Origin of the sequence: Burkholderia sp. AcTa6-5, from assembly GCF_017815075.1 — a bacterium.
In the GTDB taxonomy this organism is placed as follows: domain Bacteria; phylum Pseudomonadota; class Gammaproteobacteria; order Burkholderiales; family Burkholderiaceae; genus Burkholderia; species Burkholderia sola.
Genome location: NZ_JAGIQE010000003.1, coordinates 1 through 113,332, shown reverse-complemented (window position 1 = coordinate 113,332; position 113,332 = coordinate 1). Strand labels below are relative to the sequence as shown.

Genomic DNA, 113,332 nt, shown 5'->3' with positions numbered 1-113,332 from the left:
ATCTACGGCTACCGCTACACGGTGGACGGCAGCCGCGGGCTGATCAGCCCGACCGACACGCGCTACACGCCGGTGAAGGCAGGCTCCGGCCCGCGTCACATGGTGTTCGGCGCGGACGGCCGCTTCGCGTACGTGACGAGCGAGCTCAACGCGTCGGTCGAGGTGTTCGGCTATCGCGACGGCAAGCTGACGCCGGTCGAGACGGTGCCGATGACGGCGCCGGGCTTCAAGGGCAAGGTCGGCGGCGGCGCGATCCATCTGTCGCCGGACGGCCGCTTCCTGTACGCGAGCAACCGCGGCGACGCGAACGACCTGGTGATCTACGCGGTGAACCAGGCCGACGGCCGGTTGAAGCGCGTCGGCCGCCAGTCGAGCCTCGGCAAGACGCCGCGCGAATTCCTGATCGACCCGACCGGCAAGTGGCTGATCGTCGGCAACCAGGACAGCGACACGTTCTACGTGTTCAGTCGCGATGTCGAAACGGGGCAGCTCGGCGCGAATCCGCAGAAGGTCGCGGTCGGCAAGCCGGTCGACTTCAAGCTGGTGCCGGTCGCGCAGTAAATCGCGGCCGATTCCCGGTCGATGCAAGAAGGGCGCTGCCGATGCAGCGCCCTTCGTATTTGCGGCAGCCGCTTGCGCGGCGCGCCCGTATCGATGCCGGCGGCCGTGCTGCCGGCTTGCTCAGTCGGCCGCGGCTGGCACGAGCACCTCGCGGCTGCCGTTGATGCCCATCGCCGACACGAGGCCCGCGGCTTCCATCTGCTCGACGAGCCGCGCCGCGCGGTTGTAGCCGATGCGCAACTGACGCTGCACCGACGAGATCGACGCGCGCCGCGTGCGCACGACGAACGCGACGGCTTCGTCGTACAGCGGATCGGCTTCCGCATCCGGCGCATCGCCGAACAGGTCCTGCGTCGCGCCGTCGGCGGCCGGGCCGTCGAGAATCCCTTCCTCGTACTGCGGCTCGCCGAACTGCTTCAGGTACTCGACGATCCGGTGCACTTCCTCGTCGGCGACGAACGCGCCGTGCACGCGCTGCGGATACCCGGTGCCCGGCGGCAGGAACAGCATGTCGCCCATCCCGAGCAGCGACTCGGCGCCCATCTGGTCGAGGATCGTGCGCGAGTCGATCTTCGACGACACCTGGAACGCGACGCGCGTCGGGATGTTCGCCTTGATGAGGCCCGTGATCACGTCGACGGACGGCCGTTGCGTCGCGAGGATCAGGTGGATGCCGGCCGCGCGCGCCTTCTGCGCGAGGCGGGCGATCAGCTCCTCGATCTTCTTGCCGGCGACCATCATCAGGTCGGCCAGCTCGTCGATCACGACGACGATCAGCGGCAGCGTCGACAGCGGCTCCGGATCCTCGGGCGTCAGCGAGAACGGGTTGCCGATCTTCTTTTCCTTCGCCTCTGCGTCGCGGATCTTCTGGTTGAAGCCCGCGAGGTTGCGCACGCCGACGGCCGACATCAGCCGGTAGCGCTTCTCCATTTCGCCGACGCACCAGTTCAGCGCGTTCGCCGCGAGCTTCATGTCGGTGACGACCGGCGCGAGCAGGTGCGGGATGCCTTCGTAGACCGACAGCTCCAGCATCTTCGGGTCGATCATGATGAGCCGCACGTCTTCCGGCGTCGCCTTGTACAGCAGCGACAGGATCATCGCGTTGATCGCGACCGACTTGCCCGAACCCGTCGTGCCCGCCACGAGCATGTGCGGCGCCTTTGCGAGATCGGTGACGACCGGGTGGCCGGTGATGTCCTTGCCCATCGCGATCGTCAGTTGCGACGGCGAATGCTGGTACTGCCGCGATTCGAGGATCTCCGACAGGCGGATCATCTGGCGCTTCGCGTTCGGCAGTTCGAGACCCATGCAGGTCTTGCCGGGGATCGTCTCGACGACGCGGATCGACGTGAGGCCGAGGCCGCGCGACAGGTCCTTCATCAGCCCGACGATCTGGCTGCCGCGCACGCCGAGCGCGGGCTCGATCTCGAAGCGCGTGATCACGGGGCCGGCCGATGCGCCGACCACCGTCACCGGCACCTTGAATTCCTGCAGCCGCTGTTCGATTACTTGCGCGGTTTGCGCGAGGTGTTCCTCGGTGATCGTTTCGACGTCGTCGGACGCGGGCTCGAGCAGGTCGAGCGTCGGCAGTTCGACGTTGAACGACGCGGGCGCGTGGAATTCGAACGCGTTCGGGCGCGGCGGGCGGGCGGGGGGCGCGGCCGGGGCCGGTTCGGTCGTCTCGATTGCGTCGGTGGCCGGTGCGCCGATGGGCGGGATCGCGACGGGCGGCGGCGCGGAAATGACGGTTGCCGGCGTGGGCGGGAGGTTCGCGCCGGGGACGGTTGCCGCGGGCGGTGTGGCGGTCACGTCATGCGACACGGACCAGCTCGCCGACGAGGCGGCAGGCGCGGGCTGTGTCGTGAGCGTCGGGGTCGCGACTGCGGCAGGGACAGTCGCGATCGACGGCGCCTGCGTCGCGGTGGCCGCACCGATGGACGTCGGCGATCCGCCTGCAGCGGCGCCTGCGACTTGGTAAGCCGGCGTCGCGGCGGCCGTGGTCGCCGGCGCGATCGCGCTGAAGGACGGTGACGCCGGTGCGGACGCGGCTGGCGACGCGGGCAGGATTGCCGGCTGCGGCGCGACCGCGCTCGATGAGCCGGGTGGAGCGAAGGTCGTCGTGCCGGTCAACGTGGTCGACGTGGTTGCCGTGTCGGTGGAAAACGTCGATGCCGGCGCGGAAGACGGCGCAGCGATGGGTGCGGACGTGAAAGTCGCCGGTGTCGCGGTGGCGGGCGCCGGTGTTGCAGGCGCTTGCGCAGTCGAACCGAACGTCGAACCCGACGCGCCGGTCGTCGACGGCGTCGCGGCGGGCGCATCGGTCGATCCGGGCGTCGAAGCGGGGGGAAGCGAACCGTAAGTCATGCCCGTGACACCGGCAGGCGATGCCGACGCGGCGGAAGTAACGGGCGGTGCCGATGCGGCCGGTTGCGACGGCAAAGCGGACGCCGTGCCGGTCGCGCCGACCGGCGAAACGGCGGCGGCGACGGGCGCGATGCTCGATGCGGGGGCTGTCGAGTCAGGCGCCGTGCTGACCTGCGGCGATGCGGCGACAGCCGCAGCCGTCGATGCTGCGGCAAACGGCTGGACCGCCGGCGCTTTCGGCAATTCCGCGGCGACGGTTGTCTGCGTCGCGGCAGGCTGCATCGTCGGCGCAGTCCAATATGTAGCGGCCGTCGCGCGTTGAGTGACGGCCGACAACGGTGCCGCGGGTTCCGCCTCGACCGGCTTGGCAGCTTCCGGTGCAGCGCGATCGATTGCAGGCGCCGGTTGTGCGTCGTCGTTGTCGTCGATATCGACGGACGCGGTCGGCTCGCTGATGCCGAGATCGCGAACGGCTGCAGCACCTGCTGGCGTGAAGGCTGAATGGGTGGACTCCGATCCCGCGCTGTGCGCCGGCGACTCGGCGATCGGGCTTTCGGTCGACACGTCGAGCGCAGAAGCTGCCGGGCTGACGACGTCTTCCCACGGCGCGAGGTCGATGGGCGCGTCGATCGACGGCGCGGTGGCCGCTTCGTCGACGTGACGGATCTCGTCGTCGGCACGATGCGAGAACGCGGCATCGTCGATGCCGGGATTCCACCGTGCGTTCGATTCAGCGTCATCGAATGCAGGAGTGGACAAATCGCCGACCGGAGCCTGCGCGATACCGGATTCCGCCGGCATGAAGGCGTCGAGCACGATCGGTGCGCCGTCGTCGTAAGCGGGTGAGGTAGCGGATTCGGCCGGAACATGGGCGTCCTGGGCTGCGACGCCGTGCGCCGCGGAGACGAACGCGTTCGACGCGGCTGCCGATGCCGATGCCGCGACGCTGCCCGCTGCCGCGGTTACGCCGGCCACGGCAGCGGCTGTGGCCGCCGCGTGCGTCGCATCGCCCGACTGCGCGCCGCCCAGCGTCGCCCATTGCGCGGTGCTGGCCTCGATCGAGCGCAGCGTGTCGTGAACGCTCGGCGCCGGCGTAATCGGCGCGGCCGGCTTCTCGTTCCACGCATAGAGCGGCGCGCGCGCCGGCGCGGGGGGCGCCGGGCGGCGTCGGGCCGCGTCCGGCGACAGGCCGGCTGCCGTCGTGCCCGCGACCGGGCGCACCGGCGGACGCTGCGTTTGCGGCTGCGTACCGGCCGGTCGTGGCGTGACCGTGGCGCGCGGCGCCGTCTGCGTCAGCGCGGCGGCGGCCGGTCGCGCGGCGGTCGGACGCGGCCGGACGGGTTCGAATCCGGCCGGCAGCGGCGCCGGCGCGGGGCGCGGCATTTGCGCGTTCGCCGCGGCGCGCGCGAGGCTGGCGGTGCTGCCGGTGGTCGGCGGCGGCATCGCGCTGGCCGGGATCGGCGCGGCCGGCGCAGGCGTGCGCTGCGGCGCGGTCGGCTTCAGCCAGCCCGACGGCGCGACGGGCTCCGCAAGCGGACGCGGTGGCGTCTTGCTGCGCGGCTTCGGTCGCGCCTGCGGATCGGGTTTCCACACCGTCGGGCGCGAATACCGGCCGTTCTGGCGCGGCGCCATCGAGTTGACGGTGTGGGCGGTGGTCGGCTGTACGACGTCGTCGTCGCGATGCAGCGCGCTGCGCGGCAGGTCGGCGATCCCGCGCGCGTCGTCGTCGCCGCCGTCGCGCGACAGCTTGACGCCGAACGACGTGTCGACCCACGCGGCGAACTGCCGCCAGCCGATGCCGGTCAGCCAGGGCAAGCCGGCGAAGAACAGCACGACCATCGCGACCGGCGTGCCGATCGGGCCGAGCACGTGGGCGAAGCCGGCCGAGCACGCATGGCCGAGCGCGTTCGTGTCGGGGCCCGACAGCGGGCTCGTCAGCGTGACGCTTGAGACGAATACCGCGGCGAAGCCGAGCCACAGGCGGATCGAGCCGCGGCCGGCGAGCCCGGCGCCGCCGGGCAGCATCGCCTGCACGAGACGCCAGAAGAGAAGGAGGAACCAGACGGCGGAGATGCCGAACCAGCCGAAGACAACCGTGTGCATGCTTTGAAACAGGAGTGGGGAGGGGCGCGCGGGGCGCGACCCGCCGAGTTTAACCGGCCGGCGAACAAGACTCTAACGCGGCGTGATTCCGATTCACGCCGCGCGACGCACGTGGATCGCACATGCGCGTCGCGCGCCACGCGAAGGCGGTCGGTCGGCCTTCGCGCGCGCCGTGCATCAGGGGCTCCGGTGCGTGAACGTCAGTGTTGCGCCGGCCTGCGTCACGATCTGCAATTGCTGGGGCGCGCGCATCTGTACGCCGGTCTTCTCGATGTGGGCGAGCGCGTCGAGGTACGCGGATTCGAGCTGGCCGCCGAGCGTGTTCGGGCAGGCCATCCGCGTGCCGGCGAGCGGGCCGAAGCTCAGCAGGCCGTTCTTGATCGCGTAGGTGCCCATGTAGCGGTTGCAGCCCGAGAACCCGCTCGCGCGCCGGATGCCCGAGTCGGTCGACAGCGCGAGCCTGATCGGCTCGCCGTTGTCGCCGTGCGGGATCGCGCGTGGCGTGCCGTCGGCGTTCACCCAGCTGGTGAGTTCCCAGCTCGTGTCGTCGAGCAGCTGGACGGCGGCCGGGTTGTACGGGTCGGGCGCGGGGGCGGCGGAATCGGGATGGGTCGGCATCGCGCAGGCGGCGAGAAGCGTGGCAAGCGTCAACGCGCAGAGCGGCGCGCGCAACGGGCGAAGCAGGCCGGTGCGTGCGCGTGCGGCGGCAGACAGGTGGGACATGAGCCTCGTTCCTCTTCGGATTCTGATCAAGGCGTAAGAGTAACGCACCCGCCCCGCGGCAGGCGAGCCGACACTTCGCGTGCGAAAACGTTCGCGGGGCGCCCACGGGCCTCGCGCGATCGCGCGCGGGTGCGGCCCAACCGCCCAAACCGGCTCCGATGCCCGTGTTAACATCGAAGCCGTTTTCGTCCTCCAACAGAACCAGCGGGAAATCACATGCAGATCGGTCAGCGGCTCGGTACGCCGCTTTCACCCTCGGCCACGCGCGTCATGCTGCTCGGCGCGGGCGAGCTCGGCAAGGAAGTCATCATCGCGTTGCAGCGTCTCGGCGTCGAAGTCATCGCGGTCGATCGCTATCCGGACGCACCGGGCCACCAGGTCGCGCATCGCGCGCACGTGATCGACATGACGGACCCGGCCGCGCTGCGGGCCATCGTCGAAGCCGAGCGCCCGCACCTGATCGTCCCCGAAATCGAGGCGATCGCCACCGACGCGCTCGCGGCGATCGAGGCGTCCGGTCTCGCCGAGGTGATCCCGACCGCGCGCGCGACGCAGCTCACGATGAATCGCGAAGGGATCCGCCGGCTCGCGGCCGAGGAACTCGGCCTGCCGACTTCCCCGTATGCGTTCGCGGATTCGTTCGAGGCCTTCAGCGGGGCCGTCGCGAAGATCGGCATGCCGTGCGTCGTGAAGCCCGTGATGTCGTCGTCGGGCAAGGGGCAGTCGGTCGTGAAGACCGCCGCCGACGTGCAAGCCGCGTGGGACTACGCGATGGCGGGCGGGCGCGTGAACCACGGCCGCGTGATCGTCGAGGGCTTCGTCGATTTCGACTACGAGATCACGCAACTGACCGTGCGCGCGATCGACCCGGCGACGCTCGACACGCGCACCTACTTCTGCGAGCCGGTCGGCCACGTGCAAGTGGCGGGCGACTACGTCGAATCGTGGCAGCCGCAGCCGATGAGCGCGGCGGCGCTCGAGAAGTCGCGCGAGATCGCGCACAAGGTGACCGAGGCGCTCGGCGGGCGCGGATTGTTCGGCGTCGAGCTGTTCGTGCGCGGCGATAACGTCTGGTTCTCCGAGGTGAGCCCGCGGCCGCACGATACGGGCCTCGTCACGCTCGCGTCGCAGCGCCAGTCGGAATTCGAGCTGCATGCGCGGGCGATTCTCGGGCTGCCGGTCGATCCGGCGCTCGGCACGCCGGCCGCGTCGGCGGTGATCTACGGCGGGCTCGACGAGCGCGGGATCGCGTTCGAAGGCGTGCGCGACGCGCTCGCGGTGCCGGGCGCGGACCTGCGCCTGTTCGGCAAGCCGGAGAGTTTTGCGAAGCGGCGCATGGGCGTCGCGCTGGCGACCGGCGCGACCGTCGACGAAGCCCGCGAACGCGCGAAGCGCGCGGCCGCGGCCGTGCGGCCCGTGTCGGCGCGTTGACGGAACGAGGAGACGACGATGGCGTCGAGGTGGTTGCGTATTGGAAAGCTGGGCGCCGCGCTGGCGCTCATCGCGAGTCTCGCGGGCTGCGGCCTCGCGGCCGCGCCGTGCCGGGTGGCGTCGGCCGGGCTCAAGATCGTGCCGCTCGTCGGCCATGTCGCCGCGGCGCCGACCGATGCGTGCGCGGACGTGATCGATCCGTGATTCCGGCGGCCGACGCGATTTCCCGCAACCTGATAAACAATAACCGCGCGCCCGCCGATGGCGCGCTTCCACCCGTCTCGTGAGAGGACCTGCATGATTCGCCCAACCCTCGCCGCGCTTGCGCTCGCCGTCAGTGCCGTTTCCGTCGCGCATGCCGCGCAACTGACCGTCGAAGAGATCGACGCCGACGCGCGCCAGCCTACCGTCTACCAGTGCGCGAACCACAAGGCGCCGGTGCGTGTGTCGTACTGGCTCGCGGGCAACGGCCAGAGCTTCGCGCTCGTGCCGGTCGACGGCAAGCAGATGCTGTTCGTCGACACGGTGTCGGGGTCGGGCGCGCGCTACCAGGCCGGCCGCTATACGTGGTGGACGAAAGGCAAGGAAGCGACGCTGCGCGACGAGATCGCCGACCCGAAGTCGCCGCCGCTGCTGGGCGATTGCGTGCAGGTCGATAAGAAAAAGAAGAAGGGCTGAGCAGCGGGCGCGGAGCCTGTTCGCCCTGACCGGTTGCGCCGGGCTGAAGGCCCGTACGCGCGGCCGACGGCGGGCATCCCGATGCGAGATTGCGCGATCGAACCCCTGATATTTTTCATCCGCCGATACGGCTACGCCGATCGGCCAGCCGCTCGCCTCCGCAGGCCGGGGCAGGCCCGCCGCGCGAACCGCCGTCGCGACCGTTCGCGGCGTTGTCACGGACAGATGCCCGCACGGTGCTACAATACGGCCCTTTCCGCCGGCATTCGCGCCGAACGGAGTCCGCACGGCCTGGCGTCCAGCGTTCGCATTGAACCGGTCCCAAGCGCCAGAGCGGCGCGCCGCGGCTCCGTCTATTTCCGAATTGTGATGAGCGCAGGCCCCGGCCGGCCTGACGCACGATGTCCCCGCCGCGCCTTTTGAGCGAAACGCCACCATGTCCGATTCTGTCGCCAAGCCCGTCGACGCAACCTTCGATCAATTCGGCCTTGCCCCCGATATCCTGAAAGCCATTGTCGAGCAGGGCTATACGACGCCGACGCCGATCCAGGCGCAGGCCATTCCGGTCGTGCTCGCCGGCCGCGACGTCATGGGCGCCGCGCAAACGGGCACCGGCAAGACCGCGAGCTTCTCGCTGCCGATCATCCAGCGCCTGCTGCCGCAAGCGAACACGAGCGCGTCCCCGGCGCGCCACCCGGTGCGGGCGCTGATCCTCACGCCGACCCGCGAACTCGCCGACCAGGTCGCCGCGAACGTGCACGCGTATGCGAAGCACACGCCGCTGCGCAGCGCGGTGGTGTTCGGCGGCGTCGACATGAACCCGCAATCGGCCGAACTGCGCCGCGGCGTCGAGATCCTGATCGCGACGCCGGGCCGCCTGCTCGACCACGTGCAGCAGAAGACGGCGAACCTCGGCCAGGTGCAGATCCTCGTGCTCGACGAAGCCGACCGGATGCTCGACATGGGCTTCCTGCCCGATCTGCAGCGCATCCTGAATCTGCTGCCGAAGGACCGTCAGACGCTGCTGTTCTCGGCCACGTTCTCGGGCGAAATCAAGAAGCTCGCATCGACCTACCTGCGTAACCCGCAGACGATCGAGGTCGCGCGCAGCAACTCGACGAACGCGAACGTCACGCAGATCGTCTACGACGTCGCGGAGGGCGACAAGCAGGCGGCCGTCGTGCAGTTGCTGCGCGATCGCGGCCTCAAGCAGGTGATCGTGTTCTGCAACAGCAAGATCGGCGCGAGCCGGCTCGCGCGCAATCTCGAGCGCGACGGCGTGGTCGCGTCGGCGATTCACGGCGACAAGACGCAGATCGAGCGGATGCAGGCGCTCGACGCGTTCAAGCGCGGCGAGATCGAAGCGCTGGTCGCGACCGACGTGGCCGCGCGCGGCCTCGACATCGCCGAGCTGCCGGCCGTGATCAACTTCGACCTGCCGTTCAGCGCGGAAGACTACGTGCACCGGATCGGCCGTACCGGCCGCGCGGGTGCGACGGGCGACGCGCTGTCGCTGTGCAGCCCGAACGAGCGCAAGCAGCTCGCCGATATCGAGAAGCTGATCAAGCGTCCGCTCGACGTGCAGACGCTCACGCTCGACAAGCCGGCGCGCCAGCGTCACGATGAACGTGGCGGCGAGCGCAATAGCGAGCGCGGTGGCGAACGAGGTGGCGAGCGCGGCGGTCGGCGCGATCGCGACGAGCATCGCGGTGCATCGGGTCGCCGGTCGGGCAGCACCGAGCGCGGCGGCCATCATCGCCGCCACGAAGCGCCGGTCGATGATTTCTTCCTGAAGCCGTACGAGCCGTCGGCGTCCGCGAAGCAGCCGGACGACGCGCAGCCCGCGCAGCAGCCGGAAAAGAAAGGGCCGAAGCGCCAGGTCGCCGCGCTGCTCGGCGGCTTCGGGATGCCGCGCAAGCCGTCGGCGTAAGCCGGGCGGAGCGCAGCGGCGGCGCGTCGGCGCTGCCGGACAAGCGGGTGCATGCGACGAGCATGTGCCCGTTTTTCATTGGGCGACGCGATCGGGGCGGGGCGTGCGCGCGGCCGCGAAAGCTTGCCGCGTGCGGGATTGGATATTTTGATGCGGTGTCGCAGCGGACGAGGTGCTCCGGCTTCCGTCACGCTTTCATGCGGTCGGATGCGCCGCCGACGGATGCCGGAACGCAGTCGCTACGGGCCGGTGTCGCGCAGGCGGTTCAACCGGCGCGCGGCCCGAAGCGACGTGCCCACGCGTCGGTCGCGGCCGCGTAGAACGCGTCGATCGTATGGCCCGGTAGATCGCCGCCTTCCGCCAGACCGAGATGCGCTGCCGCCGCCCGCAGCGCCGGCAGCGGATCGTGGCGCTCGAGCGCCGTCGCGCCCGTCTGCTTGCTGAGCTTTTCGCCGTTCGCATCGACGACGACCGGCACGTGCAGGTATGCGGGCGTCGGCACGCCGACGCAGCGCTGCAGATAGATCTGGCGCGCGGTCGAATCGAGCAGGTCGGCGCCGCGCACGACGTGCGTGATACCGGCGTCGGCATCGTCGACGACGACCGCGAGCTGATACGCCCATTGGCCGTCCGCGCGTTTCAGCACGAAATCGCCGACTTCGGTCGCGAGGTTCTGCGATTGCGTGTGCTGCCAGCGGTCGTCGAACGTGACGACCGCGTCGCTGCCGTCCGGCACGCGCAGCCGCCATGCGCGTGCAGGCTTGCCGTGCAGGCCGGTGCGGCAGGTGCCCGGATACGCGAGCGTCGTGTGGCGTTCATGCGCGGTGCGCAGCGAATCGGCGATTTCCTTGCGCGTGCAGCCGCACGGATACACGCGCCCCGCCGCGACGAGCCGCTCGAGCGCGGTCGCGTAGGCCGCGTCGCGCGTACTCTGCCAGACGGGCGGTTCGTCGGGCGTCATCCCGAAATGCGCGAGCGTTGCGAGGATGTCGTCGGCTGCGCCGGGCACCGTGCGCGGGCCGTCGAGATCCTCGATGCGCACGAGCCAGATGCCGTCGTGCGCGCGTGCGTCGAGCCAGCTCGCGAGCGCGCCGACCAGTGAGCCGAAGTGCAGCGGCCCGGTGGGCGAGGGCGCGAAGCGGCCGCGATAGCCGGGGTTCATCGGCGGGGCGCGGTGAGACGGGGGGAGGCGCGCCGTTACGCGGCGCTGGCTGCCTGCGCGCAGGCCGGGCACGACTGGCCGGGCACGTAGCTCGGCGATCGTTGCGCTTCCGGCGTGACGACCGCGCGGCACGCGAAGCACGTGACGTTCTCGGTGGGCTGGAGTTGCGGATTCAGCGCGGTGCGGTAATCGAACACGAAGCAGTCGCCGTGATAGTGGGCGCCGCCGACTTCCTCGAAGTACTTCAGGATCCCGCCTTCGAGCTGGTACACGTTGTCGATGCCGATTTCCTTCATGTGGATCGCGGCTTTCTCGCAGCGGATGCCGCCGGTGCAGAACGACACGACCGTCTTGCCTTCGAGATCGGCGCGGTTCGCGTCGATCACTTCCGGGAATTCGCTGAACTTGTCGATCCGGTAGTCGAGCGCGTTGTCGAACGTGCCGACGTCGACTTCGAACGCGTTGCGCGTGTCGAGCATCACGACCGGGCGGCCCGTGTCGTCGTGGCCGCGGTCGAGCCACGTCTTCAGCGTGCGCGCATCGACGAACGGCGCGCGGCCGAGTTCCGGCTTGATCGCGGGCTTCTTCATCGTGATGATCTCGCGCTTCAGGCGCACGAGCATGCGGCGGAACGGCTGCGAGTCGGACAGGCTTTCCTTGAACTGCAGCGTCGCGAACTTGCCTTCGAACAGCGGATCGTGGCGGATGTACGCGATGAACGCGTTGGTGGCTTCGCGCGTGCCGGCGATGAACAGGTTGATGCCTTCCGGCGCGAGCAGGATCGTGCCGCGCAGGCCGAGTTCGTTGCAGCGGGCGGTGACGAGCGGACGCCATTGCTCGTTCGCGTCGAGCGACACGAAGTGGTAGGCGGCGAGGTTGACGATGGTCATGATGGTCCGACGGGAAAACGGCCGCACGGCGGCCCGCAAAAAAGGGTGCGAAGCCGGGGCGTTGATTCGAAAAACCGTATTATCCCGCAAACGGCGCGGGCATCGGTATCCGGCCGATCGGCCAGCCGCGCGACGCGTCGCCGCGTGCATCGGCCGAACGGCCAAAACGGGCATTTTTTGGGCAGCCTGCGCGGCGAGGCGGCTACAATAGCGCCCATGTCAGATCCTCGCTTCGTCCATCTTCGCGTTCACTCCGAATTCTCGATCGCCGACGGCATCGTGCGCATTGACGACATCGTCAAGGCGGCCGCCGCGGACGGTCAGGGCGCGCTCGCGCTCACCGATCTCGGCAACGCATTCGGTCTCGTCCGTTTCTACCAGGAAGCCCGCGGCAAGGGCATCAAGCCGATCGCCGGCTGCGACGTCTGGATTGCCAATCCGGACGACCGCGACAAGCCGTCGCGGCTGCTGCTGCTGGTCAAGGACAAGGTCGGTTACCTGAATCTCTGCGAGCTGCTGTCGAAGGCGTGGCTCACGAACCAGTACCGCGGCCGCGCGGAACTCGACGCGAGCTGGCTCGACGGCGAGCTCGCGCAGGGGCTGCTCGCGCTGTCGGGCGCGCAGCAGGGCGATATCGGGCTCGCGCTGGCCGCGGGCAACGAAGAAGCCGCGCGCCGTCACGCCGAGCGCTGGGCGCGGGTGTTTCCGGGCGGCTTCTACATCGAGCTGCAGCGTTACGGCCAGCCGGGCGCCGAGGCATACATCCAGCAGGCCGCGACGCTCGCCGCGTCGCTGAAGCTGCCGGTCGTCGCGACGCACCCGACGCAGTTCATGACCGACGACGATTTCACCGCGCACGAGGCGCGCGTGTGCATCTCGGAAGGCGACATCCTCGCGAACCCGCGGCGCCAGAAGCGTTTCACGACCGACCAGTATTTCCGCACGCAGGACGACATGGCCGCGCTGTTCGCCGACCTGCCGTCGGCGATCGCGAACACGGTCGAGATCGCGAAGCGCTGCAACCTGAAGCTCGAGCTCGGCAAGCCGAAACTGCCGCTGTTCCCGACGCCGGACGGCATGTCGCTCGACGACTACCTGGTCCAGCTGTCGAAGGAAGGGCTCGAGACCCGCCTCGCGCAGTTGTATCCGGTCGAAGCCGAGCGCGACGCGCAGCGCGACATGTACTACAAACGCCTCGAGTTCGAGTGCGGGACCATCACGAAGATGGGCTTTCCCGGCTACTTCCTGATCGTCGCGGACTTCATCAACTGGGCGAAGAACAACGGCGTGCCGGTCGGCCCGGGCCGCGGCTCGGGCGCCGGCTCGCTGGTCGCGTACGCGCTCGGCATCACCGACCTCGATCCGCTGCGCTACAACCTGCTGTTCGAGCGCTTCCTGAACCCGGAACGCGTGTCGATGCCCGACTTCGACATCGACTTCTGCCAGCACGGCCGCGATCGCGTGATCCAGTACGTGAAGGAGAAATACGGCGCGGACGCCGTGTCGCAGATCGCCACGTTCGGCACGATGGCCGCGAAGGCGGCCGTGCGCGACATCGGCCGCGTGCTCGACCTCGGCTACATGTTCACCGACGGCGTCGCGAAGCTGATTCCGTTCAAGCCCGGCAAGCATGTGACGATTGCCGACGCGATGAAGGAAGAGCCGCAGCTGCAGGAGCGCTACGACCACGAGGACGAAGTCCACCAGCTGCTCGATCTCGCGCAGCGCGTCGAGGGCTTGACGCGTAACGTCGGGATGCACGCGGGCGGCGTGCTGATCGCGCCCGGCAAGCTGACCGATTTCTGCCCGCTGTACACGCAGGGCGACGACGGCGGCGTGGTCAGCCAGTACGACAAGGACGACGTCGAAGCCGTCGGCCTCGTGAAGTTCGACTTTCTGGGCCTCACGACGCTGACGATCCTCGACTGGGCCGAGCGCTACATCCGCCGCCTCGATCCGTCGAAGGCCGACTGGTCGCTCGCGCAGGTGCCGCTCGACGATCCGGCGTCGTTCCAGATCCTGAAGAAGGCCAACACGGTCGCGGTGTTCCAGCTGGAAAGCCGCGGGATGCAGGGCATGCTGAAGGATGCGCAGCCCGACCGCTTCGAGGACATCATCGCGCTCGTGTCGTTGTACCGTCCGGGCCCGATGGACCTGATCCCGAGCTTCTGCGCACGGAAGCACGGCCGCGAGAAGGTCGACTATCCGGATCCGCGCGTCGAACCCGTCCTGAAAGAGACCTACGGCATCATGGTCTATCAGGAGCAGGTGATGCAGATGGCGCAGATCATCGGCGGCTACTCGCTCGGCGGCGCGGACTTGCTGCGTCGCGCGATGGGCAAGAAGAAGCCCGAGGAGATGGCCAAGCATCGCGAGATCTTCGCCGAGGGTGCGGCGAAGAACGGCCTCACGCGCGAGAAATCCGACGAGATCTTCGACTTGATGGAGAAGTTCGCGGGCTACGGCTTCAACAAGTCGCACGCGGCCGCGTATGCGCTGCTCGCGTATTACACCGCGTGGCTGAAGGCGCACCATCCGGCCGAATTCATGGCGGCCAACATGACGCTCGCGATGGACGACACCGACAAGGTGAAGATCCTGTTCGACGACTGCGTCGTGAACAACCTCGCCGTGCTGCCGCCGGACATCAACCAGTCGCATTACCGGTTCGAGCCGGTCGCGCAAGCCGACGGCAAGCGCTCGCGCACGATCCGCTACGGGCTCGGCGCGGTGAAGGGCAGCGGCCAGAACGCGATCGAGGAAATCCTGCGTGCGCGCGAGGAAAAGGCGTTCACCGACCTGTTCGACTTCTGCGAACGGATCGACCGGCGCGTCGTCAACCGCCGCACGGTCGAGGCGCTGATCCGCGCCGGCGCGTTCGACTCGCTGAACCCGAACCGTGCGCAGTTGATCGCGTCGGTGCCGCTCGCGATGGAAGCGGCCGACCAGGCCGAAGCGAACGCGATGCAGGCCGGGCTGTTCGACATGGGCGCCGAGTCGCCGCATGCGCACGCGCTCGTCGACGAACCCGCGTGGGACGACAAGCGCCGCCTGCAGGAAGAAAAGGCCGCGCTCGGCTTCTACCTGTCCGGTCATCTGTTCGACGCGTATCGCGAAGAAGTGCGCCGCTTCGTGCGACAGAAGGTCGGCGATCTGAAGGAAGGGCGCGACAAGCTCGTCGCCGGCATCATCGCGTCGCTGCGCACGCAGATGACCCAGCGCGGCAAGATGCTGATCGCGCTGCTCGACGACGGCTCCGGCCAGTGCGAGATCACGATCTTCAACGAACAGTTCGAGGCGAACAAGGCGCTGTTCAAGGAAGACGAGCTGCTGATCGTGCAGGGGCAGGCGCGCAACGACGCGTTTACCGGCGGCATTCGCTTCACCGCCGATACCGTGATGGATCTCGAACGCGCCCGCAGCCGCTATGCGCAGGCCGTGCGGCTGACGATGAACGGCAACGCCGACGCGCTCGCGCTGCGCCGCGTGCTCGAGCCGCACGTGTCGAACGACGATCCGGCCGCGGCGAACGTGGTCGAAGCGCCCGCGCCGCGCGGCGGGGGGCGCGATGGCGGTCGGCGCCCGCCGGCGCCGCTGCCGAACGGGCTTGCCGTCCAGATCCACTACAGCAACGCGCGCGCGCAAGGCGAAATGCGCCTGGGCGACGCGTGGCGCGTGAAGCCGAGCGACGTGCTGCTGGCGGATCTGCGCGCGGCGTTCGACGGCAGCGTCGTCGAAATCACGTACTGACCGCGCCCCGCTTCGGCGGCGGTCGCGCAGAGGCGGCCCGCCGCATCGCCATCGTGCGATGCGGCGGGCCGTTTTTACGTGTGGCGGCAGCCGGGGTCTTGGGCTGGCCATCCGGACGCTATACAATCCCGCGCTGACCGTCCGAACGCGACGCGTGCCGCGGGTTCGCATGGCGAGCAGCGCCGGTAGCGCGCGTAAACAGGGGCGGGATCCGTGCGGCGTGCGGCAGCGCGCGGCACGGTAAGCCCTCGGACCAGGATGCCGGGGAACGGCCCGTCGCGACGATAAAAACTGATTGTCCCCACATGACCATGGCCAATGGAAACCCGCCGCAGCGGATCCTCGTGATCCGGATTGATTTTCTGGGCGACATGCTGTGCACGACGGCGTTTCTCGGCGCGCTGAAGGCGCGTTGGACGGGCGCGGAGCTGCATGTGGTCGCGAACCGCTACAACGCGGCCGCGCTGGCCGGAAACCCGGACGTGGATACGATCCACACCTACGTGTACAGCCGCCAGTGCGAGCGCAACGATCGTCCCGGCCGGATGCGCGCATTCCTCGACCGGCTGCGCCTCGTGCGCCGTCTGCGCCGCTTGCGGTTCGACCTCGTGATCGTGCCGAACGGCGGCATGCATCGCAGCAGCATGCAGTTCGCGCGCCAGCTTCGCGCGAAGGATTGCCGCTGGCACGATGCCGAGACCGAATTCGACGATCGCAAGCCCGAGCATGTCGCGCGGCGGCCGATGTGCCACGAAGCGTTGTCGGGCTTCCGGCTCGTGCCCGAACTCGGTTGCGCCGATCTCGATCGCCTCGCGCTGTCGGTGCATCCCGATCGCACGCTGCAGGAAACGTGGCATCGGCTGCTCGGCGCGCGCATGAAGCCGCGCGTCGGGCTGTTCGTGTCGAACAAGGCGGTCGAGCGCCGCTGGCCCGCCGACCGCTGGCGCGACCTCGGCGAGCGCCTCGCACCGGTCGCCGACGTGATCGTGTTTCGCGATCCGGCCATCGGCCACGCTGCCGAAGGCGAGTTGTGGCGCGACGTGAATGCACGGCATGTCGCACCTTCGTCGGTCGCCGAGCTGGTGGCGGCCGCGAGCCTGCTCGATGCGATCGTCTCGGCCGACAGCGCGCCCGTGCATCTTGCGTCGGCGCTCGGCGTACCGGTGGCCGCCCTGTTCGAGGATCGTCCCGAGAAATACCTGCGCTGGCATCCGCTCGGCGTGCCGCACGTGATCCTGCGCGCGGGCCCGACCGTCGACGCGATCGGTATCGATGCGGTCGAGCGCGCGGTGCGCCACCTGCTGCCGCAGGCCGGCCATCGCGACGAAGCCGCGGCCGGTACGGCGCTCGCGCAACCGGCCGCCGCCACGTCACCTGCGATCGCGCCGATCGCATCGTAGCGCCGGGCGCGTCGTGCGGCCGCGTCCCGCACGACGCTGCGCCGGCGGGGCCGCATCGCGGCAGCCTGCGCGGCCGGTGCGCGATGCCGCGCCGGCTGCTGCAAAATCCTGTACATTGCCAGCCTTGTTCAGCCAGCCAGACGATCACCGTGGCCCTGTTTTCCTCCGCCCGTCCGCCCAGAACCATCCTCGTTGCCGCGCCGCGCCGTATCGGCGACGTGCTGCTGACGACACCGCTCGTCCGGTCGCTGAAGGCCCGCTGGCCGGACGCGCAGATCGACATGCTGGTGTTTCGCGGCACCGAGGGCGTGCTCGAGCACAATCCGGACGTGCGGCGCGTGATCGTGGTCGCGCAGCGCGCGGGGTTCGGCGAGCGGCTGCGCGACGCGCTGTCGATGTGGCGCCGCTACGATCTCGCGTGCGCGGCGCTGAGTTCCGACCGGCCGCGTTTCTACAGCTGGTTCGCCGGCCGCAAGCGGGTCGGCCTCGTCGACCCGAACCGCGTCACGTGGCTCACGCGGATGATGCTGAACGGGATCGCGATCAATCACCATGAATCCGCACATACGGTCGTCAGTACGCTCGCGCTTGCGCCGGTGATCGGCATCGAGCCGGTGTCCGAGGTCGTCGCGCCCGGCATCGGCGATGATCCCGCGCGGCGCGCACGTTTCGACGCGTGGCTCGCCGAGTCGCCCGCGATCCGCGCCGGCAAGCCGCTGGTCGTGCTGCATCCGTATCCGATGTTCCGCTACAAGCAATGGCGGCTCGACGGCTGGGTCGAGATGATCGGCTGGTTGCGCGAGCAGGGCTTCGCGGTCGCGCTGTCGGGCGGCCCGGCCGATCGCGAGCGCGAGTATGCGGAGCAGGTCGCGAGCGAGGCGGGTGGCGACGTGCTGAACCTGGTCGGCCGCCTGACGTTCGGCGAGAGCGCGGAGCTCGTGCGGCGCGCGCGGCTCTTCATCGGGCCCGACACCGGCGCGACGCACGTCGCGGCCGCGACCGGCACCGACACGATCGCGCTGTTCGGGCCGTCCGACCCCGTGCGCTGGGGGCCGTGGCCGCAGCACTGGCCCGCGACCGAGAATCCGTGGTCGCTGCGCGGCTCGGGCCGGCACGGGAACGTGTGGCTGCTGCAAGGGGAAGGCGACTGCGTGCCGTGCCGGCACGAAGGCTGCGAGCGTCATGTCGACAGCCGCAGCGACTGCCTCGTTCATCTCAGTGCGCAGCGCGTGAAGGCCGCGGCAGCCGAGATGCTCGGGCTGAATCCGCCGGGCCCGGCCGACATCGTCGTCGACACGTCGCGGCTGCACCGCACCGGATCCGACTGACGCGCGGCAAGCGCGCGTTCTTCTTCGTTCGCAGGGGGCGTGTTTCGCGGAGAGCCGCGCGGCTCGCCCGCATCGGCGGTGGATGTCCGCTGCCCCGAACCCGGCCGGGCAGGGCAGCGGAACGTATGCCGGCGTGCGTTACACGCTGCGCCGGATCGCCGACGTTTCGCGCGGCAGCGCTTCGCCGCGTTCGCCGCAACCGAGCAGGATGCCGGCCAGCAGCACGATCAAGTGCCCTTCGGCGAAATCCAGCAGCAGCGAATTCGCGAGGCTGCCGATCGCGAAGATCGCGAGCCACCCGAGCAGCAAGTGCTGCGAGCGCGGATCGAGCGTACGGCTGCCGCGCGCGATCTGCACGATCAGGTTGACGAACAGCAGCAGGCCGATCGTACCGAGCTGCACGGCCATCAGCAGGTATTCGTTGTGCGGGTTCGACGTGAGCTGCCCTTCGGCGGCCGTCTTGCCGGCCGTGAGCTTCTCGAATTCGGATTCGAGGCCGCCCGCACCGTAGCCGATCACCGGGCGCTGCCGATACAGCTCCAGCCCCTTCTTGTACCACTCGAGGCGCAGCCCGGTCGACGTGGCCGCATCGCTCTGCCGGTATTGCTGCACTTCCGTCACGACCTTCGTCAGCCGGCCGTTGTGGACCGTGCATGCAGCAACCACGAGCGCGACGCCCGCCAGGACGAGCACGCCGGCGGCAAGCCCCGCGCGCAGCGCGGACTGCCGGCGCAGCAACAGCACGAAACGCACCGCGACGACGAGGATCAGCAGCAGCGCGATGACCTGTCCCGTGCGTCCTTGCAGCATCACGAACACGTTGACGAGCGACCACGCGGCGACGCCCGCACAGGCGGCGCGCGACAGCGCCGTGCGGGCCGCGAGCGCGAGATCGGCCGCCTGGTAGAACAGCAGCGCGCCGAACATGCCGGCCGCGATGTGGTTCTTGAACACCCACGCGCGCGACAGCGGCAGTTGGGTCGCATACGCCGGCCCGATCGCGGTGAGCCCGAGATAGTTGGTCGTCGACAGCAGCAGGATCACGCACAGCGTGCCGAACCAGCAGCGCCGCACGATCGGCGCCCAGTTCGAATGACGGAACGCGAGCACGGCGAACGGCAGCAGCAGCAGCTTGTCGTACTTCGCGACCCAGTTCCACGCCTTGTTGTGCGGCGCGACCGTATAGGTGACGCTCGCGGCCAGCGCGGCCAGGATCAGCAGCGCCGCGAGCGAAGCCGGGTCGGCGACGAACGAGCGCAGGTCGCGCCAGAACTCGGGGGAGATCACGAGCGCGGCGGCGAACAGCCCGCAGAACACGTTGGTCAGCGCGGTCGAAACGGGCACCATGCAGAGCGCGGCGACGGCGAATGCGCGGGCGGCGGTCAGGCGCCGCGTGGCGGGAGCGGAAAACGAAAGCATCGGAACCTGTCGTATGGACGAATGCGGCTTGCGGGCATCTGCGCCGCGTCGCTTATCCCGGCGAGAGACCCGGGACGAACGGCGCAGTATACGCGAAGCAGGGCAGGTTTCCGTGCGGTTTTCGGGGCGGGATCAGATGAACGCGCGCTTGATCCGCGAGCGCAGCAGCGCGCGCTTGAGGCGGCCTTCCACCACCGGTGTATCGAGCGCGATCTGCGTGCCGAGCGGCTCGCCGCGATGCAGGTAGTAGCGGTCGAACGTCGCCTGCGTCATGCCCCATTTGTTCAGGAACTGGCGGCGGCCGTCGTTCTTGACGATCTTGCCGGTGCTCTTCTGCTGGAAGTGGTACACGAGGCTGTCGCCGACGCCGACGAAGATCCGGCAACCGGCGTCCCAGAATTTCATCGAGAAGTCGTTGTCGCTGCTCATGCCCGGCGACAGCTCGCTGCTGTAGCCGCCGATGCGGTTCCACCAGTCGCGGTGCACGAGCGTCGGCGGCCAGGTCGAGCCGAGCCAGTCGGCACGCACCAGCTTCGGAGTCGCGGCGACGAGGCCCGCCGCGTCGAACTGCTCGGCGTCGCGGCCGAAATTGCTGACGACCACGCACGGGTTGCGCGTGTCGACCGGCTCGACCATCGTGCCCGACAGCATGAACAGGTCGGTGGGCATCTGTTCGATGCGGCGCACGAGCGCCGTGTCCCAGCCCGGGCAGCAGAACATGTCGTCGTTCATGTAGACGACGTAGTCGCGCGTGGCGCGCGCGGCGGCCAGGTTGACCGCATGGCAGATGCCGATGTTGGTCGGCGACGCGGTGTGTTCGATCCCTTCGTTACGCACCCAGTCGAGGGTGCCGTCCGAGCCGTCGTTCACGTGCACGATGATCTGGTGGTCGTACGCGGAATGCCGGCGCAGGCTGTCGACGACGAGCTTGAGGTACGGCAGGTTGTTCCAGGTCGGGATGATGATGGAGAACATGGCGGTCGGATTCGGTGGTCGTCGTGACGGGCGGCGCGCAGCGCGGCCGCTCGGGCGGGCACGCACGGTGCGCGCAACCCGGCATTGTAACGCCGTGCCGATCGCGCACCGGGCGGGTGCCTAGCGGGTCGGCTCGTGACCGAGCTTCAGGAAGCGGTAGTACACGGTTTCCGCGTTGAACACCGCGATCATGAAGCCCGCGCGGCCGTCGAGGAACCCGCGCCGCAGCACGTAGGTGCGCACGAACGCCCACGCGCCGCGGCCGAGCGCCTTGCCGAAGCCGCCGCGCTGGCCGGCCGCGCGGCGCTGGCGCGCGCCGGCCGTCGAATACGCGTCGAGCTTGCGCACGACCGTTTCGAAATCCTCGTACGAGTAGTGCATCAGCTTGCCGGTCAGGCGCTGCGCGGCGGTATCGAATACGAGGCGCTCGTGCACGAGATCGTCCGAGAACCGTGCGGTGCCGCGCCGGAACAGCCGCGGCACCCAGTCCGGATACCAGCCGCTGTGATGGATCCACTTGCCGCAGAAGCTCGACAGCCGGTCGAGCGCATAGACCTGCGCGGCCGGCGCGCGGATCGCGTCGCGGATCGACCGCGCGAGTTCCGGCGTGACGATTTCGTCGGTATCGAGCGACAGGATCCAGTCGGTGCCGAGCGCGTCGAGCGCGCGGTTCTTCTGCGGGCCGAAGCCCGGCCAGTCGCGCTCGACGATCACGCGCGCGCCGTGCGCCTGCGCGATCGCGACGGTATCGTCGGTGCTGCCGCCGTCGATCACGACGACGTCGTCGGCGAACGACAGCGCATCGAGACACTGCGCGAGCCGCGCGGATGCGTTGAGGGCGATGAGGGCGACGCCGAGGGAGGGTTCAGCCATGAAATCGTCGGAAAGGCGGAGAAAACGGTGAGCGGCAGTATACCTTCGGCCCGGCCGCGGCCCGCATCGGCGACGGGCGTGCCCGCGGGGGCGGTGCAGCTATAATGTTGAGCCCTTTCCGGCACCCGCCCGACGGGGCGCACACCCGGGCGGCCACGCGCCGGGCGCCGCATCGCGGCTCAAGAAGGATTGCCTTGGAAACCCAGAACACTCTTCGCAAACCGATGGACGGCACCGGCACGTCGCCGCTCACGGTCCTCAAGCGCCTGTGGCCGTACATCCGGCCGCTCGTCGGCATCGTGGTGCTCGCCGTGATGACGATGGGCGTCGTCGCGGCCACCGAAGCCGGCATTCCGGCGCTGCTCAAGCCGCTGCTCGACCACGGCTTCGGCTCGCACGGCAGCGACAGCGCGAAATGGTACGTGCCGATCGCGGTGATCGGCCTCGCGCTGGTGCGAGGCGTCTCGCAGTACACGTCGAATTACCTGCTCAACTACGTATCGAACCGCATCCTGCTGCAGCTGCGGCTCGAAATGTTCCAGCGGATGCTCCACACGGGCGCGTCGTTCTTCCAGCGCGAAACCGCGAGCACGGTAATCAACGCGATCGTGTTCGAGGTCAACCAGATCCTGTCGGTGCTGACGGGCGTGATGGTCACGCTCGTGCGCGACTCGCTGACGGTGATCTTCCTGCTCGGCTACCTGTTCTACCTGAACTGGCGGCTCACGCTGATCGTCGCGGTGATCCTGCCGGGCATCGGCTGGCTCGTCAGCAAGATCAACCGCCGGCTGCGCCGCCTGAACCGCGAGCACCAGACGCTGACCAACGAGCTGTCGTACATCGTCGAGGAGACGGTCGGCGGCTACAAGGTCGTCAAGGTGCACAACGGCGAAGCGTACGAGATGGACCGCTTCACGACGATGAGCAAGCGCCTGCGCGGCTATGCGATGCGCATGACGATCTCGGGCGGCCTCGCGCAGCCGCTCACGCAGTTCCTCGCGTCGATCGCGCTCGCGGTCGTGATCACGATCGCGGTCGTGCAGTCGTCGAACGACCAGACGACGGTCGGCGGCTTCGTCGCGTTCGTCACGTCGATGCTGCTGGTGATCTCGCCGCTCAAGCACCTGATCGACGTCAACCAGCCGCTGCAGCGCGGGATGACGGCCGCCGAGCTGATCTTCGGGCTGATCGACGAGCCGGCCGAGCCGCAAGGCGGCGGGCGGCCGCTGTCGCACGCGCGCGGCGAGATCGAGTTCCGCTCCGTGTCGTTCGATTACGGCGCGGCCGAGCGGCCGACGCTCGACCGCATCTCGTTCAAGGTCGCGCCGGGCGAAATGATCGCGCTCGCCGGCCCGTCCGGGAGCGGCAAGACGACGCTCGTGAACCTGCTGCCGCGCTTCTTCGACCCGACGGACGGCACGATCCTGGTCGACGGCGTGCCGGTTGCCGACTACGATCTTCACGCGCTGCGCAGCCAGATGGCGATGGTGAGCCAGGACGTCGTGCTGTTCAACGACACGATCGCCGCGAACGTCGCCTACGGGCAGACGCCCGACCGCGCGCGCGTGCAGGCCGCGCTCGAGGCCGCGAACCTCGCCGATGCGGTCGCCGCGATGCCCGACGGGCTCGATACGCTGGTGGGCGGCAACGGGATGCGGTTGTCCGGCGGCCAGCGCCAGCGGCTCGCGATTGCGCGCGCGATCTACAAGGACGCGCCGATCCTGATCCTCGACGAAGCGACGTCGGCGCTCGATTCGGAGTCGGAGCGCCACGTGCAGGCCGCGCTCGAGCGGCTGATGGAAGGCCGGACGACGCTGGTGATCGCGCACCGGCTGTCGACGATCGAGCGCGCGGACCGCATCCTCGTGCTCGAGTCCGGCAAGATCGTCGAGGAGGGGAGCCACGACGAACTGCTGCGCCACGGCGGCCTCTACGCGCACCTGCACCGGATCCAGTACCAGCAGCAGGCGGCGTGACGCGCGGTCATGCGGCCGGCCGTGTGCTAGTCTTCATCGGGCAAGCCCGGTCGTTTCTTGTTCGACGTGACACCACGGAGGGAAGGACAATGAAGAGGATGCACGGCACGATGCTGGCCGCACTGATCGCGGCCGGCTGCGCCGCCACCACGGCGATGGCGCAGGATCACGGCAACCACGGCAATCGCGATGACCACGGCGGCCCCGGCATGCATCGCGGGCATGGCCCGAAACATGTGCCGCCCGGCCACGCGATGCATCGCGACGACGTGCCGCCGCGCTGGGCCGACGGGCCGCGCCGCGACTGGCACAAGGGCGACCGGCTGCCGGACGAATTCCGCGATCGTCAATACGTGGTCGACGACTGGCGCGGCTATCACCTGAGCGCGCCGCCGCGCGGCTATCACTGGGTCGGCGTCGGCGGCGACTACCTGCTCGTGCAGATCGGCTCGGGCATCGTGCTGCGGGTCGGTCCGTAACCGCCCGGCCTGTCCCCGTCACCGTCACGCAGCGTTCCGATCGTTCATCCGGCTGCCGGGCGCGTTGCCCGGCGCCGCGTTACTTTGCCGCCGCGCGGCGGAACCAGCGCCGCTCGATGCTCGACATCGCCCAGCACACGCCCAGCGCGCACACCGTGCCGAGCGTCACTTCGCCGAACCGGATCAGCGGAACGTCCCACAGCGGGCCGTTGCCGGGGAACAGCAGCACGATCGTCGCGGTCACGCCGCCGAGCCGTGCCGCGCTGCCGATGTTCAGGCACCAGCAGCAGACGATCACGACCGCGACCGTGATCGCATACGCGACGAGGCGATCGCCGCCCAACGCCGCACCGGCGAAGCCCAGGGCGCCGCCGACCATCGCACCGATGAACTGGTCGCGCGACAGCGACATCGTGTCCGAGTAGTTGTGCTGCGTGACGGCGATCGCGGTGATCGCCGCCCACACCGCCTGCTCGCTATGCACCGCGCGGCCGATCGCATACGCGAGGCACGCGCCGCACACGGCCTGCACCGCCATCAGCCCGCCTTGCGCGAGCCGCTCGCTGAATGACAGCCCCTTGAACAGATCGAAGATCGACTGCTGGATCTGCTGGCGGGCTTCGTTGAGTGTCCTGATCGTATCCATCGTGCATCGGCCAAGAAGCGGGTAGCGGCGGCGCGCCGCCGTCAATGCGCCTGTTCGGGCGAGGCGGGCGCCGGTTCGTCGGCCGTCGCGTCGCCGTTGTCGACGCGCGTTTCGGGCATCACGAGCCAGACCAGCAGCACCGCGAGCGCGCCTGCCGCGGCGAGCCCGAAGAAACTGACCGCGTTGCCGAAGTGATCGGCGACGTAGCCGGCCACGGCCGTGCTGAGCGTCGCGCCGATCCCGGCCGCGAGCCCGAACAGCCCGATACACAGGTTGTAGCGGCCCTTGCCGCCCGCGACGTCGGCCGCGATCAGCGGCAGCATCACGCCGAACACCGCCGCGCTGATGCCGTCGAGCATCTGCACCGGCACGAGCAGGTACGGGCTGCTGACGCCGGCGAACAGCAACGCGCGCACCGGCAGCGCGGAGAAGCCGAGCAGCAGGATCGGCCGGCGCCCCCAGCGCTGCGCGGAACGGCCGACCCACGGCGACAGCATCGCGACGATCGCCTGCGGCACGATGATGCACGCGGCGATCACGAGCTGCACGTTCTCGCCCATCCCGGCCGTGACTTCGCCGGCCGCGAGGTTCAGCATCGCGGCGTTCGACAGGTGGAACAGCACGACACAGGCCGCGAAGATCAGCATCCGGCGATCGCGCAGCAGTTCGAGCAGCGTTTCGCGCTCGCCGGCTTCGTCGACGTCGTCAGGCTTCGACGACTGCGGAATCACCTGGTGCGTCGGCTGGATCATCGCGAGCGCGAACAGCGCGGGCAGCGCCAGCACGGCGGTCAGCCAGAACACCGCGCGCGCGGAGAAGTATTCGCCGGTGAGCCCCATCAGGCCCGCCGCGACCGCGCTGCCGATCGACGCCCAGCGCGCGTTGCGGCCGAGCCGGTCGCCGAGGTCGGCGCGGCCGACGAGCGAGAACGAGATCGCGGCCATCGCCGGCACCAGCATGCAGCTCGCAAAACCGTGGAACACCTCGGCGGCGATTACCGGCACGATCGTCGGGCTCGACGCGAGCAGCACCGCGGACAGGATGATGGCCGCGATCGCCCACGCGGCCGCGCCCTTCTTGTTCTTCAGCGCATCGACGGCCGCGCCGCCCGGCACCTGGCTGACCATCGCGCTGATCGTGCCGATCGACAGCACCATGCCGATCTCGCCCTGCGTCCACTTGTGCGACGCGAGGTAGGACGCGATGAACGGACCGAACCCGGTTTGAACGTTTGCAACGAAAAAGTTGAGCCAGTCGAGGGCCCGGAGACTGCGAACGCTGACGGAATGCTTGATCGTCATCGGGTGGCACTCGCAGACGAAGCCGGCACCGCTGCCGCCGGGGCAACGGGCGGGAAAACCGCGACGATCGGCTTGTCGGCCGCGTACGGCGGCGCTGCCTTGATCTGCGCGTCGTTCAGGTCGAGCTGCGGGTGCAGCGCCTTGTCGCGCGTGACGAAGCGCAGCGCGCCCCAGCTCGCGGCGATCGAACGGCGGTCGGTATTGACGAGCCCGCCGAGGTCGAGCACGACGGCCTGCGGTTGCGCGCCGCGGTCGATCAGCACGTCGACGATCCGGCCGATCTTCGTGCCGTTCGGGCGTTCGACGTCGCTGTCGAGCATCGGCAGCCGCGTCGCCGGCGACGCCGCGGCCGAGCCCGACAGCGGCACGGCCTTCGGCCGCGCGGCCGGCGGCAGGTCGCCCGACGGCACGTCGAGCACGATCGGCTCCTGTTTGCCGCCCGGCGTGAAGCGGAACACGTTCCACGGGAAGATGACCTTGCGGTCGCCGATCCCCATGAAGCCTTGCAGGTTGACGATCATCTCGCGCGGCTTGCCGCCCGCGTCGACCACCATGTCGACCGCGCGGCCGACCACCTTGCCGTTGCGGCGCGCGACTTCGCTGTCGAGCAGCGCATGGATCTGGGTGCGGTCGAGCGCGCGCGTCGCGACGAGCGGCGGGGGCGGAGGCGGCGGCGGGGTCGGCGATTCGGGGCGCTGCACGGGCTTCGGCCGTGCCACTTCGCGGTGCGGCTTCTTCGGCGCTTCCGGTTCCTCCGGTTGCGTCGGCGCGGGCACCGGCGGCATCGTCAGCGGCTCGCCGGCGGTTTCCTCGACAGGCTCGACGAGCGCCTCGCTGATCGGCGCGGGCGGGTTCTGGACCGGCAGCAGCCCGCAGCCGGACAGCAGCGCGGCGACGGCGACGATCAGGAAGACCGTCGAGGACGGCAACGACTTGCGGGATGCGGGAAACGGGAGTCCGCCGCTCATTGACACTCACTCCATGGGTCGGGGCGGCCCGAGGGCACGCGGCTGGCGATGGATGGCGGGTGCGGGCGGCGCACCACGCGAGGGTGAGAGTTTAACGTGTCTTGCTTTCAGGACCGATATCGATGGCGGGTTGCAGGCGGACCGTCGGGAAAAGGAAGGGATCGGAGGCCGTCGCGGGCGGCTCCGGCGACTGATCGACGACGATGCGGGCGCCGGCGCTGCTGCCGTCGGTGCGTTGGCTCAACGCGCCGAGCTGCCGCACGCGGCCAGCAACGAGAGCGCCGCAACGAGAGCGCCGCAACGCCGGCGGCCATCATGATCATTCTGCAGAAACGACGTCGACCTGGCCCGCCGTGGTGGCGGGGCGCTGCCTGAAGGCAGCGTCAAACCGGGAGATCAGGCGTCCGGATACCACGCGTCGGCGAATTCGCTGACCTGGACGTCCTTCAGCTCCGGACGCGCGGCCAGCCACCCGCGCACGAGCTCGCGATCGGCGTCGGTCGTCGTGCCGCGCGGCGCGCCGGAGATCACGTACGCGCCGATGCCTTCGTCCGCGGACGCGACGGTCAGCAGCCCGTTCGCTTCGACGAAGTCGATGAACGCATCGATCAACTGGCCGCGCTCGAGGTCGGTCATGTCGTTGCGGTAATGCGCGGTGGCGTTGAACGAGAGTTCCTGGAATTCGCCGATGTGGAGTTTCTTGCGCTGGCGGCGGTTGTGGCCTTGGCTCATGGTGTGTGCTGAATGAATGAGAGGTGAGAAAGGATAGCGCGGCGGATGGCGTGGGCACCCTGCCGACGTGCTGCATGGGTGAGGCTGGAGGCGAAAGAGCGGCGTATCGCGGGACCGTTTTCGAAACTGTTCTTAAACAATTGCGCGATTCGCCTTTCGCCGTGCGGCCTGGTCAAGCGGCCTATTGCACGCTTGACCGAATGATACAGGGATGGCGAGCGTGTTCGGCTTTGCTAAGGTCTGCGGTCATTCGAACAACCACGAGGGCCGTATGTCGGACAATCGCTATGCGTACGAGGGGCGCGAGGATCTCACGCCGGGAGCCGTCATCATGTTCAGCACGGTGCGCCGGTGTAACGCCGTCGCCAAACCAGAAGCCAGGGTGTTCTGATCGTGCCGACCGATACGTGGGAAAAGCTGGCCTTATTTGCACGTGAAGAGCTTGGTCGACCGTTGTTCGGCGGCCGGTTGAGGATCGAACCATCGTCCCGCCTCGAAGACGATCTGGGCGTGACGGGACTCGACGCAGTCGAGTTCATCGACAAATGGGCGGAAACGTTCGGTGTGCATGCCGCTGAATTCCCTTACGACCGCTACTTCGGTCCTGAGGGCCAAGACATGGTGACGACGTTTCTCGCGCTGTTTTCCGGGCATTATCGTAAGCCGCCGCGCGTACCGCTCACGCTCGCCATGCTGGAAGAAGCGATGCGTGTCGGCCGATGGGATACCGAAGCGATCGAGCGCTTCGCACGGGAAGCAACCCGCGACGAATAGCCGTTCTGCGATGCATGCGGGTTGCGCGAAAGCCGTGCCGTACCGGGCAGGAATCGCGCAACCGCACAAGGACGCATCGTCACATCAGCACGATGTCGTACTGCTCCTGGCTCAGATTCGACTCGACCTGCAGCGACACCGGTTTGCCGATGAAGTCGATCAGCATTGCCAGATGCTGCGATTCTTCGTCGAGGAACAGGTCGATCACCTGCTGCGCGGCGATCACGCGGAATTCGCGCGGGTTGAACTGCCGCGACTCGCGCAGAATCTCGCGCAGGATGTCGTAGCACACGGTGCGCGACGTCTTCACCTGGCCCTTGCCCTGGCAGGTCGGACACGGTTCGCACAGCACGTGCGCGAGCGATTCGCGCGTGCGCTTGCGCGTCATCTCGACGAGTCCGAGCTGCGAGAAGCTGTTGACCGTCACGCGCGTGCGGTCGCGCGACAGCGCCTTCTTCAGCTCGGACAGCACCGCGTCGCGATGCTCGGCGTTCTCCATGTCGATGAAGTCGATGATGATGATCCCGCCGAGGTTGCGCAGCCGCAGCTGCCGCGCGATCGTGTGCGCGGCCTCGAGGTTGGTCTTGAAGATCGTGTCGTCGAAGTTGCGCGCGCCGACATAGCCGCCCGTGTTCACGTCGATCGTCGTCATCGCCTCGGTCTGGTCGATCATTAGGTAACCGCCCGACTTCAGGTCGACGCGGCGCGACAGCGCGCGCTGGATCTCCATCTCGATGTTGTACAGGTCGAACAGCGGCCGCTCGCCCGTGTAGTGATGCAGCTTCGGACTCACGGCCGGCGTGAACTCGCCCGCGAATTCCGACAGGCGCTGGTAGGTCTCGCGCGAATCGACCTGGATGCGCGTCGTGTCGTCGTTCGCGAAATCGCGCAGCACGCGCTGCGCGAGATCGAGATCCTGGTACAGCAGGCTCGTCGCCGGCAGCCGCTGCGCCTGCGCGACGATCGTCGCCCAGGTCTTGCGCAGGTACGCGACGTCGCCGGCCAGTTCGTCGGAGGTCGCATCCTCGGCGATCGTGCGCACGATGTAGCCGCCTTTCTCGTCCGGCGGGATCACGGCGGTCAGGCGCGCGCGCACGGCCTCGCGCTCGGCCTCGCTCTCGATCTTCTGCGAGATGCCGATATGCGGCTCCTGCGGCAGGTAGACGAGCGTGCGGCCCGCGATGCTGACCTGCGTCGACAGCCGCGCGCCTTTCGTGCCGATCGGATCCTTGATCACCTGCACCATCAGCGTCTGGCCTTCGAACACGATCTTCTCGATCGGCTGGTGCGGTGCGCCCGACTGCGGCTCGCCCGCGAGGCGCGGATGCCAGATGTCGGCGACGTGCAGGAACGCCGCGCGCTCGAGGCCGATGTCGATGAACGCCGACTGCATGCCGGGCAGCACGCGCACGACCTTGCCGAGATAGATGTTGCCGACCCGTCCGCGCGACAGCGTCCGCTCGACGTGAAGCTCCTGCACCGCACCTTGCTGGACGAGTGCGACGCGCGTTTCCTGCGGCGTGAGGTTGATCAGGATTTCTTCGTTCATGGTGCGGTTCAGAAGGCGACGCGTGCGGTACGCAGCAGCGCGGCAGTCTCAAAAAGGGGCAGACCCATGATACCTGAATGGGATCCGTCGATTCGCTCGATGAATTCGGCCGCGCGGCCCTGGATCGCGTACGCGCCGGCCTTGCCGAACGGCTCGCCGGTGGCGACGTAGCGCGCGAACGCGTCGCGCGATGCGTTTGAAAAGCGTACCGACGAGCGCGACAGCGCGGGCGGCAGCAGTTCGCCGTCGGCGCCGATCACGGCGACGGCGGTCAGGACTTCGTGTGCGCGGCCCGCGAGGCGGGTGAGCATCGCGAGCGCATCGTCGGCGTCGGCCGGCTTGCCGAGGATCGCGCCATCGATGGTCACCGTGGTGTCCGCAACGAGCACCGGCGCGGGCGGCTTGCCGCTCGCGATGAGGCGCGCACGCGCGGCCTCGGCCTTCGCGACGGTCACGCGCCGCACGTACGCGTCGGCGGCTTCGCCGGGCAGCTCGGCCTCGAGCGCCTCGGCGTCCTCGTCGGGGCGCGGCGGCAGCAGCTCGAAGCGTACGCCGATCTGCAGCAGCAGCTCCTGGCGGCGCGGGCTTTGCGAGGCGAGGTAAAGGATCGGGAAAAGCGCGGGGGACGTGCTGGACGGCATGGTGTCGTTATCTCGTTAGGCGCGCGTGGCGCGCGTCTCGAGGACGACACGTCATGCGCGGTGGTAGGGGTGATTCTGCGTGATGCTCCACGCCCGGTAAAGCTGTTCGGCGAGCAGCACGCGCACCATGCCGTGCGGCAGCGTCATGCTCGAAATGCGCAGCAGCACGTCGGCGCGCGCTTTCAGGTCCGGATCGAGCCCGTCAGCGCCGCCGATCACGAACGCGACGTCGCGGCCGTCCTGCTGCCAGCCGGGCAGCGCCTGCGCGAGCTGCATCGTGGTCCAGTCGCGGCCGCGCTCGTCGAGCGCGACGAGGCGCGCGCCCTTCGGCAGTGCGGCCTCGATCTTCTGCCGCTCGGCGGCCATCACGCTTTCGGCGCTGCGGCCGCCCGAACGCAGTTCAGGCTTGATTTCGCGCAGCTCGATGCGCAGTTCGGGCGGCATCCGCTTCGTGTATTCGTCGAAGCCGGATGCGATCCAGCCCGGCATCTTGTGGCCGACCGCGAGGATGAAAAGCTTCATCGGGACGACTCGCTGCGACTCAGCGGCGGCGGGCCGCCGTCTTGCGCGCCGGGCGTGCGGGCGCGGCTTCTTCCTCGTCGTCGTCTTCGCTGGCCGTCGCGAAGCCGTTGCCCTTGCCGCCGCCGAGCTTCATCCGCACGGGCTTGTCGCCCCAGATTTCCTCGAGGTTGTAGTACTGGCGCAGCGCCGGTTGCAGGATGTGCACGACCGCGTCGCCGCAGTCGACCAGCACCCATTCGCCGGTGTCCTCGCCTTCGGAGCTGACGACGTCGCCGCCGGCTTCCTTGACCTTGTCGCGCACGTTCGACGCGAGCGCCTTGGTCTGTCGGTTGGAGGTGCCCGACGCGACGACGACGCGGTCGAACAGTTCGGTCAGGTGGCTGGTGTTGAACACCTTGATGTCTTGCGCCTTGACGTCTTCGAGGGCGTCGACGATCACGCGCTGCAGTTTGCGAATATCCATGGATTCAGGAATGGTAGAGGCGATGTTGAAGAATATAGGCCCATACGGCGGCCGGCACATGTTCGGCCGACGCGTCGGGCATTTGCGCATGGCGTGCGATGCATGCGCGCAGGTGCGCGCGGATGTCGGTCGCGGCGATGTCGAACGAAAGGGTCGTATCGATCAGCAGGCTGCCGGCCGGCGTGGCCTTGAGCACGTCGGCGCAGGCCTGCCGTGCGGCGATCTCCCGCGCGACGTCCGGCGGCGCCGCGCCGAGCTCGAAGCCCGGGCGCGTCGACACGCCGATGTGCGCGTAGTCGAACAGCGTGCGCCAGTCGCGCCACGTATCGAGGCGCACGAGCTGGTCGGCGCCGATCAGCAGCGACAGCGACGCATCCGGGCCGATCCGCTCGCGCCAGCGCGCGAGCGTCTCGACCGTGTAGGTCGGCCCGGTGTGCTCGATCTCGTCGGTGGCGACGGTCACGGTCACGCCCGGCAGCACGAGCGAATCCGCGGCCGCGCGCGTCATCGCGAGCCGGTGCTCGGCGGCCGACACGTCGCGCTTCTGGTACGGCTGTCCGGCGGGCAGCAGCACGAGTTCGGTCAGGTCGAGCAGCGCGGCGAACCGGCGCGCGAGCGCGAGATGACCGTCGTGGATCGGGTCGAAGGTGCCGCCCAGCAAGCCGATACGACGCGGCAGCGGGGCGGGGCGGGCGGTGGTGTCCAGAAACGCGTCCTTTCGTTGGGGCAGCGGCACGCGCGGGCTCAGACCCAGTCGCGCGGCACGAGGAAGTCGCTGTAAAGGCGCGCTTCCGGCGAACCCGGCTCGGGTTGCCAGTTGTAGCGCCAGTTCGCGACCGGCGGCATCGACATCAGGATCGACTCGGTCCGGCCGCCGCTTTGCAGGCCGAACAGCGTGCCGCGGTCGAACACGAGGTTGAATTCGACGTAGCGGCCGCGGCGGTAGGCCTGGAAGTCGCGTTCGCGCTCGCCGTACGGCAGTTCGGCGCGGCGCTCGACGATCGGCAGGTAAGCGTGCAGGAACGCATCGCCGACACTTTGCATCATGTCAAACGAGCGTTCGAAACCGGGTTCCGAGAAATCGTCGAAGAAGATCCCGCCGATGCCGCGCGTTTCGTTGCGGTGCTTCAGGAAGAAATATTCGTCGCACCATTGCTTGAAGCGCGGGTAGAGCTCGGCGCCGAACGGGTCGAGCGCATCCTTGCAGGTCTGGTGGAAATGCCGCGCGTCGTCCTCGAAGCCGTAAACCGGTGTCAGATCCATGCCGCCGCCGAACCAGAACACGGGGTCTTCGCCCGGTTTCGTCGCGATCAGCATCCGCACGTTCATGTGCACGGTCGGGCAGTACGGATTGCGCGGGTGCAGCACGAGCGACACGCCGAGCGCCTCGAAGCCGCGGCCCGCGAGCTGCGGACGCGCCGCGCTCGCCGACGGCGGCAGCGCGTCGCCCGCGACGTCGGAAAAGCCGATTCCCGCGCGTTCGAACACGCGGCCGCCTTCGAGAATCCGCGTGCAGCCGCCGCCGCGCAGGCGTTCGGCCGGCCCGCGCTGCCACGTGTCGGTCGCGAGCGGCGTGCCGTCGAGCGCGCCGAGCGCGTCGGCGATGCGTGTCTGCAGGCCCTGGAGGTACGTGCGCACACGCGCCACGTCGTAGGTCGAATCGGTCATGTCTGGACTGGCTGCCCCCACCCGGAGCGGGGGCCGTAAAAAAAGCATCTGCCGGGCATTCTATCGAACCCCGGCAGACGGGTCGCCGCCGCGCGGGCGCGGGGCGGCGATGGCGACGTCACGCGCTCTTGCGGTTGAGCGCGCGAAAGCCGATGTCGCGGCGGTACTGCATGCCTTCGAAATTGATCTGGTTGATCGTGTCGTACGCATGCTGCTGCGCTTCGCGCACCGAATCGGCGAGGCCGACCACGCACAGCACGCGGCCGCCGGACGTCACGAGCTTGTCGCCGTCATTGAGCGTCGTGCCCGCATGGAACGTCACGGCCTGTTCGGTCTCGGCCGGGATGCCGTTGATGCGGTCGCCCTTGCGCGGCGCGTCCGGGTAACCGTGCGCGGCCAGCACGACGCCGAGCGCGGTGCGGCGATCCCAGTCGAGCTCGACCGTGTCGAGGGTGCCCGCGATCGCCTGCTCGACGACCTTCGAGAAATCGCTCTTCAGGCGCGCCATGATCGGCTGCGTTTCCGGGTCGCCCATCCGGCAGTTGAACTCGAGCGTGCGCGGATTGCCATCCTTGTCGATCATCAGGCCCGCGTACAGGAAGCCCGTGAAGCGGATGCCGTCCTTCTCCATCCCGCGTACCGTCGGCATGATGATCTCGCGCATCACGCGGGCGTGCATCTGCGGCGTGACGATCGGCGCGGGCGAATATGCACCCATGCCGCCGGTGTTCGGGCCGCGATCTTCGTCGAGCAGGCGCTTGTGGTCCTGGCTGGACGCCAGCGCCAGCGCGTGCTTGCCGTCGACCATCACGATGAAGCTCGCTTCCTCGCCATCGAGGAATTCCTCGATCACGACGCGCGCGCCGGCATCGCCGAGCTTGTTGCCCGACAGCATCATGTCGACGGCCGCATGGGCCTCTTCGAGCGTCATCGCGACGACGACGCCCTTGCCGGCCGCGAGGCCGTCGGCCTTCACGACGATCGGCGCACCCTTCGCGTCGATGTACGCGTGGGCGGCGGCCGCGTCGGCGAAGGTTTCGTAGTCGGCCGTCGGAATGTTGTGGCGCTTCATGAACGCCTTCGCGAAATCCTTCGAGCTTTCGAGCTGCGCGGCTTCGCGGGTCGGGCCGAACACCTTCAGGCCGCGTGCGCGGAACAGGTTGACGATGCCGGCCGCGAGCGGTGCTTCCGGCCCGACGAGCGTGAACGCGACGCCTTCGCATTCCGCGAAATCGGCGAGTTCGTCGAGCGCCGTGATGTCGACGTTCTTCAGACGCTCGTCCTGCGCCGTGCCGCCATTGCCCGGCGCGACGTAGACCATCTGGACGCGCGGCGACTGCGCGAGCTTCCACGCCAGCGCATGTTCGCGGCCGCCGGAACCGACGACGAGTAGTTTCATGGGATTCCCCGCAGACTAGAAAACAGGGCGGCCGGCACGCTCAGGCGCGCCGGCCGCGAAATCGGTCGGGCCGCCGCCGCAACGCTGCGCACGGCGGCCGGCATCTCATTCCTCGACGATGACGGCGTTCGTATACACGTCCTGCACGTCGTCGAGGTTCTCGAGCGCGTCCAGCAGCTTCTGCATCTTCGCCGCGTCGTCGCCGGTGAATTCGACTTCGTTCTGCGGCTTCATCGTCACTTCGGCGAGTTCGGCCTTGAAGCCCGCGGCTTCGAGCGCGTCCTTCACCGCCGAGAATGCCTGCCAGTCGCACAGCACTTCGATCGAGCCGTCGTCGTTCGTGTTCACGTCGTTCGCGCCGGCTTCGAGCGCGGCTTCCATCAGCGCGTCTTCCGACGTGCCGGGCGCGAACAGGAACTGGCCGACGTGATCGAACATGAACGCGACCGAGCCGTCGGTGCCCATGTTGCCGCCGAACTTCGAGAACGCGTGGCGGACTTCCGCGACCGTGCGGGTGCGGTTGTCGGTCAGCGTGTCGACGATGATCGCCGCGCCGCTGATGCCGTAGCCTTCGTAACGGATTTCTTCGTAGTTCGCGCCGTCCGCGCCGCCGACGCCGCGATCGATCGCGCGCTTGACGTTGTCCTTCGGCATGTTCGCGTCGGCTGCCTTGTCGACCGCGAGACGCAGGCGCGGGTTCGAGTTGACGTCGCCGCCGCCGAGGCGCGCCGCCACCTGGATTTCCTTGATCAGGCGGGTCCAGATCTTGCCGCGCTTCGCGTCGGCCGCAGCCTTCTTATGCTTGATGTTGGCCCATTTCGAATGACCAGCCATACCTTTCTCCGTGCCCGGGCGCGCAGCGCGGGCGATTGTTGCAATGTGTCGTTGAATCGGCGGCCGTGTCGGCGGGCATGAAGCCGCGGGGCCGCGCGTGTCGAGTGGATCGTGATTTTATCACGCGGCGACCGCCGGTTCGGGGCCGCCGCGCATGGCCGAACGGCCAGGGCGGCCGTCGCGGCGCGCCGGGCCGCGCGGCACGGCGGCGCCGGCCGCTCGGTTCCGTCAGTTCTTGGTGCCGAACAGGCGGTCGCCGGCGTCGCCCAGGCCCGGCACGATGTACGCGTGCTCGTTCAGGTGCGAGTCGAGCGACGCGACGAACAGCTTCACGTCCGGGTGCGCGTCCTGGAACACCTGCACGCCTTCGGGCGCGGCGACCAGCGCGACGAACATGATGTTCGCGGCCGGCACGTTGCGGCGCTTGAGCACGTCGACCGCATGCACGGCCGAATAGCCGGTCGCGACCATCGGGTCGCACAGGATGAAGATGCGGTCTTCCAGGTCCGGCAGGCGCACCAGATATTCGACCGGGCGGTGGTCTTCGGCGCGGTACACGCCGATGTGACCGACGCGCGCGGACGGCACCAGGTCGAGCAGGCCGTCCGACATCCCGATGCCCGCGCGCAGCACGGGCACGATCGCGAGCTTCTTGCCGGCGATCACCGGCGCGTCGACCGCCACCAGCGGGGTTTCGACCCGCTTGGTCGTGATCGGCAGGTTGCGGGTGATCTCATAGCCCATCAGCAGCGTGATCTCGCGCAGCAGTTCGCGGAACGTGCGCGTGGACGTGTCCTTGTCGCGCATGTGCGTGAGCTTGTGCTGGATCAGCGGGTGATCGGTGATGAAGAGGTTCGGGAAACGGCTGTCCTGTTTCATGACGGGGTGCCTTGGCGGCAAAAGGGGATCGGGGGCGGCGGCGGGCGCGAGGCCGGCCGTCGCTCATGGCCGCAATTTTACCAAGGCGCGCCGCGCGATCCGGATATTATCGACGTCTCACGACAATCTGCGTGCCGCGCACGCCCGCTCGCCCGCCCGCCGGCGGCCACGCGGGGCCGCGCCGGCACGCGCGCCACCAGGGAAACGACGATGGATCTCGGCATCGAAGGAAAGACCGCGCTCGTGTGCGCGGCGAGCAAGGGCCTCGGGCGCGGCTGCGCGGAAGCGCTGGCCGCCGAGGGCGTGAACCTCGTGATCGTCGCGCGCACGCGCGACACGCTCGAGGAAACCGCGGAAGAGATCCGCGCCGGCGCGAACGTGTCGGTCACGGCGGTCGCGTGCGACATCACGACGCCGGACGGCCGCGCGGCCGCGCTCGCCGCGTGCCCGCAGCCGGACATTCTCGTGACGAATGCCGGCGGCCCGCCGCCCGGCGACTTCCGCGACTTCTCCCACGACGACTGGATCCGCGCGCTCGAGACCAACATGCTGACGCCGATCGAGCTGATCCGCGCGACCGTCGACGGGATGATCGGCCGCGGCTTCGGCCGGATCGTCAACATCACGAGTTCGGCCGTGAAGGCGCCGATCGACGTGCTCGCGCTGTCGAACGGCGCGCGCTCGGGGCTGACCGGCTTCGTCGCGGGGCTGTCGCGCAAGGTCGCGGGGCAGGGCGTGACGATCAACAACCTGCTGCCGGGGCTGTTCGACACGGACCGGATCGCGACGACGCTCGCCGCGTCGGCGAAGGCGCAGGGCGTGTCGGTCGACGAGATGCGCGCGCGGCGCACGAAGGACATCCCGGCCGGGCGCCTCGGCACGCGCGCGGAATTCGGCGCGGCCTGCGCGTTCCTGTGCAGCGTGCATGCCGGCTACATCACCGGGCAGAACTGGCTGCTCGACGGCGGCGCGTATCCGGGTACGTTCTGACCCGCGCTTTTCGATTCACGACGACAACAACCGAACGACGAAGGAACTGGAGATGAGCAAACCCCGCATCGCATTGATTGCGCACGACGCGAAGAAGGACGAGATCGTCGCGCTCGCGGGCCAGTATCGCGAGACGCTCGCGCAATGCCGGCTGGTGGCGACCGGCACGACGGGCGGCCGGATCGCTGCCGCGCACGGGCTCGAGGTCGAGCGCAAGCTGTCGGGGCCGCTTGGCGGCGACCTGCAGATCGGCGCGGAACTGGCCGACGGCCGCGTCGACATTGTCATATTCCTGCGCGATCCGATGACCGCGCAGCCGCACGACCCCGACATCACCGCGCTGGTGCGCGCGTGCGACGTGCACGACGTGCCGGTCGCGACCAACGTCGCGACCGCGCGGATGCTGCTCGACGATCTGGCGCGGAACATGCAGGACGTTTGCTAGGCAGCTGTTGAAGAGCGCCGCGCTTTAGCGGTCGGGGGCTTCGTTCAAGAAGTTGTCGTATGCGATCGGCCGCGGAGTGTCGGACGGATCGTGCCGAATGCTTCGCTGTCGAGCGAGCGGGCCGGTGCATTGCCACGCAACGGCCGGGTTCGAAGGCTTCAGCGCGCCACTCATGACGGCACCGCTTCTTGGCGTGATGGCCTGGCACACAATCGAGCTGGCGAGCGCGCTTGCGCGTTCGGCGAAGCCGTCGGCCGGCTGACTACGGCGTCGACCAAGGCACGTGCCTCCGCGCGCGAGGGCCTCGATTACGGTGATTTGCGCGTTCCCCTGAACGATAGAAGGGATTCGATTCCTTGTAGCAGTTCGGGCAAGAAGGACTGATCCAGCCCGCAATACCCCGTGATGCATGCTCCCTCGGGAGGGGTCGGCTGAAAGCGCCAGTCGCCCACGATTGCGCGTCGATCAAGTGTTCGCAATATCAGCTCAAACCCCGGCTCAACGCCTGTTAGCTCCGCTCGTTGCCCGGCTTGAAGCTGCGTTTGAACGGATTGAATCTGTTGCCGAAATTGTCGCAACTCGTCGGGCATGACACTCCATTGCCCTTCCGCCTGGATACTCGGTACCGTCAATTGGATCCGTACATCGATCCATTCAAGATACGGCCCTCCCGGTTCGTCGCGTCGCGCAGCAACGGGCTCCATTTGAAGTCTAAAGTCATCTGTGTCGATGGTTAGCATGTGTTCAACGTTAAGAGCGCAACCTTCCGAGACGTTGTGATCAGTCGGCCCAGCTACCCGTTCGTTCCGGTGAGAGGCAATGTCCGGTATTTCGGGCGCTGCTAATGGCACGGGTATTTTTGTCGCAAGACACGCCCGTCGTCGCACCAGTCCTGGCCTTCGGTCGCATCGGCCACGCCTGCCAGATACCCGGTCATAGCGTGGCGCTCGGCGCCAGCATACGGCGTGTTGTCGGAACGGCTCAGGCGTCGAGCAAACGGGTGCCGTCCGCACGCGGTATCGGGGCCGCGGTTGCGCTGCCGATACTTGCGGATAGCGACGCGAAAGCGATCACATTCCAGACAAGCGCGAGCTTCATGGGGTGGACTGGGCGAATTGGGCAGCAGGCAAATTAGCACGGCCGTCGTCTCGTAAATGACCATGGCCAGAACCGGTTGTCGGGCCGATCGACGTCGACCTTCGTCGGTTCGGGAAAAGCGCGTCGACACCGCGCGGGAGATCCTTTGCGCACGGGGCGCGAGGCGAGAAATGACCAACGGCCCGGTTCGGCCATCGCGGCGCGAGCGACGTGACGTCAACGTTACAAAGTGTGCCGAACATCATTGACTGCGCAAGCGAAGGAAACGAGCGGCAGCGACCGGTCTCATACCGCGCCGTTTTCCTCATGCGCGGCCCATGCCATCCATTTCCCGCGAAAACCCTACCGAGGTGAAGGGATTGCGACGACGCGCTGCGCGACCGCGCACGACGCGCGAGAATCCTCCGCTATGACCCGTGTTCACGCGCATCGCCGCAGCGGCAATGTCGATGCATTCGCCGAACCGGATTTCCAGATTCCAGACAGAAGAGGAGCAAAACGATGCCGAAAGCAATCCGATACGACCAGCCGGGCGGCCCGGACGTGATGAAGTGGGTCGATGTCGACGTCGGCGCGCCGAAGGCCGGCGAAGTCCGCATCCGGCAACACGCGGTCGGGCTCAACTACATCGACGTGTATTTCCGCACGGGCCTGTATCCGCAACAGCTGCCCGGCGGCCTCGGAATGGAGGCGGCGGGCGAGGTGACGGCCGTCGGCGACGGCGTGACCGCGTTCAAGGCCGGCGACCGCGTCGCGTATGTCGGCCAGCCGCCCGGCGCGTATGCGCAGGAGCGCGTGATGCCGGCCGAGCGCGTCGTGAAGCTGCCGGACGGGATCAGCGACGACGACGCGGCGTCGGTGATGCTGCAAGGCCTGACCGCGCATTACCTGCTGCGCCGCACGTACCCGGTGAAGGCCGGCGACACGATCCTGATCCATGCGGCGGCCGGCGGCGTCGGGCTGCTCGTGTGCCAGTGGGCGAAGGCGCTCGGCGCGACCGTGATCGGCACGGTCGGCTCCGACGAGAAGGCCGAACTCGCGAAGGCGCACGGCTGCGATCACCCGATCGTCTACACGCGCGAGAACTTCACGCAGCGCGTGAAGGCAATCACGAACGGCGCGGGCGTGCCGGTCGTCTACGATTCGATCGGCAAGGACACCTACGTCGGTTCGCTCGACAGTCTCGCGCCGCTCGGCTACTTCGTCAGCTTCGGCAACGCGTCGGGCCCGCTGCCGCCGATCGACTCGAAGGAATTCTCGTCGCGCGGCTCGCTGTTCTTCACGCGGCCCACGCTGTTCTCGTACATCGCGAAGCGTGCCGATCTCGACGCCGCGGCCACCGAATTGTTCGACGTGATTCTGTCGGGCAAGGTGAAGACGAGCATCAACCAGCGCTACCCGCTCGCGGAAGTCGGCCGCGCGCATGCCGACCTCGAAGCACGCAAGACCACCGGCTCGACGATTCTCGTTCCCTGACCCGTCCTCCGTGCCGGCGCGACGCCGGCACGCGCCTGTTGCGGGCGGCGCTGCGGCGCCGCTCGTCCCGCCTCGTTTTGCGCCAGTCCCGCCGCACGCGTTTACGCGTTTTTTACACCCGCCCCGACACCTTTGACCCGCCCTTTACGTGCGTTCCCATAAGGTTCTAGTCGTCCGATTTCGACGACGGAGAACAAAAAATGGATGGGGTTTTCATCGGCGCACTGGTGCTCTTCACCGCGCTGATCCTCGGTTTGCTTGCCGGTTGCGACAAGCTCGTGCAATACGGTCGCGGGGGGCGCGCATGACCTGGATGCTTTGGCTGGCGGGCGCCTCGACGGCCCTGCTGTTCGCGTATCTCGTCTTTGCGCTGCTGCGCGCGGAGGACATCGAATGAACGCGAACAACCTGTTGCAGACGCTGCTGTTCATCGTCGTGCTGCTCGCGGCGGCCGTGCCGGTCGCGCGCTACCTGAGCGCGGTGATGGATGGCAGTTCGCGCGTCGTGCGCGTGTTCGGCCCGCTCGAACGCGCGCTGTACCGCGTCGCCGGCGTCGACGCCGGCACCGAGATGAACTGGAAGCAGTATGCGATCGCGACGATCGCGTTCAACGCGCTCGGCGTGCTGTTCCTCTACGGGCTGTTGCGCCTGCAGGGCTTCCTGCCCGGCAACCCGCAGCAGTTCGGCGCGATGACGCCCGACGGCGCGTTCAACACGGCCGTCAGCTTCGTCGCGAACACGAACTGGCAGGACTACACGCCCGAGCAGACCGTCAGCTATCTGTCGCAGATGCTCGGCCTGACCGTGCAGAACTTCCTGTCGGCAGCGACCGGCATCGTCGTCGTGATTGCGCTGATCCGCGGCTTCGCGCGTCACACCGCGCAGACGATCGGGAACTTCTGGGTCGACCTCACGCGCGTGACGCTGTACGTGCTCGTGCCGATGGCGGCGCTCGTCGCCGCGCTGCTGATGAGCCAGGGCGTGCTGCAGAACATGAAGGCGTACCAGGACGTGCCCGTGCTGCAGGCGAGCACCTACGCGGCGCCGAAGCTCGACGCGCAGGGCAGCCCGGTGAAGGACGACAAGGGCAACGCGGTCACGGTGCCGACTCCGCTGACGAAGCAGACGCTCGCGATGGGGCCGGTCGCCTCCCAGGAAGCGATCAAGATGCTCGGCACCAACGGCGGCGGCTTCTTCAACGCGAACTCCGCGCACCCGTTCGAAAATCCGACGCCGTTCGCGAACTTTCTGCAGATCTTCTCGATCCTGATCATCCCGGCCGCGCTGTGTCTCGTGTTCGGCCGGGTGATCGGCGACCGCCGGCAGGGCATCGCGGTGCTCGCGGCGATGACGGTCGCGTTCGCGGTCGCGACCGGCGTCGAGGTGAGCGCCGAGCAGGCCGGCAACCCGACGCTCGCCGCGCTGCACGTCGACCAGTCGGCCGGCGCGCTGCAGCCGGGCGGCAACATGGAAGGCAAGGAAACCCGCTTCGGGATCGCACAGACCGGCATCTTCACGGTCGCGACGACGGCCGCGTCGTGCGGCGCGGTGGACGCGATGCACGATTCGCTGACGCCGGTCGGCGGCCTCGTGCCGATGCTGCTGATGCAGCTCGGCGAGGTGGTCTTCGGCGGCGTCGGCTCCGGCCTCTACGGGATGCTCGTGTTCGCGCTGCTCGCGGTGTTCGTCGCCGGCCTGATGATCGGCCGCACGCCGGAATACGTCGGCAAGAAGATCGAGTCGTACGAGATGAAGATGGTGTCGATCGTCGTGCTGCTCACGCCGCTGCTCGTGCTGGTCGGCACGTCGATCGCGGTGTTGGCGGACGCGGGCAAGGCCGGCATCTCGAACCCGGGCCCGCACGGCTTCTCGGAAATCCTCTATGCGTTCAGTTCGGCCGCGAACAACAACGGCAGCGCATTCGCGGGCCTGACGGTCGGCACGCCGTTCTACAACTGGATGACCGCGATCGCGATGTGGTTCGGCCGCTTCGGCACGATCGTGCCGGTGCTGGCGATCGCCGGTTCCCTCGCCGCGAAGAAGCGCATCGCGGTGACGAGCGGCACGCTGCCGACGCACGGCCCGCTGTTCGTCGTGCTGCTGCTCGGCACCGTGCTGCTGGTGGGCGCGCTGACCTACGTGCCGGCGCTCGCGCTCGGCCCGGGTGTCGAGCACTTGATGATGTGGCTGGGCGCTTGATGCGCGCCCGCATCGCGACACACTGAAAAGACTGAAGAGCTTGAAGAGATCGCAATGACTCAACATTCCGCAACACGGTCCATGTTCGATCCGGCGCTGCTGCGCCCGGCGATCGTGGATTCGTTCAAGAAACTCACGCCGCGCACGCAGTTCCGCAACCCGGTGATGTTCTGCGTGTACGTCGGCAGCATCCTGACCACGATCCTGTGGATCGCGGCGCTCTCGGGCCAGGCCGAGGCGCCCGCGGGCTTCATTCTCGCGATCGCGCTGTGGCTGTGGTTCACGGTGCTGTTCGCGAACTTCGCCGAAGCGCTCGCCGAAGGGCGCTCGAAGGCGCAGGCCGCGTCGCTGCGCAGCGCGAAGAAGGACGTGATGGCGAAGAAGCTCAACGAGCCGCATCCGAAGTCGCCGATCCGCATCACGACCGCGTCCGACCTGCGCAAAGGCGACGTCGTGCTGGTCGAGACCGGCGACGTGATCCCGGCCGACGGTGAAGTCGTCGACGGCGTCGCATCGGTCGACGAATCGGCGATCACCGGCGAATCCGCGCCGGTGATCCGCGAATCGGGCGGCGACTTCTCGTCGGTGACGGGCGGCACGCGCGTGCTGTCCGACTGGATCGTCGTCAAGGTCACAGCGAACCCCGGCGAGGCGTTCCTCGACCGGATGATCGCGATGGTCGAAGGCGCGAAGCGCAAGAAGACGCCGAACGAGGTCGCGCTGACGATCCTGCTCGTCGCGCTGACGATCGTGATGCTGCTCGCGACCGCGACGCTGCTGCCGTTCTCGATGTTCTCGGTCGAAGCGATGAAGGCCGGCCACGTGGTGACGATCACCGCGCTCGTCGCGCTGCTCGTGTGCCTGATTCCGACGACGATCGGCGGGCTGCTGTCCGCGATCGGCGTGGCCGGGATGAGCCGGATGATGCAGGCGAACGTGATCGCGACGTCGGGCCGCGCGGTCGAAGCGGCCGGCGACGTCGACGTGCTGCTGCTCGACAAGACCGGCACGATCACGCTCGGCAACCGTCAGGCGTCGACGTTCGTGCCGGCGCCGGGCGTGACCGAGGAAGCGCTGGCCGATGCCGCGCAACTGTCGTCGCTCGCCGACGAAACGCCGGAAGGGCGCAGCATCGTCGTGCTCGCGAAGGAGCGCTTCAACATTCGCCAGCGCGACATGGCGCAACTGCATGCGACGTTCCTCGGCTTTTCCGCGCAGACGCGGATGAGCGGCGTCGATCTGCCCGGCCGCGAGATCCGCAAGGGCGCGGCCGACGCGATCCGCCGCTACGTCGAAACCCACGGCAGCCGCTTCCCCGAAGAAGTGCGCCGCGCGGTCGACGACGTCGCGCGCCGCGGCAGCACGCCGCTCGTCGTGGCCGACCTGCAGGACGGCGCGGCGCGCGTGCTCGGCGTGATCGAGCTGAAGGACATCGTGAAGGGCGGCATCAAGGAGCGCTTCGCGGAGCTGCGCAAGATGGGCATCAAGACCGTGATGGTGACGGGCGACAACCGGCTGACGGCCGCGGCGATCGCGGCGGAAGCGGGCGTCGACGATTTCCTCGCGGAAGCGACGCCGGAAACCAAGCTCGCGACGATCCGCGAGCACCAGGCGGCCGGGCGTCTCGTCGCGATGACGGGCGACGGCACCAACGACGCGCCGGCGCTCGCGCAGGCCGACGTGGCGGTCGCGATGAACACCGGCACGCAGGCGGCGAAGGAAGCCGGCAACATGGTCGACCTCGACTCGAACCCGACGAAGCTGATCGAGATCGTCGAGATCGGCAAGCAGATGCTGATGACGCGCGGTTCGCTCACGACGTTCTCGATCGCGAACGACATCGCGAAATACTTCGCGATCATCCCGGCCGCATTCGTGACGACCTACCCGCAATTGCGCGTGCTCGACATCATGCATCTGACGTCGCCGGCGTCCGCGATCCTGTCCGCGGTGATCTTCAACGCGCTGATCATCGTCGCGTTGATCCCGCTCGCGCTGAAGGGCGTGACCTATCGGCCGCTCGGCGCCGCGTCGCTGCTGCGCCGCAACCTGCTGGTCTACGGCCTCGGCGGCGTGCTGCTGCCGTTCCCGTTCATCAAGCTGATCGACATGACGCTCGCCGCGCTCGGCTGGGCCTGAGCCGGCCGTCCCTGAAGGAACCATCATGAAATCGTTGATTCGCCCGCTCGTCGTGCTGTTCGTCATCCTGACCGCCGTGACGGGGCTCGCTTACCCGGCGGTGATGACCGTGTTCGGTCAGGCCGTGTTCCCGTCGCAGGCCAACGGCAGCCTGATCGAGCAGAACGGCAAGGTCGTCGGCTCCGCGCTGATCGGCCAGTCGTTCGACGCGCCGAAGTATTTCTGGGGCCGGCTGTCGGCCACCGCGCCGATGCCGTACAACGCGGCCGGCTCCGGCGGCTCGAACTTCGGCCCGCTGAACCCGTCGCTCGCCGACCAGGTGAAGGCGCGCATCGCCGCGCTGCGCGACGCGGGCACCGACCTGTCGAAGCCGGTGCCGGTCGACCTCGTGACGGCGTCGGCGAGCGGCCTCGATCCGGAGATCACGCCGGCCGCGGCCGCGTACCAGGTCGAGCGCGTCGCGAAGGCGCGCAACCTGGCGCCGGACGCGGTCGCGCAACTCGTCGCCGCGAACACGGCGGGCCGCCAGTTCGGCGTGCTCGGCGAGCCGCGCGTGAACGTGCTGAAGCTGAATCTCGCGCTCGACGCGGCGCAGGCCGCGCACTGAGCGTGCGGGCGTGCGGGTTCCCCGGCGCGGCTGGCTGCGCGCCGGGCCCGACTTTGTTTCGACGGCGCGCGCCGTCTTTGCCTTTTGCGGCGATTTGGAACCACAATGGCTGTATCTCGCGCGCCATCCGGCGCGCCGCCCTTCTGACGCATGAACCGCCCCGATCCCGACCAACTCCTCGACAAGCTGCAGCGCGATGAAGAAAAGCAGCGGCGCGGCCAGCTCAAGATCTTCTTCGGCGCGTCCGCCGGCGTCGGCAAGACCTACGCGATGCTGCAGGCCGCGCGCCAGCGCGTGCAGGAAGGCGTCGACGTCGTCGTCGGCATCGTCGAGACCCACGGCCGCAGTGAAACCGCCGCGCTGCTCGACGGCCTCGACGTGCTGCCGCCCGCCCGCATCGACTATCGCGGCCGCACGCTCGCCGAATTCGATCTCGACGGCGCGCTCGCGCGTGCGCCGCAACTGATCCTCGTCGACGAGCTCGCGCATTCGAACGTGCAGGGCGCACGGCACCTGAAGCGCTGGCAGGACGTCTACGAGCTGCTCGATGCGGGCATCGACGTGTATACGACCGTCAACGTCCAGCATCTCGAAAGCCTGAACGACGTGGTCGGTGCGATCACCGGCATTCGCGTGTGGGAGACCGTGCCCGATCGCGTGTTCGACGCGGCCGACGAAGTCACGCTCGTCGACCTGCCGGCCGAGGAATTGCTCGAGCGGATGCGCGACGGCAAGGTCTATCTCGCGCAGCAGGCCGAGCGCGCGGTGCGCAACTTCTTCCGCAAGGGCAACCTGATCGCGCTGCGCGAGCTCGCGCTGCGGCGCACGGCCGATCGCGTCGACGCGCAGATGCGCGAGTACCGCGCAGACCGTTCGATCCAGCGCATCTGGCAGGCGCGCGAGCGGCTGCTCGTGTGCGTCGGCCCGGGCGCCGAAGCGCCGACGCTCGTGCGCGCGGCGGCGCGCCTCGCCGCGAGCCTGAAGGCCGACTGGATCGCCGTGTACGTCGAGACGCCGCGCCTGCAGCGGCTGCCCGACGCGCGGCGGCAGCGCACGCTCGACGCACTGAAGCTCGCGGCCGAGCTCGGCGCGGAGACGGTCACGCTCGCCGGGCCCGACGCGGTCGCCGCGCTGATCGGCTATGCGAAGGTGCGCAACGTATCGAAGCTCGTCGCGGGCGGCTCGCCGAAGGTCGGGCTCGCGCGCCGCTTCGCACGGCCGTTCGGCGAGCAGCTGGCGGAACGCGCGGGCGACGTCGACCTGATGTTGATCCGTGCGTCCGCGAGCGACGAGACGCGCGCCGCGCCGCTCGACGCGCGGGCGCGCGACTGGCGCGACGCGTTCGCGCAGTTCGGCATGCACCGTTCGCCGCCGCGCCACTACGCGTATGCGGCCGCGATCTGCGCGGCGATCACCGTCGTCGCGAGCGTCGTGTCCGGGCGGCTCGACCTCACGAACCTCGTGATGCTGTACCTGCTCGGCGTGGTGTTCTCGGCGGTGCGGCTCGGCCGCGGCCCGGGCGTGCTGCAGTCGTTCCTGTCGGTGGCCGCGTTCGATTTCTTCTTCGTGCCGCCGCGCATGTCGTTCTCGGTCAGCGACACGCAATACCTGCTGACCTTCTTCGGGATGCTGCTGACGTCGCTCGTGATCAGCCACCTGACGTCGACGCTCACGCGCCAGGCGAGCGTCGCGCAGCGCCGCGAGCGCCGCACCGGCGCGATCTACGCGATGGCGCGCGAGCTCGGCGCGGCGCTGACGACCGAGCAGATCGTCGAGATCGGCAGCCGTCACGTGGGCGAGGTGTTCCGCGCGCGCGTCGCGTTCCTGCTGCCCGACAGCGCGGACCAGGTGCGGCAGAAGATCGAGGAGCCCGACGCGGTCGTCACGCTGACGGGCGCGGAGCTCGACAGCGACGTCGGCCAGTGGGTGTACGACCAGCAGAAGCCGGCCGGGCGCGGCACCGATACGTTGCCGGCGACGGCCGCGCTGTACCTGCCGCTGAAGGCGCCGATGCGCACGCGCGGCGTGCTCGCGGTCGCGTCGCGCGAGCCGCGCGAACTCGAGGTCCCCGAGCAGCAGCGGATGCTCGACGCATTCGCCGCGCAGATCGCGCTCGCGCTGGAGCGCGTGCACTACGTCGAGATCGCGCGCGACGCGCTCGTCAACATGGAATCCGAGCGGCTGCGCAACTCGCTGCTGTCGGCGATCTCGCACGACCTGCGCACGCCGCTCACGACGATCGTCGGTTTTTCGTCGATGCTCGCGAACGGGCGCGCGGCCGCGCAGGCCGGCGACGCCGCGGCGGCCGGGCGGCTCGCGCAGCGCGAGGGCGAACTCGTCGACGCGATTCACGACGAGGCGCTGCGCATGACGGGCATCGTCACGAACCTGCTCGACATGGCGCGGCTGCAGGCCGGCAGCCTGCAGCTCAAGCGCCAGTGGTCGCTGCTCGAGGAAACCGTCGGCGCCGCGCTCGCCGCGTGCCGGCGCGTGCTCGCGCGCCATCCCGCGCACGTCGCGCTGCCGGCCGACCTGCCGCTGCTGCAGATGGACGCGGTGCTGATGGAGCGGTTGTTCACCAACCTGTTCGAGAACGCGGCGAAGTACACGCCGCCCGATACGTCGCTCGACATCGGCGCGGAGCGCGTGACCGACGACGGCCATCCTTTCGTGTGCGTGCACGTCGACGATCACGGCCCGGGCCTGCCGGTTGGCATGGAAACGCGGATCTTCGACAAGTTCACGCGCGGCGAGAAGGAATCGGCGACGCCGGGCATCGGGCTCGGTCTCGCGATCTGCCGCGCGATCGTCGAGGCGCACGGCGGTAAAATCGGCGCGCTCAACCGCACCGCGCCCGACGGCCGCGTGACGGGCGCGCGCTTCTGGTTCACGCTGCCGGTCGACACGCCGCCGGCGGCACCCGCCGTGCCCGACGACGAATCCGACCTGCCGGACGCATCGCCCCCATCCGAGTCATTGCCCGACCATGAGTGAACCCAGCCTGACCGTCGTCCTGATCGAGGACGAAAAGCAGATCCGCCGCTTCGTGCGCGCCGCGCTCGAGGAGGAGGACATCGCGGTGTTCGAAGCCGAGACGGGCAAGCAGGGGCTGATCGACGCGGCGACGCGCAAGCCCGACCTCGTGATCGTCGATCTCGGCCTGCCCGACACCGACGGCCTCGACGTGATCCGCGAACTGCGCGGCTGGTCCGAGGTGCCGGTGATCGTGCTGTCCGCGCGCACGCAGGAAGAGGAGAAGGTGGCCGCGCTCGACGCGGGCGCCGACGACTACCTGACCAAGCCGTTCGGCGTGTCCGAACTGCGTGCGCGGATTCGCGCGCAACTGCGCCGGCGCAACCAGGGCGGCGCGAACGAGTCGCCGAAGGTGACCTTCGGCGGCGTGACCGTCGATCTCGCGCTGCGCCAGGTGTGGCGCGACGACGCGATCGTGCACCTGACGCCGCTCGAATACCGGCTGCTCGCGACGCTCGTGCGTCACGCGGGGCGCGTGCTCACGCACCGCCAGCTGCTGCGCGACGTGTGGGGGCCGTCGCACGTCGAGAGCCATCATTACCTGCGCATCTACATGGCGCATCTGCGCCAGAAGCTCGAGGCCGATCCCGCGCAGCCCGAGCACATCGTCACCGAGACGGGCGTCGGCTATCGGCTCGTCGGCGCCGTGTGACGGACGGGGCGCGGCCAAGCATGCGGCCGCGGCGTCGCGCCCCGGCAGGGTTGCGCCGGCGCGACAGCCTCGCGACCGGCGCCGGCCTTGCACACCCGCTGCGCAATCCCCGCTATCCTGACCGTTCCGCGAACCAAATCGAGGAGCGTGCAATGTCCGTCCGTCTGGTCGTCATCTGTGCGCTGGCGCTCGCTGCGCCCGGCGCGTTCGCCCAGCCGCTGCCGCCCGGGCAGCACCCGCCCGCGCAGGCGGCGCTGGCCAATCCCGCGTCGGTCAACTGCGAGAAGCTCGGCGGTCGCCACGTGATCCGCAACCTGTCGAGCGGGCAGGTCGGCATGTGCGTGTTCAAGGACGGCCGCGTGTGCGAGGAGTGGGCGCTTTACCGCGACGACCGCTGCGTCGGCGGCGGCGCGCCGAAGCGCGTGGCGAACTGACCGCGTCCTGACGATCGCGCCCCGCATCGGCGACGGCCTGCCAGGCCGCCGGCAGGTCCGTAAGCTACTTGTTATACTCGGCGCCGCCCGGGGACGACCCCGGGTCATTCGCTTCAACGGGGACGGCCCCATCCGATACGGAGTACGTCGAGATGGCGTGGGTATGGTTGTTGATCGCCGGTTTGCTGGAAGTGGCTTGGGCGGCCGGCTTGAAATCGTCGGACGGCTTCACGAAGCTCGGTCCGTCGGTGTTCACGATCGTGACGGCGCTGGCCAGCTTCGGGCTGCTCGCGGTCGCGATGCGCCAGTTGCCGCTCGGCACCGCGTACGCGGTGTGGACGGGCATCGGCGCGGTCGGCGCGTTCGTGTTCGGCATCGTGATGCTGGGCGAGGCGCTGACCGTCGCCCGCGTCGCCAGTGCGGCGCTGATCGTCGCGGGGCTGGTCGGCCTGAAATTGTCGTCGGTCGCCTGACGACGGACTCCGCGGCGCGCACGCGCCCGCGCGCCGCCCCGCGCCGCGGAATTGCGCCGGTCGCCCGTCCAGCCTGTCTATAATGGAACGTATTCGGGCCTGAATCCCGTCGTGTTGCGCGCGGCACGCGGTGCCGGTCGCCACGCGCCGCGCGGCCGGTCTGTCCGACCCGATCCGATCAATCGGCAAAACGCACGGAAAGTGCAAGGAGAGGGCCATGATCGAAGCCATTTCGCTCGGCGCGGGACTCGCGTGGGCGAGCGGCCTGCGCCTGTACCTGACGGTGCTGATCGCCGGCGTGCTGGCACGCTTCGGCTGGCTCCATCTGCCCGACACGCTGGCCGTGCTGATGTCGCCGTGGGTCATCGGCGCCGCGGCCGTGCTCGCCGTCACCGAATTCCTGGCCGACAAGATCCCCGCGTTCGACTCGCTGTGGGATGCCGTGCATACCTTCATCCGCATTCCGGCCGGCGCCGTGCTCGCGGCCGGTGCGCTCGGCCATGCCGATCCGACCATGCTGGCGGTCGCGGGGCTCGCCGGCGGCTCGCTCGCCGGCGCCGCGCATGTGGCGAAGGCCGGCACGCGCGCGCTGATCAACCTGTCTCCCGAACCGATTTCGAACTGGATTGCGTCGTCGACCGAGGACGGTCTCGTGGTCGGCGGGCTCGTCCTCGCGTTCTTCGTTCCGCTCGCATTCCTCGTGCTGCTTGCCGCGTTCATCACGGCGTCGGCGTGGGCGCTGCCGCGCCTGTGGCGCGGCGTGTCGGGTGGCTTTCGCGGGATGGCTAACCACATGGTGTCGCGGCTCAACTCGATCGGAGGGAAGCGCGATTGAAGGGGCCGCAACACGCGGCGCAGCCGCCGGCCGGACACTCCGGCCATGACGGGCGCACGCATGCCGGCCGCTTCGGCCTGCGCGACCTGATTCACCAGGCTGCCCGGATGACCGCGCGCGACTGGCGCGCGGGCGAATTGACGCTGCTGGTCCTCGCGCTGGTGCTCGCTGTCGCGGCGCTGACGAGCGTCGGCTTTCTCGCCGATCGGCTGCGCCAGGGCCTCGAGCGCGACGCGCGCCAGATGCTCGGCGCCGATTTCGTCGTGCGCGCCGATCGCCCCGTCGATCCGTCGTTCGACCGCCAGGCGCGCGCGCTCGGCCTGCGTACCGCGACGACCGCCATCTTCCCGAGCATGATCGGGTCCGCCGCGGGCGGGCAGGCCGCCGACGCCGCGCCGTCGCGCCTCGCGGCCGTGAAGGCCGTGTCGCCCGGCTATCCGCTGCGCGGCGCGGTCGAGATCCTGCCGGCCGGTGCGACCACTGCGCAGAAGGCGTCCGCGATCCCCGCGCCGGGCACCGTATGGGCCGACCCGTCGCTGCTCGACGCGCTGCACCTGAAGGCGGGCGATACGGTGCGCGTCGGGCTGCGCACGTTCACGGTCGCCGCGGCGATTACCCGCGAACTCGATCGCGGCTTTTCGTTCGTCAATTTTTCGCCGCGGCTGATGATGCGCGCGGACGAGCTCGCCGCGACGGGGCTCACGGGCTACGGCAGCCGCGTCACGTACCGGCTGCTGGTCGCCGGCGACGCAGCGGCCGTCGCACGCTTCGAAACCTATGCGCACGCGCGCGTCGACGGCGGGAAACTGCGCGGCGTCGGGCTCGAGTCGTTGCAGGAGGGGCAGCCGCAGGTGCGGCAGACGCTGGATCGCGCGCGCCACTTCCTGACGCTCGTCGCGTTGCTGACCGCGCTGCTCGCGGCGGTCGCGATCGCGATGGCCGCGCAGCGCTACATGCGGCGCCATCTCGACGGCTGCGCGACGATGCGCTGCCTCGGCGTGAGCCGCCGCACGCTCGGCGCGTTGTTCGCGCTCGAATTCGTCGGCGTCGGCATCGTGTCGGGCGCCGCGGGCGCAGTGCTCGGCTACGGTGGCCACTGGGCGCTGCTGGCCGCGCTCGGCAGCCTGATCGACGTCGTGCTGCCGCCGCCCACGTTGTGGCCGGCGCTGATCGGCATGGGCGCCGCGCTCGTGCTGCTGCTCGGTTTCGCGCTGCCGCCGCTCGTGCCGCTCACGCGCGTGCCGCCGGTGCGTGTGCTGCGGCGCGAGTGGGGCGACGCGTCGCGCACCGCGTGGGCCGCGTATGCGGTCGGCGTCGTGCTGTTCGCGGGGCTGCTGATCGTGGCCGCCGGCAACCTGAAGCTCGGCCTGATCGTCGCGGGCGGCTTTGCCGGCGCGCTGGTCGGGTTCGCGCTGATTGCCCGGCTCGTGCTGTTCGCCGCCGCGCGCGCGGTGCGCAATGCGCGCGTGGCCGCGGGCGTCGGCTGGCGTTACGCGCTGGCGTCGCTGCACCGGCGCGGCACGGCCAGCGCGCTGCAGATCACCGCGCTCGCGCTCGGCCTGATGTGCCTGCTGCTGATCGCGATCACGCGCAACGACCTCGTGGCGGGCTGGCGGCAGTCGACGCCGCCCGATGCGCCGAACCAGTTCCTGATCGACATCCAGCCCGACCAGCGCGCCGACGTCGCCGCCTATCTGGCCGCACACGGCGTGCGCGACGCGGTGCCCGCGCCGATGGTGCGCGGCCGCCTCGTCGCGATCAACGGCAAGCCGGTGAATCCGGACGCGTACCCGTCGGAAGAGGCGCGCCGGCTCGTCGATCGCGAATTCAACCTGTCGTATACGACCGACCTGCCGTCCGACAACCGGATCGTCGAAGGCGACTGGTTCGGCGCCGCGGCCACGCCGCAGATCTCGATCGAAGCCGGCCTCGCGAAGACGCTGAACGTGAAACCGGGCGACACGCTGCGCTTCGACGTGACGGGGCTGACGGTCGACGCGCCGATCACGAGCGTGCGCAAGCTCGACTGGGGCTCGTTCCGCGTCAACTTCTTCGTGCTGATGCCGCCGCCGGTGCTGAAGGATTTCCCGGCCGTCTACCTGACGAGCTTCCATCTGCCCGCATCGAACGCCGCGCTGCTCGATCCGCTGATCGCGCGCTACCCGAACCTGACCGCGATCGACGTCGCGCCGATCCTCGCGCAGTTGCAGCGGATGATGCTGCAGGTGGTCGGCGCCGTGCAGTTCCTGTTCGCGTTCACGCTCGCGGCCGGCGTGCTCGTGCTGTACACGGCGCTTGCCGGCTCGCGCGACGAGCGCGTGCGCGAGGCCGCGCTGCTGCGCGCGCTCGGTGCGTCGCGCGCGCAGGTCAACGCGGTGCAGCGCGCGGAATTCGTCGTGGTCGGCGCGCTGGCCGGCGTGCTCGCGTCGGCGGGCGCGATCGCGGTCGGCTGGGTGCTCGCGTCGCGCGTGTTCGACTTCCAGCTCGCCGTCGATCCATGGCTCGTGCCGGCCGGCATCGCGGCCGGCGTCGTCTGCGCCGGTGCGGCCGGCTGGCTCAGCCTGCATAATGTGTTGCGGCGCCCCGCGCTGCAGTCGCTGCGCGACGCGTGAGCGTCGCCCGCGGCCCCGAAGATCCCGTTTTCCGACTATCCGTAATGACCGATGTGAATGACGATGCGCCGTCGCAGCCGACGGCGTTCGAGCTCGTGGGCGGCGAAGCCCGCGTGCGCGAAATGGTGGACCGCTTCTACGACCTGATGGACCTCGAGCCCGAGTTCGCGCAGATTCGCGCGCTGCATCCGCCGTCGCTCGACGGTTCGCGCGACAAGCTGTTCTGGTTCCTGTGCGGCTGGCTCGGCGGCCCCGATCACTACATCAGCCGGTTCGGCCATCCGCGGCTGCGCGCGCGGCATTTGCCGTTCCCGATCGCGTCGGTCGAGCGCGACCAGTGGCTGCGCTGCATGGCGTGGGCGATGGAGGATGTCGGGCTGCCGGAGCCGCTGCGCGAGCGGCTCATGCATTCGTTCTACGACACGGCCGACTGGATGCGCAACCGGCCCGGTTGATCGACCGGTACGCCGCTGCCCGCGCGCGGGACGATCTGCGTCTGGGCGCATGTGCGGGCCGGCGCGACACTGGCCGTTTCCTCCATCGACACGAGGCTCATCCCGATGACGACACAGGCGCTGTTTCGCGAAGACGCGTACCTGATGCAATGCGACGCGATCGTCGAGGCCGTCGGCGACGACGGTATCCGGCTCGACCGCACCGTGTTCTATCCGCTCGGCGGCGGCCAGGCCGGCGACACCGGCACGCTGACGCTGCCCGACGGCAGCACGATCGCGATTGCCGATACGCGCAAGGCGAAGTTCGACGGCGCGACGCCCGACGACGCCGTGCACGTGCCCGCGCCGGGCCAAGACGCGCGCGTCGCGACGCTGGCCCCCGGCACGCGCGTGGTCGCGGCGATCGACTGGCAGCGCCGCCACCGGCACATGCGCCTGCATACGGCCGCGCACCTGATGTGCGCGGTGCTGCCGTACGCGGTCGACGGCTGCAGCGTGACGGCCGACTACGTGCGGCTCGATTTCGCGACGTCCGACGCGATCGATCGCGACGACGTCGAGCGGCGCCTCGCGGGTTTCGTCGCCGGCGCGCATCCGGTCACGACCGAATGGATCACCGACGACGAGATGGCCGAGCGGCCCGAACTCGTCCGCACGATGAGCGTGAAGCCGCCGATGGGCCTCGGCCGCGTGCGGCTGCTGCGCATCGAGAACGTCGACCTGCAGCCGTGCGGCGGCACGCACGTGCGCAACACGTCCGAAATCGGCGGGCTGCGGGTCGCGAAACTGGAAAAGAAGAGTGCGCGCACACGGCGCCTCGTACTGGAGTTTGCATGACGATCGATACCGGGAAAGCGGGCGCGGCGGCGCTCGATCCGCAGGCACGGGAAATTCTCGATTTCTGGTTCGGCGAGCCGGGCTCGGCCGAGTTCGGGCAGAACCGCAAGGTCTGGTTCAACGGCGGCGCGGCGTTCGACGACGTGCTGCGCACGCGTTACGGCGCGCTGCTCGATGCTGCATGCGACGGCGCGTGCGATCACTGGGCCGCTTCGCCGTCGGGCGCGCTGGCGTTGATCGTCGTGCTCGACCAGTTCTCGCGCAACATCCATCGCGGCACGCCGCGCGCGTTTGCCGCCGATCCGAAGGCGCTCGGGCTGGCCCGCCGCGTCGTCGCGGCCGGCTGGGACGCGCGGTTGCCGAGCGGGCATCACCGCGCGTTCGCGTATCTGCCGTTCGAGCACGACGAGTCGGTCGAGAGCCAGCGCGAGGCCGTGCGCCTGTGCGCGGGCATCCGCGACGAGGCCGGGTGCGAGCGCTATCACCGCTACGCGTTGCTGCATGCGGCGGTCGTCGAGCGCTTTGGCCGCTTTCCGCACCGGAACGCGATTCTCGGTCGCGCGTCGACCGACGAGGAAGCGGCGTTTCTGCGGGAGCCGGGCTCGTCGTTCTGACGATCCGTTCGTTGGCGAGACGAAGGAGCGGGGCGGCGAACCCCACGACGCTTGCGGGTTGCCGGTATTGCAGCGCAGGCTGCGCAGCGCTCGAATGGACGATCGCGGCCCGTGCCGAAGAAGAAAGCGAAGGCGGGCAGGGCAGCGCATCGCGCCGCCCTGTGTTACTGCGGGTGCTGTTCGGGCGTGCGCACGTAGACGCGCAGCAGCTCCTCGTTGTCGCCCGGGCGGGCGCCGGTCCAGAACAGCTTCCATTCGTCGCCGGGCGCCGGATCGACGGCCCGCACGCCCTGCACGATCATCCACGTGCAGCGCGTCGTCTTCGCGTCGTCGATCGGCGTGTGCTGGATGCCGGAGAAGTAATACAGCATCGGCGCTTCCGATTCGCCGAGCCCGTGCAGGCTCGCCATGCAGTCGCCGTCGTTCCATTCGAGCGCGAGATGCGCGTTCAGGTCGTCGAACACCGACCGGTAGCTCTTCGCGACGTCGAGCCACGGCAGCAGCAGCGTATAGATGAGCCCCCACGCGACCAGCGTGCCGGCGCCCCACGACAGCGCGCCGCGCCACAGGCCCGTCGTGCGTAGCTTCGGCAGCAGCGTCAGCCAGCCGACCGTCAGCGCGAGCGCGCCGGTCACGAGCGCGGGCTGGATTGGCATCGTCCAGTCGAGCGGCAGCCAGCGGCCGAGCAGTGCGAGATCGGCGCGCGACGCGGCCGGATCGGCCATCACCGCCCAGATCGCCCACGCGAGCACGACCACCATGCCGAACAGGATGCGGCTCAGGTAATCCCACGCGAGATGCAGCCGGCGCGGCAGGCGGTCGATCGCCTGCGCGGCGACCAGCGCGAGCGGTGCGAAGAACGGCAGGATGTAGAGCTGGCGCGACGTCGCGGACACCTGCAGTACCACCAGTCCGATGCCGGCGAACAGCACGGGCAGCGCGATGCGCGGCGTACGCCAGTCGCGCCATGCGCCGCGGGCGAGCGCGACGATCGCGAGCGGCGCGACCGGGAAGCCGACGAGCAGGAACGCGCGCAGGATGAAGAACGGCTTGTCGTTTTCGGCGCCCAGTTCGGGAACGGAGAAGCCGAAGAAGCGGCCGACGTTGTTGTCCCAGAACCACGTCATGAACAGCGTTTCCGAGCGCAGGAACAGCGCGGTCGGCCAGATCAGCGCGAACGGCGCGAACACGAGCGCGGCGACGCCGAGCGCGCGTGCGAACGAGCGGGTGCGGCAGGCCGGGTAGAGCACCAGCGTGCAGACGAGCGTGGCCGCGAACACGAGCGGCACGAACAGCCCCTTCGCCATCAGCGCGATGCCGACGCCCGCGCCGAAGATCGGCGCGGCCCAGCGGCCGGCCGGGTGCGCCGGCAGCCCGTGACGCATCGGCTGCGCACGCGCGACGTGCTGCATCACGAGTTCCAGCAGCCCGCAGAACGCGATGGCGGTGCCGGCAAACAGCGCGACGTCCGTCATCATGTCGTGCACGTGCTTGATCACGACGAGCGTGCCCGCGCTCAGCACGACCGGGCCGAGCACGCGCAGGTCGAACCAACTGTCCGCGCGGCTGGCTACGCGGGCGGCGCGCGCGATGAAGCCGAACGCGAGTGCGGCGAACAGGGCGCTCGCGAGGCGCGCCGCGTCGTGCAGCGGCATCGCGCGCTGCAGCAGCCACGCGAGGCTGGTCGCGACCCACGCGTAAAGCGGCGGCTTCTCCATGAACGGCAGGCCGGCATTGGTCGGGACGACGAAATCGCCGGTCTCGAGCATGTGCTGGATGATGCCGAACGTATAGGTTTCGTCCTGTTTCCACGGATCGTGCCCGAGCACGCCGGGCAGCGTGTACGCGCACACCAGCGCGGCGACGAACAGCCATGCGCGCCAGCCGAGCAGCAGCGAGCGGTCGCGCAGGGGGCTGATGGCGGCGGTCGAGGCCGCGACGGGCGTGCCGGCGACGTCCAGCGTCGCGATGACGTCGGTATCGGCGGTCGAGCGGGTGTGCGCGGCCGGGGCGGGCACGGACGTGCGTCGCCGGCTGGGCGCTGCGGTTCCAGGCATGGAAAAGATCTCGGGTCGAGTCGAGCCGGTCCGGCGACATGGGCTGGACCGATAAGGGGCTACATCCGGGGTAACGGACAGCGTGTTTGAGACACCTGTCTGAATGGCCGCTAGTAGAGCACGGAATTGTTACGGATGTTTACTGGAAGTGTCACGGAATTGTGGAGATTTGTGGCGCCGTGACCACGGGGCGATTTCGACCACCGTATTGTTGCGCCGCGCGTCAGCTTAGCGGCCGCCGCCGACGTCGAGCAGGGCGCCCGTCGTGTAGGACGCCGCATCGCCGAGCAGCCAGACGATCGCCTCGGCGATCTCCTGCGCTTCGCCCGCGCGGCCGAGCGGCGTTTGCGCGCCGAGACGCGCCGCACGGCCCGGCTGGCCGCCGCTTGCATGAATGTCGGTCTCGATCAGGCCCGGGCGCACCGCGTTGACGCGCACGCCGTGCGGGCCGAGCTCCCTGGCGAGGCCGATCGTCAGCGAATCGACCGCGCCTTTCGAGCCCGCGTAGTCGACGTACTCGTTCGGCGAGCCGAGCCGCGACGCGATCGACGACACGTTGACGATCGCGCCGCCGCGCCCGCCGCGGTCGGTGGACAGCCGGCGCGCCGCTTCGCGCGCGCACAGGTAGGCGCCGAGCACGTTGGTATCGAACATCCGCCGCAGCCGGTCGACCGGCATGTCGGCGAGCGGCATCGACGGCGCGACGATGCCGGCATTGTTGACGAGCGCGTCGAGGCGCCCGAACTCGGCCGCAACGGTGTCGAACATCGCGACGACGTTCGCCTCGTTCGCGACGTCGCCCGCGACGATGCACGCGCGGCCGCCCGCGTCGCGCACGGCCTGCGCGGTCAGTTCGGCCGCGGCCGCGTCGCGCGCGTAGTTGATGCCGACGTCCCAGCCGCGTTCGGCCGCGAGCACGGCGGTCGCGCGGCCGATGCCGCGGCTCGCGCCGGTGATGAGGACAGCCTTGCGGTCGGACGGTGCGGTCATCGCGTGCGGTTTCCGGTGACGGTTACTTCGCGGCGTCGGGCGCCCACTTGTCGCGGGTGGGCGGCTGGTAGCGGCGCAGCCGCTCGATCAGCGCGACGGGTTCCGACTCGACGCACAGTGCGTCGAAATAGGCCGGCCGCATGAAGCCTTCGTCGACCGTATGGCGCAGCAGCGCGATCAGCGGATCGTAGAACGAATCGATGTTGTAGAGCGCGACGGGCTTGCGGTGATAGCCGAGCTGCGCCCACGTATAGACCTCGAAGAGCTCTTCGAGCGTGCCGGCACCGCCGGGCATCGCGACGAACGCGTCGGAGAGGTCGGCCATCATTTTCTTGCGATGGTGCATGTCGGGCACGACGTGCAGTTCCGACAGCCCCGTATGGCCGACTTCCTTGTCGACGAGCAACTCGGGGATCACGCCGACCGCCCGGCCGCCGGCCGCCATCACTTCGTCGGCGATCACGCCCATCAGGCCGACGCGGCCGCCGCCGTACACGAGCGTGAGGCCTCCCTCGACGAGCGCACGGCCGAACGCGCGCGCGGCATCGGCATAGACGGGTCGCACGCCGGACGACGAGCCGCAGTAAACGCAGACTGCCTTCATTGCTTCGCGTCCTTGGCGGGGGCCTGGCCGGTGGCGACGGGGCCGCCCGCCGGGCGCGGCGACCCGTCGCGCGGCGGCAGGTAATCGGTGAACTGGCGCTTGGGCAGCTTGCCGGACACGAGATCGTCGAACAGCTGGCGCGAACGGCCGCGCAGGTACGGGGCCATGATCGAGATCACGTGCATGCTCACCTGGTGCAGCTCTTCGCGGATCGCGTCCTGGTCGTTGTATTTGCGCGGATGCATCACGTACTGGTACGACAGCCAGTACGTCGAGATCACCGCCATGTTGGTCGCGATGACCTCGATCTCGGCGGGCGTCGCGACCATTTCGGCATCGGAGACGAGCAGCTCGCACATGTCGTGCGCGAAGCGCACCTTGTGGCTGATGATCTGCTTGAAGTGCGTCTCGAGCGTGCGGTTGCGGGCGAGCAGGTCGTTGAGGTCGCGATACAGGAACCGGTAGGTCCACATGAAATCGGCCATGTACTGCAGGTACGACCAGGTTTCGTCGATCGTCGGACGGTGATCTTCGGGGAAGCGCAGCCGCCGTTCGATCTGCTGCTCGAACTGCGCGAAGATGCTGTTGATGATGTCGTCCTTGTTGCGGAAATGGTAGTACAGGTTGCCTGGACTGATTTCCATTTCCTCGGCGATCGTCGTGGTGGTGACGTTCGGCTCGCCGATCTCGTTGAAGAGTTTCAACGACAACTCGAGAATCCGTTCGCGGGTGCGGCGGGGAGGTTTCGCTTCCATGTCGTCCGGCCCTGTGTGTGCCGGACTGGCGGGCGCTGCAATCGATGCTGCGTGATTCGTCCGGCGCGGGTTGCTGTTCTATGTCTAGCGGCCGATTATAAACCGGGGTTTCGCCACGTCGGGGCATTTCGTGATCGCGGCGCCGCGCCGCGCATGGTGCGGCGCCGCATGCGGGCGTGGCGAAAGGCGCCCGGCGGTGGCCTAGAAACCGAGCCAGCGTGCGACCACCGGCCCGAGCACGAAGCCCCACGTCGTCACGCACGCGAACAGCGCGACCGTGACGGCCGCGCTGCCGAGGTCCTTCGCGCGCTTCGACAGTTCGTGGCGCTCGAGCGAGATGCGGTCGATCGCGGCTTCGACGCTCGAGTTCAGCAGCTCGACGATCAGCACCAGCAGCACCGAGCCGATCAGCAGCGCGCGCGATGCGGCCGGCACCGGCGCGAATGCGCCGATCGGCAGCATCAGCGCGGCGAGCGTGAGTTCCTGGCGAAACGCGCTTTCCTCGCGGATCGCGACGCGAAAGCCGTTCAGCGAATGCTTGAGCGCGAACCAGGCACGCGTGATGCCGCGATGGCGCTTGTACGGGTTCGGCGGCAGCGGCGCGAGCCGGTCGTCGGGGCCGAGCGGCTCGTGCGGGTGCACGTCCGCGTCGGCATGCGGCTCTTCCTCGTCGAACGGGCGGTGCCGTGACGGCGTCGCGGCGGGGGGCGGGATCTTGTCGTTCAGGTCTCGTTTCAAACGGCTGCACCTTCGGCTGGCGAGTACGCGGTCTTCGGCAGCGGCTTCAGATGCGACGCGAACTGCTCGGATGCGGCGCGCCACGAGAAGCGTTCCGCCCACGCGCGCGCAGTCGTGCGTTCGATCTTCAGCGCCTCGAGGCAGGCTTCCTGCAGGTCCTCGTGCATCGCGCCGGCATCGCCTCCGCTGAGCACGTCGATCGGGCCCGTCACGGGATACGCGGCCACCGGCGTGCCGCAGGCGAGCGCTTCGAGCAGCACGAGGCCGAACGTGTCGGTGCGACTCGGGAATACGAACACGTCGGCCGCAGCATACACCTTCGCGAGCTCCGTCTGTGACAGCACGCCGAGATAGTTCGCCTCCGGATAGCGCGACTTCAGTTCCGCGAGCGCGGGGCCTTCGCCCGCGACCCACTTCGAGCCGGGCAGGTCGAGGCGCAGGAACGCCTCGACGTTCTTCTCGATCGCGACGCGGCCCACGTACAGGAAGATCGGCCGCGCGGTGTTGAGCACCTTCGACTCCATCGGCCGGAAGGTGTCGAGGTCGACGCCGCGGGTCCACAGCACGACGTTCGTGAAGCCGAATTTCTCGAGGTCCTGCTTGACGACCGGCGTCGGCGCCATCACCGCGCGCGACGGGCCGTGGAACCAGTGCAGGAACTTGTAGGTCGCCGCCAGCGGAATGCCGAAGCGCGCCTGCACGTATTCCGGGAAGCGCGTGTGGTACGCGGTCGTGTACGGCAGCTTGCGGGCGCGCGCATAGCGCCGCGCGGCGAGGCCGAGCGGGCCTTCGGTCGCGATGTGCAGCGCGTCGGGTGCGAACGCATCGATCCGCGCGCGCAGCTTGCGATACGGCAGGATCGACAGGCGGATCTCGGGGTAGGTCGGGCAGGGCACCGTGCGGAATTCCAGCGGCGTCAGCAGTTCGACGCGGTGGCCGAGCGCCGTGAGTTCGCGCGACGTGCTCTTCAGCGTGCGTACGACGCCGTTGACCTGCGGTTCCCACGCGTCGGTGACGATCATGATCTTCATCGCGGCATGTCCTGTAAGTAGGGTTGTGTCAGGCAGCGGCCTTGGCCTTGCGCGACGCGGTCTCGGACGGTGCGGTGCGCATCACCGTCCAGTAGACGATCTTCAGTTCGCCTTCCATCGTTTCGACGAGCGCGGACAGGCTTTCGACCCAGTCGCCGTCGTTGCAGTACAGCACCCCGTCGATGTCGCGGATCTCGGCCTTGTGGATGTGGCCGCACACGACGCCGTCGCAGCCGCGGCGGCGCGCCTCGTCGGTCATCACGGTCTCGAACTGCGAGATGAAGTTGACCGCGTTCTTGACCTGGTGCTTCAGGTACTGCGACAGCGACCAGTACTGGAAGCCGAGCCGGCTGCGGATCCGGTTGAACCAGCGGTTCAGCACGAGGATCAGCGTGTAGAGCGTGTCGCCGAGGTACGCGAGCCATTTCGCATGCTGGATCACGCCGTCGAACAGGTCGCCGTGCACGATCCACAAACGTTTGCCCGCGAGCGTCGTGTGGAATGCCTCGCCGCGCACCTGGATGTCGCCGAACGCGAGATCGCAGAACTGCCGCGCGCCTTCGTCGTGGTTGCCGGGGATGTAGACGACCTGCGTGCCCTTGCGCGCCTTGCGCAGGATCTTCTGCACGACGTCGTTGTGCGCCTGCGGCCAGTACCAGCCTTTCTTCAGTTGCCAGCCGTCGATGATGTCGCCGACGAGGTACAGGTATTCCGAGTCGTTGTGACGCAGGAAATCCAGCAGGTAGGGCGCCTGACAGCCGCTCGAGCCGAGGTGGATGTCGGACAGCCAGATGGTGCGGTAGCGATGGGCGGACGGCTCGGGGTCGTCGTGCTGCGTGGTCGGCGCGACGGGCGGCTTGTGCGACACCACGCCGTCGGTTGCGCCCGAGCCGGACAGGAACGCAGTGGCGGCGCGGGCGCCGATGGGATGACGAAACAATGAAGTCGCGGACGTTTTCTGGCCCATGCATGACTCGCGCCGGTTGACATTACCGGCATTCCGCCATGCGGGCGTGACTGTACCGTGACAGTCACGAGACGTTCTTATTACGACCGTCGAAGGGTGTTTAGCAGTAAATGAGCGGGCGTTGCGTAAGCTGCCGCACTGAACGGTCGGCGTGTGTCCGGCAGGGCCGTCCTCGATGGAGACGGGTGAGGCGAGCGGCTTTCATCTGGTGAATGCGGCGCGTCAGCGCGGAATCGCGACGACGCGCGTACGCGCGAGCCGGTCGTGCGGGAACTGCCGGCCGGCGTGCAACCGGGCGGCGCCGGCCCACACGACGATCCATGCGGCGGCGAGCGCGAGCGTGACGGGCACCGACAGGCCGAGGAGCGGGTGCAGCGCGAGCGGCGGCAGGAACCACAGCCAGCCGAGCGCGTAGCGGACGAGCGCGTGGCCGGCGCTCAGCGGCCGGCCGCTCGACGACTCGAGCCGCAGCCGCCAGGTTTTCATCGGCAGCGTCTGGCCGCCGTGCGTCCAGAACCACACGAAATACGCGCCGACGACGAGCGCGATCCACGCGGCAAGCAGGTTGTGATGAACGAGGCCGTTGCGTTGCTGCGTCGCGAGGCTGAACGCGAGCCCGGCGAAGAACACGACGCCGAACAGCAGCACGCCTTCGTAGAGCAGCGCGGCGAGGCGCCGCCGCACGGACGGCGCGGCAGCCGGGGTCTCGGGAGCGCGGGCGGTCGCCACGGCGCTCAGGAGCCCTTGAACAGCGAAGGCGCGTCGGCGGGCGACACCGGCAGGACCGCGGCCGGTGCCGATGCGGTGCCGGACGTGGACGACGCGGGCACCGGCTGCACGACGACGCCGGCCGACGCGGGCGCCGGGGCGGCGGCCGCGCCGCTCGCCGGGTGTTCGTGCGAGTTGACGAGGCGGCGGACGTCACGGTCGGCGACGGTCGGCGGCGCGCTGACGACGCTCGGCCTGCGGCGGCGCTCGGCGGCGGCAAGCCGTTCCTTCTGCTCCTCGGGGAGTTGCTGGTAGGCCTTCCACGCGCGCTCGCGCGCCTGTGCGGACAGCTCCTTCGCGCTCTGGTAGTTCTCGCGCGCGACGCGGCGCTGCTCGGGCGTCATCTTCGCCCATTCGGTCATCCGATCCTGCAGGCGTTTCTGGTCATCCGGCGACAACTTCGCGAAACGCGATGCGATCTTCAGCCATTTACGCTTGCGGGCGTCGCTGAAGCCGTCCCACTGGTCGGCGAACGGCGCGAGGGCCGCGTGCTGCGCCGGCGTGAGGCGTGCCCACGACAGCGGGCCGGCGGCGGCCGGCAGCGGCAGCGGAAGGGGCAGCGGCGGGAGTTCGGTGGTCAGCCCGGTCGCGGTCGACGCGGGCGCGGCGGGGCTGGTGGTCGCGACGGGCGCCGTCGCGGGGGCCGGGTGGAATCGGGGATAGGTGGCGACGTAGGAAACGGCGATCGCGATCACGCATCCGAAAAATACGGCCAGGCCGCGCTTCTGACTCACCCGTGCGATCCCCTCGTTATTGTCTGTTAGTGAGCGCGCGAAAGATACGCGTTGAACCCGTGATCGAGATACGCATTGAGCGGCAGGTCGTCGCTGAGCATCGCCGCGTCGATGTCGGCGAGTTCGGCGGTGCGCTGCATGTCTTCCCAGTACGCGATGCCGACGAGCCCCGCGAGCAGCAACGCGAGCGGCCACGCACGCAGCAGGCGGCGGGCAAACGACGCGTACGGGCGGCCGGCGGGCGGGCGGTTCGCGGGCGTCGGGCCGTAGGCGCCGGCCGCGCCGGCGAAGGCCGGCACGAACACCGGCGCGCTCGCGGCTTCGGGCTTCTTGCGCGCGAGCGCGGCCCGGCGGGCGACGGCCAGCCGGTCGGTGGTCGCGGCCGGCAGCGCGGCCGCGCGCTCGTCCAGCGCGCGGCGCACCTTCAGCGCGAATTCGTGTTCTCGGTTTGCGGAGCTCATAGCGTGATTCCTTTGGCCTTGAGCGCTTGCGCCAGGGTATGAGTGGCTCGCGAGCAGTGCGTCTTGACGCTGCCCTCGGAGCACCCCATTGCGGCGGCAGTCTCGGCGACATCCATATCTTCCCAATAACGCATCAGGAACGCTTCCCGTTGACGCGTCGGAAGCTTCTGGATTTCTTCGTCGATCAGGGCCAGAACCTGCTCTCTTTCGAGGCGGTGCTCGCTGCTCTCGACGCCCGCGTTGTCGTCCGCGGATTCGAGCGTTTCAAGCGGGTCGAAGTCGTCGTCGTCGGTGTTGTTCAGCGACGAGAAGAGCGTCACCCACGTGTTGCGGACCTTCTGCCGGCGGAACCAGTCGTGGATCGCGTTCTGCAGGATCCGCTGAAAAAGCAGCGGCAGCTCGGCGGACGGCCGGTCGCCGTACTTTTCCGCGAGCTTGATCATCGCGTCCTGCACGATGTCGAGCGATGCATCGTCGTCACGTACGGCGTACGCAGCCTGCTTGAACGCGCGCCTTTCGACGCCCGCCAGAAAGTCGGCGAGTTCCTTGTCTGATGCCATTCCGTGAAGGTATGCGCTGCGGCCCGCTGCGTGGTGAAAAAGGTCGAAAAATTTCGTAAAACCCGCGGATGCTATCAAATTTTCATGCGGCTTGGCACCGGGTCGGCCGTCGCACGTTGCGCGCGAACCGCGGCGGCCGGGCGCCGGGCGGCGCGCATGATGCGCTGCGGGATATTTTGCTTGACGGCCCAGCCGCGACCCGCTATTGTCGGCGATTCGCAACATGAAGTGATGGTCTCATTTGAGGCTGGCCCAAGAAGCCCGCCCTTCAAACTGGACGCGCCGCTTGAACCCGAGCCACAAGCCCGGCAGAGAGCACCCGATCAATTTTTTGCCGAAAATTCGAAAGGTCAAAATGAACATGCCCAGCGCGGAATTCTCCACGTCGGAACCCCTTTCCCCTCCCGATAGCGACTCCATCGGCGGTACCGTGCTCATGAAGGCACTGGCCGACGAAAACGTCGAATTCATCTGGGGCTACCCCGGCGGCTCGGTTCTCTACATCTACGACGAGCTGTACAAGCAGGACAAGATTCAGCACGTGCTGGTGCGCCATGAACAGGCGGCCGTGCACGCAGCCGATGCGTATGCGCGCTCCACCGGCAATGTCGGCGTCTGTCTCGTGACGTCCGGCCCCGGTGTCACCAACGCGGTGACCGGCATCGCAACGGCGTACATGGATTCGATCCCGATGGTCGTGATCAGCGGCCAGGTGCCGACTGCCGCGATCGGTCAGGATGCGTTCCAGGAATGCGACACCGTCGGCATCACGCGTCCGTGCGTGAAGCACAACTTCCTCGTGAAGGACGTGCGCGACCTCGCGGAAACCGTCAAGAAGGCGTTCTATATCGCCCGCACCGGCCGTCCTGGCCCGGTGCTGATCGACATCCCGAAGGACATCTCGAAGACGCCGTGCCAGTACGAGCCGGTGAAGAGCGTGTCGCTGCGTTCGTACAATCCGGTCACGAAGGGCCATTCGGGCCAGATCCGCAAGGCCGTGTCGCTGCTGCTGACGGCCAAGCGTCCGTACATCTACACGGGTGGCGGCATCATCCTCGCCGACGCGTCGCGCGAGCTGAACCAGTTCGCGGACCTGCTCGGCTACCCGGTCACGAACACGCTGATGGGCCTCGGCGGCTATCGCGCGTCGGACAAGAAATTCCTCGGCATGCTCGGCATGCACGGCACCTACGAAGCGAACATGGCGATGCAGCACTGCGACGTGCTGATCGCGATCGGCGCCCGCTTCGACGACCGCGTGATCGGCGACCCGGCGCACTTCGCGTCGCGCCCGCGCAAGATCATTCACATCGACATCGACCCGTCGTCGATCTCGAAGCGCGTGAAGGTCGACATCCCGATCGTCGGCGACGTGAAGGAAGTGCTGAAGGAGCTGATCGAGCAACTGCAGACGGCCGAGCATGGCCCCGACACCGAGGCGCTCGCGCAATGGTGGAAGGACATCGAGGGCTGGCGCGCGAAAGACTGCCTGAAATACGACCGCGAAAGCGAGATCATCAAGCCGCAGTACGTGGTCGAGAAGGCGTGGGAGCTGACGGACGGCAACGCGTTCGTGTGCTCGGACGTCGGCCAGCACCAGATGTGGGCCGCGCAGTTCTACCGTTTCAACAAGCCGCGTCGCTGGATCAACTCCGGCGGCCTCGGCACGATGGGCTTCGGCCTGCCGGCGGCGATGGGCGTCAAGATGGCCCATCCGGACGACGACGTGCTGTGCATCACGGGCGAAGGCTCGATCCAGATGTGCATCCAGGAACTGTCGACCTGCCTGCAGTACGACACGCCCGTGAAGATCATTTCGCTGAACAACCGCTACCTCGGCATGGTCCGCCAGTGGCAGCAGATCGAATACAGCAAGCGCTATTCGCATTCGTACATGGATGCGCTGCCCGATTTCGTGAAGCTTGCCGAAGCGTACGGCCACGTCGGCATGCGGATCGAAAAGACTTCGGATGTGGAGCCGGCGCTGAAGGAAGCGCTGCGCCTGAAGGACCGCACCGTGTTTCTCGACTTCCAGACCGATCCGACCGAAAACGTCTGGCCGATGGTACAGGCCGGCAAGGGCATCACCGAGATGCTGCTCGGATCGGAAGATCTGTAACGGCGCGACGCGCGCCCGGCCCGATGCGGCCGCCTTCACGAAGGGCGGTGCGGCACGCGGCGGCGCGCGGCGCGGGTGAATCGACACGGACACATTCTGGAAGAAGCGAACATGAGACACATCATTTCCGTCCTGCTGGAGAACGAACCGGGTGCGCTGTCGCGCGTGGTCGGTCTGTTTTCCGCACGCGGCTACAACATCGAAACCTTGACGGTGGCGCCGACCGAAGACCAATCGCTGTCGCGGCTCACCATCGTTTCCATTGGCTCCGACGACGTGATCGAACAGATCACGAAGCATCTGAACCGCCTGATCGAGGTGGTGAAAGTGGTGGACCTGACCGACGGTGCACACATCGAACGCGAGCTGATGCTGATCAAGGTACGTGCAGTGGGCAAGGAGCGCGAAGAAATGAAGCGGATGTCGGACATTTTCCGCGGCCGCATCATCGACGTGACCGAAAAGACCTACACGATCGAATTGACGGGCGCGAGCGACAAGCTCGACGCATTCATCCAGGGGCTGGACGCCAGCGCGATCCTCGAGACCGTGCGCACCGGCAGCTCCGGCATCGGACGCGGCGAGCGCATCCTGAAGGTGTGATGCCGACATAGCCAGAAATGGCACGCCGGGTGCGCCGTCATGTCCCGGCCCGCAGTACTCCATCCGAACGAATCATTGAATTTTTTGAATTAGCGAAGGAACCATCATGAACGTTTTCTACGACAAAGACGCCGACCTCTCCCTCATCAAGGGCAAGCAAGTCACGATCATCGGCTACGGCTCGCAAGGCCATGCGCACGCGCTGAACCTGAAGGAAAGCGGCGTGAACGTGACGGTCGGCCTGCGCAAGGACGGCGCGTCGTGGAGCAAGGCTGAAAACGCCGGCCTGTCGGTCAAGGAAGTCGCCGAAGCGGTGAAGGGCGCGGACGTCGTCATGATGCTGCTGCCGGACGAGCAGATCGCCGACGTGTACGCGAAGGAAGTGCACGCGAACATCAAGCAGGGCGCGGCGCTCGCGTTTGCGCACGGCTTCAACGTCCACTACGGCCAGGTGATCCCGCGCGCCGACCTCGACGTGATCATGATCGCGCCGAAGGCACCGGGCCATACCGTGCGCGGCACTTACTCGCAAGGTGGCGGCGTGCCGCACCTGATCGCGGTTGCGCAGAACAAGTCGGGCGCGGCGCGCGACATCGCGCTGTCGTACGCGGCGGCGAACGGCGGCGGCCGTGCCGGCATCATCGAGACGAACTTCCGTGAAGAAACCGAAACCGACCTGTTCGGCGAGCAGGCCGTGCTGTGCGGCGGTACCGTCGAGCTGATCAAGGCCGGTTTCGAGACGCTGGTCGAAGCCGGCTACGCACCGGAAATGGCGTACTTCGAGTGCCTGCACGAACTGAAGCTGATCGTCGACCTGATCTACGAAGGCGGCATCGCGAACATGAACTACTCGATCTCGAACAACGCCGAGTACGGCGAATACGTGACCGGCCCGCGCGTCGTCACGGAAGAGACGAAGAAGGCGATGAAGCAGTGCCTGACCGACATCCAGACGGGCGAGTACGCGAAGAGCTTCATCCTCGAGAACAAGGCGGGCGCGCCGACGCTGCAGTCGCGCCGCCGCCTGACGGCCGAGCACCAGATCGAGCAGGTCGGAGCGAAGCTGCGCGCGATGATGCCGTGGATCGCGAAGAACAAGCTCGTCGACCAGACGAAGAACTAAGCACCGATAGAAGCAAAACGTGCTGTTCCGGCCCTTCGAGTGGAGGGTCGGTATCAAAAAGCCGTCCGAAGGCAGCAGTGCCCCGGGCGGCTTTTGCTATCCTACGGGCTTTGCAATTCACCGAACACCGAACGAACCCATGAACTATCCTCATCCGATCATCGCGCGCGAAGGCTGGCCGTTCATCGCGATTGCAGCCGTCATCGCGCTGTTGATCCACGCCGTCGGGGGCTTCGGCTTCGCGTGGCCGTTCTGGCTGCTGCTCGTCTTCGTCGTCCAGTTCTTCCGCGATCCGCAGCGCCCGATCCCGGCGCAGCCGAACGCGGTGCTGTGCCCGGCGGACGGCCGCATCGTCGCGGTCGAGACCGCGCAGGATCCGTACGCGAACCGCGAAGCGCTGAAGATCAGCGTGTTCATGAATGTCTTCAACGTCCATTCGCAGCGTTCGCCGGTCGACGGCGCGATCAGCAAGGTCGAGTACTTCCCGGGCGCGTTCCTGAACGCGGCGATCGACAAGGCGTCGACCGAGAACGAGCGCAATGCGGTCGTGATCCAGACGGCGAGCGGCAAGACCGTCACGTCCGTGCAGATCGCGGGCCTGATCGCCCGCCGGATCCTCTGCTACGTGCGCGCCGGCGAGCCGCTGTCGCGCGGCCAGCGCTACGGTTTCATCCGCTTCGGTTCGCGCGTCGACGTGTACCTGCCGCTCGGCAGCCGCGCGAAGGTGTCGATCGGCGAGAAGGTCTACGCGTCGTCGACGATCCTCGCCGAGCTCGAACAGTAAGCGGCGGGGCGCACGATGGCCGCATTCAAACCGCGTCGGCCGCGTAACGGCTCCGGCCAGACGCCACGCCCGTTCCGCCGCAACAAGGTGATGGCGCCCGATGCGGCGCCGCTCGAAAGCCGCCGCGCCGCGCGCCAGCGGTTCCTGAAGACGCGCGGCATCTATCTGCTGCCGAACGCATTCACGACCGCCGCGCTGTTCTGCGGCTTCTTCGCGGTCGTGCAGGCGATGAACGTCCGCTTCGAGATCGCCGCGATCGCGATTTTCGTCGCGATGGTGCTCGACGGGATGGACGGGCGCGTTGCGCGCATGACGCATACGCAGAGCGCGTTCGGCGAGCAGTTCGACAGCCTGTCGGACATGGTGTCGTTCGGCGTCGCGCCGGCGCTCGTGATGTACGAATGGGTGCTGAAGGATCTCGGCCGCTGGGGCTGGCTCGCCGCGTTCGTCTATTGCTCGGGCGCCGCGCTGCGCCTCGCGCGCTTCAACACGAACATCGGCAGCGTCGACAAGCGTTTCTTCCAGGGGCTGCCGAGCCCGGCCGCCGCCGCGCTGATCGCGGGCTTCGTGTGGCTCGCGACCGACAACCGCGTGCCGATGAAGCTTGGCTGGCTGCCGTGGGTCGCGTTCGCGCTGACGATCTACGCGGGCGTGACGATGGTGTCGAACGCACCGTTCTACAGTGGCAAGGCGCTCGACGTGCGGCACCGCGTGCCGTTCGCGGCGATCCTGCTCGTCGTCGTCGCGTTCGTGCTCGTGTCGTCCGATCCGCCGCTGATGCTGTTCTGCCTGTTCGTGCTGTACGGGCTATCCGGCTATGTGTTCTGGGCCTACCAGGCCATTCGCGGGCGGGCGAACCCGGCGCGCTCGTCGCAGCGCGATCACTGACATCCGCGCGCGATCTGCGATCTGCCCGGAAACGGCGGCCTCGGGGCCGCCGTTTTCATTTGTCCCTTTTTGCTGGCCGGACTGCGTCGATTCCCGGGCGCCGTCCGATTGCGCGGCCAGCGGAATGTCGCTATAGTCTTCGGCATGACTGCATTTCCCCGCCTCTCCCTCCTTCTAGCCGGTGCGCCGCTACGCGCGCTAGCTTTGGCGCGCCTGTCGCGCTGACCGTTCTCGCCCCCCGTCTCAAGCCTCGTCTGTTGTTGAGCGTCGCCAGCGGTGGCGCGATCTCATTACGTTTGACTTCCGTATAAAAGAGCCCTGGAGCCCCCCATGACAGACAAGCTGATCATTTTCGATACGACGTTGCGTGACGGCGAGCAATCGCCCGGTGCGTCGATGACGAAGGAAGAGAAAATCCGCATTGCGAAGCACCTCGAGCGGATGAAGGTCGATGTGATCGAGGCCGGCTTCGCCGCCAGCTCCAACGGCGATTTCGACGCGATCCACACGATCGCCGGTCTCGTGAAGGACAGCACGATCTGCTCGCTGGCGCGGGCCAACGACAAGGACATCCAGCGCGCGGCGGACGCATTGAAGCCGGCCAACAGCGCGCGGATCCACACGTTCATCGCGACGTCGCCGCTGCACATGGAGAAGAAGCTGCGGATGACGCCGGACCAGGTGTTCGAGCAGGCGCGTCTCGCGGTGCGTTTCGCGCGCAAGTTCACCGACAACGTCGAGTTCTCGCCGGAAGACGGCAGCCGCTCGGATCTCGATTTCCTGTGCCGCGTGCTGGAAGCCGTGATCGCCGAAGGCGCGACGACGATCAACATCGCCGATACGGTCGGCTACGGCGTGCCGGAGCTGTACGGCAACCTCGTGAAGACGCTGCGCGAACGCATTCCGAACTCGGACAAGGCGATCTTCTCGGTGCATTGCCACAACGACCTCGGGATGGCGGTCGCGAACTCGCTCGCCGGCGTGAAGATCGGGGGTGCGCGCCAGATCGAGTGCACGATCAACGGCCTCGGCGAGCGCGCGGGCAACACGTCGCTCGAAGAAATCGTGATGGCCGTGAAGACCCGCAAGGACTACTTCGGCCTCGACGTCGGCATCGACACGACGCAAATCGTGCCGACGTCGAAGCTCGTGTCGCAGATCACCGGTTTCGTCGTGCAGCCGAACAAGGCAGTGGTCGGCGCGAACGCGTTCGCGCACGCGTCGGGCATTCACCAGGACGGCGTGCTGAAGGCGCGCGACACCTACGAGATCATGCGTGCGGAAGACGTGGGCTGGACCGCGAACAAGATCGTGCTCGGCAAGCTGTCGGGCCGCAACGCGTTCAAGCAGCGCCTGCAGGAACTCGGCGTATCGCTCGACAGCGAAGCCGAATTGAATGCCGCGTTCATGCGCTTCAAGGATCTGGCCGACCGCAAGGCGGAGATCTTCGACGAGGACATCATCGCGATCGTGTCCGAGGAATCGGCGCTCGCGCACGAGCAGGAGCACTTCAAGTTCGTGTCGCTGTCTCAGCGTTCGGAAACGGGCGAGCAGCCGCAGGCGAAAATCGTGTTCGCGGTCGAAGGCAAGGAAGTGACCGGCGAGGCGCGCGGCAACGGCCCGGTCGACGCGACGTTCAATGCGATCGAGGGCGAAGTCGGCAGCGGGTCCGAGCTGCTGCTGTACTCGGTGAACGCGATCACGACCGGCACGCAGGCGCAGGGCGAAGTGACGGTCCGGTTGTCGAAGAGCGGGCGGATCGTCAACGGCGTCGGTACCGATCCGGATATCGTCGCCGCGTCCGCGAAAGCGTACATTTCCGCGCTGAACAAGCTGCACTCGAAGGACGACAAGGTCAATCCGCAGCGCTCGTAAGCGCTGCGAGCAGCATCGCGAAGCCCCGTGCGGCCCTCGGCCGCCGGGGCGTTTTTCATTGGCCGCTCATTCGGCGGCCGGCGCGCGGAACAGCCAGCGGCGCGTCGCCGGGCGGGGCGCCGGATTGCGCCGGCGGAACTCCACCGCGATCCCGCGCCGCGGCGCATCTGCGACGAACGCATCAAGCAGTTCGAGCACATCGTGATCGATGTAGTCGGCGCGCGTCGCGTCGATGATCACCGCCGCGCGGTCCGGAATGTGCCGCAAGTGATGCTTGACCTGGACCTTGCCGAGAAACGACACGTCCTTGCGGAACGACAGCAGGAAGTGGTCGTCATGCTGCGCGAGCGTGACGGGGCTCTTCAGATTGGCGACGGCGACGGCCAGCACGCTGCACGCGAGGCCGAGCGCGATGCCGAACAGCAGGTCGACCGTCAGCACGCCGGCGATCGTCGCGGCGAACGGGACGAACGCGGCCGGCCCCTGTTTCATCACCGAGCGGAACAACGCGGGTTTCGCGAGCTTGAAGCCGGTGTGGATCAGGATCGCGGCGAGGCTCGCGAGCGGAATCAGGTTGATCAGGCCGGTGAGCGCGAACACGCTCGCGAGCAGCAGCACCCCGTGGACGATCGCCGACATCCGGCTTTGCGCGCCCGCGTTGACGTTCACCGAACTGCGCACGATCACCGACGTGATCGGCAGCCCGCCGACCGCACCCGCGACGAGGTTGCCGACGCCCTGTGCCTTGAGTTCGCGATCGGGCTGGGTCGGCCGGCGCTTCGGGTCGATCTGCTCGACTGCTTCGAGGCTCAGCAGCGTCTCGAGGCTTGCGACGACCGCGAGCGTGATCGCGACGCGCCACACGTCCGGATTGACGAGTTGCGCGAAGTTCGGGCCGAGTTCCGCGTGCTTGAGCGAGGCGGCGAAGGCCGCGAACGATCCGAGTTCGGGCAAGGTGACGCGATGGGCGGCGCCCGGCGCGACCGCGGGCGCGACGAAACCCAGCACGAGCGTCGCGCCGATACCGAGGATGACCACCGCGAGCGGCGCGGGCACCGAGCGCACCAGCGCGAAGCGGCGCAGCGCTGACGTGTCCCACGCGATCAGCAACGCGAGCGAGGCGAGCGCGACGGCCGTCGCGGCCCACGCGACCGGCAGGCTCGGCCAGTTCGCAAACGATTGCGCGGCCGCGCCGCCGATACCGAACGCGAACGGAATCTGCTTCACGATCAGCAGCAGGCCGATCGCGGCGAGCATGCCCTTGATGACGGGCGACGGGACATAGGCGGCGAAGCGGCCGGCGCGCAGCATGCCGAAGCCGAATTGCAATACGCCGGACAGCAGTACCGCGAGCAGGAACGCGGAGAAGCTGCCGAGTTGCGCGATCCCTTCGACGACGATCACGACGAGGCCGGCGGCTGGCCCGCTGACGGACAGCGACGAGCCGCTCAGCAGCGCGACGATGATGCCGCCGACGATGCCGGAGACGAGCCCGGCGAACGGCTCGACGCCGGAAGCGTTGGCGATGCCGAGACACAGCGGTAGCGCGACGAGGAAAACGACGATGCCGGCGACGATGTCGCGCGGCAGGGTGGACAGGCGCTCGTTCAGTTTCATGGTTGGGGTGGTTTCGTTGGCATGAGGAGGGTGCGGGTCAGCCGAGCGCGACGGCGGTCGCAGCAGGCTCGGACTCGGGCTCGGCTTCGGCCGGCGGCGCGGCATAGCCGGAATCGAGCTCCTTCAGGCGGCCGTCGGCGAGCGAGAAGATCCAGCCGTGCACGAGCGGCGGCCGTTCGCGGCCGCGCACGATCGGCGACGCGCGCAGCAGCCGTACCTGTTCGAGCACGTTCAGCTCGGCGAGGCGGTCGGCGGCGGCCATCTCGTCGAGCCCGTCGAGCGTGTCGCGATGGCGCCGCGCGAGCGCGCAGAGCGGCGCGATGCGACGCGCGACGTGCGGCAGGTCGGCGGGCGGCGGCAACAGCGATGCACGCACGCCGCCGCATCCGTAGTGCCCGCACACGATCACGTGATCGACCTTCAGCACCCGCACCGCGTACTCGAGCACGCTGGCGGAATTGTCGTCGTCGGGATGAAACAGGTTCGCGATGTTGCGATGGACGAACAGTTCGCCGGGCGCGCAGTGCGTGATGGTCTCGGCCGGCACGCGGCTGTCGGCGCAGCCGATCCACAGTACGCGCGGATTCTGGCCGCGCGCGAGCGCGTCGAAGAAGCCGGGCGTGTGTTCGCGCGTCTCGCGGGCCCAGGCAATGTTGGCAACCAGCATGCTCTTGGGGCGATTCATGAGGACTCCTTTCTGCTAAAGAGAAATGAATATCGAACGGAATAGGGTAATAACATGCTTTCTAAATTGAAAGGTTCGATTTCGACTGATATTAGGGGTATGCCCTAGCGCTTTGGATGTGCTGAAACAAATTGTTTCAAATTAACTCGGGGCGGTGCACGGGCTGCACCAATGCAAGGCATGAGATGCATTGTGCATGCGGTTTTCGGACGAATTCATACGCAGCGAGGCACATCGCTTTACTGGTCCGAAATGCTGTCGCCCGGAAAAGATTTCCGCTTGATTTTTAGAATTAATTCGATTGCGGAAAAAATGAAACGGCCATCACGCAATAATTCGTGAATGGCCGTTGTGGAAATTGTGCGTAAATGCGCAATCGGTCAGAACAGGTTGCGGCGGTCTGGATCGTGCAGCGGATCGGGCGTTTTCTGCGTGGTGCGCAGGATGCCCTGCGGATCGAAGTAGAAGCTGTACATCATGTACCAGACGTTGTCCTCGAGATACCGGTACGTCCACACCTCGCGCTTCATCAGCGGAAAGTAGGAGGTCTCGACCGGGCGTCCGAAATTGACGAGGACGTCGGTCTTCGTCCACTTGCCGATCTCCGCGCGATAGAACTCGCTCGGCTGCAGCACCTGGCGCACGTTGACGATCCGGTGGGCCGCGTCGACGTCGGCCGCGACCGTGATCTCGCCCATTGGCTGGGTCGGCCACATCAGGCGCTTGCCGCCGCCCGGCAGGTCATAGATCTCGCGCGGCGGGCCCATGCGCGCGACGATCGCCGACTCGTCCTGGCCGGCCTGGTATTGCTGCCACGGTTGCGCGCAACCGGCCAGCAGCGCGGCGGCGCAGGCGACCAGCACGGGCAGGCGCGCGGGAATGCGAGAGCGCATCGGATTCTCCAGAACACGGAAACAGGTCCCGTTTTATCACGGACGGCGCGCGATCGCGCATCGGGCGGAAAAAATCGGTGCGGATCGCGCGCTGTCGCGCTTGCGGGCCGCGGGCGCGGCGGCCTATGATCCGCGCTTCTCGGGCAGATTGAAGGGCAGGTTGGCGATGCACGGATGGAAGCGATGCGCGCTCGCGTGGAGCGCGGGGTGGATGCTGGTGTCGTCCGCGTTTGCCGGCGGCGAGCCGGTGCGGATCGCACTGATCGAAGGGATGTCGGGCCCGTTCGCGAACGCGGGCGCGGCGGTCGAGCGCAACCTGCGCTTCGGCGTCGAGCAGGTCAACGCGGCGGGCGGCGTGAAGCTGCGCGACGGCGCGCACCCGCTCGAGCTCGTCGTGCTCGACAGCAAGGGCAGCCCTGAGGAGGCGCTCGTGCAGTTGCGCGCGGCCGCCGACCGCCATGTCGGCTTCGTCGCGCAGGGCAACAGCTCGGCCGTCGCGGCCGCGCTCGTCGCGGCGCTCGACAAGCTGAACGCACGCGATCCGGACAACCGGATGCTGTTGCTGAACTACTCGGCCGACGATCCGGCGCTGACCGGCGCGCGCTGCAGTTTCTGGCATTTCCGCTTCGATGCGCATGCCGGCATGCGGATGGCGGCGCTCGCGGACGTGATGGCGCGCGATCGCGCGCTGCGCAAGGTCTATCTGCTGAACCAGGACTACAGCTTCGGTCACGACGTCAGCACCCTCGCGCGGCAGGCGCTGGCCGCGCGGCGCCCGGACGTGACGATCGCCGGCGACGAATTCCACCCGATCGGCCGGATCAAGGATTTCTCGCCGTACATCGCGAAGATCCGCGCGAGCGGCGCGGACGCCGTCGTGACCGGCAACTGGGGCAACGACCTCGCGCTGCTCGTGAAGGCGGCGCGCGAACAGGGGCTCAACGCCAAGTTCTATACGTTCTACGGCAACAGCCTCGGCGCGCCGGCGGCCTTGGGCGACGCGGGTGTCGGCCGCGTCGTGGCGGTAGCCGACTGGCACCCGAACGCGGGCGGCGCCGCGTCCGACGCGTTCTACCGCGCGTTCCGGACCCGTTTTCCGGCCGCCCAGGACGACTACCCGGTGCGGCGGATGAGCCAGATGATCCAGATGCTGGCCGCCGCGATGACCCGTGCGGGTTCGGCCGACCCAGTCGCGGTCGCGCGTGCGCTCGAGGGGCTGTCGTTCGACGACGGCTTCCACGCGTCGCGGATGCGCGCGCAGGATCACCAGCTGATCCAGCCCCTTTACGTGATGGAAATGGACAAGGCCGGCACGCCGGGCGTGCGCTTCGACAACGAGGGATCGGGCTACGGCTTCCGGACGGTGCTCGCGGTGCCGGCGCAACGCACGGAGATGCCGTCGACGTGCTCGATGACGCGCCCGTGACGGGAAGCGCCAAGAACGGCACCGAGTTGTGCTACAATGCGCGCCGGTTGTAAGTCACGGCACGGCCATTCTTCCGTGTCCGCCTGTTCAGTTAGAAAGGAAATCACATGTCTGTTGCAGATATCAAGAAGTCGGAAGTCGTTGCTCAGTTCGCCCGCGGTACCAACGACACGGGGTCGCCCGAAGTCCAGGTCGCACTGCTGACCGCACGTATCGTCGAACTGACGGGTCACTTCAAGACCCACGCGAAGGATCACCACAGCCGCCGCGGCCTGCTGCGCATGGTGAGCCGCCGCCGCAAGCTGCTCGACTACCTCAAGGGCAAGGATGCCGACCGTTACCGCGCACTGATCGAGAAGCTGGGTCTGCGTAAGTAATCGAGGCGATTGCCGCCAGCAAGATGCCTGTGTCAGTCCGCTGATACAGGCATTTTGTTTTTGCGCGGTGCGTAGCGTCACACGCACCGCAGGCGCTCCCGCACGTTCGTACGGGGCCGCCGCCACGACCGATACCGGGGCAGGATTTGTGTCATTCCAGCGCGTCGCTGCTTGAGCGCCGCGCTGGAATGGCATAAAAAACACACCTTGCTCCGGGTGATTCGGTCGGGACGCCGCCGCGCGGGATGGCCGGCGCGGCGAATGAAATGCATGAATACAAAGGAGCAACCATGTCCATGTTCAACAAGGTCGTGAAGGAATTCCAATGGGGCCAGCACAAGGTGCGCCTCGAAACCGGTGAAGTCGCCCGCCAGGCGAGCGGCGCCGTGATCGTCGACGTCGAAGACACCGTCGTGCTGGCAACCGTCGTCGGCGCGAAGTCGGCGAAGCCGGGCCAGGATTTCTTCCCGCTGACCGTCGACTACCTCGAGAAGACCTACTCGGCCGGCAAGATTCCGGGCGGCTTCTTCCGCCGCGAAGGCCGTCCGTCGGAGCACGAGACGCTGACGTCGCGCCTGATCGACCGTCCGCTGCGCCCGCTGTTCCCGGAAGGCTTCTACAACGAAGTCCAGGTCGTGATCCACGTGCTGTCCGTGAACCCGGAAATCCCGGCGGACATCCCCGCGCTGATCGGCGCATCGGCCGCGCTCGCCGTGTCGGGCCTGCCGTTCAACGGCCCGGTCGGTGCCGCGCGTGTCGCATACATCGACAACGCGTACGTGCTGAACCCGACGCGTGACCAGCTCAAGGCATCGAGCCTCGACCTCGTCGTCGCGGGTACGGAGCGCGCCGTGCTGATGGTCGAGTCGGAAGCCGATCAACTGTCGGAAGAAGTGATGCTGGGCGCCGTGGTGTTCGGCCACGAGCAGATGCAGATCGCGATCGACGCGATCCACGAGCTGGTGCGCGACGGCGGCAAGCCCGAGTGGGACTGGCAGCCGGCGCCGAAGAACGAGGCGCTGATCGCCCGCGTGACCGAGCTGGCGCAGAACGATCTGCTCGCCGCTTACCAGTTGCGCGACAAGCAGGCGCGTTCGGCGAAGCTGAAGGAAGTCTACGCGGCGACGTCGGCGAAGCTCGAGGAAGACGCGCTGGCGGCCGGTACGGTCGCGGCCGACAAGGCCACGGTCGGCAACGTGCTGTTCGACATCGAGGCGAAGATCGTCCGTTCGCAGATCCTGAACGGCGAGCCGCGCATCGACGGCCGCGACACGCGCACCGTGCGCCCGATCGAGATCCGCACCGGCGTGCTGCCGCGTACCCACGGCTCGGCGCTGTTCACGCGCGGCGAAACGCAGGCGCTGGTCGTCGCGACGCTCGGCACGAAGGGTGACGAGCAGATCATCGACGCGCTCGAAGGCGAATACCGCGAGCGCTTCATGCTCCACTACAACATGCCCCCGTTCGCGACCGGCGAAACGGGCCGCGTCGGCTCGCCGAAGCGTCGCGAAATCGGCCACGGCCGTCTGGCCAAGCGCGCGCTGGTCAAGTGCCTGCCGAGCGCCGACGAATTCGGCTACTCGATCCGCGTCGTGTCGGAAATCACCGAATCGAACGGTTCGTCGTCGATGGCATCGGTGTGCGGCGGCTGCCTCGCGCTGATGGACGCCGGCGTGCCGATGAAGGCGCATGTCGCGGGTATCGCGATGGGCCTGATCCTCGAAGGCAACAAGTTCGCGGTGCTGACCGACATCCTCGGCGACGAAGATCACCTCGGCGACATGGACTTCAAGGTGGCCGGCACCGAGCAAGGCGTGACGGCACTGCAGATGGACATCAAGATCCAGGGCATCACGAAGGAAATCATGCAGGTCGCGCTCGCGCAAGCGAAGGAAGGCCGCATGCACATCCTCGGCAAGATGACGTCGGCGGTGTCGGGTGCGAACACGCAACTGTCGGAATTCGCGCCGCGCATGATCACGGTCAAGATCAACCCGGAAAAGATCCGCGACGTGATCGGCAAGGGCGGTTCGGTGATCCGCGCGCTGACCGAGGAAACGGGCACGACCATCGACATCTCGGACGACGGCGTCGTGACGATCGCGAGCACGAGCAGCGAAGGCATGGCCGAAGCGAAGAAGCGCATCGAGCAGATCACGGCTGAAATCGAAGTCGGCCAGGTGTACGAAGGCACGGTGCTCAAGCTGCTCGATTTCGGTGCGATCGTGAACCTGCTGCCGGGCAAGGACGGTCTGCTGCACATCTCGGAAATCGTCAACGAGCGTGTGAAGGACATCAACGACTACCTGAAGGAAGGTCAGCAGGTGAAGGTCAAGGTGATCCAGACGGACGAGAAGGGGCGCGTGCGTCTGTCGGCCAAGGCGCTGCTGAATGAAGCAGCGGCGGCAGCGCAGTCGGATACGCCGCCGCAGCAGTAAGCGGACAGGCGGACCAACGGCCGGCAGTGCGAAAGCGTGCCGGCCGTTTTTTCTGTAGCATCGTTGTGCGGCGCAGCAGCGCCGGCGAGGCGTCCGCGCCGTGCGCACGGGCGTGCCATCCGATTCCGATCCTGGAGCGATTCTCACCATGAAAGCCATCGAAATCACCGAATTCGGCGCCCCCGACGTGCTGAAGCTCGCGGAGCGTCCGCGCCCCGAACCGAAGCGCGGCGAAGTGCTGATCAAGGTGGCGGCTTCCGGCGTGAACCGGCCCGACGTATTCCAGCGCAAGGGCGCCTATGCGCCGCCGCCGGGTGCGTCGGATCTGCCGGGCCTCGAGGTCGCGGGCGAGATCGTCGGCGGCGACGTGTCCGATGCGGCGCTGAACCCGTTCGGCCTGAAGCTCGGCGATCGCGTGTGCGCGCTGCTCGCGGGCGGCGGCTATGCCGAATATGCGGTCGCGCCGCTGCCGCAGTGCCTGCCGGTGCCGGACGGCCTCACCGATATCGAGGCCGCCTCGCTGCCCGAAACGTTTTTCACCGTGTGGAGCAACGTGTTCGACCGTGCGCAGCTCGGCGCGGGCGAGGGCGGCGAGCAGGAGACGCTGCTCGTGCAGGGCGGCTCGAGCGGCATCGGCGTGACGGCGATCCAGATCGCGCATGCGCTCGGCTTTCGCGTGTTCGCGACGGCCGGCACCGCCGACAAGTGCCGCGCGTGCGAGGCGCTCGGCGCCGAGCGCGCGATCGACTACAAGACCGAAGACTTCGTCGAGGTCGTGAAGTCGCTGACGCACGATCGCGGCGTCGACGTGATCCTCGACATGGTGGCGGGCTCGTACGTGCCGCGCGAGCTGTCCGCGCTCGCGGACGGCGGCCGTCTCGTGCTGATCGCGCTGCTCGGCGGCGCGAAGGCCGAGGTCAACCTGAACGAGATCCTGCGCCGCCGGCTGACGGTGACGGGCTCGACGCTGCGCCCGCGCCCGGTCGAGTTCAAGGCGCGCATCGCCGCGCAGTTGAAGGCGCGCGTGTGGCCGCTGCTGGCCGACGGTCGCATCAAGCCCGTGATCTATCGTGTGCTGCCGGCCGGCGAGGCTGCGCAAGCGCATGCGCTGATGGAAAGCGGCGAGCACATCGGCAAGATCGTGCTCGATTGGGGTACGAACGCGTGACGGCCCGCGCAGCGGGCTTGACATACGCGGTTTGACCGGTTCAAGCCGCGCGCAGTAAAATCGCGGGTTTGCTTCGCCAGATCCAACCTGACGGCCGGGTTCCGGCACGTTAATGACAAGATAGTGACGAGACAGACACGATGTCGAAACAACGAACAAAGCGAGTGATCGGCAACTGGAAGATGCACGGCCGGCTGGCCGGCAACCAGGCGCTGCTGAACGAAGTGGTGCAGGGTGCGGGCGCGGTGGCGGCTGAAACGTCGGTCGGCGTGTGCGTGCCGTTCCCGTATCTCGCGCAGGTTCAGGCGCAGCTCGGCGGTGGCCGTGTCGCGTTCGGCGCGCAGGACGTGTCCGCGCACGAGCAAGGCGCGTTCACCGGCGAGGTGGCGGCCGCGATGGTGGCGGAGTTCGGCGCGCAGTATGCGATCGTCGGCCATTCGGAGCGTCGCGCGTATCACGGCGAAAGCAGCGAGACGGTCGCCGCGAAAGCGCAACGCGCGCTCGCGGCAGGCCTCACGCCGGTCGTGTGCGTCGGCGAGACGCTCGACGAGCGCGAATCGGGTGCGACCGAGCAGATCGTCGGTGCGCAGCTCGACGCGGTGCTGGCCGTGCTGACGGCTGACGAAGCTGCCCGCATCGTCGTCGCGTACGAGCCGGTCTGGGCGATCGGTACGGGCAAGAGCGCGACGTCGGCGCAGGCGCAGGACGTGCACGCGTTCCTGCGTACGCGTCTCGCGGCGAAGGGTGCGGCGGACGTGTCCGTGCTGTACGGCGGCAGCGTGAAGCCGGACAACGCGGAAGAGCTGTTTGCTCAGCCGGACATCGACGGCGGCCTGATCGGCGGCGCGTCGCTGAAGGCGGAAGATTTCCTGGCGATCTGCCGGGCCGCGCGTTGAGCGGTCCGAGATCGAATTGAACCATGACGGCGGCCGGTCGGTCCGGTCGCCCGATCCAATCGGGTGGGTGTGATGCTGTTATTCAAGACGTTGATTATTGTGGTGCAGGTGCTGTCTGCGCTCGGTGTGATCGGGCTCGTGCTGCTGCAGCATGGCAAGGGTGCCGACATGGGCGCCGCGTTCGGCAGCGGCGCGTCGGGCAGTCTGTTTGGTGCGACGGGCTCGGCGAACTTCCTGTCGCGCACGACGGGCATTCTCGCGGCGATCTTCTTCGTCGCGACGCTCGCGCTGACGTACCTCGGTTCGTACAAGTCGACGCCGTCGGCAGGCGTGCTCGGCACGGCAGCGACCGCGCCGGCATCGGCGCCCGCCGCATCGGCGCCGGCTGTCGCGGCGTCCGCCGCAGCCGCTTCGGCCGCAAGCGCGCCGGGCCAGGATGTCCCGAAATAAAAAGTTAATTTTTTTGCGGTTGTGCGTTGAACAAATCCGGAACTCGGGTTAGAATTTAATTCTTGAAGCGATTCGCGGGAACAAGCAGCACAACCCGAGTTGCATGCAGTGCCGACGTGGTGAAATTGGTAGACACGCTATCTTGAGGGGGTAGTGGCGAAAGCTGTGCGAGTTCGAGTCTCGCCGTCGGCACCAAAGTTACTCAATGCCAGCCGCTTCTAGTGGCTGGCATTTTTCATTTCTGGGGTGGGCTTGCGGTTGTCTTGCGATCGCCTGTACTCCGAAATGATTCCTTCCGCCGGAAGTGGTATTCTCCGGACGCTCAGAACCAACCGATAGAGGATTGCCTTGAACCTCGCAGCCTATTACCCCGTCTTGTTGTTCCTCCTCGTGGGCACTGGTTTAGGTATAGCGCTGGTCAGCATCGGCAAGCTCCTTGGTCCCAACAAGCCGGACGTCGAGAAGAACGCACCGTACGAGTGCGGCTTCGAAGCCTTTGAAGACGCCCGGATGAAGTTCGACGTTCGGTATTACCTCGTCGCCATCCTGTTCATCATCTTCGATCTCGAAACCGCATTCCTGTTCCCGTGGGGCGTCGCGCTCCGGGACATCGGCTGGCCGGGTTTCATCGCAATGATGATTTTTCTGCTCGAATTCCTGCTGGGCTTTGCCTATATCTGGAAGAAAGGCGGCCTCGACTGGGAGTGATGGGTTAATCGCCGGTTTGCATGGGCGGCCACGCTCGGTCGCTCGTCTGGAGTGGAAAGCAAATGAGTATCGAAGGGGTCTTGAAGGAAGGGTTTGTCACCACGACGGCTGACAAGCTGATCAACTGGACGCGTACCGGCTCGCTGTGGCCGATGACGTTCGGGCTCGCGTGTTGTGCCGTCGAGATGATGCATGCGGGCGCCGCCCGTTACGATCTGGACCGGTTCGGCGTCGTGTTCCGTCCGAGTCCGCGTCAGTCGGACGTGATGATCGTCGCCGGCACGCTGTGCAACAAGATGGCGCCCGCGCTGCGCCGCGTGTACGACCAGATGGCCGAGCCGCGCTGGGTGATCTCGATGGGGTCGTGCGCGAACGGCGGTGGTTACTACCACTACTCGTACTCGGTGGTCCGCGGCTGCGACCGGATCGTGCCGGTCGACGTCTACGTGCCGGGCTGTCCGCCCACGGCCGAGGCGCTGGTCTACGGCGTGATCCAGCTTCAGGCGAAGATCCGCCGCACCAATACCATCGCCCGTCAATAAAGCCCCGAGCGTCCCCTCAATATGGCAAGCAAAATCGAGACCCTGAAGGCAAACCTCGAAGCCGCGCTCGGCGCGCGCGTGGTGAGCCTCACCGAAGCGATCGGTGAACTGACGCTCGTCGTGAAGGCGAGCGATTACCTCGAAGTCGCAAAGACGCTGCGCGACGATCCGAAGCTCCGTTTCGAGCAACTGATCGACCTCTGCGGCGTCGACTACCAGACCTTCGGCGACGGCGCCTACGACGGCCCGCGCTTCGCGGCCGTGTCGCACCTGCTGTCGGTCACGAACAACTGGCGTCTGCGCCTGCGCGCGTTCGCGCCGGACGACGATCTGCCGATCGTGGCGTCGCTGGTCGACATCTGGACCTCGGCGAACTGGTACGAGCGCGAAGCGTTCGACCTGTACGGCATCGTGTTCGAAGGCCACCCCGACCTGCGCCGCATCCTCACCGACTACGGCTTCATCGGTCACCCGTTCCGCAAGGACTTCCCGGTGTCGGGCTACGTCGAAATGCGTTACGACCCGGAAGAGAAGCGGGTCGTGTACCAGCCGGTGACGATCGAGCCGCGCGAAATCACGCCGCGCGTGATCCGCGAGGATCGCTATGGCGGTCTGAAACATTAAGGGGGCGTCATGGCAGAAATCAAGAACTACACGCTCAACTTCGGCCCGCAGCACCCGGCAGCGCACGGCGTGCTGCGCCTCGTGCTCGAGCTCGACGGCGAAGTCATCCAGCGTGCCGATCCGCACATCGGCCTGCTGCACCGCGCGACCGAAAAGCTCGCGGAATCCAAGACCTTCATCCAGTCCGTGCCGTACATGGACCGTCTCGACTACGTGTCGATGATGGTCAACGAGCACGGCTACGTGCTCGCGATCGAAAAGCTGCTCGGCATCGACGTGCCGGAGCGCGCGCAGTACATCCGCGTGCTGTTCGACGAAATCACGCGCGTGCTGAACCACCTGATGTGGATCGGCGCGCATGCGCTCGACGTCGGCGCGATGGCCGTGTTCCTGTACGCGTTCCGCGAACGCGAAGACCTGATGGACGTGTACGAAGCGGTGTCCGGCGCCCGGATGCACGCGGCCTACTATCGTCCGGGCGGCGTCTATCGCGATCTGCCTGACGCAATGCCGCAATACAAGGCGTCGAAGATTCGCAACGAGAAGGCGCTCGCGAAGATGAACGAGGCGCGCAGCGGCTCGGTGCTCGACTTCATCGACGATTTCTTCACGCGCTTCCCGAAGTGCGTCGACGAATACGAAACGCTGCTGACCGACAACCGGATCTGGAAACAGCGTCTGGTCGGGATCGGCGTGGTGAGCCCGGAACGTGCGCTGCAGATGGGCCTGACGGGCCCGATGCTGCGCGGCTCGGGCATCGCGTGGGACCTGCGCAAGAAGCAGCCCTACGAAGTGTACGACCGGATGGATTTCGACGTGCCGGTCGGCGTGAACGGCGATTGCTACGACCGCTATCTGGTGCGCGTCGAAGAAATGCGCCAGTCGATCCGCATCGCGAAACAGTGTATTGAGTGGCTCCGCAAGAATCCGGGCCCGGTGATGACGGACAATCACAAGGTTGCCCCGCCGTCGCGCGTCGGCATGAAGACCAACATGGAAGACTTGATTCACCACTTCAAGCTCTTCACCGAAGGTTTCCATGTGCCGGAAGGCGAAGCGTACGCGGCGGTCGAGCATCCGAAGGGTGAGTTCGGCATCTATCTCGTGTCGGATGGCGCCAACAAGCCGTATCGCCTCAAGATTCGCGCGCCGGGTTTCGCGCACCTGGCGTCGCTCGACGAAATGGCGCGCGGTCACATGATCGCCGACGCCGTCACGATCATCGGTACGCAGGACATCGTGTTCGGCGAAATCGATCGCTAATGGTTGCGCCGCCCGCGCGCGGGCGGCGAGCAGTCAGTCGCACGCGAAGTCACAAGCGGTATGCGCCGAACCGGCGCGGCTTCGCAAGCTGTCAACAGAGTGAGCGCCAGGTCTGCCGTCCATGCACCCCAGTGTGCGGCAGGTTGTTCGTTCGGTAGGAATTGAAAGAGTCGTGTCTGAAAATGATCTCAGCTGAAGGCCTGAAGGAAATCGATCGAGCGTTGACGAAGTATCCCGCCGATCAGAAACAGTCCGCCGTGATGTCGGCGTTGGCCGTGGCTCAAGAAGAGCATGGCTGGCTGTCGCCCGAACTGATGCAGTTCGTCGCGGACTATCTCGGCATGCCGGCCGTCGCCGTGCAGGAAGTCGCGACGTTCTACACGATGTACGAGCTCAAACCGGTCGGTAAGCACAAGATCACGCTCTGCACGAACCTGCCGTGCCAGCTCGGCCCGCACGGCGGCGCGGAAGCGACTGCCGACTACCTGAAACAGAAGCTGGGCATCGGCTTCGGCGAGACCACGCCCGACGGCAGGTTCACGCTGAAGGAAGGCGAATGCATGGGCTCGTGCGGCGATGCGCCGGTGCTGCTGGTGAACAATCACAGAATGTGCAGCTTCATGAGCCGCGAGAAGATCGACCAGCTGCTTGAGGAGCTCTCGAAATGACGTCCCTCCACGACCGTCACATCAAACCGCTGATCCTCGCTGGTCTGAACGGCGAGAACTGGCACCTCGAAGACTACGTTGCGCGCGGCGGCTACAAGCAGCTGCGCCGCATTCTCGAAGAAAAGATTCCGCCCGAGCAGGTGATCGCCGACGTGAAGGCGTCGGGCCTGCGCGGCCGCGGCGGTGCGGGCTTCCCGACCGGCCTGAAGTGGAGCTTCATGCCGCGTCAGTTCCCGGGGCAGAAGTACCTCGTCTGCAACTCGGACGAAGGCGAACCGGGCACGTTCAAGGATCGCGACATCCTGCGCTGGAACCCGCACGCGCTGATCGAAGGCATGGCCATCGGCGCATACGCGATGGGCATCACCGTCGGCTACAACTACATCCACGGCGAGATCTTCGAAGTGTATCGACGCTTCGAAGCCGCGCTGGATGAAGCGCGCGCGGCCGGGTTCCTCGGCGACAACATCATGGGCTCGGAATTCTCGTTCCAGCTGCACGCGCACCACGGTTACGGCGCGTACATCTGCGGCGAGGAAACGGCGCTGCTCGAGTCGCTCGAAGGCAAGAAGGGCCAGCCGCGCTTCAAGCCGCCGTTCCCGGCGAGCTTCGGCGTGTACGGCAAGCCGACCACGATCAACAACACCGAGACGTTCGCCGCGGTGCCGTTCCTGCTGTCCATCGGGCCGCAGAATTACCTCGAGATCGGCAAGCCGAACAACGGCGGCACGAAGATTTTCTCGGTGTCGGGCGACGTCGAGCGTCCGGGCAACTACGAAGTGCCGCTCGGCACGCCGTTCGCGACGCTGATGGAGCTCGCCGGCGGGATGCGCGGCGGCAAGAAGATCAAGGCCGTGATTCCGGGCGGTTCGTCGGCGCCGGTGATCCCGGGCGACATCATGATGCAGACGGATCTCGACTACGATTCGATCGCGAAGGCGGGCTCGATGCTCGGTTCCGGCGCGGTGATCGTGATGGACGAGACGCGCTGCATGGTGCGCTCGCTGCTGCGCCTGTCGTACTTCTACTACGAGGAATCGTGCGGCCAGTGCACGCCGTGCCGTGAAGGCACCGGCTGGCTGTATCGCGTCGTGAATCGTATCGAGCACGGCGAAGGGCGCCAGGAAGATCTGGACCTGCTGAACTCGGTGGCCGAGAACATCATGGGCCGCACGATCTGTGCGCTCGGCGATGCGGCGGCGATGCCGGTTCGCGGGATGCTCAAGCACTACTGGGACGAATTCGCGTACCACGTCGAGCACAAGCATTGCATGGTCGGCGGTCACGCGCCGCATGTGGCTTCGGCTGCGGCGGCCTGAAGCGAAACACCCGGTTGCGGAATTTGAGCGCACGGTCGGGCGAAGGCGCGAACGGGCGGAAATAGGTTAAGGACCATTCACCATCATGGTTGAACTTGAAATAGACGGCAAGAAGGTCGAGGTGCCCGAAGGCAGCATGGTGATCCAGGCTGCGCACAAGGCGGACACGTACATTCCTCACTTCTGCTATCACAAGAAACTGTCGGTTGCGGCCAACTGCCGGATGTGTCTCGTCGAAGTCGAGAAGATGCCGAAGGCCGTGCCGGCCTGCGCGACCCCCGTGTCGGCCGGCATGATCGTCCGCACGCAGTCCGACAAGGCTGTGAAGGCGCAGCAGTCGGTGATGGAATTCCTCCTCATCAATCACCCGCTCGATTGCCCGATCTGCGATCAGGGCGGCGAATGCCAGCTGCAGGATCTGGCGGTCGGCTACGGCAAGTCGTCGTCGCGCTACTCGGAAGAAAAGCGCGTGGTGTTCCACAAGAACGTGGGCCCGCTGATCTCGATGGAAGAAATGTCGCGCTGCATCCACTGCACGCGCTGCGTCCGTTTCGGCCAGGAAATCGCCGGCGTGATGGAGTTCGGCATGCTGGGCCGCGGCGAGCATTCGGAAATCACGACGTTCGTCGGCAAGACGGTCGACTCCGAAATGTCGGGCAACATGATCGACCTGTGCCCGGTCGGCGCGCTGACCAGCAAGCCGTTCCGCTACAGCGCCCGGACGTGGGAACTGTCGCGCCGCAAGTCGGTGAGCCCGCACGATTCCGTCGGCGCGAACCTCGTCGTGCAAGTGAAGAACAACCGCGTGATGCGCGTGCTGCCGTTCGAGAACGAAGCGATCAACGAATGCTGGATCTCGGACAAGGACCGCTTCTCGTATGAAGGCCTCAACAGCGAAGCGCGCCTGACGAAGCCGATGCTGAAGCAGGGCGGCCAGTGGATCGAAACCGACTGGCAGACCGCGCTCGAGTACGTCGCGAAGGGCCTGAAGGGCATCGCCGCGGATCACGGCGCGAACGCGCTGGCGATGCTCGCGAGCGCGCACAGCACCGCGGAAGAGCTGTTCCTCGTGAAGCAGCTCGCCAACGAACTGAAGACGCCGAACGTCGACTTCCGTCTGCGTCAGCAGGATTTCTCGGCGCCGGTCCAGGGCGCACTGTGGCTCGGCATGCCGATCGCCGACCTGTCGAACGTGGACGCCGCGTTCGTCGTCGGTTCGTTCCTGCGCCGCGACCACCCGCTGTTCGCATCGCGCCTGCGTCAGGCTGCGAAGAACGGCGCGAAGCTGCACTTCCTGCATGCCACCGGTGACGATTCGCTGATCCCGACCGCGCAACGCATCGTCGCCGCGCCGTCCGCATGGCTCGACGAGCTGGCCGGCATCGCCGCGGCCGTCGCGCAACTGCGCGGCGTCGCGCTGCCCGACGCGCTCGCGGGCGTTACCGCATCGGCGGCCGCGCAAGCCGTCGCGCAGTCGCTCGCGAACGGCGAACGCCGCGCGGTGCTGCTCGGCAACGTCGCGGTCCGTCATCCGCAATTCGCGCAACTGCACGCCGTCGCGCAGTGGATCGCCGACAACACCGGCGCCACGTTCGGCTTCCTGACGGAAGCGGCGAACACGGTCGGCGCGCACGTCGTCGGCGCACTGCCGGGCGAAGGCGGCCTGAACGCACGCGAAGCGTTCACGCAGCCGCGCAAGGGTTACGTGCTGCTGAACGTCGAACCGGAATTCGACACCGTCGATCCGGCACAGGCGCTGGCCGCGCTGAACCAGGCGGAAATGGTCGTCGTGATGTCGCCGTTCAAGCACGGCCTCGACTACGCCGACGTGCTGCTGCCGGTCGCGCCGTTCACGGAAACGGCCGGGACGTTCGTCAACGCCGAAGGCACCGTGCAGAGCTTCAACGGCGTCGTGCGCCCGCTCGGCGACACGCGTCCGGGCTGGAAGGTGCTGCGCGTGCTCGGCAGCCTGCTCGGCCTGCCGAACTTCGAATACGAGACCGCGGAAGAAGTGCGTCTCGCCGCGCTCGGCGACGCCGGCGTCGCGGGCCGCCTGTCGAACCAGACGTCGGTCGCGCCGGCCCGTGCCGCGGCGAATGCCGCGAACGGCGGTTTCGAGCGCCTGGCCGATGTGCCGATCTATCACGCCGACGCGCTCGTGCGCCGCGCGGGTGCGCTGCACCTGACGGCCGCCGCGAAGGCGGCGAACGCGGCAGCCCTGCCGGCCGCGCTGTTCGACAAGCTGGGCTTGAAGGAAGGCGACGCGGTGCGCGTGCGCCAGGGCGAGCGTGCGGTGCAGTTGCCGGCCGTGCGCGACGCGAATCTTGCGGAGACGGTCGTTCGCGTGTCGGCGGCGACGCCTGCCGGCGCAGCGCTCGGCAGCCTGTTCGGTGAACTGGTGGTGGAGAAGGCGTAAATGAGCTTGTTCGATACGATCAACGCGGGCGGGGCCGAGCTTCTCGGCTTCGCATGGCCGACGGTGTGGGCAGTCGTGCGCATCCTCGTCGTCTCCGTCGTCATCCTGCTGTGCGTCGCGTACCTGATTCTGTGGGAACGCAAGCTGATCGGCTGGATGCACGTGCGTCTCGGCCCGAACCGCGTCGGCCCCGGCGGCCTGCTGCAGCCGATCGCCGACGTGCTGAAGCTGCTGCTGAAGGAAGTCATTCAGCCGAGCGCCGCCAGCCGCTGGCTGTACCTGATCGCGCCGGTGATGACCGTCGTGCCGGCATTCGCGGTGTGGGCGGTGATCCCGTTCCAGGCCGAAGCCGTGCTCGCGAACGTGAACGCGGGCCTGCTGTACGCGATGGCGATCTCGTCGATCGGCGTGTACGCGGTGATTCTCGCCGGCTGGGCGTCGAACTCGAAGTACGCGTTCCTCGGTGCAATGCGCGCCGCGGCGCAGATGGTGTCGTACGAAATCTCGATGGGCTTCGCGCTGGTGCTCGTGCTGATGACGGCCGGCAGCCTGAACCTGTCGGAAATCGTCGGTTCGCAACAGCACGGCTTCTTCGCCGGCCACGGCGTGAACTTCCTGTCGTGGAACTGGCTGCCGCTGCTGCCGGCGTTCGTCGTCTACTTCATCTCGGGCATCGCCGAAACGAACCGTCACCCGTTCGACGTGGTGGAAGGGGAGTCGGAGATCGTCGCGGGTCACATGATCGATTACTCGGGCATGGCGTTCGCGCTGTTCTTCCTCGCCGAGTACATCAACATGATCGTGATCTCGGCGCTGGCTGCGACGCTGTTCCTCGGCGGCTGGGACGCACCGTTCGAATTCCTGTCGTTCATCCCGGGCATCTTCTGGCTGGTGCTGAAGGTCTTCGCGCTGCTGTCGGTGTTCATCTGGGTGCGTGCGACGTTCCCGCGCTACCGTTACGACCAGATCATGCGTCTGGGCTGGAAGGTGTTCCTGCCCGTCACGGTGGTCTGGGTGGTCGTGGTCGGCTTCTGGATGATGTCGCCGCTGAACATCTGGGTGAAGTAAGGACGAAATCATGACGGCTATCCAACACTTCTTTAAGACCTTCTTCCTGACCGAACTGCTGAAGGGGCTCGCGCTGACCGGTCGCTACACGTTCAAGCGCAAGTTCACCGTGCAGTTCCCGGAAGAGAAGACCCCGATTTCGCCGCGTTTCCGCGGGCTGCATGCACTGCGCCGCTACGAGAACGGCGAAGAGCGCTGCATCGCGTGCAAGCTGTGCGAGGCCGTGTGCCCCGCGCTGGCGATCACGATCGAATCGGAAACGCGCGCGGACAACACGCGCCGCACCACGCGCTACGACATCGACCTGACGAAGTGCATCTTCTGCGGTTTCTGCGAAGAGAGCTGCCCGGTCGATTCGATCGTCGAGACGCAGATTCTCGAGTACCACGGCGAAAAGCGCGGCGACCTTTATTTCACGAAGGATATGCTGCTCGCGGTGGGCGACCGCTACGAGAAGGACATCGCAGCGGCGAAGGCTGCCGACGCGCCGTATCGTTGATTGTGTTTGCAGTGCCGGCCCGGCATGAACGATGAACGGGCCGAGCCGCCGCGACGGGTGCGGGCCTTCCGCAAGCCGCGCCTGACTATGGCCTAACGATGAACCGGTAATCATGGAATTCACGACCGTACTGTTCTACATCTTCGCGCTGCTCCTGGCGGTATCAGGGCTGAAGGTGATCACTTCGCGCAACCCGGTGGCGTCTGCGCTTTTCCTTGTGCTGGCGTTCTTCAACGCCGCCGCGATCTGGATGCTGCTGGAAGCGGAGTTCCTCGCGATCCTGCTGGTTCTGGTCTACGTGGGCGCGGTGATGGTGCTGTTCCTGTTCGTCGTGATGATGCTGGACATCAACATCGACTACCTGCGCCGCGACTTCAAGCGCTTCGTACCGATGGCGACCGTGGTCGGCGCGATCATCGTGATCGAAACCGCGCTGATCCTGTGGCGCGGCTACGGCGACACGCACACCGTGCATGCGATGGCGACGGGCGAGATGGCCAACTGGTCGAATACGCGTCTGATCGGCAAGGTGATTTACACCGACTACATCTTCGCGTTCGAAATCGCCGGCCTCGTGCTGCTGGTCGCGATCATCGCCGCGATCGGGTTGACCGAGCGCAAGGGCAAGGACAGCAAGCGCCAGCGCGTGTCGGATCAGGTCAAGGTGCGCCGCAACGACCGCGTGCGCCTCGTGAAGATGGAAGCGGACAAGCCGCAGCCGGAGACGGCGCAGAGCGAAGCCGGCTCGGGCACCAACGGCTAAGCGGAGGAAAAGAAAACCATGCTGACTCTTGCTCACTACCTTGTGCTCGGCGCGATCCTGTTTGCGATCGCGATCGTCGGGATTTTCCTGAACCGCCGCAACGTCATCATCATCCTGATGTCGATCGAACTGATGCTGCTGGCGGTGAACACCAACTTCGTCGCGTTCTCGCATTACCTCGGCGACGTGCACGGCCAGATCTTCGTGTTCTTCGTGCTGACCGTCGCCGCAGCGGAAGCCGCGATCGGCCTCGCGATTCTGGTGACCCTGTTCCGTAAGCTCGACACGATCAATGTCGAGGATCTCGATCAGCTCAAAGGTTAATTTCAGGCTACGCTGTTATGTCAACGACACTCAATGAAAACCTGCTGCTGGCGATTCCGCTCGCTCCGCTGGCCGGCTCGCTGATTGCGGGGCTGTTCGGGAACGCAGTCGGGCGCAAGGGCGCACACCGGATCACGATCCTCGGCGTCATGATCGCGTTCCTCCTGTCGGCGAAAGTCTTCCTCGACGTGATGGGCGGCGCAAGCTTCAACGCGACCGTCTACGAATGGATGAACGTCGGCTCGCTGAAGCTCGAGGTCGGCTTCCTCGTCGATTCGCTGACCGCGATGATGATGGTCGTCGTGACCTTCGTCTCGCTGATGGTGCACGTGTACACGATCGGCTACATGGCGGAAGAAGACGGCTACCAGCGCTTCTTCTCGTACATCTCGCTGTTCACGTTCTCGATGCTGATGCTCGTGATGAGCAACAACTTCCTGCAGCTGTTCTTCGGCTGGGAAGCGGTGGGTCTGGTGTCGTACCTGCTGATCGGCTTCTATTTCACGCGTGAGAGCGCGATCTACGCGAACATGAAGGCGTTCCTCGTGAACCGCGTGGGCGACTTCGGCTTCCTGCTCGGCATCGGCCTGCTGCTCGCGTTCGCCGGCTCGATGAACTACGGCGAAGTGTTCGCGAAGCGCGCGGAACTCGCGAGCCTGCACTTCCCGGGCACCGACTGGGGCCTGCTGACCGTCGCCTGTATCTGCCTGTTCATCGGCGCGATGGGTAAGTCGGCGCAGTTCCCGCTGCACGTGTGGCTGCCGGACTCGATGGAAGGCCCGACCCCGATCTCGGCGCTGATTCACGCGGCGACGATGGTCACGGCCGGCATCTTCATGGTGTCGCGCATGTCGCCGCTGTTCGAGCTGTCGGATACCGCGCTGTCGTTCATCACGGTGATCGGCGCGATCACGGCGCTCTTCATGGGCTTCCTCGGCATCGTGCAGAACGACATCAAGCGCGTGGTCGCGTATTCGACGCTGTCGCAGCTCGGCTACATGACCGTCGCGCTCGGCGTGTCCGCCTACCCGGTCGCCGTGTTCCACCTGATGACGCACGCGTTCTTCAAGGCGCTGCTGTTCCTCGGCGCCGGGTCGGTCATCATGGGCATGCACCACGACCAGGACATGCGCAACATGGGCGGCCTGCGCAAGTACATGCCGATCACGTGGATCACGTCGCTCGTCGGCTCGCTCGCGTTGATCGGCACGCCGTTCTTCTCGGGCTTCTACTCGAAGGACTCGATCATCGACGCGGTGAAGCTGTCGCACCTGCCGGGTTCGGGCTTCGCATACTTCGCGGTCGTCGCGAGCGTGTTCGTCACGGCGCTGTACTCGTTCCGCATGTACTTCCTGGTGTTCCACGGCGAAGAGCGCTTCCGCCATCCGAAGCATCCGGAATCGCCGATGGGCATGGCTGCTGCGCACGGCCACGACGATCACGGCCATGGCCACGACCACGGTCATGACGACCACGCGCACGAGCCGCACGAGACCCCGTGGGTCGTGTGGGTGCCGCTGGTGCTGCTGGCGATCCCGTCGGTGATCATCGGCGCGATCGCGATCAGCCCGATGCTGTTCGGCGATTTCTTCCAGCACGGCGTCGCATTCGACAAGGTGATCTTCATCGGCGAAAACCATCCGGCGCTGGCCGAGATGGCCGAAGAGTTCCACGGCTGGGTCGGCATGGGCCTGCACTCGGTGTCGGGCCTGCCGGTGTGGCTGGCGCTCGCCGGTGTGGTCGTCGCGTGGTTCCTGTACCTGAAGCGTCCGGAACTGCCGGCGTCGATCCGCCGCGCGTTCGGCCCGATCTACACGCTGCTGGACAACAAGTACTACATGGACAAGATCAACGAAGTGGTGTTCGCCCGCGGTTCGGTGGCGATCGGCCGCGGCCTGTGGAAGGAGGGCGACGTCGTGGTGATCGACGGCCTCGTCAACGGCAGCGCCCGGTTCATCGGCTGGTTCGCCGGCGTGATCCGCTTCCTCCAATCCGGTTACATCTATCACTACGCGTTCGCCATGATCATCGGCATGCTGGGGCTCCTGACCCTGTTTGTAACGCTCGGCGGCAAATAAGGCGGGGAGACAACACTAATGCACGCTTTTCCGATTCTCAGTACCGCGATCTGGCTGCCGATCGTTTTCGGCCTCCTCGTGCTGGCGGTGGGTAACGACAAAAATCCGGGGACGGCCCGCTGGGTCGCGCTGATCGGCGCGCTGCTCGGCCTCGCGGTCACGATCCCGCTGATCACGGGCTTCGATTCGAGCACGGCTGCGCTGCAGTTCGTCGAGAAGTCGACCTGGATCGAACGCTTCGACATTGCGTATCACCTCGGCGTCGACGGCATCTCGATGTGGTTCGTCGTGCTGACCGCGCTGATCACGGTGATCGTCGTGATCGCCGCGTGGGAAGTGATCACCGAGAATGTCGCGCAGTACCTCGCGGCGTTCCTGATCCTGTCCGGGATCATGATCGGCGTGTTCTCGGCGGCCGACGGCCTGCTGTTCTATGTGTTCTTCGAGGCGACCCTGATCCCGATGTACATCATCATCGGCGTGTGGGGCGGCCCGAACCGCGTGTACGCGGCGTTCAAGTTCTTCCTGTACACGCTGGCCGGCTCGCTGCTGATGCTGGTCGCGCTGATCTACCTGTACACGCAGACGCATTCGTTCGACCTCGCGACGTGGCAGAACGCGAAGATCGCGATGACGCCGCAGATCCTGCTGTTCATTGCGTTCTTCCTCGCATTCGCGGTGAAGGTGCCGATGTGGCCGGTGCACACGTGGCTGCCGGATGCGCACGTGGAAGCGCCGACGGGCGGCTCGGTCGTGCTGGCCGCGATCATGCTGAAGCTCGGCGCATACGGTTTCCTGCGTTTCTCGCTGCCGATCACGCCTGACGCGAGCCACTTCCTGGCGCCGGTCGTGATCACGCTGTCGCTGATCGCGGTGATCTACATCGGCCTCGTCGCGATGGTGCAGGCCGACATGAAGAAGCTGGTCGCGTATTCGTCGATCGCGCACATGGGCTTCGTCACGCTCGGCTTCTTCATCTTCAACCAGCTCGGCGTCGAAGGCGCGATCATCCAGATGATCTCGCACGGCTTCGTGTCGGGCGCAATGTTCCTGTGCATCGGCGTGCTGTACGACCGCGTGCACTCGCGCCAGATCGCCGATTACGGCGGCGTCGTGAACGTGATGCCGAAGTTCGCGGCATTCGCGATGCTGTTCTCGATGGCCAACTGCGGCCTGCCGGGTACGTCGGGTTTCGTCGGCGAGTTCATGGTGATTCTCGCGGCCGTCCAGTACAACTTCTGGATCGCATTCGGTGCGGCATTCACGCTGATCCTCGGCGCGGCCTACACGCTGTGGATGTACAAGCGCGTGTACTTCGGGGCCGTCGCGAACGATCACGTCGCCAAGCTGAAGGACATCGGCCGTCGCGAATTCCTGATGCTGGCCGTGCTTGCCGCGTTCACGCTGCTGATGGGCCTGTATCCGAAGCCTTTCACCGACGTGATGCACGTTTCCGTCGAAAACCTCCTCTCCCACGTCGCGCAGTCGAAGCTGCCGCTGGCCCAGTAATCGCGAGCGGAGGAACTCAAGATCATGCAAAACGCCCCTATGAATGTCCTGTTGCCTGACGCGCTGGTGCTGGCCGCCATCGTCGTCGCCTGGCTGAACGACACCTTTACCGGTGCGTCCGGCCGCCGCCTGACCTATCTGATCGCGGTCGTCTCGTCGGTCGTCGCCGGCGTGTGGTTCTCGGTCCAGGCGCTCGACCCGCAGCAGTACTACTTCTTCTCGAAGATGGTCGTCGTCGACTCGTTCGCGAGCACGATGAAGGCCGTCGTGTCGTTCGGTTTCGCGGTGTCGCTCGTCTATTCGCGCAAGTACCTCGAAGACCGCGACATGTTCCGCGGCGACGTGTTCCTGCTTGGCATGTTCTCGCTGCTCGGTCAGCTGGTCATGGTGTCGGGCAACAACTTCCTGACGCTGTACCTCGGCCTCGAACTGATGTCGCTGTCGCTGTACGCGGTCATCGCGCTGCGCCGCGATGCTGCCCAGTCGAGCGAAGCCGCGATGAAGTACTACGTGCTGGGCGCGCTCGCGTCGGGCTTCGTGCTGTACGGCATCTCGATGCTCTACGGCGCGACCGGCTCGCTCGAACTCGGCGAGGTGTACAAGGCGGTCGGCGGCAACACCGACGCGGCCGTGCTGATGTTCGGCGTGGTCTTCATCGTCGCCGGTATCGCGTTCAAGCTGGGCGCCGTGCCGTTCCACATGTGGGTGCCGGACGTCTACCAGGGCGCACCGACCGCGATGACGCTGTTTGTCGGCGGCGGCCCGAAGGTTGCCGCGTTCGCATGGGGCCTGCGCTTCCTGGTGATGGGCCTGCTGCCGCTCGCGCAGAACTGGCAGACCGCGCTCGTGATCCTCGCCGCGCTGTCGCTGATCGTCGGCAACATCACCGGTATCGTCCAGCGCAACATCAAGCGGATGCTCGCGTACTCGGCGATCTCGAACATGGGCTTCGTGCTGCTCGGCCTGCTCGCCGGCATCGTGAAGGGCGACGCGGCGGCACCGGCGAACGCGTACAGCTCGGCGATGTTCTACGCGATCGTCTACCTGATCACGACGCTCGGCTCGTTCGGCGTGGTGATGCTGCTCGCGCGCCGCGATTTCGAAGCGGAAACGATCGACGACTTCAAGGGCCTCAACAAGCGCAGCCCGGTGTTCGCGTTCGTGATGATGGTCATGATGTTCTCGCTGGCCGGCATTCCGCCGACCGTCGGCTTCTACGCGAAGCTCGCCGTGCTCGAGGCGACCGTCAACGCGGGCCTCACGTGGCTGGCCGTGCTGGCCGTGATCACGTCGCTGTTCGGCGCGTTCTACTACCTGCGCATCGTGAAGCTGATGTACTTCGATGCCCCGCAGGATTCGACGCCGATCTCGGGCGATTTCTGCAAGCGCACGATCCTCGTGCTGAACGGCCTGGCCGTCGTCGTGCTCGGTCTGATCCCGAGCCCGCTGCTGACCGCCTGCCTGCAGGCCATCCGTCACACGCTGCCGCTGTAATGTCGGCAGCCGGCTGGTTCATCGTGCTGTTGGCGCTCGTCTGCGCCAACCTGCCGTTCCTGAATCAACGCCTCTTCGCCGTCGTGCCGTTCGGCGCGACGAAGAAGAACGCGTGGGTGCGGATCGGCGAGCTGATCGTGCTGTACTTCGTCGTCGGCGCGCTCGGCTTCTGGCTCGAGTCGCGCGCCGGCAACCGCTTCGAACAGGGCTGGCAGTTTTACGCGATCACGTTCAGTCTCTTCGTCGTGTTCGCGTTTCCCGGCTTCACGTTCCAGTATCTCGTCAAACGACGCTGACGGCTTCGGCCGTCCGTCGTGCTCATTCAGGAGCCGCCGATGGCCGAACTACCCAATCACGACGCCGCACTGACCGAAACCTGCCTCGAAAGCGAGGCGATCTTCGAAGGCGCGTTCCTCAAGCTCAAGCGCGACACCGTCCGTCTGCCGGACGGCAAGAAGGCGACGCGCGAATACGTGCAACACCCGGGCGCGGTGATGGTGATCCCGCTGTTCGACGACGGCCGCGTGCTGATGGAGAGCCAGTTCCGCTATCCGATCGGCAAGGTGATGGCCGAATTCCCGGCCGGCAAGCTCGACCCGAACGAAGGCGCGCTCGCGTGTGCGGCGCGCGAACTGCGCGAGGAAACCGGCTACACGGCGCGCGAATACGTGTTCCTGGCCCGTATTCACCCGATCATTTCCTATTCGACCGAATTCATCGACCTGTACCTCGCGCGCGGGCTCACGGCCGGCGAGCGCAAGCTCGACGAAGGCGAATTCCTCGAAACCTTCACCGCGACGCTGGCCGACCTGCAGGAATGGGTGCGCACGGGCCAGATCTCCGACGTGAAGACGATCATCGGCACGATGTGGCTCGACAAGGTGCTGTCCGGCGCGTGGCCGCTCGGGCCGGTCGTCACGCCCTGAGCGCGGCGTCAGCGGCGGGCGGGGCGCCGCGTTACAATCCGGTGACGCGGTGCGTTCGTGCCGCGCGATCGGGATTTAGCACGACCGTTCACAAAACCGCTTTTTGCGCTACACTCGTCACACGCCCTGATTCAGCATGAAGGTCCTCGATTTACAGTGTCCGCACGGTCATCGGTTCGAAGGCTGGTTCGCTTCCGCCGATGAATTCGAAGCACAGTTGTCCCGCAAGCTGGTCGAATGCCCGGTGTGCGGAACGACGGAGATCAACCGGATGCCGTCCGCGCCGCGCCTGAACCTGTCGGGCGCGACGCAGCCGCAGCCGACCGATCCGCGTGCGCTGCAGGCGCAGGTGATGCGCGCGCTGCGCGAGGTGCTGGAGAAGACCGAGAACGTGGGCGAGCGCTTCGCCGAGGAAGCGCGGCGCATCCATTACAACGAGGCGCCCGCACGCAGCATTCGCGGCGTCACGACGCCGGAGGATGCGCAGTCCTTGGTCGAAGAAGGCATCGACGTGATGCCGCTGCCGATTCCTGCCGCGCTGAAAGAACCGCTGCAATGACGTACGCAGTGTGTCCTTGGCCGGGCCGGACGGCCGCGGACAGGAGACACTGCGCATGGATCTGGACTATTCCCCCGCCGACGACGCGTTCCGCGCCGACGTCCGCGCCTGGCTCGAGGCCAGCCTGCCTCACGCACTGCGCGCCAAGGTACTCGATCACAAACGACTCGACCGCGAGGATTTCGCGCGCTGGCACCGGATCCTGGGCCAGCGCGGCTGGTCCGCGCCCGCCTGGCCGGTCGAATACGGCGGCCCGGGCTGGAACGCGACGCAGCGGCACATCTGGGACGAGGAGTGCGCACGGATCGGTGCGCCCACCGTGCTGCCGTTCGGGGTGTCGATGGTCGCGCCGGTCCTGATGAAATACGGCAGCGAAGCGCAGAAGCGCCACTATCTGCCGCGTATTCTCGACGGCTCGGACTGGTGGTGCCAGGGGTATTCGGAGCCGGGTTCCGGGTCCGACCTCGCGTCGCTGCGCACGCGCGCCGAGCGCCACGGCGATCACTACGTCGTCAACGGCCAGAAGACCTGGACCACGCTCGGCCAGTATGCCGACATGATGTTCTGCCTCGTGCGCACCGATCCGGCCGCGAAGAAGCAGGAAGGCATCTCGTTCCTGCTGATCGACATGAAGACGCCCGGCATCACGGTGCGCCCGATCGTGATGCTCGACGAGGACCACGAGGTCAACGAGGTGTTCTTCGAGGACGTGAAGGTGCCGGTCGAGAACCTCGTCGGCGACGAGAACCGCGGCTGGACCTACGCGAAATACCTGCTGGGCCACGAGCGCACCGGCATCGCGCGCGTCGGCGCGTCGAAGCGGGAGCTCGCGTTCCTGAAGCGCGTCGCATCGAACCAGCGCAAGAACGGCAAGCCGTTGCTCGCCGATCCCGTGTTCGCCGCGAAGGTCGCGGCGCTCGAAGTCGAGTTGATGGCGCTGGAGGTGACGGTGCTGCGCGTCGTCAGCCGCGAGACGAGCGGCAAGGGGCCCGGCCCCGAGGCGTCGATGCTGAAGATCAAGGGCACCGAGGTGCAGCAGGCGCTCACCGAGCTGATGGTCGAAGCGATCGGTCCGCTGGCCGCACCGTTCGACGTGCCGTTCCTCGATGGCGAGCGCGAACACAGCATCGCCGGCGACGACGATGCGGCGCCGCTCGCCGCGTACTACTTCAATTACCGGAAGACGTCGATCTACGGCGGGTCGAACGAGATCCAGAAGAACATCATCGCGCAGATGATTCTGGGGCTGTGATCAGGGAACGGAGACAACCATGGATTTCAGCTTTACCGATGAGCAGCAGCAGTTCGCCGACGCGCTGCGCCGGTATCTTGGCGAGCAATACGGCTTCGACGCGCGCCAGGCGATCGTGCGTAGCGATACCGGCGTGTCGGATGCGCAGTGGAGCGCATTCACCGAACTGGGCTTGACCGCGTTGCCCGTGCCGGACGCACAGGGCGGTTTCGGCGGCGGCCCGGTCGACATGCTGGTCGTGATGCAGGAGCTCGGCCGTGCGCTCGTGATCGAGCCGTACTGGGCCACGGCGGTTGGCGTCGAGGCGTTGCGGATCGCCGGCTCCGGCGCGGGCGACGATGCCGCGCTGCTGGAGGCGGTCGCGCAGGGGCACAAGCGCGTGGCGGTCGCGTTCCACGAACCGCACGCGCGCTACGACCTGTACGAGCTCGACACGCACGCGCGCGGGCAGGGCGGCACGTACCGGCTGACCGGTACCAAGTCGGTCGTTCAGCACGGCGCCCAGGCGCACGCGTGGATCGTGCCTGCGCGGGTCGACGGCGGCGGCCTCGGCCTCTTCGTCGTCGAACGCGATGCGGCCAATGCGAAGGTGGTCGACTACCGGACCATCGACGGCCAGCGCGCCGCGACGATCATGTTCAACGAAACGCCGGCCCGATTGCTGACGGGTGGGGCGCGCGACGCGGCGGCGCTCGAGCAGATCGCCGATTACGCGACCTTCCTGCTGTGCGCGGAAGCGGTCGGCGCGCTCGACGAACTGAATCGCGCGACGGTCGAATACACGAAGACGCGCGAGCAGTTCGGCGTGCCGATCGCGCGTTTTCAGGCGCTGCAGCACCGGATGGTCGACATGCTGATCCATGCGGAGCAGGCGCGTTCGCTGACCTATCTCGCGGCGGTCCGCTACGCGAACGGCGATGCCGATGCGCGGCGCAAGGCCGTGTCGGCCGCGAAGGCGCGGGTCGGCGCGGCCGCGCGCTTCGTCGGCCAGCAGGCGGTCCAGCTGCACGGCGGCATGGGCGTGACCAACGAGGTGGCCGCCGCGCATTTGTTCAAGCGGCTGTCGATCATCCAGACGACGCTCGGCGATACCGATCATCACCTCGCCCGCATCGCGGCGCTGCCCGATTTCGCGCAGACCGACGTAGCATGACGGTGACGCGCGAGCGCGCCAGACAAGGAGACTTATCAGTGGGCATCAGTTACGAAGACCTGGTGGTCGGCAGTACCACCGAAGTGGGCCGCTACACGTTCGAGGCCGACGACATCAAGACGTTCGCGAAGCGCTACGATCCGCAGCCGTTCCATGTCGACGAGGAAGCGGGGAAGGCGTCGCATTTCGGCGGGCTCGTCGCGAGCGGCTGGCATACGTGCTCAGTATTCATGAGCCTGCTGGTCCAGAAGCTCGGGCCGGATTCGACCAGCATGGGCTCGCCGGGCATCGATTCGATCCGCTGGCTGAAGCCGGTGCGCGCCGGCGACACGATCACGATGTACCAGAAGGTGCACGACAAACGCGTGTCGGAGAGCAAGCCCGATCGCGGCATCGTGTCGACGGAATGGATCGGCGTGAACGAAGCCGGCGAGACGGTGATCTCCGTGCACACCAAGGTGATTTTCGGGCTGCGCCATCCGGGGGGCGCGAACTCATGACCGACGTGACCTTGCCGCTGATCGCATCGGCGCAGGCGCTGCAGGCGCGGGTCGGCGCGGAGCCGCTCGCGAGCGGCTGGATCGAGATCGACCAGCCGCGCGTCGACGGTTTTGCCGACGCGACCGGCGATCATCAATGGATTCACGTCGACCCCGAACGCGCGCGACGCGAGTCGCCGTTCGGCGGGCCGATCGCGCACGGGTTCCTGACGCTGTCGCTGATTCCTGCGTTGATGACCGACGCGATGCGCTTCGAGCAGAAGATGGGCGTGAACTATGGGCTGAACCGCGTGCGGTTCCTGAAGCCGGTGCCGGTCGGGGCGCGCGTGCGTGCGCTGTTCGCGGTAAAGGAAACCGCCGACGCCGCGCGCGGCGGCATCCAGGTAACGTGGTCGGTATCGATGCAGGTCGAGCGCCCCGACGCGCCGCTGCCGGTATGCGCGGCGGAGTTCGTCACGCTGCATTACTTCTGAAGCACGGAGCGGCATGCGCGGATGCCGCTCCGCTCGTTACACGCTCGTCAGTGCTTCGCGTATTGCGTTGCGCCGAACAGCACCTCGCGTGCCTTGTCGTCCTGCAGCGCCTTGCGCATCGACGCGAGCACCTCGACGCCGCGCTGCACGGCCGGTCGCGCGGCGATCGCCTCGTGCCAGCGCTTCACGTTCGGCAGTTCATCGAGCACGATGCCCTGGTTTTGCCACGAGCGCGTCCACGGGAACGTCGCAATGTCCGCGATCGTGTACGTGTCGCCTGCGAGATACTCGGATTCGCCGAGCCGCTTTTCCATCACGTTGTACAGGCGCTTCGCTTCGTTCGTGTAGCGGTTGACCGCATACTCGATCTTCTCCGGCGCATACAGCCGGAAGTGGTGCGCCTGCCCGAGCATCGGGCCGACGCCGCCCATCTGGAACATCAGCCACTCGAGCGTCGCATAGCGCGCGGCCGGCTCGGTCGGCAGGAACTTGCCGGTCTTCTCCGCGAGGTAGATCAGGATCGCGCCCGATTCGAACAGCGAGATCGGCTGGCCGCCGGGGCCGTCCGGATCGACGATCGCGGGGATTTTGTTGTTCGGGCTGATCTTCAGGAATTCGGGCTTGAACTGGTCGCCGGCACCGATATCGACCGGATGCGCACGATACGCGAGGCCGGTTTCCTCGAGCATGATGTGTACCTTGTGGCCGTTCGGGGTCGCCCAGCTATAGACGTCGATCATCGTCAACTCCTGTGTGGCATGCGCGAAAACGGCGCCGGCGGCACCGCGACAGGCGGTCATTAGAGCATGGATCGACACGGGCTGCTGGCGACGGAAACGCGCGTGCCGACGGGCATGCGCGGCCGCACGGGAGAGCGCCGCGGGCGTTGCGCGCGGCGCATCGGATGGACGTCGCGGCGTAGCGTCGGTTCGAAGGCCGACGCGGCGGATCAGCGCTTGTAGCGCGGCTGGCGCTTATCGAGAAAGGCGGTGATGCCTTCGAGCCCGTCCGCATGATGCAGCGACGCGACGAAATGATCGCGCTCGGTGCCGAGATGCGCGTCCAGCGGTTGCGCGGTCGCGTCGTCGAGCAGCGACTTGATGCGCGTGAGCGCATTCGGCGAGATGCCGGCGAGCGCGTCGGCCCATGCCAGTGCGTCGCTCAGTGCCGTGCCGGGCGCGGTGAGCCGGTTGACGACGCCGAGCGCATGCAGGCGTTCGGCGGCAACCGGCTTGCCTTCGAAGAGGATTTCGGCCGCGATCGCACGCGGCAGTGCGCGGGCGAGAAACCACGAGCCGCCGCCGTCGGGCGTCAGGCCCACGCGCGCATACGACATCACGAATTTCGCATCGTGTGCGGCGACGATCAGGTCGCACGCGAGCGCGAGCGAGAAGCCCGCGCCGGCCGCGGCGCCTTCGACGGCCGCGATCACCGGCTTCGTCGACGCGCGGATCGCCGTGACCCATGCCGCGAGCTGATCGATGCTGTCGGCCTGGAAGGACGGATCCTTCGAGCGATTCTCGAGCAGCCGGTTCAGGTTGCCGCCTGCGCAGAAGAAGCGATCGGCGCCGGTCAGCACGACGGCGCGAATCGCCGGATCGCGCTCGGCGGTGGCGAGCGCTTCGATGCCGGCCGCGTACATGTCGGGATGCAGCGCGTTGCGCGCGCCGGGATTGGACAGCGTGAGGACGAGCGTCGATTCGCTCTCGGGCGGACGCGAGGCCAGCAGTTCAGCACTCATGCGAGCGTGTCTCCATCGGATGGCGCGGCGGCGACGCCGCGTGTGTCGCGCGGACGGGCGAAGCCGACGCCGCAGCGGAGGTAATGTCGTCGTGACGAACGCACAACTTGCTTTAGACTAGCACGGACGTGCTTTTCAGCGCGATGAATCCCGATGCGGCCGGCGTCGATGCGGCCGCGCTTCAGCAAGGAAGGAGACCCCGATGCTACAGCTGTGCGGTATTCCGTTGTCCAACTACTACAACAAGGTGAAGTTCGTCCTGCTCGAGCACGACATTCCGTTCGAGGAACGGGTGTGCGGTTTGCCGATCAGCGATCCGGCGCAGCTTGCCGATTCGCCGCTCGGCAAGATTCCGTTCCTGAAGACCGAAGAGGGCGCGCTGTTCGAGTCGCAGGCGATCATCGAATACCTGGCGGCGCGCTATCCCGAGAAAGGCATTTTCCCCGCAAGTCCGTTCGCTGCGGCGAAGGTGCGCGAACTTGTCGAGACGCTCGAGCTGTATCTCGAATGGATGGCGCGCGAGGTGTACACGGAAGCGTTTTTCGGCGGCAAGGTGAGCGACGGGATGAAAGCGCACGTCGAGAAGCGCCTGCCGCGCGCGATCGATGCATTCAAGCAGATGACGCGCTTTTCGCCGCATGTGCTCGGCGACTCGTTCGGCCTCGCGGACATGGCCGCGTGGGTTCATCTGCCGGTCGTCGGGATGGCGACGAAGGCCGTCTTCGGGCGCGACTTCCTGCTCGATGCTGGCATCGACTGGAAGGCGCACGCAAAGACGGTCGGTGAACGCCCGGCCGCGCAACGCGTGGCAGCCGAGCGCAAGGCGTATGTCGAAGCGGCGAACGTCGTGCGTTCGTAAGCGTGTCTGACGGGCGGCGCGTGGCCGCCCCTGCCGGGCTTACAGGCGGGCGAGCCGTTCGAGCGCGGATGCGAGCGTGCTTTCCTGCTTCGCGAAGCAGAAGCGCACGACGCCCGATTCGTGCGGCTCATGATAGAACGCCGACACCGGAATGGCCGCCACGCCGATCTCCGACGTGAGCCACTTCGAGAATTCCGCTTCGGGCAGGTCGCTGATCGCCGAGTAATCGACGCACTGGAAGTACGTGCCCGTGCACGGCAGCAGCTTGAAGCGCGTGCGCTCGAGGCCGGCCCGGAAGAAGTCGCGCTTCTTCTGATAGAAGCCCGCGAGCGACAGGTACGGCGCCGGGTCGCGCAGGTAGTCGGCGAGCCCGATCTGCATCGGCGTGTTCACCGTGAACACGTTGAACTGGTGGACCTTGCGGAATTCCGCGGTCAGCGCCGCCGGCGCCGCGACGTAACCGACCTTCCAGCCCGTCACGTGATAGGTCTTGCCGAAGCTCGACACGATGAAGCTGCGCGCGGCGAGCTCCGGGTAGCGCGCGACGCTCTCATGGCGCGCGCCGTCGTAGACCATGTGTTCATAGACCTCGTCGGACAGAATCAGCACGTTGGTGCCGCGCACGATGTCCTCGAGCTTGCGCATGTCGGCCTCGCGCCACACGGTGCCCGTCGGGTTGTGCGGCGTGTTGATCAGGATCATCCGCGTTCTCGGCGTGATCGCGGCCGCGAGACGGTCGAACGGGATCGTGTAGTCGGGTGCGTCCAGCGTGACGAACACGGGTTTGCCGCCGGCAAGCTCGATCGACGGCAGGTAGCTGTCGTAGGTCGGCTCGACGACGATCACTTCGTCGCCCGGATGCACCGCGCAGAGGATCGCCGTCAGCAGCGCCTGCGTCGCGCCGGCCGTCACGGTGATTTCGGTGCCCGGATCGTAGCGTCGGCCGTACACCTGCGCGATCTTGTCGGCGATCGCGTCGCGCAGCGGGGCGACGCCGGCCATCGGCGGGTACTGGTTGTGTCCGTTGCGCATCGCGGTGGCGACCGCATCGACGATGCGCGGATCGCAATCGAAATCCGGGAAGCCCTGGCCGAGGTTCACCGCGCCTTTTTCGGTGGCAAGCGCGCTCATGACCGTGAAGATCGTCGTGCCGACGTTCGGCAGGCGCGACGGGAAAACGGGAGTCGTTGGCATATCTGAAGGAGCGTTCATCGAGACGGTCGAATTCGGGTGTGAGGCGTCAGGCCGGCGTCGCCGTGGCGTCGAGCGCGCAGGCTTCCACGAACGGCGCGGGTTGCGCGATCCGGAAACCGAAGTCGCGTGCGGTGCGTTTCGCGAGCTTCAGCAGCGCGCGGTCTTTCGACACGAGCCAGTCGGCCTGTGCGGCGCGGGCGAGTTCGAGAAATTTCTGGTCGTCGCGGTCCTTGCACTTCGGCAGCGGCGGCGCGTCGGCGTCGACGGGCGACGGTTCGACGAGGCTCGCGAGCCGGGCGACCGTCGCGAGCGCGGCAGCCTTGTCGATCGCGCGCGACTGGAACTGCGGATAGTCGAGCACGTATTCGAGCTCGGTCAGGCAGCGGCCGTCGATTACGGCGGCCAGCGTGCCGCGCTCCAGCGCGGCCCGGATTGGGCGCGTAGCGGGGTCGTCGAATACGAGGATGTCGATCCAGACGTTCGAGTCGAGCACGACGCGGTGGGCGGCATGCGGGGCGAGAGAGCGGGGCATTCGTTACAATCGGTGGTTTTCGTCTGACCGCAAGGCACGGCGTGCCAGCGAGCCTCTATGATAATCGTTCTCTCTCCCGCCAAATCCCTCGACTACGAGACGCCCGCGCACGTCCAGTCTTACACGAAGCCTGCATTCGTCGACGACGCGTCGGAGCTGATCGCCGGCCTGCGCAAGCTGTCGCCGCAGGACATCGCGGCGCTGATGGATATCTCCGACCCGCTCGCGCGCCTGAACTTCCAGCGCTACGCCGATTGGTCGCCGACCTTCACGCCGGCCAACGCGAAGCAGGCCGTGCTGGCGTTCAACGGCGACGTCTACGAGGGTTTCGACGCGAAATCGCTGTCGCCGACCGATCTCGACTATGCGCAGCAGCACGTGCGCGTGCTGTCGGGCCTGTACGGGCTGTTGCGTCCGCTCGACCTGCTGCAGCCGTACCGGCTCGAGATGGGCACGCGTTTCGCGAACGCGCGTGGCAAGGATCTGTATGCGTTTTGGGGCGACCGCATCACGCGGGCGCTGAACGAGCAGCTCGAGACGCGCAGCGGCGCGGCGCGCGTGCTCGTCAACTGCGCGTCGACCGAATACTTCAAGTCGGTCAAGTCGAAGCTGCTGGCCGCGCCGGTCATCACGCCGGTATTCGAGGACTGGAAGGGCGGCCGCTACAAGATCATCAGCTTCCATGCGAAACGCGCGCGTGGCCTGATGGCGCGTTTTGTCGTCGAGAACCGTATCACCGACCCGAAGGCGCTGAAGGCATTCGCGACCGAAGGCTATGCGTTCGATGCGGCGGCGTCGAACGATTCGACTTACGTATATCGCCGACGCATCGGCGAGTGACCCAGCCGGCCGTTCACGAGACGGCCGGCGCATGCATTGGGGCCGGACAGGCGGTACGCTGCCCGATTCGGTCGACCGCTTTGCATGGGACCAGCGTAAGCGCTGAAGCGCTAACGCTGGTCGACAAAGGAGATAGACAGATGGCCGTTTCGATCACCAGTAATTTCGACGCAGGCGCAATCGACGTCGTGTCGTGCGATAGCCCCGACGCAATCCGGCTGCGCGTGCGTGGCGACAATCGCTCGGAATTCGCGCAATGGTTTTACTACCGTTTGACGGGGGCGCGCGGCGAGCGATGCGTGATGACGTTCGAGAACGCAGCCGAATGCGCGTATCCGTCGGGCTGGCGCAACTACCACGCGGTAGCGAGCTATGACCGCGTCGACTGGTTCCGGGTGCCGACGACATTCGACGGCAAGACGATGACCATCGACCATACGCCGGAATTCGATAGCATCTACTACGCGTATTTCGAACCGTATTCCGAAGAGCGTCACGCGGCGTTTCTCGGCGCGGTCCAGCAGTTGCCGCAGGCGAGGGTCGCCGAGCTCGGCCGCACGGTCGAAGGCCGTCCGATGTCGCTGCTGACGCTCGGCACGCCGGAAACCGATGGTGCGCCGAAGAAGAAGGTGTGGATCATCGCGCGCCAGCATCCGGGCGAATCGATGGCCGAGTGGTTCGTCGAAGGCCTGGTCAAGCGGCTGGCCGGATGGGGCGACTGGGCGGGCGACCCGGTTGCGCGCAAGCTCTACGATCGCGTGACGTTCCACATCGTCCCGAACATGAACCCGGACGGCAGCGTGCACGGTAACCTGCGCACCAATGCGGCCGGTGCGAACCTGAACCGCGAGTGGATGGCGCCCGATGCCGAGCGCAGCCCCGAAGTGCTGGCCGTGCGCGATGCGATCCACGCGATCGGCTGCGACATGTTCTTCGACATTCACGGCGACGAGGATTTGCCGTACGTGTTCGTCGCCGGCTCGGAGATGCTGCCGAGCTTCACCGAGCAGCAGCGCAAGGAGCAGACCGCGTTCATCGACGCGTTCAAGGTCGCCAGCCCCGACTTCCAGACCGAGCATGGCTACGCGGCGAGCAAGTACAAGGAAGACGCGCTGAAGCTCGCGTCCAAGTACATCGGCCACCAGTTCGGCTGCCTGTCGCTGACGCTCGAAATGCCGTTCAAGGACAATGCGAACCTGCCCGACGAGCGCGTCGGCTGGAACGGCGAGCGTAGCGCGGCGCTCGGCGCGGCGATGCTGGCCGCGATCCTCGTGCACGTCGACACGTTCGCGTAAACGCCGTCGTCGTCGCATGAAAAAAGGCCGGTGCGTCTTGCGATGCACCGGCCTTTTTTGCTGCTGTCGTCGCCGCTCCGCCGTATCAGGACTTCTTCGCGGTTTTTTTCTTCACGGCTTTCTTCTGGCCGCCTGATTTCTTCGTCGCGACGGCCTTCTTGCCGCCGGTGCGGCCCGATGCCTTCGCCTTGGCTTTGCCGCGGTGCGACTTGCCCTTGAACTTCTTCGTCGAAGACGACGAGCGCTCGACGCGCGGCTTCAGCGGCGGAACCGGATCGTTCCAGCTGAACGCGAGCATTTGCTGACCGACATAGCCGCAACGGAATTTCAGCGGCGTCGGGTCGCTGCCGTCGCTATGGATGCCGAGCCCGTCGACGGTGACGATGTTGTCGACTTTCACACGCTGCTTGCCCTGGTCGAACGAGTCGTTCCACGGCGTGATCGTCGCGTTGCCGCCGTCGAATGCGTTCGGCGCGAAGTCGACGCGATCGAACGCCGTCGACGTGCTGGCGATGAAGCTGCCGTGCGCCGCACAATCGGCGGCGAGCGGATCGGCATGCATCTCGTTGACGAATTTGTTGATCAGTTCGGAACGCTGGTCGAGCAGGTCGGCGAATACCGGTGCGGGAAGCGCAAGCGACAGGCCCGCGATACAGGCTGCCAGCTTGCCGAGCGCCCGGAAAATCCGGAGCGAGGCAGGTGAGCTGTCCATCTGGTTATTGGTGAGGAGCGAAGAAGACGTCGGGCACGTATAGATGCCCGATGAAGAACAGGAGTTCAATCTTAGCGTAAAAAAGTTGTGCGGCAGTAGGTGACGTATTCGGCGCGCGCGGCGGAATGGCCGCCGATACGCGTGTGCGCTCGTCCGATGCGGAGGAAATTCAGGCGCGCGGGCCGCCGAGGCGGTAGCGGCGGACGTCGAAGGTCGTGACCCACGCGGGGCGATAGACGGCGATGAGGGCCGTTGCCATGCCGGTGAACCAGGCCTCGCCGAGCGCGAGCAGCGCGGTGTTCAGCAGATAGCCGGCCGGAATCACGACGGGCACGCCGTCCGCGAGCGCGAGCTGGACACCGGCCGCCGCCGCGGCGACCGCGACGATCGCGATGGCGGGCGACAGGAAGCCCTGCCCGGTGATGAACGACGCGAGGTTGTGCGGCAGCCACGCGAGTGCGGCGCGTTGCAGCAACGCCGACACGCCGACAGGCAGCGCACCGTAGATCAGATAGGTCAGGCCGATGCCTTGCCACGGCGCGTCGAAGATGACGGCGGCAATCGCCGTGACGGCGCCCATCGCGACCAGTGCGAGCGTCCAGTCGAACAGCGTGACGAGCAACGTCGCGCCGAGCAGATGCATGACGATGCCATCTTCGAGCCATGCGTTCGAGGCCCACAGGACCGCGATCGCTGTGACGAGCGCGAGCCACACGTGCTGAAGCGTGGCGTCTTGCAGGCGTACGAAGGGGCGATTCCAGATCGCGAGCGCGAGCAGGGCCACGGCGGCGATCCAGCCACCGATGCCAACCCAGAGCGGAAGCGGTGTGAAAAGAAAACCCATGCGTCCATATTACTCGTTGAGCATCAAAGGTGGGAGCCTGCACATGCCCGACCGTCGCAATATCGAGACTGTTTGCCTAGCGTCCGCGCCTGAACCGTGCCGGTGGCTCGGCGGCGAGTGGCAGGTCCTGCGTGCCGGTATTCGCGGTGGGTAACGGGTACGGACGGTCATGCCGTTGTGTACGCAGCGGAGCCGGGCCGTGTTCCCCGATGACCGGTTTACGGGCGCGGTTCCGGTTCGCCAGCAGCACCTCGAGATGGGGCGACAGCCAGCCGTTGTAGATCGCGACCGCGGCGGCGCGGTTTGCGGCGCCGAGCTGCTGGAAGATGCTCGCGAGGTGGATCTTCACGGTGCCTTCGCTGATGCCGAGCGTACGCGCGATCATCTTGTTCGTGCTGCCCATGTGGACGAACCGCATGATCTGCGCTTGCCGCGGCGACAGGAGGCCGCTCGGCGGGCGCCGCGGCAGGGAGCCGGCGAGCGTCTGGAAATGGGCGTCGTGGCGGGCCGTCGCCGTTGCCGTGGACGGCAGCAGGCTGAGGGCGATCGGCGGAATGTAGTGGCCGCCCAGCAGCACGATCTCGAGCGCCCGCACGATCAGGTGCGGCCGCGTGGAATGCGGGATCACGCCTGCGACGCCGTAATTGAAGAAGCGCTGGATCGCTTCGGGCGAGATGTCGTCGACCAGGACGGCGACCGGAGTCGGCGAGCACGCGTTGCCGAGTGCCTGAAGCTCGCTGATCCGGCCCACGTCCAGCCAGTCGATCGCGACGAGGTCGAAACGCTGGGTGCGCAGCAGCCGGCGTGCCTGGAAACCGTCAGGCGCATCGTTGATGCTGGCGTGCCGGTCGATCTGCCGCAACAGGGTCTTCAGTCCGTCACGCCGTTCGGCGTCTGAGTTAAGTACCAAGAACCGCATATTCAACCTCCGTGAAGTGAGTCATTGACTGCCGTCGGGGATAAGCTGGCCCCGATAATGACAAAGACCTTACACGATGTCTGCTTGGCTGAAAGGCTTAGGAAAAGTTCGAAATTTCGAGCGACCGGGCATCGGATATGAAAAAAGCCGCTTCGGCAGGGAACCGAAAGCGGCTTTGGGGCGGGCAGGCCGTCTGGGCCTGCGGTGCGGGTCAGTGGAAGTGCGGCTGGGCGGGCGACGCGTCTTCCGGCATTTCCGCATGGACAATTTCGCCGAGCGGATCGGCGTAAAGCGGCACGCCGCAGTCGTCGCAGTATTCGGGTTCGAAGCGGCCCGCGTGCCGCCGGACGTCGGTTACGCCGCATTCCTTCAGCAGGCTCACGATTTCCTCGAGCGGTCCTTCGATCGGCGCTTCGCCTTCGAGCGTCGCGTTGTCGACCGAGATGTCGCCGTTTTCACGGCCGTAGAGCGGCCACACGACACCGTAGATCACGTCGTTGCTCGCACGTCGCGTGAAGCCGACGCGATACTCGTCGATACGGCGTTCGCCGAAGCCGGCGACCACCGCGCGCAGCTCTTGCGGCGCTGCACCAAGTGTGTCGAATAGATAACGAATGGCCGTTCGGACGGTATGCGGACGGACGCGTTCGTCCGCATCGCGGCAAGCCGAGTAGTACGCGTCCGGAAGCAGGCATTCGAACTCGCAGCCGGGCAGCGCGATCGACAGGTTCGGGCCGCCTTGGGCCGTCCATTGTTCGAGGCACTGGCCGCGCTCGATCCGGCTGCCGTTTTCTTCTTCTTGCCAGCGGAACAGCGGCGCGCCGGCCGGCGCGGCGACGACCGCCAGCAGGAAGCGCGGATCGGCGAGGATCGGCGAAGTTTCCGGCAGGTCGCCGAAGCTCAGCTTCGGGGCGTGCTGGCCGATTGCCGCGTGGGCGAGCTGCTGGGCCAGCCGGTAGGTTTCGACATGGTGCCGCGGCAACTGGTCGATGCTGTAGAGGAACGGTGCGAGGCCGACGAGGGTGCCGTTCGCGAGCACGTGCGCTTGCAGATGCGTTCGCAGCGCGTCGGCAACGTCGCCCTTGAGCGGGCCCGACGGAATCATGTAGCGCGTCCAGGCGAGGACCGGGACGGCGACCAGCAGCGCATCGTATGGTTGGCCGTCGTGCTCGATCACCATCGACTCGCTGTGCGTCTCGGCCATGTCGGCGAGCGCGCCGTAGGCGTCGGGATGATTCTGCTGAAGATGGTCGAGCGCGGCGTCGAGCGTAGTCTGATTGCCGTTCCGGACGATCTTGGCGAGCAGCGTATCGAGCTTCGCTTCCCAGAAGCGATCCTCGATGCGGCTGCCCGACGCGAAGAGCGCAAGTGACAGACCGACCAGTTTGTCGGCATCGGGGGGGAGGCGTTTGGCGATTCGCTGGCGCATATTAAAGACGTATATAGAAAGAGGCGAAGAACCTCACATTCTAGTCCGTTCTTTGCACCATAAGCGGTCTCGTGGCCAAGCATGGCCGGACGGCCGAATTGCGGCCTGTGTAAAAAAGTTTCTGCGAAACCCCTTGCGCTCACGACCTGAGCTGCATAGAATCACGCCTCTTTCGCGCTAACGGAAACGCGGCGCGGGAGGAAGGGAAGCGGTGCTGTTGGGGTTCGGTCGTAGCGAGCCTTGGCGGTACAGGAAGTTGAGCCCCGCAGTCGCAACGAAGTCGTTCAGAAAGTTGTTGACGAACTGCGAAACACGGTTCATAATCTCGCTTCTCTGCTGCTGAAAACGCAGCGCTGCCGGGAATCACGAAGTTCCTCGCAGAATGCTCTTTAAAAATTAACAGCCGATAAGTGTGGGCGCTTGATGGCAGCGAGCTGATCCTCGGATCAGATAGCGAAAGTATCAAGAGTCTCACACTAAAGTAAGTCAGGTTTATGAAGTGATT

At 67.2% G+C, this 113,332-nt stretch carries 107 protein-coding genes and 1 tRNA gene (1 of these 108 cut by a window edge); 65 read left to right on the top strand and 43 right to left on the bottom strand.

The genetic code is table 11. The annotated features are described in order from the left end of the window. Positions 1-561, top strand: partial view of a lactonase family protein gene (locus tag J8I33_RS05580; protein WP_124631388.1) — the 3' portion only. The gene continues 687 nt to the left of window position 1, outside the view; 561 of the gene's 1,248 nt are visible here — the last part of the coding sequence; its start codon lies beyond the left edge, outside the window; its stop codon occupies positions 559-561. Positions 562-681: 120 nt separating this feature from the next. On the opposite strand, the gene J8I33_RS05575 is transcribed toward J8I33_RS05580, so the two are convergent. Together J8I33_RS05575 and J8I33_RS05570 are read right to left on the bottom strand one after the other, a co-directional pair. Then, positions 682-5,028, bottom strand: a complete 4,347-nt coding sequence (locus J8I33_RS05575; protein WP_280920943.1) for a DNA translocase FtsK — start codon at positions 5,026-5,028, stop codon at positions 682-684. A 177-nt stretch (positions 5,029-5,205) separates the two neighbouring features. Then, positions 5,206-5,751 carry an META domain-containing protein gene (locus tag J8I33_RS05570; protein WP_050016347.1) on the bottom strand — a complete coding sequence of 182 codons (546 nt, stop codon included), beginning with the start codon at positions 5,749-5,751 and terminating at the stop codon, positions 5,206-5,208. A gap of 216 nt (positions 5,752-5,967) precedes the next feature. Between J8I33_RS05570 and purT the strand changes: the two genes are divergently transcribed. The 4 genes from purT (at position 5,968) to J8I33_RS05550 (ending at position 9,790) form a co-directional block, all read left to right on the top strand. Beyond that, positions 5,968-7,182 (top strand): formate-dependent phosphoribosylglycinamide formyltransferase, encoded by a 1,215-nt coding sequence (gene purT / locus J8I33_RS05565; protein ID WP_209933783.1) that lies wholly within the window; start codon positions 5,968-5,970, stop codon positions 7,180-7,182. Positions 7,183-7,200: 18 nt separating this feature from the next. After that, a complete protein-coding gene (locus tag J8I33_RS05560; RefSeq protein WP_050016351.1) occupies positions 7,201-7,386 on the top strand; it encodes a DUF6726 family protein in 186 nt (61 codons plus the stop codon). Between the two features lie 93 nt (positions 7,387-7,479). Further along, the gene (locus tag J8I33_RS05555; RefSeq protein ID WP_209933782.1) at positions 7,480-7,860 is read left to right on the top strand and encodes an MliC family protein; all 381 of its coding nucleotides are present in this window, start codon (positions 7,480-7,482) and stop codon (positions 7,858-7,860) included. A 436-nt stretch (positions 7,861-8,296) separates the two neighbouring features. Next, positions 8,297-9,790 (top strand): DEAD/DEAH box helicase, encoded by a 1,494-nt coding sequence (locus J8I33_RS05550; protein ID WP_089488700.1) that lies wholly within the window; start codon positions 8,297-8,299, stop codon positions 9,788-9,790. A 265-nt stretch (positions 9,791-10,055) separates the two neighbouring features. Here J8I33_RS05550 and gluQRS read toward each other — a convergent pair whose 3' ends face one another. Both gluQRS and J8I33_RS05540 read right to left on the bottom strand, forming a co-directional pair. Continuing rightward, positions 10,056-10,952: a tRNA glutamyl-Q(34) synthetase GluQRS gene (gluQRS, locus tag J8I33_RS05545; protein ID WP_209933780.1), complete on the bottom strand. Its 897-nt coding sequence runs from the start codon at positions 10,950-10,952 to the stop codon at positions 10,056-10,058. Between the two features lie 35 nt (positions 10,953-10,987). Continuing rightward, the gene (locus tag J8I33_RS05540; RefSeq protein WP_209926926.1) at positions 10,988-11,842 is read right to left on the bottom strand and encodes a sulfurtransferase; all 855 of its coding nucleotides are present in this window, start codon (positions 11,840-11,842) and stop codon (positions 10,988-10,990) included. Positions 11,843-12,058: 216 nt separating this feature from the next. Between J8I33_RS05540 and dnaE the strand changes: the two genes are divergently transcribed. The 3 genes from dnaE (at position 12,059) to J8I33_RS05525 (ending at position 18,320) form a co-directional block, all read left to right on the top strand. Then, positions 12,059-15,592, top strand: coding sequence for a DNA polymerase III subunit alpha (dnaE, locus tag J8I33_RS05535; protein ID WP_209933778.1), 3,534 nt, complete (start codon positions 12,059-12,061; stop codon positions 15,590-15,592). Between the two features lie 311 nt (positions 15,593-15,903). Next, positions 15,904-16,992, top strand: a complete 1,089-nt coding sequence (locus J8I33_RS05530) for a glycosyltransferase family 9 protein (protein ID WP_124594815.1) — start codon at positions 15,904-15,906, stop codon at positions 16,990-16,992. Between the two features lie 149 nt (positions 16,993-17,141). Continuing rightward, positions 17,142-18,320: a glycosyltransferase family 9 protein gene (locus J8I33_RS05525; RefSeq protein ID WP_050016362.1), complete on the top strand. Its 1,179-nt coding sequence runs from the start codon at positions 17,142-17,144 to the stop codon at positions 18,318-18,320. Positions 18,321-18,458: 138 nt separating this feature from the next. Here the strand turns inward: J8I33_RS05525 and J8I33_RS05520 are convergent, their stop codons facing one another. The 3 genes from J8I33_RS05520 to J8I33_RS05510 form a co-directional block, all read right to left on the bottom strand. After that, a complete protein-coding gene (locus J8I33_RS05520) occupies positions 18,459-19,739 on the bottom strand; it encodes an O-antigen ligase family protein (protein ID WP_124637625.1) in 1,281 nt (426 codons plus the stop codon). A 132-nt stretch (positions 19,740-19,871) separates the two neighbouring features. Then, positions 19,872-20,714 (bottom strand): glycosyltransferase, encoded by an 843-nt coding sequence (locus J8I33_RS05515; RefSeq protein WP_209926922.1) that lies wholly within the window; start codon positions 20,712-20,714, stop codon positions 19,872-19,874. Positions 20,715-20,834: 120 nt separating this feature from the next. Next, a complete protein-coding gene (locus tag J8I33_RS05510; RefSeq protein WP_209933776.1) occupies positions 20,835-21,587 on the bottom strand; it encodes a glycosyltransferase family 2 protein in 753 nt (250 codons plus the stop codon). 224 nt (positions 21,588-21,811) lie between these two features. Between J8I33_RS05510 and msbA the strand changes: the two genes are divergently transcribed. Together msbA and J8I33_RS05500 are read left to right on the top strand one after the other, a co-directional pair. Continuing rightward, entirely contained in the window at positions 21,812-23,563 is a 1,752-nt protein-coding gene (msbA, locus tag J8I33_RS05505; RefSeq protein WP_050016372.1) for a lipid A export permease/ATP-binding protein MsbA, read from the top strand. 89 nt (positions 23,564-23,652) lie between these two features. Further along, complete coding sequence (locus tag J8I33_RS05500; RefSeq protein ID WP_050016374.1) at positions 23,653-24,042, top strand: RcnB family protein; 390 nt, start codon at positions 23,653-23,655, stop codon at positions 24,040-24,042. A 79-nt stretch (positions 24,043-24,121) separates the two neighbouring features. On the opposite strand, the gene J8I33_RS05495 is transcribed toward J8I33_RS05500, so the two are convergent. The 5 genes from J8I33_RS05495 to J8I33_RS05475 form a co-directional block, all read right to left on the bottom strand. Then, positions 24,122-24,688, bottom strand: a complete 567-nt coding sequence (locus J8I33_RS05495) for an FUSC family protein (RefSeq protein WP_124631394.1) — start codon at positions 24,686-24,688, stop codon at positions 24,122-24,124. A gap of 41 nt (positions 24,689-24,729) precedes the next feature. Then, positions 24,730-25,989, bottom strand: coding sequence for an MFS transporter (locus J8I33_RS05490; protein ID WP_050016379.1), 1,260 nt, complete (start codon positions 25,987-25,989; stop codon positions 24,730-24,732). Continuing rightward, positions 25,986-26,957 (bottom strand): PRC-barrel domain-containing protein, encoded by a 972-nt coding sequence (locus tag J8I33_RS05485; protein WP_089488694.1) that lies wholly within the window; start codon positions 26,955-26,957, stop codon positions 25,986-25,988. The genes J8I33_RS05490 and J8I33_RS05485 overlap by 4 nt, the downstream gene beginning before the upstream one ends. 91 nt (positions 26,958-27,048) lie before the next feature. Beyond that, the gene (locus tag J8I33_RS05480) at positions 27,049-27,201 is read right to left on the bottom strand and encodes a hypothetical protein (protein ID WP_160300526.1); all 153 of its coding nucleotides are present in this window, start codon (positions 27,199-27,201) and stop codon (positions 27,049-27,051) included. Positions 27,202-27,353: 152 nt separating this feature from the next. Continuing rightward, positions 27,354-27,689 (bottom strand): 50S ribosome-binding protein YggL, encoded by a 336-nt coding sequence (locus tag J8I33_RS05475; protein WP_069618124.1) that lies wholly within the window; start codon positions 27,687-27,689, stop codon positions 27,354-27,356. 211 nt (positions 27,690-27,900) lie between these two features. Between J8I33_RS05475 and J8I33_RS05470 the strand changes: the two genes are divergently transcribed. Further along, the gene (locus J8I33_RS05470; protein ID WP_209933774.1) at positions 27,901-28,080 is read left to right on the top strand and encodes a hypothetical protein; all 180 of its coding nucleotides are present in this window, start codon (positions 27,901-27,903) and stop codon (positions 28,078-28,080) included. A 2-nt stretch (positions 28,081-28,082) separates the two neighbouring features. Further along, positions 28,083-28,463 carry a DUF1493 family protein gene (locus tag J8I33_RS05465; RefSeq protein ID WP_209933772.1) on the top strand — a complete coding sequence of 127 codons (381 nt, stop codon included), beginning with the start codon at positions 28,083-28,085 and terminating at the stop codon, positions 28,461-28,463. 79 nt (positions 28,464-28,542) lie between these two features. On the opposite strand, the gene rng is transcribed toward J8I33_RS05465, so the two are convergent. The 9 genes from rng to upp form a co-directional block, all read right to left on the bottom strand. After that, positions 28,543-30,012: a ribonuclease G gene (rng, locus tag J8I33_RS05460; protein WP_209933769.1), complete on the bottom strand. Its 1,470-nt coding sequence runs from the start codon at positions 30,010-30,012 to the stop codon at positions 28,543-28,545. A gap of 8 nt (positions 30,013-30,020) precedes the next feature. After that, complete coding sequence (locus tag J8I33_RS05455; protein WP_209933768.1) at positions 30,021-30,653, bottom strand: Maf family protein; 633 nt, start codon at positions 30,651-30,653, stop codon at positions 30,021-30,023. 51 nt (positions 30,654-30,704) lie between these two features. Then, positions 30,705-31,175 carry a 23S rRNA (pseudouridine(1915)-N(3))-methyltransferase RlmH gene (gene rlmH, locus J8I33_RS05450; RefSeq protein WP_006478222.1) on the bottom strand — a complete coding sequence of 157 codons (471 nt, stop codon included), beginning with the start codon at positions 31,173-31,175 and terminating at the stop codon, positions 30,705-30,707. Between the two features lie 19 nt (positions 31,176-31,194). Beyond that, positions 31,195-31,638: a ribosome silencing factor gene (gene rsfS / locus J8I33_RS05445; protein WP_209926917.1), complete on the bottom strand. Its 444-nt coding sequence runs from the start codon at positions 31,636-31,638 to the stop codon at positions 31,195-31,197. 4 nt (positions 31,639-31,642) lie between these two features. Continuing rightward, the gene (locus tag J8I33_RS05440) at positions 31,643-32,368 is read right to left on the bottom strand and encodes a nicotinate-nucleotide adenylyltransferase (RefSeq protein WP_245171552.1); all 726 of its coding nucleotides are present in this window, start codon (positions 32,366-32,368) and stop codon (positions 31,643-31,645) included. A 14-nt stretch (positions 32,369-32,382) separates the two neighbouring features. Further along, complete coding sequence (hemF, locus tag J8I33_RS05435; protein ID WP_050016398.1) at positions 32,383-33,306, bottom strand: oxygen-dependent coproporphyrinogen oxidase; 924 nt, start codon at positions 33,304-33,306, stop codon at positions 32,383-32,385. A 118-nt stretch (positions 33,307-33,424) separates the two neighbouring features. Next, complete coding sequence (gene purD, locus J8I33_RS05430; RefSeq protein WP_209933766.1) at positions 33,425-34,705, bottom strand: phosphoribosylamine--glycine ligase; 1,281 nt, start codon at positions 34,703-34,705, stop codon at positions 33,425-33,427. Between the two features lie 105 nt (positions 34,706-34,810). Then, positions 34,811-35,539 (bottom strand): YebC/PmpR family DNA-binding transcriptional regulator, encoded by a 729-nt coding sequence (locus J8I33_RS05425; protein WP_006478227.1) that lies wholly within the window; start codon positions 35,537-35,539, stop codon positions 34,811-34,813. A 228-nt stretch (positions 35,540-35,767) separates the two neighbouring features. Continuing rightward, positions 35,768-36,418 carry a uracil phosphoribosyltransferase gene (gene upp / locus J8I33_RS05420; RefSeq protein ID WP_006478229.1) on the bottom strand — a complete coding sequence of 217 codons (651 nt, stop codon included), beginning with the start codon at positions 36,416-36,418 and terminating at the stop codon, positions 35,768-35,770. A 210-nt stretch (positions 36,419-36,628) separates the two neighbouring features. Here upp and J8I33_RS05415 point away from each other — a divergent pair, with 210 nt between their 5' ends. The 16 genes from J8I33_RS05415 (at position 36,629) to J8I33_RS05335 (ending at position 55,317) form a co-directional block, all read left to right on the top strand. Then, positions 36,629-37,408 (top strand): SDR family oxidoreductase, encoded by a 780-nt coding sequence (locus tag J8I33_RS05415; protein ID WP_209933764.1) that lies wholly within the window; start codon positions 36,629-36,631, stop codon positions 37,406-37,408. A gap of 52 nt (positions 37,409-37,460) precedes the next feature. Next, a complete protein-coding gene (locus J8I33_RS05410; RefSeq protein WP_050016404.1) occupies positions 37,461-37,853 on the top strand; it encodes a methylglyoxal synthase in 393 nt (130 codons plus the stop codon). Between the two features lie 1,599 nt (positions 37,854-39,452). Then, complete coding sequence (locus tag J8I33_RS05400; RefSeq protein ID WP_209926912.1) at positions 39,453-40,427, top strand: quinone oxidoreductase; 975 nt, start codon at positions 39,453-39,455, stop codon at positions 40,425-40,427. A gap of 304 nt (positions 40,428-40,731) precedes the next feature. Then, positions 40,732-40,824: a K(+)-transporting ATPase subunit F gene (gene kdpF / locus J8I33_RS05395; protein ID WP_006752209.1), complete on the top strand. Its 93-nt coding sequence runs from the start codon at positions 40,732-40,734 to the stop codon at positions 40,822-40,824. Beyond that, a complete protein-coding gene (gene kdpA / locus J8I33_RS05390; protein ID WP_209933760.1) occupies positions 40,821-42,626 on the top strand; it encodes a potassium-transporting ATPase subunit KdpA in 1,806 nt (601 codons plus the stop codon). Before kdpF ends, kdpA begins: the two co-directional genes overlap by 4 nt. A 54-nt stretch (positions 42,627-42,680) precedes the next feature. After that, the gene (kdpB, locus tag J8I33_RS05385; protein ID WP_050016412.1) at positions 42,681-44,765 is read left to right on the top strand and encodes a potassium-transporting ATPase subunit KdpB; all 2,085 of its coding nucleotides are present in this window, start codon (positions 42,681-42,683) and stop codon (positions 44,763-44,765) included. A gap of 25 nt (positions 44,766-44,790) precedes the next feature. Continuing rightward, complete coding sequence (kdpC, locus tag J8I33_RS05380) at positions 44,791-45,372, top strand: potassium-transporting ATPase subunit KdpC (RefSeq protein ID WP_050016414.1); 582 nt, start codon at positions 44,791-44,793, stop codon at positions 45,370-45,372. 150 nt (positions 45,373-45,522) lie between these two features. Beyond that, a complete protein-coding gene (locus J8I33_RS05375) occupies positions 45,523-48,366 on the top strand; it encodes a sensor histidine kinase KdpD (protein WP_209933758.1) in 2,844 nt (947 codons plus the stop codon). After that, positions 48,359-49,057, top strand: a complete 699-nt coding sequence (gene kdpE, locus J8I33_RS05370; protein ID WP_050016417.1) for a two-component system response regulator KdpE — start codon at positions 48,359-48,361, stop codon at positions 49,055-49,057. Before J8I33_RS05375 ends, kdpE begins: the two co-directional genes overlap by 8 nt. Before the next feature lie 152 nt (positions 49,058-49,209). Then, positions 49,210-49,491, top strand: coding sequence for a DUF333 domain-containing protein (locus tag J8I33_RS05365; protein ID WP_050016419.1), 282 nt, complete (start codon positions 49,210-49,212; stop codon positions 49,489-49,491). 152 nt (positions 49,492-49,643) lie between these two features. Next, positions 49,644-49,964 carry a quaternary ammonium compound efflux SMR transporter SugE gene (gene sugE, locus J8I33_RS05360; protein ID WP_209933756.1) on the top strand — a complete coding sequence of 107 codons (321 nt, stop codon included), beginning with the start codon at positions 49,644-49,646 and terminating at the stop codon, positions 49,962-49,964. A gap of 217 nt (positions 49,965-50,181) precedes the next feature. Continuing rightward, complete coding sequence (locus J8I33_RS05355; protein WP_050016423.1) at positions 50,182-50,799, top strand: DUF4126 domain-containing protein; 618 nt, start codon at positions 50,182-50,184, stop codon at positions 50,797-50,799. Beyond that, complete coding sequence (locus J8I33_RS05350; RefSeq protein ID WP_124554854.1) at positions 50,796-53,411, top strand: FtsX-like permease family protein; 2,616 nt, start codon at positions 50,796-50,798, stop codon at positions 53,409-53,411. Before J8I33_RS05355 ends, J8I33_RS05350 begins: the two co-directional genes overlap by 4 nt. 44 nt (positions 53,412-53,455) lie before the next feature. Further along, positions 53,456-53,866, top strand: a complete 411-nt coding sequence (locus tag J8I33_RS05345) for a group II truncated hemoglobin (RefSeq protein WP_006488211.1) — start codon at positions 53,456-53,458, stop codon at positions 53,864-53,866. Positions 53,867-53,971: 105 nt separating this feature from the next. Continuing rightward, on the top strand, positions 53,972-54,703 hold the full coding sequence (locus J8I33_RS05340; protein WP_124554855.1) for an alanyl-tRNA editing protein: 732 nt from the start codon (positions 53,972-53,974) through the stop codon (positions 54,701-54,703). Beyond that, positions 54,700-55,317, top strand: a complete 618-nt coding sequence (locus J8I33_RS05335; protein WP_209926907.1) for a DUF924 family protein — start codon at positions 54,700-54,702, stop codon at positions 55,315-55,317. Before J8I33_RS05340 ends, J8I33_RS05335 begins: the two co-directional genes overlap by 4 nt. A 164-nt stretch (positions 55,318-55,481) precedes the next feature. Here the strand turns inward: J8I33_RS05335 and J8I33_RS05330 are convergent, their stop codons facing one another. From J8I33_RS05330 to J8I33_RS05280, 11 genes are all read right to left on the bottom strand, one after another. Continuing rightward, entirely contained in the window at positions 55,482-57,374 is a 1,893-nt protein-coding gene (locus J8I33_RS05330) for a glycosyl transferase (protein WP_124554857.1), read from the bottom strand. 228 nt (positions 57,375-57,602) lie between these two features. Beyond that, complete coding sequence (locus J8I33_RS05325; RefSeq protein ID WP_050016433.1) at positions 57,603-58,364, bottom strand: SDR family oxidoreductase; 762 nt, start codon at positions 58,362-58,364, stop codon at positions 57,603-57,605. A gap of 22 nt (positions 58,365-58,386) precedes the next feature. Continuing rightward, on the bottom strand, positions 58,387-58,968 hold the full coding sequence (locus tag J8I33_RS05320) for a TIGR00730 family Rossman fold protein (protein WP_209933754.1): 582 nt from the start codon (positions 58,966-58,968) through the stop codon (positions 58,387-58,389). Next, the gene (locus J8I33_RS05315; RefSeq protein ID WP_050016436.1) at positions 58,965-59,723 is read right to left on the bottom strand and encodes a TetR/AcrR family transcriptional regulator; all 759 of its coding nucleotides are present in this window, start codon (positions 59,721-59,723) and stop codon (positions 58,965-58,967) included. The genes J8I33_RS05320 and J8I33_RS05315 overlap by 4 nt, the downstream gene beginning before the upstream one ends. Positions 59,724-59,924: 201 nt before the next feature. Further along, positions 59,925-60,461 (bottom strand): diacylglycerol kinase, encoded by a 537-nt coding sequence (locus tag J8I33_RS05310; RefSeq protein WP_011694335.1) that lies wholly within the window; start codon positions 60,459-60,461, stop codon positions 59,925-59,927. Continuing rightward, positions 60,458-61,492, bottom strand: coding sequence for a glycosyltransferase family 1 protein (locus J8I33_RS05305; RefSeq protein WP_050016438.1), 1,035 nt, complete (start codon positions 61,490-61,492; stop codon positions 60,458-60,460). Before J8I33_RS05305 ends, J8I33_RS05310 begins: the two co-directional genes overlap by 4 nt. A 28-nt stretch (positions 61,493-61,520) precedes the next feature. After that, positions 61,521-62,459, bottom strand: coding sequence for a UDP-2,3-diacylglucosamine diphosphatase (locus J8I33_RS05300; RefSeq protein WP_050016440.1), 939 nt, complete (start codon positions 62,457-62,459; stop codon positions 61,521-61,523). Positions 62,460-62,681: 222 nt separating this feature from the next. Next, positions 62,682-63,188 carry an RDD family protein gene (locus J8I33_RS05295; RefSeq protein WP_050016442.1) on the bottom strand — a complete coding sequence of 169 codons (507 nt, stop codon included), beginning with the start codon at positions 63,186-63,188 and terminating at the stop codon, positions 62,682-62,684. Between the two features lie 5 nt (positions 63,189-63,193). Beyond that, the gene (locus J8I33_RS05290) at positions 63,194-63,961 is read right to left on the bottom strand and encodes a DUF3106 domain-containing protein (protein WP_124631401.1); all 768 of its coding nucleotides are present in this window, start codon (positions 63,959-63,961) and stop codon (positions 63,194-63,196) included. A gap of 26 nt (positions 63,962-63,987) precedes the next feature. Then, a complete protein-coding gene (locus J8I33_RS05285) occupies positions 63,988-64,422 on the bottom strand; it encodes a DUF3619 family protein (RefSeq protein WP_089488685.1) in 435 nt (144 codons plus the stop codon). Continuing rightward, positions 64,419-64,982 (bottom strand): RNA polymerase sigma factor, encoded by a 564-nt coding sequence (locus tag J8I33_RS05280; RefSeq protein ID WP_006491033.1) that lies wholly within the window; start codon positions 64,980-64,982, stop codon positions 64,419-64,421. Before J8I33_RS05280 ends, J8I33_RS05285 begins: the two co-directional genes overlap by 4 nt. A 355-nt stretch (positions 64,983-65,337) precedes the next feature. On the opposite strand from J8I33_RS05280, the gene J8I33_RS05275 reads away from it, so the two are divergent. The 6 genes from J8I33_RS05275 (at position 65,338) to J8I33_RS05250 (ending at position 72,374) form a co-directional block, all read left to right on the top strand. After that, the gene (locus tag J8I33_RS05275; protein WP_027786860.1) at positions 65,338-67,101 is read left to right on the top strand and encodes an acetolactate synthase 3 catalytic subunit; all 1,764 of its coding nucleotides are present in this window, start codon (positions 65,338-65,340) and stop codon (positions 67,099-67,101) included. A gap of 111 nt (positions 67,102-67,212) precedes the next feature. Then, complete coding sequence (gene ilvN, locus J8I33_RS05270; protein WP_006750445.1) at positions 67,213-67,704, top strand: acetolactate synthase small subunit; 492 nt, start codon at positions 67,213-67,215, stop codon at positions 67,702-67,704. A 106-nt stretch (positions 67,705-67,810) separates the two neighbouring features. Continuing rightward, entirely contained in the window at positions 67,811-68,827 is a 1,017-nt protein-coding gene (gene ilvC, locus J8I33_RS05265) for a ketol-acid reductoisomerase (protein ID WP_034190794.1), read from the top strand. A gap of 139 nt (positions 68,828-68,966) precedes the next feature. Further along, positions 68,967-69,611: a phosphatidylserine decarboxylase gene (locus tag J8I33_RS05260; RefSeq protein WP_006491035.1), complete on the top strand. Its 645-nt coding sequence runs from the start codon at positions 68,967-68,969 to the stop codon at positions 69,609-69,611. Positions 69,612-69,626: 15 nt separating this feature from the next. Further along, positions 69,627-70,499: a CDP-diacylglycerol--serine O-phosphatidyltransferase gene (gene pssA, locus J8I33_RS05255; RefSeq protein WP_050016452.1), complete on the top strand. Its 873-nt coding sequence runs from the start codon at positions 69,627-69,629 to the stop codon at positions 70,497-70,499. 330 nt (positions 70,500-70,829) lie between these two features. After that, positions 70,830-72,374 (top strand): 2-isopropylmalate synthase, encoded by a 1,545-nt coding sequence (locus J8I33_RS05250; RefSeq protein WP_050016453.1) that lies wholly within the window; start codon positions 70,830-70,832, stop codon positions 72,372-72,374. Positions 72,375-72,440: 66 nt separating this feature from the next. On the opposite strand, the gene J8I33_RS05245 is transcribed toward J8I33_RS05250, so the two are convergent. The 3 genes from J8I33_RS05245 to J8I33_RS05235 all read right to left on the bottom strand — a co-directional run bounded on the left by J8I33_RS05245 (position 72,441) and on the right by J8I33_RS05235 (position 75,569). Further along, on the bottom strand, positions 72,441-73,991 hold the full coding sequence (locus J8I33_RS05245) for a SulP family inorganic anion transporter (RefSeq protein WP_209933753.1): 1,551 nt from the start codon (positions 73,989-73,991) through the stop codon (positions 72,441-72,443). Positions 73,992-74,028: 37 nt separating this feature from the next. Next, complete coding sequence (locus tag J8I33_RS05240) at positions 74,029-74,676, bottom strand: carbonic anhydrase (RefSeq protein WP_209933751.1); 648 nt, start codon at positions 74,674-74,676, stop codon at positions 74,029-74,031. Positions 74,677-75,056: 380 nt separating this feature from the next. After that, positions 75,057-75,569: a hypothetical protein gene (locus J8I33_RS05235; RefSeq protein WP_209933748.1), complete on the bottom strand. Its 513-nt coding sequence runs from the start codon at positions 75,567-75,569 to the stop codon at positions 75,057-75,059. A 166-nt stretch (positions 75,570-75,735) separates the two neighbouring features. On the opposite strand from J8I33_RS05235, the gene J8I33_RS05230 reads away from it, so the two are divergent. The 28 genes from J8I33_RS05230 (at position 75,736) to J8I33_RS05095 (ending at position 102,462) form a co-directional block, all read left to right on the top strand. Beyond that, positions 75,736-76,995, top strand: a complete 1,260-nt coding sequence (locus J8I33_RS05230; RefSeq protein ID WP_209933747.1) for a branched-chain amino acid ABC transporter substrate-binding protein — start codon at positions 75,736-75,738, stop codon at positions 76,993-76,995. A gap of 107 nt (positions 76,996-77,102) precedes the next feature. Further along, positions 77,103-77,372, top strand: coding sequence for a 30S ribosomal protein S15 (rpsO, locus tag J8I33_RS05225; protein ID WP_006398792.1), 270 nt, complete (start codon positions 77,103-77,105; stop codon positions 77,370-77,372). A gap of 290 nt (positions 77,373-77,662) precedes the next feature. Further along, complete coding sequence (pnp, locus tag J8I33_RS05220; RefSeq protein WP_050016459.1) at positions 77,663-79,810, top strand: polyribonucleotide nucleotidyltransferase; 2,148 nt, start codon at positions 77,663-77,665, stop codon at positions 79,808-79,810. Positions 79,811-79,958: 148 nt separating this feature from the next. Then, on the top strand, positions 79,959-80,978 hold the full coding sequence (locus J8I33_RS05215; RefSeq protein ID WP_175977639.1) for an NAD(P)H-quinone oxidoreductase: 1,020 nt from the start codon (positions 79,959-79,961) through the stop codon (positions 80,976-80,978). Between the two features lie 140 nt (positions 80,979-81,118). Beyond that, positions 81,119-81,874: a triose-phosphate isomerase gene (tpiA, locus tag J8I33_RS05210; RefSeq protein WP_209933745.1), complete on the top strand. Its 756-nt coding sequence runs from the start codon at positions 81,119-81,121 to the stop codon at positions 81,872-81,874. A 72-nt stretch (positions 81,875-81,946) separates the two neighbouring features. Next, positions 81,947-82,324 carry a preprotein translocase subunit SecG gene (secG, locus tag J8I33_RS05205; RefSeq protein ID WP_124594808.1) on the top strand — a complete coding sequence of 126 codons (378 nt, stop codon included), beginning with the start codon at positions 81,947-81,949 and terminating at the stop codon, positions 82,322-82,324. A gap of 110 nt (positions 82,325-82,434) precedes the next feature. Continuing rightward, a tRNA-Leu gene (locus J8I33_RS05200) sits at positions 82,435-82,519 on the top strand. A 153-nt stretch (positions 82,520-82,672) separates the two neighbouring features. Next, a complete protein-coding gene (locus J8I33_RS05195; protein ID WP_006398798.1) occupies positions 82,673-83,032 on the top strand; it encodes an NADH-quinone oxidoreductase subunit A in 360 nt (119 codons plus the stop codon). A 62-nt stretch (positions 83,033-83,094) separates the two neighbouring features. Next, the gene (locus J8I33_RS05190) at positions 83,095-83,574 is read left to right on the top strand and encodes an NADH-quinone oxidoreductase subunit B (RefSeq protein WP_006398799.1); all 480 of its coding nucleotides are present in this window, start codon (positions 83,095-83,097) and stop codon (positions 83,572-83,574) included. Positions 83,575-83,595: 21 nt separating this feature from the next. Then, positions 83,596-84,198, top strand: coding sequence for an NADH-quinone oxidoreductase subunit C (locus J8I33_RS05185; RefSeq protein WP_006478264.1), 603 nt, complete (start codon positions 83,596-83,598; stop codon positions 84,196-84,198). Positions 84,199-84,207: 9 nt separating this feature from the next. Next, on the top strand, positions 84,208-85,461 hold the full coding sequence (locus tag J8I33_RS05180; RefSeq protein ID WP_034184888.1) for an NADH-quinone oxidoreductase subunit D: 1,254 nt from the start codon (positions 84,208-84,210) through the stop codon (positions 85,459-85,461). A gap of 182 nt (positions 85,462-85,643) precedes the next feature. After that, positions 85,644-86,129, top strand: a complete 486-nt coding sequence (gene nuoE / locus J8I33_RS05175; RefSeq protein WP_050016470.1) for an NADH-quinone oxidoreductase subunit NuoE — start codon at positions 85,644-85,646, stop codon at positions 86,127-86,129. After that, on the top strand, positions 86,126-87,448 hold the full coding sequence (gene nuoF, locus J8I33_RS05170; RefSeq protein WP_017331620.1) for an NADH-quinone oxidoreductase subunit NuoF: 1,323 nt from the start codon (positions 86,126-86,128) through the stop codon (positions 87,446-87,448). The genes nuoE and nuoF overlap by 4 nt, the downstream gene beginning before the upstream one ends. A gap of 85 nt (positions 87,449-87,533) precedes the next feature. Beyond that, positions 87,534-89,864, top strand: a complete 2,331-nt coding sequence (nuoG, locus tag J8I33_RS05165) for an NADH-quinone oxidoreductase subunit NuoG (protein WP_209933743.1) — start codon at positions 87,534-87,536, stop codon at positions 89,862-89,864. Continuing rightward, positions 89,865-90,932, top strand: coding sequence for an NADH-quinone oxidoreductase subunit NuoH (nuoH, locus tag J8I33_RS05160; RefSeq protein ID WP_050016474.1), 1,068 nt, complete (start codon positions 89,865-89,867; stop codon positions 90,930-90,932). Positions 90,933-90,942: 10 nt separating this feature from the next. After that, positions 90,943-91,431: an NADH-quinone oxidoreductase subunit NuoI gene (nuoI, locus tag J8I33_RS05155; RefSeq protein ID WP_006484869.1), complete on the top strand. Its 489-nt coding sequence runs from the start codon at positions 90,943-90,945 to the stop codon at positions 91,429-91,431. A 112-nt stretch (positions 91,432-91,543) separates the two neighbouring features. Further along, entirely contained in the window at positions 91,544-92,194 is a 651-nt protein-coding gene (locus J8I33_RS05150) for an NADH-quinone oxidoreductase subunit J (RefSeq protein WP_209933741.1), read from the top strand. 18 nt (positions 92,195-92,212) lie between these two features. Next, positions 92,213-92,518 carry an NADH-quinone oxidoreductase subunit NuoK gene (gene nuoK, locus J8I33_RS05145; RefSeq protein WP_006478272.1) on the top strand — a complete coding sequence of 102 codons (306 nt, stop codon included), beginning with the start codon at positions 92,213-92,215 and terminating at the stop codon, positions 92,516-92,518. A gap of 17 nt (positions 92,519-92,535) precedes the next feature. Next, positions 92,536-94,596 (top strand): NADH-quinone oxidoreductase subunit L, encoded by a 2,061-nt coding sequence (nuoL, locus tag J8I33_RS05140; protein WP_050016476.1) that lies wholly within the window; start codon positions 92,536-92,538, stop codon positions 94,594-94,596. Between the two features lie 18 nt (positions 94,597-94,614). Further along, positions 94,615-96,105 (top strand): NADH-quinone oxidoreductase subunit M, encoded by a 1,491-nt coding sequence (locus J8I33_RS05135; RefSeq protein WP_050016477.1) that lies wholly within the window; start codon positions 94,615-94,617, stop codon positions 96,103-96,105. Positions 96,106-96,144: 39 nt separating this feature from the next. Further along, the gene (gene nuoN, locus J8I33_RS05130; RefSeq protein WP_175886159.1) at positions 96,145-97,599 is read left to right on the top strand and encodes an NADH-quinone oxidoreductase subunit NuoN; all 1,455 of its coding nucleotides are present in this window, start codon (positions 96,145-96,147) and stop codon (positions 97,597-97,599) included. Beyond that, entirely contained in the window at positions 97,599-97,895 is a 297-nt protein-coding gene (locus J8I33_RS05125; protein WP_006478276.1) for a DUF2818 family protein, read from the top strand. The genes nuoN and J8I33_RS05125 overlap by 1 nt, the downstream gene beginning before the upstream one ends. A 39-nt stretch (positions 97,896-97,934) precedes the next feature. Further along, a complete protein-coding gene (locus J8I33_RS05120) occupies positions 97,935-98,525 on the top strand; it encodes an NUDIX hydrolase (RefSeq protein ID WP_124554868.1) in 591 nt (196 codons plus the stop codon). A gap of 136 nt (positions 98,526-98,661) precedes the next feature. Continuing rightward, positions 98,662-99,084 carry a DUF1178 family protein gene (locus tag J8I33_RS05115; protein ID WP_209933739.1) on the top strand — a complete coding sequence of 141 codons (423 nt, stop codon included), beginning with the start codon at positions 98,662-98,664 and terminating at the stop codon, positions 99,082-99,084. 55 nt (positions 99,085-99,139) lie between these two features. Then, positions 99,140-100,336: an acyl-CoA dehydrogenase family protein gene (locus J8I33_RS05110; RefSeq protein ID WP_089488681.1), complete on the top strand. Its 1,197-nt coding sequence runs from the start codon at positions 99,140-99,142 to the stop codon at positions 100,334-100,336. Between the two features lie 19 nt (positions 100,337-100,355). Continuing rightward, the gene (locus J8I33_RS05105) at positions 100,356-101,489 is read left to right on the top strand and encodes an acyl-CoA dehydrogenase family protein (protein WP_209933736.1); all 1,134 of its coding nucleotides are present in this window, start codon (positions 100,356-100,358) and stop codon (positions 101,487-101,489) included. 38 nt (positions 101,490-101,527) lie between these two features. Then, positions 101,528-101,989, top strand: a complete 462-nt coding sequence (locus tag J8I33_RS05100; protein ID WP_050016488.1) for a MaoC family dehydratase — start codon at positions 101,528-101,530, stop codon at positions 101,987-101,989. Then, positions 101,986-102,462 carry a MaoC family dehydratase gene (locus J8I33_RS05095; protein WP_089488680.1) on the top strand — a complete coding sequence of 159 codons (477 nt, stop codon included), beginning with the start codon at positions 101,986-101,988 and terminating at the stop codon, positions 102,460-102,462. The genes J8I33_RS05100 and J8I33_RS05095 overlap by 4 nt, the downstream gene beginning before the upstream one ends. 47 nt (positions 102,463-102,509) lie before the next feature. On the opposite strand, the gene J8I33_RS05090 is transcribed toward J8I33_RS05095, so the two are convergent. Then, positions 102,510-103,202, bottom strand: coding sequence for a glutathione binding-like protein (locus J8I33_RS05090; protein WP_050016513.1), 693 nt, complete (start codon positions 103,200-103,202; stop codon positions 102,510-102,512). A 209-nt stretch (positions 103,203-103,411) separates the two neighbouring features. Further along, positions 103,412-104,203, bottom strand: coding sequence for an enoyl-CoA hydratase (locus J8I33_RS05085; RefSeq protein WP_089488679.1), 792 nt, complete (start codon positions 104,201-104,203; stop codon positions 103,412-103,414). Between the two features lie 202 nt (positions 104,204-104,405). On the opposite strand from J8I33_RS05085, the gene J8I33_RS05080 reads away from it, so the two are divergent. Next, positions 104,406-105,062, top strand: coding sequence for a glutathione S-transferase (locus tag J8I33_RS05080; protein ID WP_124631404.1), 657 nt, complete (start codon positions 104,406-104,408; stop codon positions 105,060-105,062). Between the two features lie 39 nt (positions 105,063-105,101). Here J8I33_RS05080 and J8I33_RS05075 read toward each other — a convergent pair whose 3' ends face one another. Next, a complete protein-coding gene (locus tag J8I33_RS05075) occupies positions 105,102-106,274 on the bottom strand; it encodes a pyridoxal phosphate-dependent aminotransferase (RefSeq protein ID WP_050016494.1) in 1,173 nt (390 codons plus the stop codon). A gap of 28 nt (positions 106,275-106,302) precedes the next feature. After that, a complete protein-coding gene (locus J8I33_RS05070; RefSeq protein WP_089488677.1) occupies positions 106,303-106,788 on the bottom strand; it encodes a putative toxin-antitoxin system toxin component, PIN family in 486 nt (161 codons plus the stop codon). A 57-nt stretch (positions 106,789-106,845) separates the two neighbouring features. Here J8I33_RS05070 and yaaA point away from each other — a divergent pair, with 57 nt between their 5' ends. Together yaaA and J8I33_RS05060 are read left to right on the top strand one after the other, a co-directional pair. Then, the gene (gene yaaA / locus J8I33_RS05065) at positions 106,846-107,628 is read left to right on the top strand and encodes a peroxide stress protein YaaA (protein WP_209933734.1); all 783 of its coding nucleotides are present in this window, start codon (positions 106,846-106,848) and stop codon (positions 107,626-107,628) included. 140 nt (positions 107,629-107,768) lie between these two features. After that, positions 107,769-108,923: a M14-type cytosolic carboxypeptidase gene (locus J8I33_RS05060; RefSeq protein ID WP_124554874.1), complete on the top strand. Its 1,155-nt coding sequence runs from the start codon at positions 107,769-107,771 to the stop codon at positions 108,921-108,923. Positions 108,924-109,008: 85 nt separating this feature from the next. Here J8I33_RS05060 and J8I33_RS05055 read toward each other — a convergent pair whose 3' ends face one another. The 4 genes from J8I33_RS05055 to J8I33_RS05040 form a co-directional block, all read right to left on the bottom strand. Next, complete coding sequence (locus J8I33_RS05055) at positions 109,009-109,635, bottom strand: hypothetical protein (RefSeq protein WP_209933728.1); 627 nt, start codon at positions 109,633-109,635, stop codon at positions 109,009-109,011. Positions 109,636-109,804: 169 nt separating this feature from the next. Next, positions 109,805-110,479: an energy-coupling factor ABC transporter permease gene (locus tag J8I33_RS05050; RefSeq protein ID WP_050016504.1), complete on the bottom strand. Its 675-nt coding sequence runs from the start codon at positions 110,477-110,479 to the stop codon at positions 109,805-109,807. Positions 110,480-110,555: 76 nt separating this feature from the next. Next, positions 110,556-111,398 carry a response regulator transcription factor gene (locus tag J8I33_RS05045; RefSeq protein WP_050016506.1) on the bottom strand — a complete coding sequence of 281 codons (843 nt, stop codon included), beginning with the start codon at positions 111,396-111,398 and terminating at the stop codon, positions 110,556-110,558. A gap of 211 nt (positions 111,399-111,609) precedes the next feature. After that, positions 111,610-112,827, bottom strand: coding sequence for a DUF2863 family protein (locus tag J8I33_RS05040; RefSeq protein WP_089488673.1), 1,218 nt, complete (start codon positions 112,825-112,827; stop codon positions 111,610-111,612). Between the last annotated feature and the right edge of the window lie 505 nt (positions 112,828-113,332).

Excerpts from the sequence above, each read along its gene's own strand:
- J8I33_RS05300 (WP_050016440.1), bottom strand. The coding sequence starts at position 62,459 with ATGGGCCAGAAAACGTCCGCGACTTCATTGTTTCGTCATCCCATCGGC.
- rng (WP_209933769.1), bottom strand. The coding sequence starts at position 30,012 with ATGAACGAAGAAATCCTGATCAACCTCACGCCGCAGGAAACGCGCGTC.
- J8I33_RS05045 (WP_050016506.1), bottom strand. The coding sequence starts at position 111,398 with ATGCGGTTCTTGGTACTTAACTCAGACGCCGAACGGCGTGACGGACTG.
- kdpF (WP_006752209.1), top strand. The coding sequence starts at position 40,732 with ATGACCTGGATGCTTTGGCTGGCGGGCGCCTCGACGGCCCTGCTGTTC.
- purD (WP_209933766.1), bottom strand. The coding sequence starts at position 34,705 with ATGAAACTACTCGTCGTCGGTTCCGGCGGCCGCGAACATGCGCTGGCG.
- J8I33_RS05315 (WP_050016436.1), bottom strand. The coding sequence starts at position 59,723 with ATGGAAGCGAAACCTCCCCGCCGCACCCGCGAACGGATTCTCGAGTTG.
- J8I33_RS05105 (WP_209933736.1), top strand. The coding sequence starts at position 100,356 with ATGGATTTCAGCTTTACCGATGAGCAGCAGCAGTTCGCCGACGCGCTG.
- J8I33_RS05355 (WP_050016423.1), top strand. The coding sequence starts at position 50,182 with ATGATCGAAGCCATTTCGCTCGGCGCGGGACTCGCGTGGGCGAGCGGC.
- J8I33_RS05500 (WP_050016374.1), top strand. The coding sequence starts at position 23,653 with ATGAAGAGGATGCACGGCACGATGCTGGCCGCACTGATCGCGGCCGGC.
- J8I33_RS05180 (WP_034184888.1), top strand. The coding sequence starts at position 84,208 with ATGGCAGAAATCAAGAACTACACGCTCAACTTCGGCCCGCAGCACCCG.
- J8I33_RS05325 (WP_050016433.1), bottom strand. The coding sequence starts at position 58,364 with ATGACCGCACCGTCCGACCGCAAGGCTGTCCTCATCACCGGCGCGAGC.
- J8I33_RS05330 (WP_124554857.1), bottom strand. The coding sequence starts at position 57,374 with ATGCCTGGAACCGCAGCGCCCAGCCGGCGACGCACGTCCGTGCCCGCC.
- J8I33_RS05190 (WP_006398799.1), top strand. The coding sequence starts at position 83,095 with ATGAGTATCGAAGGGGTCTTGAAGGAAGGGTTTGTCACCACGACGGCT.
- J8I33_RS05070 (WP_089488677.1), bottom strand. The coding sequence starts at position 106,788 with ATGCCCCGCTCTCTCGCCCCGCATGCCGCCCACCGCGTCGTGCTCGAC.
- J8I33_RS05230 (WP_209933747.1), top strand. The coding sequence starts at position 75,736 with ATGCACGGATGGAAGCGATGCGCGCTCGCGTGGAGCGCGGGGTGGATG.
- J8I33_RS05040 (WP_089488673.1), bottom strand. The coding sequence starts at position 112,827 with ATGCGCCAGCGAATCGCCAAACGCCTCCCCCCCGATGCCGACAAACTG.
- J8I33_RS05235 (WP_209933748.1), bottom strand. The coding sequence starts at position 75,569 with ATGCGCTCTCGCATTCCCGCGCGCCTGCCCGTGCTGGTCGCCTGCGCC.
- J8I33_RS05245 (WP_209933753.1), bottom strand. The coding sequence starts at position 73,991 with ATGAAACTGAACGAGCGCCTGTCCACCCTGCCGCGCGACATCGTCGCC.
- J8I33_RS05125 (WP_006478276.1), top strand. The coding sequence starts at position 97,599 with ATGTCGGCAGCCGGCTGGTTCATCGTGCTGTTGGCGCTCGTCTGCGCC.
- J8I33_RS05110 (WP_089488681.1), top strand. The coding sequence starts at position 99,140 with ATGGATCTGGACTATTCCCCCGCCGACGACGCGTTCCGCGCCGACGTC.
- J8I33_RS05060 (WP_124554874.1), top strand. The coding sequence starts at position 107,769 with ATGGCCGTTTCGATCACCAGTAATTTCGACGCAGGCGCAATCGACGTC.
- upp (WP_006478229.1), bottom strand. The coding sequence starts at position 36,418 with ATGAAACAGGACAGCCGTTTCCCGAACCTCTTCATCACCGATCACCCG.
- J8I33_RS05055 (WP_209933728.1), bottom strand. The coding sequence starts at position 109,635 with ATGGACAGCTCACCTGCCTCGCTCCGGATTTTCCGGGCGCTCGGCAAG.
- nuoF (WP_017331620.1), top strand. The coding sequence starts at position 86,126 with ATGACGTCCCTCCACGACCGTCACATCAAACCGCTGATCCTCGCTGGT.
- J8I33_RS05340 (WP_124554855.1), top strand. The coding sequence starts at position 53,972 with ATGACGACACAGGCGCTGTTTCGCGAAGACGCGTACCTGATGCAATGC.
- J8I33_RS05090 (WP_050016513.1), bottom strand. The coding sequence starts at position 103,202 with ATGATCGACGTCTATAGCTGGGCGACCCCGAACGGCCACAAGGTACAC.
- J8I33_RS05320 (WP_209933754.1), bottom strand. The coding sequence starts at position 58,968 with ATGAAGGCAGTCTGCGTTTACTGCGGCTCGTCGTCCGGCGTGCGACCC.
- J8I33_RS05415 (WP_209933764.1), top strand. The coding sequence starts at position 36,629 with ATGGATCTCGGCATCGAAGGAAAGACCGCGCTCGTGTGCGCGGCGAGC.
- J8I33_RS05345 (WP_006488211.1), top strand. The coding sequence starts at position 53,456 with ATGACCGATGTGAATGACGATGCGCCGTCGCAGCCGACGGCGTTCGAG.
- J8I33_RS05455 (WP_209933768.1), bottom strand. The coding sequence starts at position 30,653 with ATGCCGTCCAGCACGTCCCCCGCGCTTTTCCCGATCCTTTACCTCGCC.
- J8I33_RS05135 (WP_050016477.1), top strand. The coding sequence starts at position 94,615 with ATGCACGCTTTTCCGATTCTCAGTACCGCGATCTGGCTGCCGATCGTT.
- J8I33_RS05560 (WP_050016351.1), top strand. The coding sequence starts at position 7,201 with ATGGCGTCGAGGTGGTTGCGTATTGGAAAGCTGGGCGCCGCGCTGGCG.
- rsfS (WP_209926917.1), bottom strand. The coding sequence starts at position 31,638 with ATGGATATTCGCAAACTGCAGCGCGTGATCGTCGACGCCCTCGAAGAC.
- J8I33_RS05490 (WP_050016379.1), bottom strand. The coding sequence starts at position 25,989 with ATGACGATCAAGCATTCCGTCAGCGTTCGCAGTCTCCGGGCCCTCGAC.
- J8I33_RS05150 (WP_209933741.1), top strand. The coding sequence starts at position 91,544 with ATGGAATTCACGACCGTACTGTTCTACATCTTCGCGCTGCTCCTGGCG.
- J8I33_RS05335 (WP_209926907.1), top strand. The coding sequence starts at position 54,700 with ATGACGATCGATACCGGGAAAGCGGGCGCGGCGGCGCTCGATCCGCAG.
- rpsO (WP_006398792.1), top strand. The coding sequence starts at position 77,103 with ATGTCTGTTGCAGATATCAAGAAGTCGGAAGTCGTTGCTCAGTTCGCC.
- kdpA (WP_209933760.1), top strand. The coding sequence starts at position 40,821 with ATGAACGCGAACAACCTGTTGCAGACGCTGCTGTTCATCGTCGTGCTG.
- J8I33_RS05530 (WP_124594815.1), top strand. The coding sequence starts at position 15,904 with ATGGCCAATGGAAACCCGCCGCAGCGGATCCTCGTGATCCGGATTGAT.
- kdpB (WP_050016412.1), top strand. The coding sequence starts at position 42,681 with ATGACTCAACATTCCGCAACACGGTCCATGTTCGATCCGGCGCTGCTG.
- rlmH (WP_006478222.1), bottom strand. The coding sequence starts at position 31,175 with ATGAAGCTTTTCATCCTCGCGGTCGGCCACAAGATGCCGGGCTGGATC.
- J8I33_RS05475 (WP_069618124.1), bottom strand. The coding sequence starts at position 27,689 with ATGAGCCAAGGCCACAACCGCCGCCAGCGCAAGAAACTCCACATCGGC.
- nuoH (WP_050016474.1), top strand. The coding sequence starts at position 89,865 with ATGAGCTTGTTCGATACGATCAACGCGGGCGGGGCCGAGCTTCTCGGC.
- J8I33_RS05275 (WP_027786860.1), top strand. The coding sequence starts at position 65,338 with ATGAACATGCCCAGCGCGGAATTCTCCACGTCGGAACCCCTTTCCCCT.
- tpiA (WP_209933745.1), top strand. The coding sequence starts at position 81,119 with ATGTCGAAACAACGAACAAAGCGAGTGATCGGCAACTGGAAGATGCAC.
- J8I33_RS05215 (WP_175977639.1), top strand. The coding sequence starts at position 79,959 with ATGAAAGCCATCGAAATCACCGAATTCGGCGCCCCCGACGTGCTGAAG.
- kdpE (WP_050016417.1), top strand. The coding sequence starts at position 48,359 with ATGAGTGAACCCAGCCTGACCGTCGTCCTGATCGAGGACGAAAAGCAG.
- J8I33_RS05075 (WP_050016494.1), bottom strand. The coding sequence starts at position 106,274 with ATGAACGCTCCTTCAGATATGCCAACGACTCCCGTTTTCCCGTCGCGC.
- J8I33_RS05240 (WP_209933751.1), bottom strand. The coding sequence starts at position 74,676 with ATGAATCGCCCCAAGAGCATGCTGGTTGCCAACATTGCCTGGGCCCGC.
- J8I33_RS05250 (WP_050016453.1), top strand. The coding sequence starts at position 70,830 with ATGACAGACAAGCTGATCATTTTCGATACGACGTTGCGTGACGGCGAG.
- J8I33_RS05120 (WP_124554868.1), top strand. The coding sequence starts at position 97,935 with ATGGCCGAACTACCCAATCACGACGCCGCACTGACCGAAACCTGCCTC.
- J8I33_RS05080 (WP_124631404.1), top strand. The coding sequence starts at position 104,406 with ATGCTACAGCTGTGCGGTATTCCGTTGTCCAACTACTACAACAAGGTG.
- nuoN (WP_175886159.1), top strand. The coding sequence starts at position 96,145 with ATGAATGTCCTGTTGCCTGACGCGCTGGTGCTGGCCGCCATCGTCGTC.
- J8I33_RS05510 (WP_209933776.1), bottom strand. The coding sequence starts at position 21,587 with ATGGCTGAACCCTCCCTCGGCGTCGCCCTCATCGCCCTCAACGCATCC.
- J8I33_RS05470 (WP_209933774.1), top strand. The coding sequence starts at position 27,901 with ATGGCGAGCGTGTTCGGCTTTGCTAAGGTCTGCGGTCATTCGAACAAC.
- sugE (WP_209933756.1), top strand. The coding sequence starts at position 49,644 with ATGGCGTGGGTATGGTTGTTGATCGCCGGTTTGCTGGAAGTGGCTTGG.
- J8I33_RS05555 (WP_209933782.1), top strand. The coding sequence starts at position 7,480 with ATGATTCGCCCAACCCTCGCCGCGCTTGCGCTCGCCGTCAGTGCCGTT.
- kdpC (WP_050016414.1), top strand. The coding sequence starts at position 44,791 with ATGAAATCGTTGATTCGCCCGCTCGTCGTGCTGTTCGTCATCCTGACC.
- J8I33_RS05095 (WP_089488680.1), top strand. The coding sequence starts at position 101,986 with ATGACCGACGTGACCTTGCCGCTGATCGCATCGGCGCAGGCGCTGCAG.
- ilvC (WP_034190794.1), top strand. The coding sequence starts at position 67,811 with ATGAACGTTTTCTACGACAAAGACGCCGACCTCTCCCTCATCAAGGGC.
- secG (WP_124594808.1), top strand. The coding sequence starts at position 81,947 with ATGCTGTTATTCAAGACGTTGATTATTGTGGTGCAGGTGCTGTCTGCG.
- J8I33_RS05365 (WP_050016419.1), top strand. The coding sequence starts at position 49,210 with ATGTCCGTCCGTCTGGTCGTCATCTGTGCGCTGGCGCTCGCTGCGCCC.
- nuoG (WP_209933743.1), top strand. The coding sequence starts at position 87,534 with ATGGTTGAACTTGAAATAGACGGCAAGAAGGTCGAGGTGCCCGAAGGC.
- J8I33_RS05515 (WP_209926922.1), bottom strand. The coding sequence starts at position 20,714 with ATGTTCTCCATCATCATCCCGACCTGGAACAACCTGCCGTACCTCAAG.
- J8I33_RS05410 (WP_050016404.1), top strand. The coding sequence starts at position 37,461 with ATGAGCAAACCCCGCATCGCATTGATTGCGCACGACGCGAAGAAGGAC.
- J8I33_RS05520 (WP_124637625.1), bottom strand. The coding sequence starts at position 19,739 with ATGCTTTCGTTTTCCGCTCCCGCCACGCGGCGCCTGACCGCCGCCCGC.
- J8I33_RS05400 (WP_209926912.1), top strand. The coding sequence starts at position 39,453 with ATGCCGAAAGCAATCCGATACGACCAGCCGGGCGGCCCGGACGTGATG.
- hemF (WP_050016398.1), bottom strand. The coding sequence starts at position 33,306 with ATGACCGATTCGACCTACGACGTGGCGCGTGTGCGCACGTACCTCCAG.
- J8I33_RS05540 (WP_209926926.1), bottom strand. The coding sequence starts at position 11,842 with ATGACCATCGTCAACCTCGCCGCCTACCACTTCGTGTCGCTCGACGCG.
- J8I33_RS05280 (WP_006491033.1), bottom strand. The coding sequence starts at position 64,982 with ATGGCATCAGACAAGGAACTCGCCGACTTTCTGGCGGGCGTCGAAAGG.
- nuoE (WP_050016470.1), top strand. The coding sequence starts at position 85,644 with ATGATCTCAGCTGAAGGCCTGAAGGAAATCGATCGAGCGTTGACGAAG.
- nuoL (WP_050016476.1), top strand. The coding sequence starts at position 92,536 with ATGTCAACGACACTCAATGAAAACCTGCTGCTGGCGATTCCGCTCGCT.
- msbA (WP_050016372.1), top strand. The coding sequence starts at position 21,812 with ATGGACGGCACCGGCACGTCGCCGCTCACGGTCCTCAAGCGCCTGTGG.
- gluQRS (WP_209933780.1), bottom strand. The coding sequence starts at position 10,952 with ATGAACCCCGGCTATCGCGGCCGCTTCGCGCCCTCGCCCACCGGGCCG.
- J8I33_RS05485 (WP_089488694.1), bottom strand. The coding sequence starts at position 26,957 with ATGAGCGGCGGACTCCCGTTTCCCGCATCCCGCAAGTCGTTGCCGTCC.
- nuoI (WP_006484869.1), top strand. The coding sequence starts at position 90,943 with ATGACGGCTATCCAACACTTCTTTAAGACCTTCTTCCTGACCGAACTG.
- ilvN (WP_006750445.1), top strand. The coding sequence starts at position 67,213 with ATGAGACACATCATTTCCGTCCTGCTGGAGAACGAACCGGGTGCGCTG.
- pnp (WP_050016459.1), top strand. The coding sequence starts at position 77,663 with ATGTCCATGTTCAACAAGGTCGTGAAGGAATTCCAATGGGGCCAGCAC.
- J8I33_RS05570 (WP_050016347.1), bottom strand. The coding sequence starts at position 5,751 with ATGTCCCACCTGTCTGCCGCCGCACGCGCACGCACCGGCCTGCTTCGC.
- yaaA (WP_209933734.1), top strand. The coding sequence starts at position 106,846 with ATGATAATCGTTCTCTCTCCCGCCAAATCCCTCGACTACGAGACGCCC.
- J8I33_RS05185 (WP_006478264.1), top strand. The coding sequence starts at position 83,596 with ATGGCAAGCAAAATCGAGACCCTGAAGGCAAACCTCGAAGCCGCGCTC.
- J8I33_RS05425 (WP_006478227.1), bottom strand. The coding sequence starts at position 35,539 with ATGGCTGGTCATTCGAAATGGGCCAACATCAAGCATAAGAAGGCTGCG.
- J8I33_RS05550 (WP_089488700.1), top strand. The coding sequence starts at position 8,297 with ATGTCCGATTCTGTCGCCAAGCCCGTCGACGCAACCTTCGATCAATTC.
- J8I33_RS05285 (WP_089488685.1), bottom strand. The coding sequence starts at position 64,422 with ATGAGCTCCGCAAACCGAGAACACGAATTCGCGCTGAAGGTGCGCCGC.
- J8I33_RS05085 (WP_089488679.1), bottom strand. The coding sequence starts at position 104,203 with ATGAGTGCTGAACTGCTGGCCTCGCGTCCGCCCGAGAGCGAATCGACG.
- J8I33_RS05260 (WP_006491035.1), top strand. The coding sequence starts at position 68,967 with ATGAACTATCCTCATCCGATCATCGCGCGCGAAGGCTGGCCGTTCATC.
- J8I33_RS05305 (WP_050016438.1), bottom strand. The coding sequence starts at position 61,492 with ATGAAGATCATGATCGTCACCGACGCGTGGGAACCGCAGGTCAACGGC.
- J8I33_RS05050 (WP_050016504.1), bottom strand. The coding sequence starts at position 110,479 with ATGGGTTTTCTTTTCACACCGCTTCCGCTCTGGGTTGGCATCGGTGGC.
- dnaE (WP_209933778.1), top strand. The coding sequence starts at position 12,059 with ATGTCAGATCCTCGCTTCGTCCATCTTCGCGTTCACTCCGAATTCTCG.
- J8I33_RS05495 (WP_124631394.1), bottom strand. The coding sequence starts at position 24,688 with ATGGATACGATCAGGACACTCAACGAAGCCCGCCAGCAGATCCAGCAG.
- J8I33_RS05115 (WP_209933739.1), top strand. The coding sequence starts at position 98,662 with ATGAAGGTCCTCGATTTACAGTGTCCGCACGGTCATCGGTTCGAAGGC.
- pssA (WP_050016452.1), top strand. The coding sequence starts at position 69,627 with ATGGCCGCATTCAAACCGCGTCGGCCGCGTAACGGCTCCGGCCAGACG.
- J8I33_RS05575 (WP_280920943.1), bottom strand. The coding sequence starts at position 5,028 with ATGCACACGGTTGTCTTCGGCTGGTTCGGCATCTCCGCCGTCTGGTTC.
- nuoK (WP_006478272.1), top strand. The coding sequence starts at position 92,213 with ATGCTGACTCTTGCTCACTACCTTGTGCTCGGCGCGATCCTGTTTGCG.
- J8I33_RS05375 (WP_209933758.1), top strand. The coding sequence starts at position 45,523 with ATGAACCGCCCCGATCCCGACCAACTCCTCGACAAGCTGCAGCGCGAT.
- purT (WP_209933783.1), top strand. The coding sequence starts at position 5,968 with ATGCAGATCGGTCAGCGGCTCGGTACGCCGCTTTCACCCTCGGCCACG.